This window comes from Bradyrhizobium sp. USDA 223 (assembly GCF_044909005.1).
GTDB lineage: Bacteria > Pseudomonadota > Alphaproteobacteria > Rhizobiales > Xanthobacteraceae > Bradyrhizobium > Bradyrhizobium yuanmingense.
The window spans coordinates 4,365,597-4,474,689 of sequence record NZ_JBIYDR010000001.1; the positions used below are offsets into that span (position 1 = coordinate 4,365,597).

Genomic DNA, 109,093 nt, shown 5'->3' on the forward strand with positions numbered 1-109,093 from the left:
CGGCAATCACGAATTCGACGAGGGCAACACCGAGCTTCTGCGCATGCAGAACGGCGGCTGTCATCCCGTCGACGGCTGCCAGGGGCCGCATCCCTTCAAGGGCGCCAAATTCCGTTATCTCGCGGCCTCCACCGTCGAGACCGCGACCGGCAAGAGCGTGCTGCCGCCCTACGAGATCAGGGACTTCGACGGCATCCCCGTCGGCTTCATCGGCCTGACCTTGAAGGAGACCGCCGGCATCGTCTCGCCAGCGGGCATCGCCGGGCTCGAATTCCGCGACGAGGCCGAGACGGTGAACGCGCTGGTGCCGCAGCTGAAGGCGCGCGGCGTCGAAGCGATCGTGGTGCTGATCCACCAGGGCGGCGAGCCCGCCGGCGACTACAATGAATGCCCTGCCATCACGGGACCGATCGTCGACATCGTCAGGAAGTTCGATCCTGCCGTCGACGTCGTCGTCAGCGGCCACACCCACCGCGCCTACATCTGCGATATCGACGGGCGGCTCGTCACCAGCGGCGACAAATACGGCACGCTGGTCACCGCGATCGACCTCAAGCTCGATCCCGCAACGCGCGACATCGTCGCCGCAAAAGCCGAGAACGTGATCGTCGCAAATGCTTCGCTGGCCAGGGATCCCGAGCAGACCGCTTTGATCGACGCCTACGACAAGCTCTCCGCGCCGATCGCCAACCGGCCCGCCGGCTCGGTGACGCAGACATTGTCGCGCGTGCCGAACGAGGCCGGCGAAAGCGCGCTCGGCGATATCATCGCCGACGCGCAATTGCTCGCAACGCGCGATGCGAAGGATGGCAGCGCCGTCATCGCGCTCACCAATCCCGGCGGCATCCGCACCGACATCGTTCCGAAGGAGAATGGCGCGATCACGTTCGGCGACGTCTTCGCCAGCCAGCCGTTCCGCAACCGCCTCGTCACCATGACGCTGACGGGCAGCCAGCTCAAGGACTTGCTCGAGCAGCAATGGCTGGACCCGAAGCGGCCGCGGATTCTCCAGGTGTCGAACGGCTTCAGCTATACTTGGGATGCTTCAAAGCCGTTCGGCGAGCGCGTCAGCCTCGAGCGGATGACACTCAACGGCAGGCCGATCGAGCCGGGAAGCGGCTACCGCGTCACGCTCAACGATTACCTCGCCGTCGGCGGAGACGGGTTTACCGTCGCCAAACAGGGCACCGCGCCACAATACGGCGGTTACGATGCGGACGCGCTGTTCGCGTTCTTCCGGGCGCACGGGCCGGTCGGTCCGCTCCCGCCCAAGCGCATCCTGCGCGTGAATTGATCCGGATCAAGCGGGCAGCCCTTTGCCATTCCCGGCCAAGCGCCTAGATTGGGTTTTGCATTGCGTTTTGGCGCCGAATGGGCCAACGACGCCAAAAGCCCGTTTTCCGTGAGGCCGACCTGATGAGCACGCTTCTCCTTTCCCACAAGGCCTGCCTCGACCATGTCACGCCGCCGGGACACCCTGAAAGGCCGGATCGCCTGCGCGCGGTGGAAGAAGCCTTGTCGCATGAGCGCTTCCAGTTCCTGGCGCGCGAGGAAGCGCCGGAGGGCGATCTCGATCTCGTCACGCTCTGCCACAACGAGCATTACGTCACCGAGCTGCGCCACATCGCGCCGACCAGCGGTCAGGTCTATATCGACGGCGACACCTCGATGTCCCCGGGCACGTGGGAGGCGGTGATGCGCGGCGTCGGCGGCGCGGTCGCGGCGACCGAAGCGGTGATGGCCGGCGAGCATCGCAACGCCTTCGTCGCGGTCCGCCCGCCCGGACATCACGCCGAGATCGGCAAGCCGATGGGCTTCTGCTTCTTCGACAACGTCGCGATCGCCGCGCGCCACGCGCAGCGCAAATACGGCATCAAGCGGGCGGCCATCGTCGACTTCGACGTGCATCACGGCAACGGCACGCAGGACATCTTCTGGTCAGACCCGACCGTGATGTACTGCTCGACGCACCAGATGCCGCTGTTTCCGGGCACCGGCGCTAAAAGCGAGCGCGGCGATCACGACACCATCGTCAATGCGCCGCTCGCCTCCGAGGACGGCGGCCCGGAATTCCGCGTCGCGTTCGAGAATCTGATCCTGCCGCAGCTCGAGAAATTCAGCCCCGAGCTCTTGATCATCTCGGCCGGCTTCGATGCGCATTATCGCGATCCCCTGGCTTCGCTCAACCTGCGCGCGGAGGACTATGCCTGGGTGACGCGCAAGCTGATGGATCTCGCCGACAAGACCGCTGGCGGCCGCGTTGTTTCGGTGCTCGAGGGCGGCTATGACCTGCAGGGACTGAAAGAATCTGTTACGGCGCATGTCGGCGCCCTGATGGGCGCTTGACCCACCCGCCACATTACGCCCGCAAAACTCTGCTTTCTCCAAGGTGAAGCGAATCGGGCAATCGGAAACGGATATGGCCGAAAATACTCAAGTCGACGTCTCCAGGCTCACCTTCGAGCGCGCGATCGAGGAACTCGAAACGATCGTGAAGCGGCTCGAGGATGGCAAGGTGCCGCTCGAGGAATCCGTGACGATCTACGAGCGCGGCGAGGCCCTGAAGCGGCGTTGCGAGGAATTGCTGCGCCAAGCCGAGGCGCGCGTCGACAAGATCACCACCGATGCCAGCGGCCAGGCCACCGGCACGGCGCCGCTCGACGTCCAGTAAAAAGAGTGCTCTCCCGCTCAGCCTTCTGACTCCCCAGGGCCGTGCAAGAGCGCGACGCAGGTCCGCATAGAATGTCTTCGCGGTGAGCGTGGCCGCTGCGTCCTTATCGCAGTGCGCAGTTCCCGACCGGCATGCGGTTCCCTGGCGGTGGATCGATACGTCCCCATCGAATCGGGTCGTTGAGAGCGAGAAAAGCCCATACTCGGGCCAAAAAGCGGCCAAGAACCGAGCAAGGCCGGAACCCCTTACCCCGCACCGAGGTTAACCACTTCTGGTCCGCGAGTTGCACCTGCATACCCCTAATCGGCCCAGCGGGTTGGCTTTGGCCCAAGCTTTGGTGTAAAGCTGCGCGGAGTGTGGCTTTTTGTAAGCCTTGCGTGGGCACCGATTACCGACGACAAGCGCTTCAAACTGCTAATGAAATTGGCTTGGGACGGACGAAGCCGATCTAAGTGACAGGGATCACAGAGACTGAACCGGAGCACACTTAAGCTTACCTAAGCTTGAAGGCGGGGCCTTGCCCCGTGCAGGTGGCTCCGACGGTTATAGGACTCGCGCTGCGCCGATATTGTGCAAACCCATCGCGCACCGGAATGACCTTCCGGTGCTGACAAATTGGAAATCGCCGTGAACGCATACAGTAAGACGCCGCTTCTCGACACCATCCGGACGCCGGAAGATCTGCGCAAGCTCAAGGTCGAGCAGATTCGCCAGGTTGCCGACGAGCTGCGGCAGGAGACCATCGATGCCGTCTCGGTGACCGGCGGTCACTTCGGCGCGGGCCTCGGCGTGGTCGAGCTCACCACCGCGATCCATTACGTCTTCGATACGCCGCGCGACCGGCTGATCTGGGACGTCGGCCACCAGGCCTATCCGCACAAGATCCTCACCGGCCGGCGCGACCGCATCCGCACGCTGCGCACCGGCGGCGGCCTGTCCGGCTTCACCAAGCGCAGCGAGAGCGACTACGATCCGTTCGGCGCGGCGCATTCCTCGACCTCGATCTCCGCCGGCCTCGGCATGGCCGTGGCGCGCGACCTCTCCGGCGGCAAGAACAACGTTATCGCCGTGATCGGTGACGGCGCGATGTCGGCCGGCATGGCCTATGAAGCCATGAACAATGCCGGTGCGATGAATTCGCGCCTGATCGTCATTCTCAACGACAACGACATGTCGATCGCGCCGCCGGTCGGCGCCATGAGCGCCTATCTGTCGCGCCTCTACTCCGGCAAGACCTACCGCACGCTGCGCGATGCGGCCAAGCAGATCAACAAGCGCCTGCCCAAGATCCTCGCCAACCGCGCCAATCGCGTCGAGGAATATTCCCGCGGCTTCATGATGGACGGCGGCACGCTGTTCGAGGAGCTCGGCTTCTACTATGTCGGCCCGATCGACGGCCACAACCTCGACCATCTGCTGCCCGTGCTGAAGAACGTCCGCGACATGGAGACCGGCCCGATCCTGGTCCACGTCGTGACGCAGAAGGGCAAGGGCTACGGCCCCGCGGAAGCCTCCGCCGACAAGTACCACGCCGTCGTCAAGTTCGACGTCGCGACCGGCACGCAAGCCAAGGCCAAGCCGAACGCGCCGGCCTATCAGAACGTGTTCGGCCAGAGCCTCGTCAAGGAAGCGCAGAAGGACGACAAGATCGTCGCCATCACCGCGGCGATGCCCTCGGGCACCGGCGTCGACATCTTCAACAAGGCCTTCCCCGACCGCACCTTCGACGTCGGCATCGCCGAGCAGCACGCGGTGACCTTTGCCGCGGGCCTTGCGACCGAAGGCTACAAGCCGTTCTGCGCGATCTACTCGACTTTCCTGCAGCGCGGCTACGACCAGATCGTCCACGACGTCGCGATCCAGAGCCTGCCCGTCCGCTTCGCCATCGATCGCGCCGGCCTCGTCGGCGCCGACGGTGCGACCCATGCCGGCTCGTTCGACAACGCCTATCTCGGCTGCCTGCCCAACATGGTGATCATGGCGGCGGCGGACGAAGCCGAGCTGGTGCACATGGTGGCGACCCAGGTCGCGATCGATGACCGTCCGAGCTCGCTACGCTATCCGCGCGGCGAAGGCCGCGGTATCGAGATGCCCGAGGTCGGCATTCCGCTCGAGATCGGCAAGGGCCGCATGATCCGCCAGGGCAGCAAGATCGCCCTGCTCTCCTTCGGCACGCGCCTCGCCGAATGCGAGAAGGCCGCCGACGAGCTCGCCGCCCACGGCCTGTCGACCACGATCGCCGATGCGCGCTTCATGAAGCCTCTGGATACCGAGCTGGTGCTCAAGCTCGCGCGCGACCACGAGATCCTGATCACGATCGAGGAAGGCTCGATCGGCGGCTTCGGCTCGCATGTCGCGCAGTACCTGACCGACCAGGGCGTGCTCGACAGCGGCATGGTCAAGTTCCGCTCGATGGTGCTGCCCGACGTGTTCCAGGACCACGACACCCCGGCCGCGATGTACGCCCGCGCCGGCCTCGACGCCAAGGGCATCGTCGCCAAGGTGTTCGAGGCGCTCGGCAAGGACGTGAAAACCGAGACGGTCAAGCTGGCTTGATTGTCGCGGCAGACGCTGAACCCCACCTCTCCCGTAGGGAGAGGTCGGATTGCTCCTGGCGATGCGAAGCGTCGTCCAGTGCAATCCGGCTGAGGGGCTCAGGTCCCACGTGAGAGCGTAACCCCTCACCTGCGCCTTCGGCGCGACCTCTCCCCTTGGAGAGGTTTTGCACCGCCGACGTCGCGGCAACTCCGATGCCTTCTCAATCGGTCGCGCGATGAAAATCTATCTGGCAGGCCCCGACGTGTTCCTGCCGGATGCGGTCGAGATCGGCCGGCGCAAGGTCGAAATCTGCGCCGCGCACGGACTTACCGGCCTTTATCCCCTCGACAATGCGATCGACCTCACCGCGCGTGACGCCTCGCGGCAAATCTTTTGCGGCAACGAGGCGATGATGGACGATGCCGACGCGATCATCGCCAACCTCACCCCGTTCCGGGGCGCCGGCGCCGATCCCGGCACCGTCTACGAGCTCGGCTACATGGCCGGCCGCCGCAAATTCTGCCTGGCTTATTCCAACGACGGCGCCGTCTATGCCGACCGCCTCAGTCGCTTCATGGACGTCGTGTCCGAGGATGGTCGGCTGGTCGATGCACAGGGGCTGGCGGTCGAAGATTTCGGCCTCGTTGACAACCTCATGATGATCCATGCGCTGGAGCTGCACGGCTGCCCGCTGGTGACGCCGGCCACTATGCCGACCGACGTCTGGCACGATCTCACCGCGTTCGAGACTTGCGTCTGGATGGCGGCCGCGCGATTGATCGCTACATAAGCTTTTTAGTCGTCCGTCGGAGATCCGATGCCCCCTGCCCGCAAGCGCGCGGATGTATTGCTGGTCGAGCGCGGCCTGTTCGAGAGCCGGGCGCGAGCTCGCGCGGCCATCGAAGCCGGCCTCGTCACGGCCGACGACAAGCAGGTCGCAAAGCCGTCGGAGACGATCGCCGAGGATGCGGTGATCCAGGCCGAGCCGGCGCACCCTTACGTCTCCCGCGGCGGCGTCAAGCTCGCCGGGGCGCTGGAGCGGTACCCGATCGAGATCGAGGACCATGTCTGCCTTGACGTCGGCGCCTCCACCGGCGGCTTCACCGAGGTGCTGCTGGCGAACGGCGCGAGCCTGGTGTTCGCCATCGATGTTGGCACAAGCCAGCTGCATCCCTCGCTGCGCGATCATCCGAAGATCGTATCGATGGAGGAGACCGACATCCGCAGCTATGAGGGCAAGCGCCTGCCGGCGCGCCCCGATGTCGTCGTCATCGACGTCAGCTTCATCTCGCTGAAATCAGTGCTGCCGGTGGCGCTGTCGCTGGCGGCCGCGCCGATGAGCCTGCTGGCGCTGATCAAGCCGCAATTCGAGGCTGACAAGAAGCACAACAAGAAGGGCATCATCCGCGATGCCGCCATACACCGGGAGATCTGCGACGACATCGCGGCCTTTGCGGCGTCGCTCGGCTGCACCGAGATCGACATATTCCCCTCGCCGATCACCGGCGGCGACGGCAACATCGAATTCTTTCTGGGCGCGCGCCGTGGTTGAGCGCATCAAGATCGATCATGTCGGCCATCGCGGCGACGGCGTCTGCCTCGACGCCGGCGAAGCAATCTATGTGCCCTATACGCTCGGCGGCGAGACCGTCGAGGTCGATCACGTCGCAGGCCATCATCCCGACCGGCGCAAGCTGCTGGCGGTGGAGGTCGCAAGCCCGGAACGCGTCGAACCATTCTGCCCGCATTTCGGCGTGTGTGGCGGCTGCGCCATCCAGCATTGGGCGACCGAGCCGTATCGAGCCTGGAAGCGCAATATCGTGATCGAAACGCTGGCGCAGGCCGGCATCGATTGCGAGGTGGCGCCGCTGGTCGACGCCCACGGCGCCGGGCGCCGACGCATCACGCTGCACGGCCGGTTCGGCACACACGATATCCTCAAGGTCGGCTTCTCGGCTGCGAGCTCTCACGACGTCATCCCGATCCATCGTTGTCCGATCCTCGATCCCGCGCTCGAGGGCGCACTCGATGCCGCCTGGGCGCTCGCCGAGCCGCTGACGTCCAAGATGCCGATGACCAAGCCATTGGATATCCAGGTCACCGCGACCGCCAATGGCCTCGATGTCGACGTGCGCGGCTCCGGCCCGCTGCCGACGCCGCTGGTCACCGCGCTGTCGCGCGTCGCCGAGCAGCACCGCCTGGCGCGGCTGACCCGGCATGGCGAGCTGGTGCTGCAACGCCTGCCGCCGACGGTGAGGATGGGCCGCGCCGAGGTGACGCTGCCGCCGGGCTCGTTCCTGCAGGCGACGGTGGCAGGCGAGGAGACGCTCGCGGCACTCGTCACGGACCGCATCGGCAAGGCCAAGGAGGTGCTCGACCTCTTCTGCGGCGTCGGTCCGTTTGCGCTCAGGCTCGCGGAGAAGGCGCGCGTCACCGCCTATGACAGTGACGCCGGCGCCATCGCGGCGCTGGCCAAAGCTGCGCGCACACCTAGCCTGAAGCCGATCAAGTGCGAACCGCGCGACCTGTTCCGCCGCCCGCTGGTGCCGCAGGAGCTGCGGGACTTCGACGCCGTGGTGTTCGACCCGCCGCGCCAGGGCGCGCAGGCGCAGGCGCTGAAGCTTGCGGCGAGCAAGGTGCCGGTCGTCATCGCGGTGTCCTGCAACGCCGCGACCTTTGCCCGCGACGCACGGCTCTTGATCGACGGCGGCTATCGGCTGAAGTCCGTGGTGCCGGTCGACCAGTTCCGCCACACGCCGCATGTCGAGCTGGTGGCGGAGTTTAGACGCTAGCGCCGCAGGCCGCTCAGCGCCGGCGATTCGCCGGGCAGCATGTTCGATCTGATATCGCTGTCCATGCGGCCCGAATCCTGCTGGGTGTAGCCGACGCCGAACGACAGGCTGAGATTTGAGGTCGGCTTGAATTCGACACCCGCAAACCCGCCATAGCCGGGCCCGGCGCCGGAGGTGAGCGGCGCCAATGAGCTGCCGATGCCGTTGCCGTATTTCAGCGTGTCGAAGCCGGCAAAGAAGGTGACGGGCATACCGCCGCCGGTCTTCATCTGATAGCCGAATTGCGTGCTGTCATAAGAGAGCGCGCTGAAATTGCCGAGCGAGCCCGCCTGGTTGAAGCCGCTCAATCCGAGATTGCCGCGTTCGCGACCGATGAAGAACCCGTTTGCAGAGCTCGTGCGCCAATCGGCCCTCTCCGGCGTTGAAGCCCGCAAAGTTGCCATAGGTGTCGGAGCTCAGGCCGGCAGCGCCCCCAAGGCCGAAAGGCCCACCGGGAATCCAATATCGCAGCGGCGCGACTTGCGCATGAACCGACGCCACGCCGAGGCAGAGCACGGCGAGACCCGCAAGAGCGCATGAGCGTGCAATGTCGAACATCCTGGCTACCGTCTAGAACCCTGCAAAACTATACTCCTCGACCATCATCAATGCCAGCGGAGTGACCGCGTCGTCCTCGCGCCCGCAGGACTTTTGGGGAACCTCACCAGATGCCGCACGATCCGTTACTCGCCCGCCTCACACCGGTTCTTGCCGCGGTACCTGGCGTCCAGGCCGTGGTGCTCGGGGGCTCACGCGCGCGCGGCACTGCCCATTCCTCCTCCGACTATGACATCGGACTGTACCGCTCCAACGCCGCTCCGCTCGACACGGATCGACTGCTGACGGTGGTGAAGAGTATCGCCGACGATCCAGGCGCCACGACCGTGACAACATATAACGAATGGGGATCGTGGATCGTCGGAGGAGCCTGGCTGTCGGTCGAGGGGCGGAAGGTCGATCTGCTGTACCGTTGCCTCGATGATGTCGAACGCGTCATGTCGGCCTGCCGGTACGGTAAGGTGCTCATGGCCTACCAACCCGGCCATCCGCATGGTTTCTGCTCGACCATCTGGATGGGCGAGATCGCATATTGTCAGCCGCTGCACGATCCGAGCGGCGTGATCGCCCGGCTCAAATCGATCGCACTTCCCTATCCGGAGGATCTGCGCAGCGCCCTGATCCGGCGCTTCCAATGGGAGGTCCTGTTCAGCATCGAGAATGCCGAGCTCGCGGCGGCACGCAACGAGCGGACCCATGTCGCGGGATGCCTCTACAGGTCGCTCGCCTGCATTGCGCAGGTGCTGTTCGCAGTGAACGAGCGCTATCTGATCAACGAGAAGGGGGCGCTACAGGAGGCAGCCGGCCTGCCGCTGACGATTCCGCACCTGGTGGAGCAGGCCGACGAAATCTGGCGACTCGTCGCTGATGGCGGTTTCGCGCAGGCCTGCGCAATGCTGCGGCAGGTCGACCGAGAATTGAAGGCGCTGGCTCACCCCGGCGGAACAGCGCCGTAAAGTGTTATGCCGTCCTATCGACCGACGACGACGAATCCGCCGGCGGATATTTCGTCACCGGCACCATGAAGGATTTGGTGCCCACCTGGTAGATGATCTTGCCGTTCTGCCCGTCGTCGCTTGCGATCTGCGTCTGTCCGAACATGATGACGTTCTTGTAGACGAAGCCGGTGCCCTTGCGGGTGACGCCGTCGGTGGTGACGCTGACCTCGGCCTCCTTGCCATTGACCGACAGCACCTTGAAGCTCGCGCTCTTGCCGTTCTCGCTGGAATAGCCGCCCCAGCTTCCCATCAGGCGGTTGTCGGACGCGGGCGGGTCCTGCTTTTGCAGATTGGCGGTCTGCTTGCCAACGCCCCCGAACGAGAACAGCATCACCATGTTCTTGCCGTCCTTGGTGCCGACCGTGACGCCGCCGAAGGTGATGAGCGTGCCCTTAACCTCGGCAAACCCGCGCTCGGTGCGCCCGTTGTTGGTGTACTCGACCTGCGCCCGGGCCCCGCGGATGTTGACGACCTTGAAGCCGACGGGCTGGTTGTTGCCCACCCAATTGCCCTTCCAGTCACCGAGCAGAGCGCTCTGGCGATACAGCCGCTCGTTGGCGGGCGAAATCTGGCTGGTGCTCGATGTGACGATGGCCATTGGATTGCTCGGACGGGCCTGACAAACCCGCTTTCGCTGGTTTGGGCAGGTCAGGATGCCGGCGGGAACGAACAGTAACGATGCGATTAGGGCCACGCAGCCGTTAACGAGCCGTTAAGCGCGCGCATGGTTCGGGCGGGCAAAAGGTCTCAGCCGGAACTGGCGGGCGTGATGCCGCCGGAAAAAACCGCCCCCTCACCGTCCCCAGCGGTCGGACCAGATCTTCTCGCCGATGAGGCAATTGACGCGCGGCTCCTTGTCGGCAACGCGCATCACCGGGCGCTCCGGCGTGCGGCCGGCGATTTCCATCAGCAGCTTGGTGCGGATCGCTTCCTTGAACTTGTCGCGCTCCTTGATCGTGATGACGAAGGACCCCGGCCCTCCGATGACGCAGTCCTCGTAATAAAGATCGAGATTGTCGATATCCATGGTCGAATAGGACGGCTCCTTGACCATGATCGGCAGGCCGTTGATGACGATGCCTTTCTCCAGCGCAGCGTCACGCGCCATCGTGACCGGGCCACCATTGTTGTTCGGACCGTCGCCGGAAATGTCGATGACACGGCGCAGGCCGCGATAGGGATCCTCGTCGAACAGCGGCATCGCGAAGTTGATCGCGCCTGATATCGAGGTGCGCGAAGCGCGCCGGATCGGCGTCTTCATGATCTCGGCGGCAACCGCGTCCGCCGTCTCCGGACCATCGATCAGCCGCCAGGGAATGATGATCTTCTGGTCGCTGGAGGCGGCCCACTCGAAATAGGTCACTGCGATGCGGCCGTTCGGGCCGAGCTTCAGCGCCTGCAGGAACTCCTTCGACTGGATCGCCTGCGCATAGCCCTCGCGCTGGATCGCGAGCTCGTCCATGTCCATCGAGTAGGACACGTCGACCGCGAGGATCAGCTCGACATCGACGCTCTGCGCGTCCTTGTCGGCCGCAAGCCGCTGCGGTTGAGTTCTGGGTGATTCGAATTTGGGTCCTGGTGCCGCGATGCCCGCGACGTCCCCTCCGGCGAACATGCCGGCCACCAGCACAGCCCCGATCGAGAACAGCAAACGCATCGCAGTCTCCCGTCGTATGACGCGATGGTGACATGCAATCGGCTTGCCGCAAAGGCCGAAGATCGCTTGTGCTTCACATTCGAGTTAGGAATTCACACGTTACGCAAGTCTGCCGCCATGTTGCCGCGCTTGCGTCGGGAACAGGGGCGATCTCAAGAGCCGTCGTTCCGGGACTCGCGTAGCGAGGGCCGGGAATCCAGCTGCCGGCGGAGGCACGCGACCCCGCCCACTTGTCCGGCACGATTTCCATGCTAGGTTGGTCGCACCGATGGGGATGGAGTCCCCCGACAACCGCCCGGCGGTCGATGACCTCATGGGCTGATGACTCCTGCTCGAGGAGAGGCAATCTTGGGCCTCTGCCTTTGGCGGGAGCATGGATGTACCCGCCGATGGCGGGTTTTTTGTTGCCTGCTGGCGGCCGGCAGGCGAATGCGAGGGGACGACGAAGACGTGACGACACCGAATGCCGTACGTACCACGCTGCCCAGAGGGATCTGGGTGCTCGGCTTTGTCTCGATGTTCATGGACATCTCCTCCGAGATGATCCACGCGCTGCTGCCGGTCTATCTCGTCACCGTGCTCGGCGCCTCCACCCTCACCGTCGGCTTCATCGAGGGCGTTGCCGAGGCGACCGCCTCGATCACCAAGATCTTCTCCGGTGCGCTGTCGGACTGGCTCGGCCGCCGCAAGCTGCTCGCCGCGCTCGGCTATGGGCTGGCCGCCTTCACCAAGCCGCTGTTCCCGCTCGCGCCCAGCGTCGGATGGCTGGTGGCAGCGCGCTTCATCGATCGCGTCGGCAAGGGCATTCGCGGCGCGCCGCGCGATGCGCTGATCGCCGATATCGCCCCCGTCGGCCTGCGCGGCGCGAGTTTTGGCCTGCGGCAATCGCTCGACACGATCGGCGCCTTCGTCGGGCCGCTCGTGGCAATCGGCCTGATGTGGTGGACGGCAGACAATTTTGCCCTCGTGTTCTGGGTGGCGGTGCTGCCGGCCTTCCTGTCCTTCGGGCTGATCGCGTTCGCGGTGAAGGAGCCGGATCCCGATCCGAGCCGGAAACGTGCCGAAAATCCGCTCAATCTCGCCGCAATGCGCCAGCTCGGAGCGGTCTATTGGCGCGTCGTCGCCGTGGGCGTCGTGTTCACGCTCGCGCGCTTCAGCGAGGCTTTCCTAATCTTGCGCGCACAGAACATCGGGCTCGAGGTGATGTGGGTGCCGGCTGTACTGGTGCTGATGAACGTCGCCTATGCACTGTCGGCCTATCCGGCCGGCGTGCTGTCGGACCGGATCAACCGGACCGGCCTGCTCGCGCTCGGCCTGGTCTTCCTCGCCGCGGCCGACCTCGCGCTGGCGCTGCTCCCGAGCCTTGCGGGCCTCGCACTCGGAGTCGTGCTGTGGGGACTCCATATGGGACTGACGCAGGGCCTGCTCTCGGCCATGGTCGCCGATGCCGCCCCGCCAAGCCTGCGCGGCACCGCCTTCGGCTATTTCAACCTGTTCACCGGGCTTGCCCTGCTGGCTGCGAGCGTGATCGCGGGTGCGCTGTGGGACGCCTATGGACCGGCGGGAACGTTTCTTGCCGGACTTGGATTCGCGCTGATTTCGCTGGTGGGGCTGCTCGCCGTCGGCAAGGGTCTGGCCACGGAGGGCAAGTGAAGCAAATGGCGAAGTGGGGACCGAGACATTGAACATTCAATACATTCTCGCCGTCGCCGGCGGCGGAGCGCTCGGCGCGGTCATACGCTATCTCGTTGCGATCGGGTCGGGCCGCGCGTTCGGTACGGATTTTCCCTGGGGCACGCTGATCGTCAACGTCACCGGATCGTTCCTGATCGGGATTTTCACCGCGCTGTTCGCGACCAAATGGAACCTGCCGCAGGCGGCGCGGATCTTTCTGACGGTCGGAGTTTGTGGCGGGTACACCACGTTCTCGACGTTCTCGCTGGATGCCTGGTTTCTGATCGAGCGCGGCCAGACATGGGCATCCGCCGCCTACATGATTGCGTCGGTCGTGCTGTCGGTGGGCGCTCTGATCGCCGCATTGCAGCTCGTTCGCGCGCTTCCGTAACTCGAGCAGGCGCAAGTCGTGCATTCCTGCCCAGCCGCGACGGCATAGTGGCGAGCGGCCGCGTATCTTGGAGCGCTGCCCGCTCCTGCGGTATGATGCGTTGGCTGGTGGCTCATCCGAGCCAGAGCGTTTCGGGACACGATGAACGATACCGTCACCAAACCGAAAACCAGGACCAGGACCAAGGTCGAGCGGCCGAAGCTCCACAAGGTCATCCTGATCAACGACGACTACACGCCGCGTGAATTCGTCACCATGGTGCTGAAAGCCGAATTCCGCATGACCGAGGATCAGGCCTATAAGGTGATGATCACCGCGCACAAGCTGGGCGCCTGCGTGGTGGCCGTATTCACCAAGGACGTCGCCGAAACCAAGGCAACGCGCGCCACCGACGCCGGCCGTGCCAAGGGCTATCCGCTGCTGTTCACGACAGAGCCGGAGGAGTGAGGCATACAGCCTAGAAGTGCGGTCAAGGCGCGCCAAGATGATCTGGCCGCGTGCTACTTCAATTTGGCAAAGACCTTGCTGAACTCCGGAAGCTGCAGCCTTCGCTTCTCCTCCTGCCATTCAGCTTCATTGAAAGGGCCACTCACGGATACCTGCACCAAAACGTCCCGCTCATTCGCCTCTCGTGCGATATAGTAGAACTCCGTGACCGAACGGTTCGGTTGCTCTCCCCGCTTGCGCGGGTGGCGAGCGAACACGATGTACCGGGCATTCGCGCCGGCCTGAAACACCGTAGGCCCCGGCAGACCATCGCCTACACAATCTGCATCGGTGCCGATGGATCGGCAAAGCATCATATCTTCATCGACGTCGAGGGCGACGAGACGATAAGGCCCATCAACCGCTTCGTCTTGAACGAACCCGCAGCCAGTCAGGCACAGGGAGAGCGCCAAGGATGCCCATGGTCTCACATGCGAGAGCACGGATCGACTTTCACGCCATCACCACCGACGTCTCCTCCGCCAGCCCGTACACACGCTGCGCCTTGGAGAATCCCGCGATCGGAAACTCGCCGAGCTGGTGCCAATCATGGCGGCAGACATTGGCAAAACCTTCCGAGGCGACGACGGTCCGCCCCAGGCGCCCCGTGATCTTCTCCAGCCTTGCGGCGAGATTGACCGCCGGGCCGATGCAGGTGAAGTCGAGGCGGTTGCCGCCGCCGATATTGCCGTAAAGGATGTTGCCGACATGCAGCGCGACGCCAAAGCGGAAGCGCTCGACGACGTCGCCGACCGGAAAGGCGAGCGCCTCGACGCTGGCGCGGGATTCGCGCGCCGCCTCCAGCACGTGCGCGCAGACATGGGCGGCATCGCCGACATATTCGTCGATCGGGAACACGGCGAGCAGGCCGTCGCCCATGAACTTCAGCACCTCGCCGCCATGGTTTCGGATCGCCGTGACCTGGCAGTCGAAATAATGATTGAGGATCTGGACAACCGTCTCGGGCGGCAGCCGGTCCGACAGCGCGGTGAAGCCGCGCAGGTCCGACAACCAGATCGCGGCCTGCATGGTGTCGTGGTGGCCGCGGCGGATCTGGCCGCCGAGAACGCGCGCGCCGGCGCGGTTGCCGACATAGGTGTCGAGCAGCATCTCGGCGGTGCGCCGCTGGCTGATGATCTCGCTGATGCGCGCGAGCGGCGTCACGAGGGAGCGAATCGTCGCGATGTCGTCGTCGCTGAAGCCGCCGGACTGCTTCGTAATCCAGCTCGTCGCGTGAATGGAGCCGTCGAGAAAAGGCACCGGCACCGCGACATAGTCGGTCGCGCCTTCGGCGCGCATGTCCTCAAGGAACGGAAATCGCTTGCTGTCGGGATCGCTTGCGCGGCCCCTGACCTCGATCCCCTGCTCGAACACGACGCGCAGCGGGCTGCGGGCGAATTCGGGCGTGTCCAGGATCTCGAAATCGACGCTGCCGACTTCGACTCCCTGGCCCTGCTGCCAGATGAAGTTGCGGCCGAAAACTTCGGGATGCAGCGTACGGATGAAGATGCCGAACCGCCACAGCGGCAGGCCGGCCGCGACCAGACGTTCGCAGAAATCGGCAATCCCTACGGCCGGCTCCTGAGCCGCCCAAGTGCCGTCAATCAGCCAGTTGGAGATGCGCTGAAGCTCGGAGCTGTTCATGGCCGCATTTGCGGACGAAGTTGTGGAGCCGTCAAGCTGCGCGGTGGACTAGTACCGCAAGTTCAGCGTCCCACCTGCCCGCGATCGCGCAGGAAGTGATCGGCCAGCACGCAGGCCATCATGGCCTCGCCGACGGGGACGGCGCGGATGCCGACGCAGGGGTCGTGGCGGCCCTTGGTGAATATCTCGGTCTCGGTACCTTGCCGATCGACGGTGAGACGCGGCTGCAGGATCGACGAGGTCGGCTTCACCGCGAAACGCACCACCACGGGCTGTCCGGTGGAGATGCCGCCCAGCACGCCGCCGGCGTGGTTGGAGAGGAAGCGCGTGCCGTCATTGCCGGAACGCATCTCGTCGGCGTTCTCCTCACCAGTCAGTTCTGCCGCACCAAAACCGGCGCCGATCTCGACGCCCTTCACGGCGTTGATGGTCATCATCGCGCCCGCCAGATCGGAATCGAGCTTGGCGTAGATCGGCGCACCAAGACCTGCCGGCACGCCTTCGGCGACGACCTCGATCACGGCACCGATCGAGGAGCCGCTCTTGCGGATGCCGTCGAGATAGGTCTCGAAGAACGCGGCCTTGTCCTTGTCCGGGCAGAAGAACGGATTGTTGGCGACCTCGTCCCAGTCCCACTTGTCGCGGTCGATCTTGTGCGGGCCGATCTGCACCAGGGCGCCCCGCACCTTGACGTCGGGCAGCACTTTCCGGGCGATGGCGCCGGCCGCAACGCGCATCGCGGTCTCGCGCGCCGAGGAGCGCCCGCCGCCGCGATAGTCGCGCAGGCCGTATTTCGCCTCATAGGTGAAGTCGGCGTGACCGGGACGAAACTTGTCCTTGATCTCGGAATAGTCCTTCGAGCGCTGGTCGGTGTTCTCGATCAGAAGGCCGATCGGCGTGCCCGTCGTCACCTGAACGCCAGTCTCGGGATGGGCCATCACGCCAGACAGGATCTTCACCTGGTCCGGCTCCTGGCGCTGGGTGGTGAAGCGCGACTGGCCGGGACGGCGGCGGTCGAGATCCCGCTGGATGTCGGCCTCGGTGAGCGGGATCATCGGCGGGCAGCCGTCGACCACGCAGCCGATCGCCACCCCATGGCTCTCGCCGAAGGTGGTGACGCGGAACATGTGGCCGAAGGTATTGAAGGACATCCCGAACTGCCGCGTAACGTTGACTTGCAACGTTTATGATGAATGTCACCGTGACCTAACGCGATCTGAAGGGGCGGTCAAATGCCTGCCACAGCGTCATGGCCGGGCTTGTCCCGGCCATCCACGTTCTTGCGCACACCAAAACCGAAAAAGTCCGTGGATGCCCGGGACAAGCCCGGGCATGACGGTAGGGATGGGGCGGCCCCTAACTACACTTCTCCAACCGCCCGTCGCGGAACACGTAGACGGCGCCCTGCTCGATATAGAGATCGGCGGCGCTTGCCGGTGTCTCCAGCCCCAGGGACACCATCAGGGCCCGGCAGGTCCCGCCATGGGCCACCGCGACGGTGTCGGTCAGGAGTTGGTCGTACCAGGCGCGCACGCGGACCTGCACGTCGGCGTAGGTCTCCCCACCCGCAGGCCCGACGGTCCATTTGTCGGCGAGACGCCTGGCATAGATGTCCGGATCCCTCGCCTCGCTCTCGGCTAGCGTCAGCCCCTCCCAGGTGCCGTAGCCGATCTCGCGCAGACGATCATCGAGCGCGTAATCGGCAGGCGGCAATTCGAGCTTGCCGCGCGCGAGCTCCATGGTCTGGCGCGCACGGCCGAGCGGGCTCGACACGTAAGCCAGCGCGGCCTTGTCGTGCCCGTCGCGCTTGAACAGGTCGGCGAGAATGCCGCCAGCCTGCACGGCCTGGCTGAGGCCGCGCGCGTTCAGCGGAATGTCCCTGGTGCCCTGAAGCCTGCCGAGCGCATTCCACTCGGTCTCGCCGTGGCGAAGATAGTAGATCGTAGGCTTGGGCATTTCAGTTAGAGGCTAGTCCTTCCCGCCAAGCGAGATATCAGGCGCATCCGGCCGCTTCATGCCGAGCACGTGATAGCCGGAATCGACGTGGTGCACCTCGCCGGTGACGCCGCGCGAGAGGTCGGAGAGGAAATACAGCGCGCTGCCGCCGACGTCTTCGGTGGAGACGTTGCGCCGCATCGGCGCGTTGGTCTCGTTCCACTTCAGGATATAGCGGAAGTCGCCGATGCCGGACGCCGCCAGCGTCTTGATGGGACCTGCCGAGATCGCGTTGACGCGAATGTTCTTCTCGCCGAGATCGGCAGCGAGATAGCGCACGCTGGCTTCCAGCGCCGCCTTGGCCACGCCCATGACGTTGTAGTGCGGCATCCACTTCTCGGCGCCGTAATAGGAGAGCGTGATCAGCGAGCCGCCATCCGTCATCAGCTTCTCGGCGCGCTGCGCCACCGCCGTGAACGAATAGCAGGAGATCAGCATCGACTTCGAAAAATTCTCCTGCGTGGTGTCGACGTAGCGGCCGTCGAGCTGCTCGCCATAGGCGATCGCATGCACCAGGAAGTCGATCTTGCCCCATTTCTCCTTCAGCACAGCGAAGACGGCATCGATGGTCGCGGCATCGGTGACGTCGCAATGGCCGAGCACGAGGCCGCCGATCTCGGCGGCGAGCGGCTCGACGCGCTTCTTCAGCGCATCGCCCTGATAGGTGAAGGCGAGCTCGGCGCCCGCGGCGTGGCATGCCTTGGCGATGCCCCAGGCGATCGAGCGGTTGTTGGCGACGCCGAGGATGACCCCGCGCTTTCCTTGCATCAGACCCGAATTCTGCGCCATTTTTTGCACGTCCCGTCGAACTCTCGTTGAGGTCTGGAGGTACACCAGCCCTCCCCCGCGGTACAGCCCTAATCCGCATTAACGCTGTTTCGAGTGCCGGAATAGCCGTTCCGCTTGGGTGTTATGATCGCTATAGGCGCGCGCCTAACGCCAGGGATGTCAGGACCGCAATGAGTGCGTTTCGCCAGAGTGTGGAAGCCATGATCCCGGCGTTGCGCCGCTACGCCCGCGCGCTCACACGCGATGCCGATGCGGCCGACGATCTGGTCCAGGATACGTTGGTACGCGCGCTGCGTTCGGAGCGGCTGTTTCTCGGAGGCGACGTCAGGAGCTGGCTCTATACGATCCTGACCAACCTCAACAAAAACCGACGGCGCTCGCTGGCAAGGCGGCCGCAATTCATGCCGCTGACGGATAACAACCCCGATGCAAGCGGGACCGAGGCCGAAGGACGCGACATCGAGAAGGCGCTGACCACCCTCGTCGAGGAGCAACGTTCGGTGCTGCTGCTGGTGATGCTGGAAGGCATGAGCTACCGCGAGGTTGCCGACATCCAGGGCGTGCCGATCGGCACCGTGATGTCGCGCCTGGCGCGCGCAAGAGCCCACGTCAAAGCCTCGCTGGAGGGCGAGCGTACGGCGCTCAGGCGGGTGAAATGATGGCCGGGTCGATGCATCGAACGATCTCCGCCCGCAGCCGGATAGTGAGCTGCGCGAAGCTAACTCGCAGAAGACATTTTGGGCCGCAGAGCCAGAGACGACCGATATGAACGACCGCAACATCCCAGTGACCGAGGACGAACTGCACGCCTATGTCGACGGCGAGCTGCCGGCCGAGCGACGCGCCGACGTCGAGGCCTTTCTTGCCGCCCACCCCGAGGACGCCGAGCGGGTGCAGTCCTGGCGGACCATGGCCGAGATGCTGCACGCGCGTTACGATTCGATTGCCCATGAACGGGTGCCCGCACGGCTCGAGCTCGAGAGGCTGGAGCGCCGCCCGCGGCAATGGTTTTATGGCGCCGCCGCGGCCGTGCTGGTCGCCTTCGTCGCCGGCGGCACCGCCGGCTGGGTGGCGCATGGCGCCGCCAACGCACCCTCGACCTTCCGGAGCTTTACGGCGGACGCACTCGATGCCCACCGCCTCTATGTCGTCGAGGTCCGCCACCCCGTTGAGGTCGGCGGCAACGAGCGCGATCACTTGCAGGCCTGGCTGACCCGGCGCTGCGGCTGGACCGTGTTCGCGCCGAACCTGGAGGCGAGCGGGCTGAAGCTGGTCGGCGGCCGGCTTCTGCCGGGACCGAACGGCCCGGCGTCGTTCCTGATGTACGAGGGCGCTTCGGGCGAGCGGTACACGATCTACAGCGCCAAGACCGAGAATGGTGCGACGCAAATGCGCTACGCCAAGACGGACAAGGACGGCGCGTTGTTCTGGTCCGAGCGCGGCGTCGGCTACGTCGTCAGCGGCAGCAGCGATCGCGAGCGGCTGACCAAGGTGGCGCAGGCCGTCTACGACCAAGCAGAGAAAAATGGCACCTAGACAACCGCACAAGCGCTGTGCCTAGATTCCGTCATCGAAAATTTGGAATCAGGACATCGACGCGTCTCATTATCGCACCGGGTGTTCACGCGATTATGAGTGGCGTTCGATCCGCCGATCGACGCGGGCGGCCTCGATTGGGGTTTTTGGTACCGCGCTGGTCCCCCTCTCGAGGCCGCACCTTTTTATCGGCTGCCCCGCCGGACAGCCGACACGTCGAAACCATGAAGCGCTACCACGCCTCAGGCGTATGATGGGCATCATCTCCAGGACGATGCCGTGGTCCTTTAGGAGAACCCCTTCAGTTCGCTCTCGCCCTAACCGACACCGCTACGTGGATTGTAGGGGTGTTGGTCCCGCCACTTCTCCATCAATGCTTCAAGCTCGGCGTCGTTCCCGTCCGGTAGCATAATCCTGATGATGACGAAGAGATCCCCGATTCCGCCGGCTTTCGGAAGGCCCTTGCCCTTGAGGCGGAAGGTCCGACCGCTGGAGGTGTTCTTGGGGACCGAGAGCTCCACGGCATTGCCGAGGGTCGGCACGCGGACCTTGCCGCCGAGCACCGCCTCGTAGAGCGTGACCGGCAGGTCGATCCTGAGGTCTGCGCCTTCGACCTTGAAGAACGGGTGCGGTGCAATGTTGATGGTGATCAGGAGATCGCCGGGCGGATGGCCCTGCGCACTTTCTCCCTGCCCCCGCAGCCTGATCTGCTGGCCCTCGGTGACCCCGGCCGGAATCTTGACGTTGAGCTCCTTGCCCGTCGGCAGCCGGACACGCTTCTCGCCGCCCTTGACCGCCTCTTCCAGCGAGACGCTCATGGCGACGTTGACGTCGAGATCGAGCCCGATGCCGCCAGTGTCGAACTCGAACTGGGCGCCGGCTCCGGGCCGCGCGCCGCGCATCCCGCCGCCGAACATGCTGTTGAGGATGTCCTCGAACGCGCCGCCGCCCGGGCCGCCCGCACCGCCGCTTCGGAACGTATAGCTTTCGAATCCGCCAGGGCCCGCGCGGCCGCGAGGACCGCCGCCGCCCGGAAAACCCTGGAAGCGCGGCTTGCCCTCGGCGTCGATCTCGCCGCGGTCAAACTGCTTGCGCTTGTCCTCGTCGCCGAGGATCTCGTTGGCCGAGTTGATCTCGGCGAAGCGTTCGGCAGCCTTCGGATCACCCTTGTTGCTGTCAGGATGGTGCTTCTTGGCCAGCTTGCGATAGGCGCTCTTGATCGCGGCAGCGCTGGCGCTCCGCGGCACCCCCAAGACCTCATAGGGGTCGCGCATTCGTCACGTCTCCTTCAAGAAATCGAATTGTTCAAAGGGCTCCCCGCCCCACCTGCGGGTGATGTGGGAAGAGAGTGGCATTTTTGCAACTAGGAACGCGAGCTGAAGCTCTATCTTTGGAGCATGGTCTGATCGGAAAACCGGTTCCCACGTTTCCGGATCATGCTCAGCTCCGCCACGGCTTTAGCGTATGAATCTCCCAACGGCCACGGCCGCTTTGGCAGCCGGCGCCCTGGAGCCAGCTTTCGGTATTGCCGTTGACGTAGCTCGCCAGGAAGTCGCGGCATTTGCGCCCGTCCTCGGCGGCGTAGGACTGGGCGATGGGCGTCACCGAGCCGCGCGCCCCGGTCTCCGGATTCTCCCAATGCTGGCTGGAATCCTTGTCGCCCTTGCTGAGGACGTCGGAGGCGGCATTGCGGGTGAAGGCGAGATCGGTCTCGGTCGGGGGAGCGTCCTTCGCCGGCCGCGCGATCGAGCCGGTGAGGTCGCTGTCCTCGGCCTTGGCATAGGCGCTGCCGTCGTTGCGGGAAAAGCTGCAGCCGCCGGCACCAAGCCCGATCAGAATCATCGTCATGACGAAGCCGGACGGCCGGATCGCCGATAGGCCAACGCGTCCCCATGCCCTATATAGGGCGGTAGCGGACAACAACGCGTTTTGGGCCGCGGGACGCAACTCGGACTCCGGACATGACCGACACGACCTCGATGAAACACCAGACACCCTTAACATCCGGTGATTTCACCGCCGCCGACGAGCCATTTGCGTTGTTCGAGGCCTGGCTGAACGAAGCGGTCAAGAGCGAGCCGAACGATCCGAACGCCATGGCGCTCGCAACGGTCGATCCCGACGGGCTGCCTGATGTGCGCATGGTGCTGATGAAGGGCTTCGATACCGAGGGTTTCGTCTTCTACAGCCATATCGCCAGCCAGAAGGGCCGCGAACTCGCCGCAAATCCTAAGGCAGCGTTACTTTTTCACTGGAAGTCGCTGCGCCGTCAGGTCCGCATCCGCGGCAACGTGACGCCGGTGACCGACGCCGAGGCCGACGCTTATTTCGCGACCCGACCGAAGCAGGCCCAGATCGGCGCCTGGGCGAGCAAGCAATCGCAAGAGCTGGAGAGCCGCTTCGCGTTCGAGCAGGCCATCGCCAAGGTCGCGGCCAAATACGTCATCGGCGAAGTGCCGCGGCCGCCGGGCTGGAGTGGCTGGCGCATCACGCCGTTGCGGATCGAGTTCTGGCACGACCGCCCGTTCCGCCTGCACGACCGCATCGAATTTCGCCGTGACGCCGCGGGCCAACCGTGGTCCAAGACGCGAATGTATCCGTAAGCTTTGGGCCGACCTGAAAGATGTCCATGCCGCATTCGTCCAATGCGCCGCGCCGTACGCTGCTCCTGACCGGAGCCAGCCGCGGCATCGGCCACGCCACCGTGATCCGTTTCTCCTCGGCCGGCTGGCGCGTCATCACCTGCTCGCGGCACCCTTTCCCCGAGGACTGCCCCTGGGACGCCGGGCCGGAGGACCACATCCAGGTCGACCTCGGCGATCCCCAGGACACCGCGCGCGCGATCTCGGAGATCCGCAACCGGCTCGAGGGCGGCATGCTGCATGCCCTGGTCAACAACGCCGCGATCTCGCCAAAGGGCCCGGGCGGCTCCCGGCTCGGCTCGGTCGACACCGACCTCGAGACCTGGACGCACGTCTTCCACGTCAACTTCTTCGCGCCGATCATGATGGCGCGCGGGCTGATCGAGGAATTGAAGGCGGCAAAGGGCTCGGTGGTGAACGTCACCTCGATCGCGGGCTCGCGCGTGCACCCCTTCGCCGGCGCCGCCTATGCCACCTCGAAGGCCGCATTGGCTTCGCTGACACGCGAAATGGCCTCGGACTTCGGCCGCGTCGGCGTGCGCGTCAACGCGATCGCGCCGGGCGAGATCGACACCTCGATCCTGTCGCCGGGCACCGACAAAATCGTGGAGCAGCAGATCCCGATGCACCGCCTCGGCACGCCCGACGAAGTGGCAAAGATCATCTACGTGCTGTGCACGGACACCAGCTCCTACGTCAACGGCGCCGAGATCCACATCAACGGCGGCCAGCACGTGTAGACGGGCACTGTCATTGCGAGCGAAAGCGAAGCAATCCAGACTGCCTCCGCAGAGACAGTCCGGATTGCTTCGTCGCTTCGCTCCTCGCAATGACGGAAGTGGAAATGGCCGCTCAGGGAAGCAAGGCGATCCAGACAACGCCGCCGCAAGGCCTGGATCGCCCTTACCTTCCGTTCCTCAATCGAGTCGAATCCGACGTGACCGCTTGCGCGGCCGCGGAGCGGCCGTGCTGAATGCAGTCGAGCAGTCGTCGTCGTTCTCACCATCGAGCAGCGGAGCACCACAGTGCCGGCACATGCGTGCCGACATCGACGGCGCCTTGCCGCTCGTCATCGCCTGACGGTAGTTCGCCAGATCGATGACGTTGCGGGGCGACGTTATGTGTTTCTCAACCATGGCTGTTCCTCGCGGCTACGCCCTGCTTATCGCAGACAAGTTTCGCGCAAACGTTCAGCCCACCGCTCAAATTTTACCGGAGGAATTGCGGCATGACACACGCGTCACCGCGTCGCCGCAATCCCGATCGATTCTGCGACACGATTCATCGTGTCTATGCGAGCGGCGTAAGGTCTCGGTAGGTATCTTTGCTCGCGCACGATCCTACAGCCACTTCTTCCACTTGAAGATCCAGTACGGGACGATGGCGGCGATCAGCATCATCACCAGCGCCATCGGATAGCCGTGCACCCATTCGAGTTCCGGCATCACCTTGAAGTTCATGCCGTAGATCGAGGCGATCAGAGTCGGCGGCATCAGGACAACGGCCATGACCGAAAACAGCTTGATGATGTTGTTCTGCTCGAGATTGACGACGCCGAGCATGGCGTCGAGCACGAAGGTGATCTTGCTGGAGAGATAGGAGGCGTGATCGGTCAGCGAGGCGACGTCGCGCTGCATGGTCTTGAGCTGCTCGCGCATGTCCTTCGACCACTTCACGCCCTCGACCACGGCGGACAGGAACGTCACGACGCGGCCGATCGACACCAGGCTCTCGCGAACCTTCGAGGTCAAATCGCCCTTGCGGCCGATCGAGATCAGGATCTGGGAATATCGCTTGGCGTGGCCGTGGCGCTCGCTCTCCGGCTCGAAGATCTCGTGGGAGACCTGGTCGATCTCGGCGCCGCAGCGCTCCAGAATGTCGGCGCAGCGGTCGATCACGGCGTCCAGGAGCTCCATCAGCACCATCTCGCCGGTGATCGAGGGCGTGCAGGAGCGGGCGAGCTTGGCCTCGACCAGCGCAAAGGGCTTGGGCAGGTCGTAGCGGACCGTCACCAGGCGGTGGTCGCCGAGGATGAAGGTCACCGCCGTGGTCCGGGGCATGTCGGTATCGGAGTGGCACATCAGCGTCGCGGTCATGTAGCGCGCGCCGTTCTCCATATAGAGGCGACTGGAGATCTCGATCTCCTGCATGTCTTCCCGGGTCGGGATGGCGATGCCCGCCAGCCGCTCGACCGCCTTGTCCTCGGCAGCCGAGGGGTTGACGAGGTCGATCCAGACTGCGTTCTCCGGCAGCGCTGTGAGATCCTCGACAACCGCCTTCTTGAGGGAGGTCTCGGAGGGAACGAACACCGAAAACATCAAAAGCTCCAGAGATCCTGCGACAGAACGACAGCCCTTAGCGCGATTCTGACAGGTTCACGATGACAAGAACATTAACGGAGCGTTTAGATCCGCGGCGGCCCCAAGGCTTAACTGTGGCGCCGGAGGAACAGTCTGGCGCGTCTTACCAAAAAAACCCGCACGACATCCCCAAATTTGCGGCAGAAAAGCCACAGCTGCGGTCTTACAGCCCTGGAAAACGGCTTCAGCGCTGGAATTGTGGCAGATTTCAACCATAATGGGCTTAACGGAGTCGAGGAACTTGAGCGCTACGCTCAGGTCCCTTCCGCACGGTATTGTTTTGATTGGAACCAAACCATGTCGTCGCTGAGAATTATTTTTGGGATTTTGGCCGCTGGCCTGCTGCTGTCGGGCTGCATGCAGGCCACCACGCGCTACGAGGCGACGGACACCAAGGCGTTCAAGCCTAAGGATAAAGAGCTCCTTGCCAAGGTGAAATACGAGAATACCGCGGTCGCAGAACCGTTCCGCCGCGCCATTGTCGAATTCCACCGCAAGGAAGCGCCGGGCTCGATCGTGGTCGATTCCGACAACCATTACCTCTATTACGTGCTGGAGGGCGGCAAAGCGATCCGCTACGGCATCACCGTCGGCGAAGAAGCTATGGCCTGGTCGGGCATCGCCAAGGTGGCCAGCAAGACCGAGTGGCCGGCCTGGCACCCCACCCCCGGCGAAATCTCGCGCTTGGGCGTGCCGACCTATGTCGCACCCGGACCGGACAATCCGATGGGCTCCCGCGCCCTGTACCTTCATTCTGGGGGCAAGGACACGCTGTTCCGCATCCACGGCACCAACCAGCCGGAATATATCGGCGCCTCGATCTCGTCAGGCTGCATCCGCCTGACCAACGAGGACGCGATCGATCTCTATGATCGCGTCAAGCTCGGCACCCTCGTCGTGGTGCTCGAGCCCAAGCACGGCGATTCGCCCTACAAGCCGCGCCTCGCGCTCCAGGGCGGTTCCAGCTCACCCTACTAAGCAGGCCATGCCCGAGGCTTTTCAAAGGCGCCGGTTTCACCGGCGCTTTTTTGTTGCCGGCTGGTGTGATCTGGCTTTGTTGCCATCCGCCGCCGGCTTGTTGGCAGGCGCAGGAGGCGTCTCCGCCCCACCGTCGTCGGCGCCCTCCTTTGCCTCGGGCTTGGCCGCGACCTCGCGCGGCGGTGCCTCCTCGGGACGTTCCGCCGGCAGCAGCGGTGCGACCTGAGGCAGCGGATCCCAGACGTTCCACTGGCAAATCCGGTAATCGTTGCGCCGTTGCACGAGATCGAGATGGATGTGGTCCTCGTGGTACCAGTCCGAACCCGGGCCGAGCACGGTGGAAAAGCGAGTGCAGACCGAGTGCAGCACGCGCTCGCGCACCTCGCGCGAGGTGGTGCGGTCGGTCAGGCCGATCGACTGCCCATTGGCAAGCTTGACGGCGCGGATGTCGATGGCATTGGCCTTGCCGTGCTCGGACAGCATCGCGCCGGCCACGCGGTTGCGGCCGCGGCACTCGAAGCTGTCGAAATTGTCGAGCTCGCTGACGGCGGAGCCGAGGCTGGTCGCCAGCGGCGCCATGTCCTTGCGCACCCAATCGGCGAGCGCGGACGCCATGGTGCAGCGGAGGATGGCCGCCGGCTTGACCGTCACCTTGCGCTTGTCCGGCAGCACGATGGCCTCCAGCCGCACCAGATCCTCGCCGCCGCAGGCACCCGGACCGCGGATATCCGGAATGGACGGCGCGATCGCGATCTCCTCGGTCAGCGCCAGCCGGCAGGCCGAGGCCTGCTTCTCGGGCGGCGGCGCGGCCTCGGCGGGCTTGTCCGCGCTTGGCTTGTCGGGAGACGGCTTGTCGGGGGACGGCTTGCCGTCTGCCTGCGCCGCCCCCTCATCCGACGCTTTGGGGGCCTCCTCGGGACGCGGCTTCGGCAGCGGAATCCTGGCGGCGCGAACGGTTGCGCGGGGCTTCGGTGCTCCAAGGTTGAAGATATCGAGCGGCGCAGGATATTTCCGCGCCTCTGCCCTTTCGGCGAGCAGCAACAGCCCCGCCGCAGCGGTAACCATTGCCGCCCCGGCGGACATATAGCCGCGACAAGACCATTTGCGACGAAAGTCCGGCAGGCTAAAACTCATGGCAATTCTTTGGCCCAACGCTGAGAGCGATAACGCGCCCAGCGACTTCTCGGAGGAACGTCGGAATGCTTGGTTTGATGCAAGATTGGCCCCTGCTCTGCCACCGGATCATCGAACACGCCGCCAGGATTCATGGCAAGCAGGAGGTGGTCACACGCTCGGTCGAGGGACCGATCCATCGCACCAACTACGCCGAGATCCACAAGCGCGCGCTCAAGGTCTCGCAGATGCTGGAGCGCGACGGCATCAAGCTCGGCGATCGTGTCGCAACGATCGCCTGGAACACCTGGCGCCATCTGGAGGTCTGGTACGGCATCATGGGGATCGGCGCCATCTGCCATACCGTCAATCCGCGCCTTTTCCCCGAACAGATCGCCTGGATCATCAATCATGCGCAGGATCGCGTCGTAATGACCGATCTCACCTTCATTCCGATCCTGGAGAAGATCGCGGACAAGCTGCCCAGCGTGGAGCGCTACATCGTGCTCACCGACAAGGCTCACATGCCGGAGACCACGCTGAAGAACGCGGTCGCCTACGAGGACTGGATTGCGCAGGCCGACGGCAAATTCAAATGGAAGGACTTTGACGAGAACACGGCGGCGGCGATGTGCTACACCTCCGGCACGACCGGCGATCCCAAGGGTGTGCTGTATTCGCATCGCTCCAACGTGCTGCACGCGCTGATGGCCAACAACGTCGACGCGCTCGGCACCAGTGCGTCCGAGACAATGCTGCCGGTCGTTCCGCTGTTCCATGCCAACAGCTGGGGCATCGCCTTCTCCGCGCCCTCGCAGGGCACCAAGCTGGTGATGCCGGGCGCCAAGCTCGACGGCGCCTCGGTCTACGAACTGCTCTCGACCGAGAAGGTGACGCACACCGCCGGCGTGCCGACGGTGTGGCTGATGCTGCTCCAGCACATGACCGCCAACAATCTCAAACTGCCGGATCTGAAGATGGTGATCTGCGGCGGCTCGGCAATGCCGCGCTCGATGATCAAGGCCTTCCTCGACATGGGCTCGAACGTCCGCCATGCCTGGGGCATGACCGAGATGAGCCCGATCGGCACCGTCGCGGCGCTGAAGCCGCCGTTCCAGAATGCGACCGGCGATGCCAGGCTCGACGTGCTGCAGATGCAGGGTTATGCGCCGTTCGCCGTGCAGATGAAGATCACCGACGATGCCGGCAAGGAACTGCCCTGGGACGGCAAGACCTTCGGCCGCCTCAAGGTCTCCGGTCCCGCCGTCGCCAAGGCCTATTACCGCGTCGACAGCAACATCCTCGACGAGGACGGCTTCTTCGACACCGGCGACGTCTCGACCATCGACGAGGACGGCTATATGCGGATCACCGACCGCTCCAAGGACGTGATCAAGTCCGGCGGCGAGTGGATCTCCTCGATCGACCTCGAAAACCTCGCGGTCGGCCACCCCGCCGTGGCGGAAGCCGCCGTGATCGGCGTTTTCCACCCGAAATGGGACGAGCGGCCGCTGCTGATCGTGCAGCTCAAGCAGGGCCAGCAGGCCACGCGCGAGGACATCCTGAAGTTCATGGAGGGCAAGATCGCCAAATGGTGGATGCCCGACGACGTCGCTTTCGTCGACGGCATTCCGCACACCGCCACCGGCAAGATCCTGAAGACGGCGCTGCGCGACCAGTTTAGGGATTACCGGTTCCCGAACGCGGCGGCGTAGGCAGTGGTGCTCACCCTCCCCTGGAGGGGTCCTGGAGGGGGAGGGTCGATCGCGCGCAGCGCGAGCGGGGTGGGGTGATCTCTCCGCTCGGGCAGTGTCGGATGTGGAGAGACCGTCACCCCACCCCGTCTCACACTTCGCTGCGCTCCATGTGAGCCGACCCTCCCCCTCCAGCGCAGGGTAAGAGGGTGATCGACCCTTGAATTTGCCCCTCGGCCGTGGTCTCAACGGCGCATTGTCGCGCCAGATCGGCCGGCATCGCCAACCCCGGCAGAGCTCACCCGATGGCCCGCAGGTTTTCCGCTCCCTACCAGTCGGAGCCCGTGTCCAGCCTCGCGAGCTGGGCGCGCAATCTGGCCGTATTCGCGGTTCTGGCGGTGGTGGTGTCGATCATCGTCGTCCGTTTCGATTTCCTGGAGCCCAAGCCGGCGCTGGCGACGTTCATCGGCGGGCTCGCGATCGCCGGCCTCTCGATCCTGTTCGGGCTCGCCGGCTTTGCCGCAATCTGGCAGAACGGCTCGCGCGGCATGGCGCGCATCCTGCTCGCCTTCCTGATCGACGGGGCGATCCTCGCCTATCCCGCCTATCTGGCCTTTCAATATCGCAAGCTGCCGTCGATCTACGACATCACCACCGACCCGATCGATCCGCCGCGCTTCGATGCGCTGGCGCGCCTGCGCACCGGCGAGGGCACCAACACCGCGGTCTATGCCGGCCTCTATTCGGCGGAGCAGCAGCGCCATTTCTATCCCGAGATCGAGCCCGTCGAGCTCGAGATCTCGGCCGACCGCGCCTATGCGATCGCGCTTCAGCTCGTCCACAAGCGCAAATGGATCGTGATCGACGAGCGCGCACCGCAGCCGCCGCGCCGCATCGGTCGCATCGAGGCGGTGGCGCGCACGCCGATCATGGGTTTCCGCGAGGACGTTTCGATCAGGGTCGTGCCGGATGGCGATGATTCCCGCGTCGATATCCGCTCTGCGTCGCGAAATTTCGACAGCGACCTCGGCAGCAACGCCGCACGCGTCAAGACATTCATCGACGACCTCAACACCGCCGCCGACGCCGATGCACTCAAGCCGGTGAAGAAGACGCCGGTGACGCCGCCCAAGGCGCCGGCGAAGACGGTGAAGAAGTGACTTGGCGAATGGGGAGTAGCGAATAGCGAATGGAGCCGCCCATTCGCTATTCCCCATTCGCTATTCGCCCCTAGGCCATCCGATAGGTGCCGCCGATCACGGGATCGCCATCCGTCGCCACCACGCCGCGGGCGACCAGATCTTCCAAATGCGCCAGCACGGAATAGCCGGCAGCTGTCGTCAGGCGCGGATCGATACCGATATAGATCGCGCGGACCATGGTCGGGATGTCGGTCTCGCCCTTGGCGAGGCGGTGCAGGATCGAGGCCTCGCGTGCCTTGCGGTGGCGGATCAGGAAGCGCACGAAGCGCTGGCCCTCGGGAATCTCGGGGCCATGGCCAGAGAAATAGAGATCCTCCTCGCGGGCGGCGAGCCGGTCAAGCGAGTCCATGTAGTCGATCATCGAGCCGTCGGGCGGCGCCACGATCGAGGTCGACCAGCCCATCACGTGATCGCCGACGAAGTTGAACTTCCGCTCCGGCCAGGCGAATGCCAGATGGTTGGCCGTGTGGCCGGGCGTCGCGACGGTCTCGAGCCGCCAGCCGTTGCCTTCCACGACGTCGCCGTGCGCCAGCTTGACGTCGGGCGCAAAATCGCGGTCGGCGCCGGATTCCGGATTGTGCTTCTCGCTCTCGAATCGCGGCCGCGAGGCGCGATGCGGGCCTTCGGCATAGACCGGCGCAGCCGTCGCCTGCTTGATCCGCGCGGTGTTCGGCGAATGGTCGCGATGGGTGTGGGTGACGAAGATGTGCGTCACGGTCTCGCCGCGCACGGCATCGAGCAGCGCCGCCGCATGCGCCGCATCGTCTGGACCGGGATCGATGATCGCGACATTGCCCTTGCCGACGATGTAGCTGACCGTGCCCGTGAAGGTGAACGGGCTCGGATTGTTGCAGAGCACGCGCCGCACGCCGGGGCGGACCTCCTCGACGATGCCGGGCTTCAGCGGAAAGTTGCGGTTGAACGGGACGTCGTCGTTGTCGGACATGGGACTTCCTGTGCCACACTCTTCGCCGTCATACCCCGCGAAGGCGGGGTATCCAGTACGCCGCAGCGCCAGTGACAAAAGCGAAGTCTCTGGGATACTGGATCGCCCGCCTGCGCGGGCGATGACAGTTGAGCAAGCTAGCCGCGGCGGAAAAACACAGTGACTAGAAGAACGCCTGAATGCCCGTGATCGCGCGGCCCAGGATCAGGGCGTGGACGTCGTGGGTGCCCTCGTAGGTGTTGACCGTCTCGAGATTATGGACGTGGCGCATCACGTGATACTCGATCGAGATGCCGTTGCCGCCGTGCATGTCGCGGGCGGTGCGGGCGATGTCGAGGGCCTTACCGCAATTGTTGCGCTTCATGATCGAAATCATCTCGGGCGCGAACTTGCCCTCGTCCATCAGGCGGCCGACGCGAAGCGAGCCCTGCAGGCCGAGGGCGATCTCGGTCTCCATGTCGGCGAGCTTCTTCTGCACCAGCTGGGTCGCGGCGAGCGGCTTGCCGAACTGCTTGCGATCGAGCGTGTATTGACGGGCGCGGTGCATGCAGTCCTCGGCGGCGCCAAGCGCACCCCAGGAGATGCCGTAGCGGGCGCGGTTGAGGCAGCCGAACGGGCCCTTGAGGCCGGAGACGTTGGGCAGCAGGGCGTCCTCCGGGACCACGACGCCGTCCATCACGACCTCACCGGTGATGGAGGCGCGAAGCGAGAGCTTGCCGCCGATCTTCGGCGCGGACAGGCCCTTCATGCCCTTCTCCAGCACGAAGCCGCGGATCTGGTTGTCGTGCGCGGCCGACTTGGCCCAGACCACGAAGACATCGGCGATCGGCGCGTTCGAGATCCACATCTTGCTGCCGGTGAGGCGATAGCCGTCCGACACCTTCTCGGCACGGGTCTTCATGCCGGCCGGATCGGAGCCGGCGTCGGGCTCGGTCAGGCCGAAGCAGCCGACCCACTCGCCGCTGGCGAGCTTGGGCAGGTACTTCTTGCGCTGGTTCTCGTCGCCATAGGCGTAGATCGGGTACATCACCAGCGAGGACTGCACCGAGTTCATCGAGCGATAGCCGGAATCGACCCGCTCGATCTCGCGCGCGACGAGGCCATAGGCGACGTAGCTCGCATTGGCGCAGCCATATTCTTCCGGCAGCGTGATGCCGATCAGGCCGAGCTCGCCCATCTCGTTGAAGATCTCGCGATCGGTCTTCTCCTCGAGATAGGCCTTGGAGACGCGCGGCAGCAGCTTGTCCTGCGCATAGGCGCGGGCGGTGTCGCGCACCATGCGCTCGTCTTCGGTGAGCTGCTCGTCGAGCAGGAACGGATCGTCCCACTGGAAAGAAGCCGCAGCCGGCTTGTCCTTGGCCTGAGGGCGCACGCTCATGAAACGTCCTTTCGCGTCTGGTTCCGTCGATAATTGCCCGACAAAGTAAAGCGCCGCGGCAACAAGTTCAATTGCATCCTGGCTTCGGTCGCTCCGGGGTGGCGCTTTCAGCGCGACCGGGAAAGACAATGCGTGTCAGCTTTCGAGCTGCTCGTTGGCGACGATCTCGATGCCGAAGCCCGATAGGCCCTTGTAGTCGTGCACCGACGAGGTGAGATGCCGGATCGAAGTCACGCCGAGGTCGCGCAGGATCTGCGCGCCGACGCCGACCTCGCGCCACTGGCGGTTGCGGTCGGCCTCCGTCGACGTCTCGTCCGGCAGCGGCGAAACGGGCACGCCGGCCGCGCCGTCGCGCAGGTAGACCAGCACGCCGCGGCCGGTCTTCTTGAAATGCTCGAGCACGGCGGCCATGCGCTTGTGGCCGGTGAAAGTGTCCTTGACGATGTTCGGCTTGTGGAAGCGCGTCAGCACGTTCTTGCCGTCGCCGACCCCGTTGTAGACGAAGGCGACGTGAGCGATGGAATCGAACGGTGAACGGTAGGCATAGCCCTGCAAGGGACCGATCGGGCTGTCGGTGACGAAGGTCGAGACCCGCTCGATCAGCTTCTCGCGCGCCTGGCGGTAGGCGATCATGTCCGCGATGGTGACGTGCTTGAGCTTGTGCCTGACCGCGAACTGCGCGACCTGCTCGCCCTTCATCACGCTGCCGTCGTCGTTCATGAGCTCGCTGATGACGCCGACCGGCGGCAGGCCGGACAGCTTGCAGAGGTCGACGGCGGCCTCGGTGTGGCCGGAGCGCAGCAGCACGCCGCCGTCCTTGGCGATCAGCGGAAAGATGTGGCCGGGCCGGGCGAAGTCGTTGGCGCCGACATTGGGATTGGCGAGCGCACGGCAGCACGAGGCGCGCTCCTCGGCGGAGATGCCGGTGCCGCCGTCGGGCTTGTAGTCGATCGAGACCGTGAACGCGGTGGTGTGCGCGGAATCGTTGTGGGCGACCATCGGATCGAGCCGCAGCCGGCGCGCGTCCTCGGTCGTCACGGGCGCGCAGACGATGCCGGAGGTATGGCGGATGATGAAGGCCATCTTCTCGGCGGTGCAGAGCGAGGCGGCGACGATCAGATCGCCCTCGCCCTCGCGGTCCTCGTCGTCGGTGACGACCACGAGCTCACCCCGGGCAAAGGCCTGCAAGACTTCCTGAACGCTATCGGGCATTTCCCAATCTCTATCGGTTATGGCCGGGAGGCTTAGCCGGACTTGGGTCGGGGCGCTAGTCTCCCCAGCGCAACCACATATGCCCGAGGGCGGGCCTGCCGATGGGTTTCAGGCTTGCACCGGGCATACCAGCGATATAGGCGCAGATTGCCCGCAAGGAAGGCGGCCCTACGCCGTCAGGGCAGCACCTCGCGGCGCTCGCCGAGGCGCTGATCGAGCTCGGCGCGCTTGTCCGCGAGCAGGCCGGCCTGGGCGGCTTCGATCACGGTAAACAGCTCATGTGCATCGCTGAGTCGGGTCACGGTGACGTAGCTGGCGCCGGCCTCGTAGAGCGCGCCGACGTCGGCCAACAGGTCGGCCGTGGCGACGATCAGGGCGGTCGGATTGAGCGCGCGGACGTGACGGACCAGCTTCTCGTTGGTGGCGCCCTTCAGCAGCGAATCCGGCACGCTGAGGATGATCATCTCGGACTTGCCGACGCCGGCATGGAGCAGCGTGTCGGCGCTGCTGATGTCGCCATAGATCACGTGCAGACCACGTGAAAGCAGGGTCTGGTACACATTGGGGTTGAAATCGACCACGGTGATCTGCTCGAGCAGCACCGGTGCCTGCCGTTCGATCTCGGCCAGCAGCGCGCTCGCCGCACGGAAAAAGCCGAGGATGACGATGCGGCGGGCCTCGCCATGGCCGCCCTCGTGGCCCTCCTCGGCATGGCCGTTGCCATGGTCGAGATCGCGCAGGCCGATCCGCTTCAAGGGGCCGATCGCCCAACGGGTGATCTCGTCGCTGCGGGTCATCACGAAGGTCGAGAGCACCGCCAGCACCACGAAGGCGAACGAAGCCGCATTCGCCGTCTCGGCAGCGATGTGGCGGTCCGCGACGCCGGTCTGGATCACCACCAGCGAGAATTCGGAGATTTGCGCGAGGTTGAGCGCCGGCAACAGGCTGGCGCGCAGGCCCTGCTTCATCAGGTAGAGCGGGATGAAGGTAGTGACGAGGCGGCTCACCACCGTGAACGCCGCGATCATCAAGGCGAGGCTGATCACCGAGAGGCCGGGCACGGGAATGGTCATGCCGAGCGCGACGAAGAACAGCGTGATGAAGAAGTCGCGCAGCGTGGTGACCTTGGCGGTGACATCGAGCGCATAGGGGAAGGTCGAGAGCGAGACGCCGGCGATCAGCGCACCCATCTCGCGCGACAGCGACAGTTGATACGCGGTCTCGGCGACGAGAAAGCACCAGGCGAGCGCGCCGAGCAGGATCAGCTCGGGCCGCCGGGCGATCTGGTGGAACAGGCGGGGCAGCACGTAGCGGCTGACCAGCAGCGCGGCCGTGACCAGCACCGCGACGCGGCCGATCGAGAGCAGGATGACGCTGACCTGCAGATTGGCCAGACTCGGCTGCACCGCCAGGAACAGGATGGCGAAGATGTCTTGGAGCACGAGGATGCCGAGGGTGATGCGGCCCGGCAGCGTATCGAGCTCGCGCTTCTCGTAGAGCACCTTGACGATGATGACCGTGCTCGACAGCGCGCAGGCGACGCAGAGATAGACCGCATCGAAATGCCCACCGCCGAGCGACAGGCCGATGCCGACAAAGAACAGAAGCCCGAGCAGACAGCCGCCCAGCAGCTGGCTGCCCCCCGCGAACAGGATCACCCGCCCGGCCCGAACGATCTTCTTCAGGTCGATCTCGAGCCCGATCATGAACAGCATGAAGATCAGGCCGAGCTCGGAGATGACGCTGATCGATTCCTGCGAATGGACCCAGCCGGCACCGAATGGACCTATGCAGAAGCCGGCGATAAGGTAGGCCAGGATCAGCGGTTGCCGGGAGAAATGGGCGAGAAGCCCCAGCATCCAGGCGAACAGAATAGAGAGTGTGATATCGCGAATGAGCTCATGCATGCCAAATTGGTCCGTTTTGCCGCACCCTAGTGGCGGGTTGCGGTGCGGCAAGCGAGCAATTCGTCACATGCGGAATGGGCTCTTCGCAGCCATGCTGCTCGCTCCCTTCGCCTTTGCCGTGCCCGCCGCCGCGCAATCCAAGATCAGTATCGAACAAAACTTTGCCGATTCGCTCACCACGCCGCCGAAGGAGGACCTCGCCGTCTCCGGCGGTTTCTACGTGCCCGCCTATTCCAGCGTCGCGATGAGCCAAGGCAAGCTGCGTGTCGACTTCTCGGTGACGCTGAGCGTACACAACGCCTCCGAGACCCAGCCGCTGGTCATCAAACGCATCGCCTATTTCGACACCGCAGGCAAGCAGGTCGAGAGCTTTCTGAAGACGCCGGTGGCGTTGAGGCCGCTCGCCACCGTCTCGATCTTCATTCCGACCGACGACGTGCGCGGCGGGACCGGCGCCAATTTTCTGGTCGACTGGGCCGCCACGGGCGAGATCGCAGAATCCGTGGTCGAAGCCTTAATGGTTGGCGGCGTCGCCAACGCGCATTACGCTTTCATCAGTCAGGGCCGTCCGACCAGGACGGCCGGCAAGAAGTAAGGCGGCCGGTGCAAAGCCGACGCTCAACAAGAACAAAACGAGGAACGCTCCCATGACGTCCAGCTTCGATTTCGCGCCCCTGTTTCCAGCAGGGCTGCCGGCCCCGTCTGCGCGCTGGACGGGCCTTGCCAAATACAGCTTCGTCGGCGGCAACAACGATTCCGAACAGGTGCCGCTCGACGAGCTGATCGAAGCGGCCGACACGGTGCTGCGGCGCGAGGGCCGCTCGCTCGCCACCTACGGTCTGGCGCATGGTCCGCAGGGCTACCTGCCGTTGCGCGAATTCCTGGTGACGAAACTCAAGCGCGACGCCGGCATCAGCTGCACGGTCGACGACCTCCTGATCGTCTCCGGCTCGCTCCAGGCGCTCGACCTCGTCAACGCCACCCTGCTGTCGCGCGGCGACACCGTGATTTTCGAGCAGGAGAGCTATCAGGGCTCCCTGACACGCCTGGCGCGGCTCGGCGTCAACGTCGTCGGCATTCCGCTCGACCAGGACGGCATGCGCATGGACCTGCTGGCCTCCACGCTGGCCGACCTGAAGCGCCGCGGCATCCGGCCGAAATACATCTACACCATTCCGACGGTGCAGAACCCGACCGGCAGCATCATGCCCGAGAGCCGCCGCACCGAGCTGGTGCGGCTCGCGACCGAATATGGCGTGCCGATTTTCGAGGACGATTGCTATGCCGACCTCATCTGGTCGGGGCAGCGGCCGCCCGCGATCTACGCGATGAGCGAGAGCGGCGGCGTGATTCATATCGGCTCGTTTTCCAAGTCGATCGCGCCGGCGCTGCGCGTCGGCTTCGTCGTGGCGCCCTGGGAGGTGATGTCACGGATGCTCGCGCTGAAGACGGATGCGGGCTCCGGTGCGCTGGAGCAGATGGTGCTCGCCACTTACTGCAAGCCGCACTTTTCAACCCACGTGCCGACCCTGACCAAGGCGCTGCGCAGCAAGCTCGACACGCTGATGGAAGCCCTCAACGAGCAGTTCGGGACCGCCGCTGAGTTCGAGGAGCCCAAGGGCGGCATCTTCCTCTGGGTCAAGCTGCCCGACCAGGTCGATACGCTGAAGCTGTATCAGGCCGCGCTCGCCGTCGGCGTCTCGATCAATCCGGGGCCGGAATGGTCGACCAGCAAGGGCCATTCCGCCTCGCGGCTGCGGCTGTGCTTTGCCAGCCCCACGCATCAGCAGATCCGCGATGGCGTCGCCGTGCTAGCTGAGGTCTGCCGCAAGGAGTTCGGCGTGCCCGCCCGCAGCGCCAATGTGGAGAAGCGAGCCTGAGGCCCGGTCCGGACGTCTCCTCACGCCGCCTGTGGCTTACTGCCGTGAATCGCGGAAGCCAGCCGCAGCAACAGGACGATGGAGACGTTGCCTTTGCCGGCCTCGATCTGGGCGATGTAGCGCTCGGAAATCCCCGAGCGGCGGGCGAGCTCCCGGCGCGACAGATCGCAGCGCATGCGGGAGCACCGCAGGCGATCGCCCAACTCGCTCAGAAATGCGGCCTCGGAATAAGGCGGTACGGCACAGCTCCCGGGCAGCACTTCGCCCGCAAAATCCATGACTTGATTCAGCATTGCTCTATCCACGTTCGCCTTCGGGAAATGCCATCTTACCTTCCAAACGCCCTGCCTCATTGACGCGGATCAAATTCGCGGGCGATCGGCGGCTTCCGTGGCGGGGTCGCGCGCGGGATGCTAGACTTTGGAATTGTTCGAGGCGGGGTTTTTCAGGACATGATGCGTTGTTCGAGCCGCTGGATCGCGGCTGCGGTGCTGTGGGTCGCGTTCACTTCCACGGCCGGTGCCGAGACGCTGGCCACGACCGTTGAGCAATGGGGTCTGCTCGGCTCGTGGGCGGTCGATTGCTCGGGTAGGCCCGACCGCGACCAGGGCGCGCGCTTGACTTACGACATCCGGAAAGACGGCCGGGTGATGTACCGGCGCAATTTCGGCGAGGCCAGGGACGAGAACGAGGTGGTGTCCGCCACGGTCAATGCCGAGGGCCTGCTCAATGTCATGGTGTACTTCCCCTCGTTGCATCAGGCCCGCGAGTTCGGGTTGCTGTTGCAGAAGGACGGCATCCTGCGCGCGATCTACAATCGCAGCGAGCGCGGCGAGTACACGATCAGGAACGGCAAATACGTCGCCAGCGGTGCGCCGACGCCCGCGCAGCAGCGCTGCGATTAGCACGCCTTCGTCTGAACATCCGTTCAGAATTCTCTTCCCGCTCCTCCGGAACGTTCGCGCAAATCTGCGGTTTAGATGTGCATTCGTTTGGAGGAGGACATCATGAAAAAGCTTGGTTATGTGGTTGCGGCTCTCGGTGCGCTCGTGATCGCGGCGCCGACACTCGCAAGTGCGGAGACGGTGGTGATCAAGCGCAGCGGCGGCTATCATCATCATCACCACGGCCCGTACGGCGCCCGCGCCGAATTCCGCGGACATCGCCATGGCTGGCATCGCCACCATCGCGGCGACAAGGTTGTCGTCATCAAGCGCAGCCATCGCCATCACCACCACTGGGACTAATGCGCAACGCAACATGGAAATGGCCCCTCACGGGGCCATTTCTATTGCTTGTCATTGCAGCTAATCCCATGCCGGTGCGAAGCCGGGATTGACGCAACGTCTGTCCTTCGCCAGCGCGGCGATTTTTATGCGGTCGGCATCGTCGAGCGTGATCTTCAGCGCGTCGAGATTGGCCTGCTGGCTCTCGCGACGCGAGGCCTTCGGGATCGCGGCGACGCCGTCCTGGTCGAGCAGCCATTTCAACGCGACCTGCGCAGCGGTGGCATTGTGCCGGGCGCCGATGTCGGCCAGCACCGGATCGCTCGCGAAACGCCCTTGCGCCAGCGGACAATAGGCAACCAGCGGAATCGACCTCGCTTGGAGATAGGCCAGCACCTTCGATTGATCGAGCATGGCGTGATATTCGACCTGGTTGCAGGCGATCGGCGCCTTGATCTCCTCGACCGCGACCTTGAGCAGCGCGGTGGTGAAATTGGCAACGCCGACCGCGCGCGTGCGCCCCTCCGCCTTGAGCGTCATCAGCGTCTCGAACACCGCGCCCCAGTTCGCGGCCTTCGACGGCCAATGCACGAGATAGAGGTCGACATGGTCGAGCCGGAGCTTCCTAAGGCTGGCGTCGAAAGCGCGGCGGATCGCATCGCGGCTGAGGTTCTCGTGCCAGACTTTCGTGGTGACGTGCAGCTCGCCGCGCGGCACGCCGGAGGCGGCGATGGCCGCACCGATCGCCTCCTCATTGGCGTACATCTCGGCCGTGTCGATGTGGCGATAGCCGATGGAAAGCGCGCTCTCGACCGCGGCACGGCAGGCATCGCCCTGCATGCGGAAGGTGCCGAGGCCGAGCTTGGGCATGCTGATGCCCTGTGTTTTCAGATGATCCATGCAACAGGCTCCTGAGCAATTCAGCCCACCGGATGCGCGCGGCGATGTCGCGTGAGCAGACTTTTCGAGTGATGGAGAAGAAGTGGCGGGACCCCCCACCCTAGCGCGGGAGGAGCACGGCGGCCAATCAAGATCGGGTTAGCAATGCCTCTCCATCGTCATGGCCGGGCTTGTCCCGGCCCTCCACGCATTGCCACGCGGCACGAAGAACGTGGATGCCCGGGACAAGCCCGGGCATGACGACTGGCGCGCCGCAACCTCACCAATGCTGCGCCACCAGCGAAGGATGCACCTGCGGCTGCGGTACGATGTCGACCGACCAGAGGTCGCGATTGTCGACGTCCTTCAGGGTCACGGTCATCACGCCGGTCCGGCCATCGATATCGACCTTGCCGAAGAATTGCAGGCCGAAGCAGGGCGCGAGATTCTCGCCTTGCGCAGCGCTGCAGCCATGCTGGTACATCGCGACCGGGCCGAAGGTGTCGTCGAGCTCGCCCGGTCCCCAGCTGCCGGCATGCAGCGGGCCGGAGACGAACTCCCAGAACGGCTCGAAATCCCTAAATTGCGCCTTGCTCGGATCGTAATAATGCGCGGCGGTGTAGTGCATGTCGGCGGTGAGCCAGACGATGTTGCGGATGCCGGCGCGCTTGATCGAGGCGAGCAGATCCGCGATCTCGTGCTCGCGCCGGTCGGGCGGCCCATCGCCGAGCGCAACGGCATCCAGGCTTATCAGGCCGATCGGCAAATCGGCCGCGATCACCTTCCAGGTCGCGCGCGAAGCGGCGAGCTCGCGCTTGAGCCAGGCGAGCTGCTCGGCGCCCAGGATCCAGCCGCGGTGATCATCGCCCTTGTTCCAGCTCTCGTCGCGGTAGCTGCGCATGTCGATCATGAAGACGTCGAGCAGCGGGCCGTAGGCGATCTTGCGATAGACGCGGCCGTGCCGCGCGCCGATGTCGCGGATCGGCATGAAATCGAAGAAGGCTCGGCGGGCGCGCGCGACCAGGCGCGGGGTGCCGTCGTCCTCGTGTCCGGACTCGTCATAGGTCCCGATCGGCGACCAGTCGTTGGTCACCTCGTGATCGTCCCACTGCGCGAACATCGGCACCTGCGCATGGAAGGCGCGGAAGTGCTCGTCGAGATGGTTGTATTTGTAGTTGCCGCGGAACTGCGCCAGGGTGTGCGCCACCTCCGATTTCTCTTCGGTGACGATGTTGCGCCAGGTGTCGCCGTTCGGCAGCTTCTGCTCGGAAGGGATCGTGCAGTCCGCGTAGATGTGATCGCCACAGTGAATGAAGAAATCCGGATTGTTGTCGAGCATGGTGCGATAGCTGCGATAGCCGCCGCGGGAGACGTCGATGCCCCAGCCCTGCCCGGCGGTGTCGCCGGACCACAGAAACGAGATCGACTGACGCGCTGCCGGCGCGGTGCGGAAATGGCCGATGCGGCTTTCACCGAGGAGACCGGTGGCGATGTCGTCGAAGCGGACGCGGTAGAAGATGTCCTGCCCGGGCGGCAGATCCGCCAGCAGGAGTTTTGCAGTGAGATCGGCGGCGGGCAGCGCATCGCCGGAGGCCGAGGCGATGATGGTCTTGAAGCTCTCGACCGTAGAGCATTCCACCTGCATCCGCGCGGGCCGATCGGCGCGCGCCCAGATCACCGCGGAGCCGCCGGAGACATCGCCGGACTGGATGCCGCCTGCGATCTGCGGCCGATCGGCCGCGCGGCTCAAATGAGGCTTCGCGAGCGCGGCGATGGCGAGACTGGAAGCGGAGCGGACCAGAAACTGCCGCCGGGTCCATGCGCGCGAGGCGCGGAGCGTTGCCATTCAGGAGACCTTCGTCGAATCTCGACGGAAGGTGCCTGCGCTCCTTGACTCCCGGCTTACGGATTCTTGACTCCGCGCCTACGGTTTTGCGACGCGGGGATGACGCCTGTGATCACCGCTTCCAGTTGCAGATGCCGCCGGAGCGGCATGGCCAGGTCTGGATGCGGGTGTCCAGTGCCTGCGCATCGAGCGGGTTGCCGCGGCGGTGCGCGAGCTTGGCGCGGGCCGCGCCCCGCGGCTGGCTGCTCGCCGCATGCGTGCCCTTAGGCTCGGCCACACGAACGCGTTCGGCGGCAACCTTCTTCGGCACGTCGACGGGCTCAGCGCGTGCCTGTGCCTCGTTCCCACCGCGCGCTTCGAGCGCGACCGGCGCGAAGTGCGTCTCCGGCCCGAGACGTTTCGGCGACAGCACCGCCTTGGATAGATCGAGGCCGAGATATTCGCCCGGCTTGTAGTCGTCGGCGCGCGCAACACCGGCCCCTGCGACCACGAGGGCAAAGGCAATTGCGAAGGGAACGCTTTTCAGGACCACGGACGCCTCCTGAAATCGATTTATGAAAGGGGCAATTTACCCCTATCTAGGAGGCGCCGCGCGTAATTCCAGCGGTCAGATGCCGCCGTGGTTAAGAAGTTTGGCGGTGTCAGGCGACCTTTCGCGCAGCGTCCGTCCCGTCCAGGAACCCCATCAGGCGGCTGCGGATGATGGTTTCAGCCTCGGCCATGATGCGATCGATCAGCTCCTTGCAGGACGGGATGTCGTGGATCAGGCCCGCGACCATGCCGCAGCTCCAGGCGCCGGCATCCATCTGGCCGTCCAGCATGATCCTGGGATAGACGCCCGCGACCTGGTCGTGGATGTCGTCGATCGTGAGCTTGGCGCCCTTTTCGCGCTCGATCTCGAGCAGGCGGTCGACATTGGCGTTCTTCAGGACGCGCTCGGTATTGCGCAACGCCCGCATGATCAGGCGGGTGTCGAGCTCGGTGGCCGCGACCAGCGCGTCCTTCACGTTCTGGTGCACCGGCGCTTCCTTGGTGGCGATGAAGCGCGTGCCCATGTTCATGCCCGCCGCGCCCAGCGAGAGCGCCGCGACCAGGCTGCGACCATCGGCCATGCCGCCGGAGGCGACGAATGGGATTTTCAACTCCTCCGCCGCACGCGGCAGCAGGATCATGTTGGGAATGTCGTCCTCGCCGGGATGGCCGCCGCACTCGAAGCCGTCGACGCTGACGGCGTCGCAGCCGATGCGCTCGGCCTTCAGCGAGTGGCGCACCGATGTGCATTTGTGGATGACCTTGATGCCGGCGGCCTTCAGCGCCGGCATGTAGGCTTCCGGGCTGCGGCCCGCGGTCTCCACGGCCCTGATGCCGCCCTCGACGATGGCCGCGATGTATTCCGGATAAGGCGGCGCCGAGAAGGCCGGCAGGAAGGTGAGGTTGACGCCGAACGGCTTGTCCGTCATGTCGCGGCAGCGCGCGATCTCCTTGGCGAGCAGCTCGGGCGTCTTCTGCGTGAGACCGGTGATGATGCCGAGCCCGCCGGCATTGGAGACGGCAGCGGCCAGCTCGGCGAAGCCGACGAAATGCATGCCGCCCTGGATGATCGGGTGCTCGATGCCGAACAGTTCGGTGATCGCGGTCTTCACTGAAAATCCTCCCGGAATTTGCTTGATGTTGAGCTCAGTCTAGCCGGACTTTCTCGCCGCGGTCACCATTTCTCTCCGAAGGGGCGGATCTCCATCTCGAAAGTCCAGGCGCTCTTCGGCTGCTGGTAAAGCTGCCAATAGGCGTTCGCGACCGAGGACGGCGGCATCAGGAGGTCGGGATTATCGAGCGCATTCGGCCCGAGCGCCTCGAGCCGGCGCTGGCGCACCCATTCGGTGTCGACGCCGGAATCGATGATGAGATGGGCGACGTGGATGTTCTTCGGCCCGAGCTCGCGCGCCATCGCCTGCGCGACCGCGCGCAGACCGAACTTGGCGCTGGCGAAGGCGGCATAGCCGCTGCCACCGCGCAAGCTCGCGGTCGCACCCGTGAAGAAGATGTTGCCGCCGCCGCGCGGCAGCATCAGCCGCGCGGCCTCGCGCCCGGCGAGGAAGCCGGAATAGCAGGCCATCTCCCACACTTTCCGAAACACGCGCTCGGTGGTGTCGAGGATCGGGAAATTGACGTTGGCGCCGACGTTGAAGATGCAGACTTCGAGCGGTGCATGCTTGTCGGCGTCATTGAGGAAGGCGATGACCTCATCCTCCTTCCGCGCGTCGAGCGAGCGGGCGTGGATGTCACCACCGGCGGCTTCGATCTCTTGCACCAGCGGCGCGAGCTTATCGCCATTGCGGCGGCCGGCGAAAATCGAGAACCCTTCGGCGGCAAACTTCTTGGCGATCTCGGCGCCGATAAAATCGCCGGCCCCGATGACGGCCGCAGTCGCGTTTCGCTTGGACAAGACCGCCTCCTCCCATGGGCCGCGCTGCGAGCGCGCGGCGTTTGTGTGCCGGAGGCTATAGTTCAATAATAGAACTGTCAAACTGAGCAGCTGAATGTTAGTTTCTAGTGAAAATCTCTCTGATCGATCAACTTAGTTCCTTTTTCAGACTGACGACTTGAGGAACCGCATCATGAAATGGGACACGCTGGAGGAAGAGCCCTGCTCGCTTGCGCGCACCGTCGCCGCGATTGGCGACCGCTGGACGCTGCTGATCCTGCGCGAGTGCTTCTTGCGGGTCAGGCGGTTCGAGGCGTTTCAGTCCTCGCTCCAGATCACACGCCATCTGCTCTCGGAGCGGCTGAAGAAGCTGGTCCGCTTCGGCATCCTGCGCCGCGTCCCCTATTCCGAGGCGCCGAAGCGCTACGAATACATCCTCACCCAGAAGGGGCTCGACCTCTACCCGATCATCATGGCGATGGTGCATTGGGGTGACACCCATATGGGCGACGAGCGCGGCCGCCCGCTGCTGCACGAGCACAAGAGCTGCGGCAAGCTGTTCGATCCCGTAATGGTGTGCTCGGAATGCGGCGAGGTGCTGCATGCCAAGCAGGTGCATGTGCATGCGGGCCCGGGGCGGAGAGAAGCGGCGGGGTGAGCGAGGCGCCGCGCCTCTCAAAGCTCAAGCGAAGGGAACACCGTAATAGGAGTTGATGCCGCGCACGGCGGCGTCGTCACTCCAGTTCCAGTCGGTCTTCTCACCGTATTTCGGCGCGCCTTCCAGATCCTTGGCGGTGATCGCAGTCACGTAACCGCCGAGCTCGGTGTCGTACTTCAGCGACTGCCAGGGCAACGGATAGTGATCATTGCCGAGGCCGAGAAAGCCGCCGAAACCAAGCACCGCATATGAGACCTTGCCGCTGATCTTGTCGATCATGACCCGTTCGATTGAACCGATCTTGTTGCGATCGGCACCGTAGACCGCGGTTCCCTCGACCTTGTCGCTTCCGATCAGCCGGCCCATCTCGTTACGGTCCAGTTCGCCCTGATTCAGCATCGTCATTCTCCACTCAGCCATTTATCAATCAACCGGAAGGGGTGAGTGATCGTTCCGGCGGGTATTCCGCAAAAGCTTTGGGAACATCACCACCAAGAGCCGGTTCTCTGAGGCTACCGAGGCCGCAACAGAGAGAGCCGCCCGCGATGTCCCAGACCGTCTCCGACTTCATCATTGGGCGCCTGTACCAATGGGGCGTGCGCCACATCTTTGGCTATCCCGGCGACGGCATCAACGGCGTGTTCGGTGCGATGAACCGGGCGGGCGGCAAGATCGGCTTCGTGCAGGCGCGGCACGAGGAAATGGCGGCCTTCATGGCAACCGCTTACGCAAAATTCTCAGGTCAGCTCGGCGTTTGCATTGCGACCTCCGGTCCCGGCGCATCGCATCTCGTCACCGGGCTGTACGACGCGCTACTCGATCACCAGCCGGTGCTGGCGATTGTCGGCCAGCAGTCGCGCAACGCCCTCGGCGGCCAATATCAGCAGGAACTCGACCTCCTCTCCATGTTCAAGGACGTCGCGGGCGCCTACGTCATGCAGGCCTCCTCGCCCGCGCAGGTGCGACACCTGATTGATCGGTCGGTGCGGATCGCACTGGCGCGGCGGACTCCTACCGTCATCATCTTGCCCAACGACCTGCAGGAGGAGGCTTACGAGGACCCGCCCCGCGCGCACGGCACGCTGCACTCGGGCGTCGGATACAGCGCCCCTAGAATCATCCCACACGACGTCGATCTCGACCGCGCCGCTGATATCCTCAATGCCGGCAAGAAGGTCGCAATGCTCGTCGGCGCCGGCGCGCTTCACGCCACCGACGAGATCATCGCGGTCGCCGACCGCCTGTCGGCCGGCTGCGCCAAGGCGCTGCTCGGCAAGGCCGCGCTGCCCGACGACCTGCCATGGGTCACCGGCTCGATCGGCCTGCTCGGCACCGAGCCCAGCTACAACATGATGATGGAATGCGACACGCTGCTGATGGTGGGCTCGACCTTTCCTTACGCAGAATTCCTGCCGAAGGAAGGCAGCGCGCGCGGCGTGCAGATCGACATCGACGCCAGCATGATGTCGATCCGCTTTCCCATGGAAGTCGGCCTCGTCGGAGATGCGGCCGAGACGCTGCGGGCATTGTTGCCGCGGCTGAAACCCAAGAGCGACGGGGCCTGGCGCCAGGGCATCCAGGACGACGTTGCGACGTGGTGGAAGACATTGGATGGCCGCGCGCATCAGCCCGCCGCGCCCGTCAATCCGCAGCTCGTCGCCTGGGAATTGTCACCGCGCCTGCCGGACCGCGCCATCATCACCAGCGATTCCGGCTCATGCGCCAACTGGTTCGCCCGCGACCTGAAGATGCGGCGCGGCATGACGGCCTCGCTCTCCGGCGGGCTCGCCTCGATGGGCGCTGCGGTGCCTTACGCGCTCGCGGCCAAATACGCCCATCCGGACAGCCCCGTGATTGCACTCGTCGGCGATGGCGCCATGCAGATGAACAACATGGCCGAGCTGATCACCGCGGCGAAGTATTGGCGCGACTGGAAGGACCCGCGGTTCATCGTCTGCGTCTTCAACAACGAGGACCTCAATCAGGTGACCTGGGAGCAACGCATCATCAACGGTGATCCCAAGTTCGAGGCGTCACAGCGCATTCCCGACGTCTCCTATTCGCGCTTCGCCGAACTGATCGGCCTGCGCGGCATCTTCGTCGACAGCCCACAGCTGCTCGGCTCGGCCTGGGAGCAGGCGCTAACAAGCGAGATGCCCGTCGTGCTGGAAGTGAAAACCGATCCCGAGGTGCCGCCGCTGCCGCCACACATCACCTTGCAGCAGGCGAAGAACTTCTCGCTCGCCCTGATGAAGGGCGACCCGAACGAGAGCGGGATGATCAAGGGAGCAGCGCGGCAGGTGCTGGAATCGATCCTGCCAGGAAAGCAATGAGGCGAGCCATGAGTGATTTCCGCGACATCAGGCACGGCGTCAACGATCCGGTCGACGGTCTCGATGTCAAGCGCCGGATCAATGACAACCGCACCTCCCACGAGCAGGCGCAGCACCACGCGGATGTACGGGCCGACGCGACCGCCACGGCGGCCGAACCGTTCCTGCCCGAACGGCTTCGACGCAAGCCGACAGATCCCATCAATCCGCGCACCGGACGGAATCGCGCGGATTAGCCGTTAGGAACCTCGGGCCCCCGCGGCGTGTTGGTCGCCGCACGTCGCCGGCAAGCGGCCACGCGACCTTTTCGGAAGGATTTGACCATGAAACGCACAATCATCGCTCTTGCCTGCATGGTTCTCGCAGGCCCCGCCCTCGCCCAGTCGCTCGGCGAAAAGACCGGCGTGAATTCGGCGCTCGGCGTTGCGCCTGCGACCGCGGACTTCGTGACGCAGGTCGCGATCAGCGACATGTTCGAGATCGAATCGAGCAAGCTCGCCCAGCAGAAGGGCAACGCGGAAGAGAAAGCCTTCGCGCAGCAGATGATCACCGATCACACCAAGACGAGCAACGAGCTCAAGGGACTGGTCGGCAATGGCAAGGTGCAGGCCAAGCTGCCGACGGCGCTCGACAGCTCGCATCAGAGCAAGATCGACAAACTCAAGAATGCAAGCGGCAAGGATTTCAGCTCGGACTACAATTCCTATCAGGTCAGCGCGCATGAAGATGCCGTGTCGCTGTTCGAGCGCTACGCCAAGGGCGGCGACAATGCCGAGCTCAAGGATTGGGCCGGCAAAACGCTCCCGGCGTTGAAGCACCACCTCGACATGGCCAAGAACCTCGGCAGGGCGCCGAGCGTCGGCCAATCCAGCAAGTAACGCATTGCTGAAAGGACGCCGGCCCTCCGGCGTCCTTTCCTGGCGCGCGATGAGAACGTCATCGCGCTGCCGCTGTGCGGTGCCTGCCGGTTGAGCCAGGAACCTTCTTTGTTCCAGGGCTTTACAAAACTGTCATGGAGGAACAGTCGCCGACGGACCGATGGCCCTTGTAACAGTCAAACCCACCCGGATCGATACGGCGATCGCCAACGAGATCGCGCACAATACCAACTCGGGGCTCGAGCATGCCGCCCAGGCCATGACCTGGGGCGCCGACGAGCATGTCCTGGTTGCGCTCGCGGCAGTGGGATGGCTCTACACCCGCCTTCGGCATCCGCAGCAGCGTCCCGTTGCCGATCACGTCCTGATCGTGTCGCTGGTGACGGCCGTGTTGCCACATGTCTTGAAATCCGTGTTCGATCAGACGAGGCCGGACCGGCTGACGGTGAGCGGCCATAGGCGCGGCGTTCCCTTTTCGGGGCGAGCGCGCGATGCATTTCCCTCAGGTCACGCCGTGCATATGGGCGCCCTTGCCTCGGCCGCAGGCCTGTTGCCGCCGGCCCCGCGCAGCCTGGCGCGCTCCTTTGCGGTAGCGCTGTCCCTGACGCGCGTCGCGCTGCTCGCGCACTGGGCCAGCGACGTCGTGGCAGGTTTCACGCTCGGCATCATCATTGAGCGCCTGTTCCGGCCGTTCACGATGGCGAAGTCACGGCAGCGGCAGCGCAAGGGCTCGGGGGGACAGCCATGACTGAATATCTCGTGCGCTTCGTCGCCGGCGGCCTGATCGTATCCGTCTTCACGATCGTCGGTGACATGCTGCGGCCGAAGAGCTTTGCCGGGCTGCTCGGCGCCGCACCGTCGGTGGCGCTGGCCACCCTCGGCATCGCAGTGGTCCAGCACGGCCCGCAATATGCTGCGGCCCAGAGCTGGACGATGATCTATGGCGCCATCGCGCTCGCCTGCTACAGCGTCGTCGTCTGCCACCTCCTGATGAGGTTCCGTTTCGGCGCGCTTCCAGCCACGATCCTCGCCTTTGCCGCATGGCTCGTTGTCGCCTTCGGCCTGCTCGCCGGCCTGGGAGGTGCCGCCTGATGCTGGTGAAGCTATCGACATCGGCGCTGAAACAGACGCGGTGGTACGAGTACGCCATTCGCTTCGTGCTCGGCGGCGGTGCGACGGTGCTCGCGGGCGTTATCGGTTCGAAGTTCGGCCTGTCCGTCGGCGGGCTCTTTCTTGCTCTTCCGGCCATCTTCTGCGCCAGCGCGACGCTGATCGAAAGTCACGAGCGTCACGCCAAGGAGAAGGCCGGCCTGAGCGGGCGGCGTCGCGGACAGAAGGCCGCGGCCCTCGATGCTGTCGGCGCCGCGCTCGGCAGCATCGGCCTCGCCGCGTTCGCCGCTATCTTCCATTTAATTGTCGGGGCAAGCGTCGCGCTCGCTTTTTTAGCCGCGCTGACGGTCTGGGCCATCGTGTCCGTGTCGGCCTGGTGGCTCAGACGCAAGCTTCGCAGTGTCTCCCACAAATCGCGTCGATCAGGCCATTCGCCGTCGGCAACGGGCTCTCGCTTCGCAAAGCCTTAAAGTGCGATGAGATTTGGATGAATCGTCATCGCGCTTTAGATTGTTGTTTACGCATGATCTTTGCGGAAAACCGCTTCGCACTTTTCCGGATCATGCCCTAGCTCGCTTTCGCTCCCGTCGAAGGCCGCGATTGCGGCGGCTGGAGGCCCGGGCTGTTGGCCCAGCGCTCGACCTCATCGATGATCTTCTGCTGGCTTGGCCGCACCGGCTCGGGCGCTGCGGGTTCTTCGGAAAGCTTGCGAGGTAACCTGACTTCGTCCGTCATGGTTTCTCCTCCCTTCCGGGAACAATGCCCTACGGCGGCATGCGTTACAATAAATTATTGATTTCATTTGATTTCCTACTCACTTGCGGACTTCGTCGGCTTTCGCGGAACTCTCATCAAGCTGGTTCGTTGAGTAAGCTACTCATCCTACTCAATTTGCGTGATCGCCATGAACGACCTTCGCGCCGAGCGCCTCCAGGTCATGCTCTCGCCGGAAGAGTTGGCCGCCATTGACGATTTCCGGTTCAAGCACCGCATGCCGACGCGGGCGGCAGCAGTCCGCGAACTCCTGAAGTTCGGACTGGCCGCTGTGGGCGTCGATGCCGCTGCCGGCGTGAAGTCAAGCAGCTTCGGCGTATTCGGCCGCGGGCCTGAAGGACATACTCAGGGGGATCCGGAGAGCGGCGGCGGATGACGCACGGAAAGCCCCCCTCAAAAGCAAACGACCCCGGCACGGTGGGTGCCAGGGCCGTCCTTGGAGATTGCTTCCGGCGCACCGGGGGCATGACTACCGGAAGCAACCCGGCGACTCTTCCTGCGCGAATTCGTTCCTGGTGAGCGCTTAGCCCGTGGCGTCGCTCGAGCCGTCCGGCATGGCGCCGGAACCCGGCGTCTTGATGTTGTCGTTCAGCTTGGGATCGCGCGTCGCTTCACGCGACGGCGAGCCTTTCGGATCCGCCTTGTGCACGGATTGCGCACGTTCCTTGTCGCGGGGCTGCTCCTCCCCACGCTTGTCCTTGACGATGCCTTGGTCGGAATGGGCCATGATGCGCTCTCGCTTCTGCTGATGTGTCGGAGCGCTTACGCATTGCGGCGTCGAATGTTCCGCTGCCGCAATCAGCTGCGCACGGCATGGACGGCAGATGCGCTCTCGAGATGCACCTGTCGCACCGTCGTCACCGTCGCGAACGCGACGGAGACGCCAAAGGCGAGAATGAGGGAGAGAAGAGCCAGACGTGGAGCCATCGTCAAACCTCCTTCTGCAATTGGAAACCTCCGCGATCGACCTTCCCGGATGATCCCAAATCAGTTGTGCGCCTTCCGTGAGCGGTCTCACATGCAGATTTTTAAAGACGAGCTCACCCGTTCCGCTTTGGAGCTGCATGGACGGGAACGGGCGAAATTTCGCCGTCGAGCCAATCCTGCTCGTTGGCGAGTGCCGTCCAGGCGTCGGCCATGCGCGAATAGCGCTTATGGGCGGGCTGTCCGTCAGCGCGCTCGGCAAGCTGAAGACAATTGTCGGCGTTGTCTCTGAAGACGTCAGACTGTTTCATATAAAGGACGTGGGGACGGAACTCTTGCGCCGCAACCCGCTTACCGGATCGTAATGGTAGGGGAACTTTCGCACGCGGTTCGTCATTGAAGATCAATGCGAGTTGTCGCCGCAATCATTCTGGCATTGATCAGCACCTCGGCGCTTGCCGACAGCCTTGGCGAACGAAAGCCCGGCGCACGGGCGCCCTCCGCGATCGAGGTGATCAGCGGTGCCTACAATTTCAGCCGGTTTCAACAGGGGCTGCTCGAGAACACCGACCTCAAGGGCAACGCCGAGGTCAAGAACCTCGCCGCCCTGCGCGCCGAGGAAGCGGCTAAGCGCGACAAGCGACTAAAAGAGGTCCAGGAGGCCATCGGCGCGGAACTGCATGTCGGCAGGGCAACATCCTTGAGCGCGAGCCTCGTCGAGCCCGAAATGTCGGATGGTCCGGCCTACGTCAGAAGTTTCTATGCCGCACAAATTCCCGAGTATGAATCGATCATCGGCCTGCTCGAGCGCTATCTGACGGCGCCCGACAATGCGGCGCTCGCAGCGTTCGCGCGCGAACAGCTTCCGCTGCTTCGCGCGCAGGTCAGGGACGCCGAGCGCACCATGGCGGACAAATAACTCTACTTGTCGTTCCGGTGTTGCTGGCTCTGCGGCCGCACGGTGCGGTCGCTCTCCGGCATCTTATCGCGACCCGCATCGCCGTTGTCGTCCTTGCCGCCGGACGAGGACGTGCCGCTTCCGCTTGGATTCGAGCGGGTGGCCGCTCCGGTGGTCGGCGTGTCCGCCTGCGGGTTGGCGGAGCTTGCGGCGGGGTCGCCCGTCACGGAGCCGCGCCCGCTTGGCGCACCGCCCTGCGCCAGAGCCGACCCCGCGGCAAGCGCCGTGATGGCGATGGCGACAATTGCTGCCTTCATGTCCGTTCTCCCTGTCTGCCCCGGCTAACCGTCAGGCTCGGCGCTCCGTTCCGAAGCAGGGCTGCGGACGACGGACGCGTTGACGACCCGCCCCTGCGGCCTTTTTCCTTTCGAGGAGGTGTGGAACAAACCGGCCGGTCCGTCGTTAACTCGGTTGGGCTGAGCAAAGCGGGTTCCATTTCCTTGCGCCGTACGTTGGCGCTTGATTTCGAATTTGGCTGACGCTCTTATTTCGTCGAACGCGTCTTGCCTCAGATTCGGCCGACGCCTGCGGGGGAAACAGTATGAGCGACCTCGATTCCGGAACTGCATCACGCTCCGGTCGTCGCGTCCCAAAGCCAAAAATCAACGGTACGTCCGAGTCAGATTCCCGAGCGGAACTGCTGCTCGCCCTCCAGGCGATGCGCAGCGGTGACTTTTCGGTGCGCATGAGCGGCGACTATCTCGGTATCGACGGCAAGATCGCCGACACTTTTAACGAAATTATCGCCGCCAACCAGCGCATGGCACAGCAGCTCGAGCTGGTGGGCCAGGTGGTGGGACGCGAAGGCAAGACCCGCCAGCGTGTGAAATTCGGCCTCGCCTCCGGCTCCTGGGCCGACATGGAAGGCTCCGTCAACACGCTGATCGACGACCTGTTGTGGCCAACCCGCGAGGTGACACGCGCGGTTGCCGCTGTCGCCCAAGGCGACCTGCTGCAGACCGTCAAGCTCGACGTCGACGGCCGTCCGCTCCGCGGCGAGTTCTTGCAGTCGGCGACGATCGTCAACACCATGATCAAGCAGCTCGGCGTGTTCACCTCGGAGGTGACGCGCGTGGCGCGCGAGGTCGGCACCGAAGGCAAGCTCGGCGGCCAGGCCCAGGTGCCGGAGGTGACCGGCGTCTGGAAGGACCTCACCGAGAGCGTCAACTCGATGGCGAACAACCTGACCAACCAGGTTCGCAACATCGCCGAGGTGACGATCGCGGTCGCCAACGGCGACCTCTCCAAGAAGATCACGGTCGACGTCCGCGGCGAGATCCTCCAGCTCAAGGAAGCCATCAATACGATGGTGGACCAGCTGCGCTCCTTCGCCTCCGAAGTGACTCGCGTGGCGCGCGAGGTCGGCACCGACGGCAAGCTGGGCGGCCAGGCCATCGTGCCCGGCGTCGCCGGCACCTGGAAGGACCTGACCGACTCCGTCAACGCGATGTGCGGCAACCTGACCGCACAGGTCCGCAACATCGCCAACGTCACCACTGCCGTGGCGCGCGGCGACCTCTCGCGCAAGATCACGGTGGACGTGCGCGGCGAGATCCTGGAGCTGAAGGACACCATCAACACCATGGTGGACCAGCTCAACTCGTTCGCCTCGGAAGTCACGCGCGTGGCGCGCGAGGTCGGCACCGAGGGCAAGCTCGGCGGCCAGGCCCAGGTGCCCGGCGTCGCCGGCACCTGGAAGGACCTCACCGACAACGTCAACTTCATGGCCTCCAACCTGACCGCGCAGGTCCGCAACATCGCCGACGTCGCGACCGCCATCGCGAGCGGCGACTTGTCGAAGAAGATCACGGTGAACGTCTCGGGCGAGATCCTTCAGCTGAAGGAGACGCTCAACACCATGGTCGACCAGCTCAACGCCTTCGCCGGCGAAGTCACGCGCGTCGCCCGCGAGGTCGGCACCGAGGGCCGGCTCGGCGGCCAGGCCAACGTGCTCGGCGTCGCCGGCACCTGGAAGGACCTCACCGAGAGCGTCAACTCGATGGCCTCGAACCTGACCGCGCAGGTCCGCAACATCGCCGAGGTGACCACCGCAGTCGCCGGCGGCGACCTCTCGAAGAAGATCACCGTGGACGTGCGCGGCGAGATCCTCGAGTTGAAGGACACCATCAACACGATGGTGGACCAGCTCAACGCCTTCGCCGGCGAAGTCACGCGCGTGGCGCGCGAGGTCGGCACCGAAGGCAAGCTTGGCGGTCAGGCGGTGGTGCGCGGCGTCGGCGGCACGTGGAAGGACCTCACCGACAGCGTCAACTCGATGGCCTCGAACCTCACCGGCCAGGTCCGCAACATCGCCGAGGTCGCAACCGCGGTGGCGAAGGGCGACTTGTCCAAGAAGATCACGGTGAACGTCTCGGGCGAGATCCTTCAGCTGAAGGAAACGCTCAACACCATGGTCGACCAGCTCAACGCCTTCGCCGGCGAAGTCACGCGCGTGGCGCGCGAGGTCGGCACCGACGGCAAGCTCGGCGGCCAGGCCGACGTGCCCGGCGTCGCCGGCACCTGGAAGGACCTGACCGACTCCGTGAACTCGATGGCGGGCAACCTCACCGCCCAGGTCCGCAACATCGCGGAAGTTGCCACCGCCATCGCCGGCGGCGACCTGTCGCGCAAGATCACCGTGGACGTGCGCGGCGAGATCCTTCAGCTCAAGGACACGCTGAACACGATGGTCGACCAGCTCAACCGCTTCGCGGGCGAGGTGACGCGCGTGGCGCGCGAGGTCGGCACCGAAGGCCGCCTCGGCGGTCAGGCCAACGTGCCCGGCGTCGCCGGCACCTGGAAGGACTTGACGGACTCCGTCAACTCGATGGCGGGTAACCTCACCGCCCAGGTCCGCAACATCGCCGAGGTGACGACCGCGGTGGCGCGCGGCGACCTCTCGCGCAAGATCACCGTCGACGTGAAGGGCGAAATCCTCGAGCTGAAGAACACCATCAACACCATGGTGGACCAGCTCAACGGCTTTGCCGGCGAAGTCACGCGCGTGGCGCGCGAGGTCGGCACCGAAGGCAAGCTCGGCGGCCAGGCCGAGGTGCCCGGCGTCGCCGGCACCTGGAAGGACCTCACCGACAACGTCAACTTCATGGCCTCCAACCTGACAGCGCAGGTCCGCAACATCGCCGAGGTCGCAACCGCCATCGCCGGCGGCGACCTGTCGAAGAAGATCACGGTGGACGTACGCGGCGAGATCCTTCTCCTGAAGGACACGCTGAACACCATGGTCGAGCAGCTCCGCTCCTTCGCCGCCGAAGTCACGCGCGTGGCGCGCGAGGTCGGCACCGAGGGACGGCTCGGCGGTCAGGCCGTGGTGCCCGGCGTCGGCGGCACCTGGAAGGATCTCACGGACAACGTCAACCTCTTGGCTGCGAACCTCACCACCCAGGTCCGCAACATCGCCGAAGTCACCACGGCGGTCGCGCGCGGCGACCTCTCGCGCAAGATCACTGTGGATGTGAAGGGCGAAATCCTGGAGCTGAAGAACACCATCAACACCATGGTGGACCAGCTCAACGCATTCGCCGGCGAAGTGACGCGCGTCGCACGCGAGGTGGGCACGGAAGGAAAGCTGGGCGGCCAGGCCCAAGTGCCCGGCGTCGCCGGCACGTGGAAGGACCTCACCGACACCGTCAACTTCATGGCGGCGAACCTGACCGAGCAGGTGCGCGGCATCGTCAAGGTGGTGACCGCGGTCGCCAACGGCGATCTGAAGCAGAACCTCACGGTGAAATCGAAGGGCGAAGTCGCGGCGCTCGCCGACACCATCAACAACATGACCGAGACGCTCGCGACCTTCGCCGACCAGGTGACCTCGGTGGCGCGCGAGGTCGGCGTCGAAGGCCGGCTCGGCGGTCAGGCCAACGTGCCCGGCGCTGCCGGCACCTGGAAGGATCTCACCGGCAACGTCAACCTGCTCGCGGCCAACCTGACCTCGCAGGTGCGCGCGATCGCGGAAGTCGCAACTGCGGTGACCAAGGGCGACCTGACGCGGTCGATCCAGGTCGACGCCCGCGGCGAAGTGGCGGAGCTGAAGGACAACATCAACACGATGATCACCAACCTCCGTCTCACGACGGAGCTGAACACCGAGCAGGACTGGCTGAAGACCAACCTCGCCAAGTTCACCAACATGCTCCAGGGCCAGCGCGACCTCACCACCGTCGGCCGCCTGCTGCTCACCGAATTGTCGCCGCTGGTGAACGCCCATACCGGCGTGATCTACCAGGTCGAAAACGAGAACGATCCGCAGCTCCTGCTGCTCGCCTCCTACGCCAGCGACGGCGTCTACCCCTATCAGCCGGTGCTGCAGTTCGGCGAAGGCCTGATCGGCCAATGCGCCTTCGACAAGCGGCCGCGCGTCGTCTCCGACATTCCGTCGGACGTGGTGCCGATCAACTCGGCGCTGTTCCGCGTCGCGCCGAAAAACCTCGTCGTGCTGCCGGTGCTGTTCGAGGGCCAAGTCAAGGCCGTGATCGAGCTCGCCTCGCTCATCTCCTTCACGACGTCGCAGATGACGTTCCTGGAGCAGCTCACCGACTCCATCGGCATCGTGCTCAATTCGATCGAGGCCACGATGCAGACCGAAGGCCTGCTCAAGCAGTCGCAGCAGCTCGCCGGCGAGCTGCAGACCCAGCAACGCGAATTGCAGCAGACCAATGACCAGCTCGAGCAGAAGGCGCAGCAGCTCGCCGAACGCAACGTCGAGGTCGAGCGCAAGAACCAGGAGATCGAGCAGGCCCGCCGCGCGCTCGAGGAGAAGGCGACCGAGCTCGCGCTGACGTCGAAGTACAAGTCCGAGTTCCTCGCCAATATGAGCCACGAGCTGCGTACGCCGCTGAACTCGATCCTGATCCTCGGACAGCAGCTCAGCGACAACCCCGATGGCAACCTCTCGGCCAAGCAGGTCGAGTTCGCCCGCACCATCCATGGTGCCGGCACCGACCTGCTCAACCTCATCAGCGACATTCTCGATCTCTCCAAGATCGAGTCCGGCACCGTGACGGTCGACGCCGAGGAAATCCTGACCGCGAACCTGCTCGAGACCGTCGGCCGGCCGTTCCGGCACGAGGCGGACAACCGCAACCTGTCGTTCAAGATCGACGTCGATCCGAACCTGCCGCGCAGCATCGTGACCGACTCCAAGCGGCTGCAACAGGTTCTGAAGAATCTGCTCTCCAACGCCTTCAAGTTCACCGCCGACGGCGAAGTGCGCCTGAAGGTCGCCGGCGCAATCGGCGGCTGGGGGACGGATCATCCGGTGCTGAACTCGGCGCCGGCCGTGATCGCCTTCGAAGTGTCCGACACCGGCATCGGCATTCCCCTGGAGAAGCAGAAGCTGATCTTCGAGGCGTTCCAGCAGGCCGATGCCGGCACCAGCCGCAAATATGGCGGCACCGGCCTCGGCCTTGCGATCAGCCGCGAGCTTGCCAGCCTGCTCGGCGGCGAGATCCACCTGCGCAGCGCGCCGGGCAAGGGCTCGACCTTCACGCTCTATCTGCCCTTGAAATATTCCGGCCCGACCCTCGCGCCGCGGGCGCCGGCGTCACAGCAATACGGCCAGCCGCCGGCGCTGCAGCCTGCTGCGCCCGACCAGCAGCGCGTTATCGAGCAGCTGCCCGACGACCGCCTCAACCTCGAGCCCGGCGACACCATTCTCCTGATCGTCGAGGACGACCCGCATTATGCCCGCGTGCTGGTCGATCTGGCCCGCGACAAGGGCTTCAAGGTCCTGGTCGCCGCGCGCGGCGCCGAGGCCCTCGAGCTCGCCAAGCAATACCAGCCGACGGCCGTCTCCCTCGACGTGTTCCTGCCCGACATGCTGGGCTGGACCGTGTTGAGCCAGCTCAAGCACAATCCGCTCACCCGCCACATCCCGGTCCAGATCATCACGCTCGACGAGGACCGCCAGCATGCGCTGGCGCGCGGCGCCTTCTCCTTCGTCAACAAGCCGACGACGACCGAGGGCGTCTCGGCCGCGCTGACGCAAATCAAGGAATATGCGCGGCCGCGGCGCAAGCGGCTCTTGATCGTCGAGGACAACGAGGCCGAGCGGCTCTCGATCCGCGAGCTGCTGCACCACGACGACATCGAGATCCTGGCCACGGATACCGGGGCCGGCGCGCTCACGACGTTGCGCGAGCAACCCTGCGATTGCGTGGTGCTCGACCTTAGGCTGCCCGACATGAGCGGCTTCGAGGTGCTCGATCAGATCCGCAACGACGAGGCGCTGTCGAACATCCCCGTCGTGGTGTTCACCGGCCGCGAGCTTTCCGCCGAGGAGGATGCCGAGCTTCACACCATGGCACGCAGCATCGTGGTCAAGGGCGTGGAATCGCCCGAGCGCCTGCTCGACGAGACCGCGTTGTTCCTGCACCGCGTGATCACGGAGCTGCCGATCGAGAAGCAGCGCATGCTGGAGAAGCTGAACAGTTCCGACGAGGACCTGATCGGCAAGACCGCCCTGCTCGTCGACGACGATGCCCGCAATATCTTCGCGCTCTCAAGCGTGCTGGAACGACGCGGCATGAAGGTGCTGACGGCCACGACCGGCAGTGAGGCGGTGACGCTGGTCGAATCCAATCCGGAGATCGCGATCGTGCTGATGGACATCATGATGCCGCAGATGGATGGCTATCAGACCATCGGCGTGATCCGCGAGAACCCGGCCTTCGCCCGTCTGCCGATCATCGCGTTGACCGCCAAGGCGATGAAGGGCGACCGCGAGAAGTGCCTCGAAGCCGGCGCGTCTGACTACCTCGCCAAGCCGGTCAACACCGACCAATTGCTGCTTGCGATCCGCATGTGGCTGCATCGCTGAGTTGGACCCGCGCATGGACCAGGAAAAGGTCAACATCCTGCTCGTCGACGATCAGCCGGCCAAGCTGCTCGCCTATGAGGTGATCCTGAAGGATCTCGGCGAGAACCTCGTGATCGCCTCCTCGGGCCGCGAGGCGCTGGAGGTGCTGCTCAAGACCGAGATCGCGGTGATCCTGGTCGACGTCTGCATGCCCGAGCTCGACGGCTTCGAGCTCGCCGCGATGATCCGCGAGCATCCGCGCTTTCAGAAGACCGCCATGATCTTCATTTCGGCCATCCAGGTCAGCGACATCGACCGGCTGCGCGGCTACGAGATGGGCGCGGTCGATTACGTGCCAGTGCCGGTCGTGCCGGAGGTGCTTCGCGCCAAGATCAAGGTGTTTGCCGAGCTCTACCGCAAGACGCGCGAGCTCGAACGGCTGAACCACGAGCTCGAGGATCGCGTCCGCGCCCGCACCGCGGAACTGGAGGCGTCCACGGCGAAGCTGCGCGAGAGCGAGCAGCGGCGCAGCATGGCGATCGCGGCCGGCAAGATGGGGTCATGGGACTGGGACTGGATCAGCGGCGATTGGATGTGGGACGAGGGGCAATACCGCATCTTCGGCGTCAGCCCCGAGGATTTCGAGGTCACTCCGGCCAGCGTTCAGGGCCTGCTGCATCCCGATGACGTCGATCAGTTGCGCAAGGCGATCGCCGAGTTCAACAAGGGTACGCGCGCGTACGAGACGGAGTTCCGCATCCTGCGGCCCGACGGCGAGGTGCGCTGGTGCGTCGGCACGGCGGCCGCAACCACGGACGAGAGCGGGCGCGTGGTGCGCGTCAGCGGCGTGACCGTCGACATCACCGAGCGCAAGCGCGCCGAGGAGCGGCAGAACCTGCTGGCGCGGGAAGTCGATCATCGCGCGAAGAACGCGCTGGCGCTGGCGCAATCGATCGTGCGCCTCACCCGGGCCGACGAGGTCAAGGCCTATGTCAACGCCGTCGAGGGGCGCATCAATGCGCTGGCGCGCGTGCACACCATCCTGTCGCTGTCGAGCTGGCAGGGCGCCGAGCTCTCCAGGCTGATCGACGAGGAGCTTGCGCCCTATTCGCTGGGTGACCAGATCAAATTGGCAGGGCCCGAAGTTCAGTTGCTGCCGGCGACGGCCCAGACGCTCGCGCTCGCGCTGCACGAGCTCTTCACCAACTCGGCCAAGTACGGCGCGCTATCCACCCGATCGGGGCGGCTCGCGATCGATTGGCAGGTCGACGAGGAGCTGCTCACGCTGAGCTGGGAGGAATCTGGCGGTCCCCTGGTCAAGACCCCGAAATCGCGCGGCTTCGGCACGCGAAGCCTGCTTGCGAGCATCGAGTCCCAGCTTGGCGGACAGGCGCAGTTCGATTGGCGCGCCGAGGGCCTGCTGTGCCGTCTTGAGGTGCCGTTGACACGCAAGACCGCGGCGGCTGCACCAAGCAAGTTCGACACCGCCGGCGCCGCCGAATTGCAACGCGCATCCGGTTAACCTGACGCTGCGCTGCTCATGCGCTCCGCCGTGCGCGGTTCGCGCGCGACGCGCCCTTCGAGCCAGGCTTCCGTTCGGGCGAGATCGCGCAGCGCCCTCGCGTAGCGGCGAGCTGCGCTCCGCTCCGCGCCAATCGGGAGCTTGCGCGCCTTGCGCAGGATGTCCGCGGCTGCGTTGCGATAGGCTAGCGAGCGGTAAAGAAAGACCACCTTACCCATATCGATGTTCCCGTTTTGCTGGCGCCCATCTTGGCAAGCCCGGCATGAACGCCGGATGAAACGGGCGGTAACAATTCCTTCAGCGGAGCGGAACCCGGCGATCACATGCGCGTTGGCGTGGCAGTTCGGGATGCCGTCCCTTGCGCACCAAAAAGTCGTCTGAGCTGATCTCTGCCAGCGGCCTTATCAAGCTGATGACACATGCAATGATGGGCGCAGCGCTTGGCCTCATTTTCAGCCTCACGCTCGTCCTGTCCAATCCAGCCGTCGCCAACCTGCTGAACAATGGCGGAAGCCAGGCCGCGATGGTCTTCGCCCTCACCTTGGTGACGACCTTCGCGATCGGCGCGACGCTCACCGGCACCGTGTTCATCCTGGTCGAGGACAAGCAAACTTGAAGCGTGCGTGACGCACGGAAGATACTTCGCCGGGACTCCTGCCGCGACGCGCGGTTTGCTGCCTGCGTCAATTTAACTCAGGGAGTTCCCCCGCATGAAGACGACCAAGCTCGCTCTCGCCGCAATATTGGCAACGGGCCTTGCCGCCGCGCCGTTTGCCGCCCAGGCCAAATCGCATAAGGCCAAGCATGAATCGTCGGCACAGACCACCGGCGCCAACACCAAGTCCTCCAAGGGCGCTGATCCATCCGGCCAAGGCGGCGCCGGTCCCGGCTCCGATCAGGGCGGCACCATGACCAACAAGGGCGGCATGACCACCACCAAATAGGCGCGCCCTGGAATCATGAAGGGCTCCGCATTGCGGAGCCCTTTGTCTTCTATCTTTGGGCTCGGCACTCGGCCTTCAGTATCCGGCGCCAAGGATCTCAGCGGCGCTCGACTGCGCGCGCGGAATTGCCGCCTGTCTTCACGGCACGAAGTCGCACTCGGTCGCGGACGTTCGGCAGTACGTCGCTGCCGCCGGCCGCCTTCCATTCGGCGATCAAGAGATTGATCTTCCGGCGCAGGTCCATCTGCGCCAGGGCCTTTTCCGTGCAGTCGTGATCGCGCTCGACGAGGTCGCGCACCGACGCCTCGACGTCGGCCATCTCAAACCTCAAGGCTCTGATTTTACGTCGAATTTCATTAATTCTGTTGTCCATGCCTTGTTAGAACAAAATAAGAACATATAGTCAAGTCACGATTTCAGGACGGAGACGCCAGATGCAGGTTCAAGGTAAATACGACGCCAGATTTTTCCTGGGCGAGCAGATGACGCGGGCGCAGGGCCTCAAGCTGAAGCGGCTCAGCGAAGAGGCCTACCAGCCCGGCCAATATGCGCGGGATCTGTCCTTCAGCGAGGCCGCCCGGCGCATCCAGGTGCTGGAAGCGGAGATCGAGCTGGCAAACTCCTTCTAGAGCATCGCATCGCGCTTTAGGCCTGCGCCGTTCCACGCTCCCGGAACCATGGCTGTGCAGAATGGTTCTCCCCGCCGAGGGAGAATATGCATGGCACGCAAGGCAAAAAAGCGCCGCTACTCACGCAGCTCGGGCAGCGATGTCGCCACCGAGATGCGGCGTTACAAGAAGGGCACCGCGAAGAGCGGCCGTGGCGGGCGCGGCGGCCGCGTCAAGAACCGCAAGCAGGCCATCGCGATCGGACTGTCGAAGGCACGCAAGAAGGGCAAGAAGGTCCCGAAGAAGGCTTCAAAGCGCAAGAGCGCCAAGACGACGTCCAAGAAATCGTCGAGGACGTCGTCCAAGAAATCATCCAACAAGAAATCATCGAAGCGCAAATCATCCAAGCGGTCGCGCTGACCGGTCTCAGATCATGCTCCCCGGCATAAAGCAGCGGATCGAAATCCCGAACGCAGTCTTGACCGGCCACACCATGGTGCGGCCGGCGCGGTTCGGCTCGGTGATGACGGCCTCGTCCGGCACGTCGATCCACTGCCCGTCGATGCGGACACGGTAGCGCCCGTTGTGCGACTCCCAGTCGAGATCGGCGAGGGCGAAACCGTCGGCATCCGAGCAGCACGGACCGAGATGGCTGCGCAAACTGTCGAACCATGGCTTCAGAGGAGAATTCGCGTAGCGGCCGTCGTCGCGCCCGAGCGCGTTTTCACCCGAGAGCACCAATGGCACCACGAGCAGCGCACTCCTGAGCGAGAGCTTCAGTCGATCCATGATGGCACCGATCACTTGTGAACCACCGGCGAGTTCCACAAAGCGCCGGGAGGCTCGAAGTTCCACGCTTGCAACCCGGTCGGCGGCGGCGTTGCCGCAGAGCACTGAGGCGTCTTGCGAGTGTGATCAGCGAACACGGCTTTTTCGGACGCACCAGGTCATCATCCCTGCCGTTAACGAGAATGTGACCGGCCTGGTGCGGACGTGACGTGTGTGCAAAAGGCGGCCCGAAGGCCGCCTTCCTGGATTTGTGAGGGTCGAGTTCGCGCAATGCGAGTGGCACCGCAACGAAGCGGGTGGCCTCCGCGCTTCTGACCTGAAGCAGCACGCTGCGCTTGCCCGACGATTTGGCCTGCGCCAGCTCGGAGCGGACCTCGCCGACATTGCTGACAGCCTTGCCGCCGACATTGAGGATGACGTCGCCGGTCCGGATGCCCCGTTGCGCGGCCGGGCCTTGCGGATCAACCTCGGTGACGACGACGCCGTTCTGGCCTGCGCCCTGGACGTCACCTGCGGGCGCCAGGCTGAGGCCGAGGCGCGGCGTGCCGGCACCCGACTGTCCCCTGCCCTCGTCGGCATTGCCATTGCCTTTAGCCTGGCGCTCATTCGGCAGTTCGCCGAGCACCAGGGTCATCGTCTTGCTGTCGCCCTTGCGGAAGACATCGAGCTTCACGGACGTGCCCGGCGCCAAGCCGGCGATGGTGCGGGCGAGGTCGCGGGAGTCCTTGATCGTGGTGCCGTTGACGGCGGTGATGACATCGCCCGCCTGGATGCCGGCCTTCGCCGCCGGGCTGCCATCCTGCGGATTGTCGACGATCGCGCCGCGCGCCTCCTTGAGCCCGAGGCTGTCGGCAATATCCGACGTCACCGGCTGCACCTGCACGCCGAGCCAGCCCCGGGTGACCGCGCCCTTGTCCTTCAATTGCGCGACGACGAGCTTGGCGGTCGAAGCCGGGATATCGAAGCCGATGCCGACCGAGCCGCCCGAGGGCGAGAAGATCGCAGTGTTCACGCCGATCACGTTGCCGTTCATGTCGAAGGCCGGGCCGCCGGAATTACCCTTGTTGATCGGCGCGTCGATCTGGATGAAGTCGTCATAGGGACCGTTGCCGATGTCGCGGCCGCTGGCCGAGACGATGCCGGCGGTCACGGTGCCGCCAAGACCGAAGGGATTGCCGACCGCGACCACCCAGTCGCCGATGCGCGGCTTCTGGTCGGAGAACTTGACGAACGGAAAGTCCTTCTTGCCGTCGACCTTGATCAGCGCGAGATCGGTCTTCGGATCGGTGCCGACCACTTTCGCGGTGTAGGTCGTGCCGTCGTCCATCGTCACCTGCACGGACTCGGCGCGATCGACGACGTGATTGTTGGTCACGGCATAGCCGTCGGCGGAGATGAAAAAGCCGGAGCCTTCGCCCGTGATCATCTGGTGGCGCTGGCGTGGCATGCCGTTCGCGCCGCCCGGAAAGCGGAAACCGAACTGTCGCGAGAACTGGTCGAACGGCGTGTCCTCGTCCGAATCCATCCGGTTCTGCTGCAGCATCGCGCTCTTGTCGTTGTCCTGATCGATTTTGACCCGCACCGAGATCACAGCGGGTTTGACCCTGCTGACGAGATCGCCGAAGCCGGGCGGCGTCGCGGCAGCTTCGGCCGCCTGAGCCGGCGCAATCAAGGAGTTGATGCCGTACGGCGTGGCGCCTGGCGCAACGGCCAGGGCGGCCACGCCCAGCGCGGCCACGGTGCCGAGCAGCGCGAGCCGCCGCGGCCGCAAGATCTTGCGAGAAGTGTTGATGTCGGAATTGACGCGATCGTTCATGTCGAAATGTCCATGTTGAGCAGGTGTCGCCTTGCCCTCAACATGGTCGCTGCCACCTTACGACGTCCCGTCCGTCCGATTAAATCTCGGCAAAGAATGGATGAGCGGGCGCAGCAGGCAATCCGGACGTTTGATACAGCTCAACGCGTCGCCTTCGCGCAGGGAGAAACTGCGACCATCGGATGATGCTCAGCGGAGGCGCGCCATGTACAAAGACATTCTCGTCCACATTCCCACCGAACGTCCCATGCGTCCCGCGATCGAGGGCTCGGTCTCGCTCGCGGCGAAGCTCAACGCGCATCTCGACGCGGTCGCGGTCGGCTATGTCGCCACCAGTACAGCTTACGTCATGGAAGGCGGCGCGGCGGTGGCGGCCGTGTTCGAGCTGGAGCGCGAGCGCGCCGTGGAGCGGGCCGAGGCGGCGCTCGCGGTATTCAAGAGCGAGGCGGCGAACGCCGGCATCTCCTATACCTGCCACGCACTCGGCGCGATCCCCGCGGATGCCGCCGGCTCGCTCGGCGAGATGGCACGGCTGCACGATCTCAACGTGGTGCTCCAGCCCGATCCGGCGCAGGGCTCGTTCGACAACGACGTGCCGAGCGAGATCCTGTTCCGGGCGGGCGGCCCGGTGCTGTTCCTGCCCTACACCTTCCGGGGAGCCTTCAAGGCGAAGCGGATCGGCATCTGCTGGGACGGCAGTCGCGTTGCCGCCCGCGCCATGCGCGACGCAGCTCCGTTCCTGGCGCGCGCCGAAGAGATCGTGATCATCACCGTCAACGAGACCGACGACGTCTCCGGCGAAGCTTCAGCGAGCGGCTTGGCCAGACATCTCGGCCGGCGCGGATTGTCCACCCGCACGGTCAGCCTGACCGCCACGCGCGCCGACATTCAGCCGATCATTCTGTCGCTGGCGGCCGACGAGAGTCTCGATCTCCTGGTGATGGGCGGCTACGGCCATTCGCGGTTGCAGGAACGCGTTCTCGGGGGTGTCACCCGCGCCATGCTGGAAGCCATGACGGTCTCGACGCTGATGTCGCATTGATGAGCCGCCTTGGCGCCGTCACGCCGCGACGGGAGCCTCCCACGGCGCCGACGCGGCGGCGTCCTTCTCGCGATGCACATTGCACGCGTCGAAATGCGCCTTGAGCTCGATTTCGGCGAGATGTTCGAAATGTTCGGCCTGGCCGAGGAGTTCCCAGTTCTGGAGCGGCCGGTAGGCCGCCTGCTGACGGCAGAGGGACGCCAGCGCCCGGTAGCGACGTACGTTCTCCATGAGACCCTCCCTCGCGTTCACGGGCTTATTGCCCTGATTTGCGTCAGGCCGATGGCGTTTATGCAAAACATTTGCTGCGCACACAACGCGCCTGAACCAAGTTGATTTCGAGAAGTGCCGGTAAGGATTTTAGTTCCAAACGTCCGTTTGGAACTGTGTGCCCAACGCTAGGCGGAGAGGCGGCGCTCCACGGCGACGCCGACCAAGTCGAGATAGCGTTCGATCAGATCAGGCCGGCCGACGAGATAGCCTTGCATCTCCTCGCAGGCCTCGCGCGCCAGGAAAGCACGCTGGGCTTCCGTCTCCACTCCCTCGGCAATGACCGGGATCTTCAGCGCGTGCGCCAGGCTCAGGACGGCGCGGACAATCTCGGCCGATTTCGGCGTCGCCTCCAGGTTGGAGATGAAACTGCGGTCGATCTTGATCTTGTCGAACGGGAACGACTGCAGATAGGACAGCGAGGAATAGCCGGTGCCGAAATCGTCCATGGCGATGCGGCTGCCGAGCGCCTTCAGCCGCCGCAGCAGGTTGAGCGCGCGGGTGAAATCGCCGATCAGCACGCCCTCCGTGATCTCGACCTCGAGCCGCGTCGGCGTCAGCCCCGTCTCCAACAGAATCTGGTGGATCGAGCGCTCGAGATCGCCCACCTGGAACTGGACCGGCGACAGATTGACCGCGACCTGCAACGGCCGCGGCCAGGATGCCGCCTCGCGGCACGCCTCGCGGCGTGCAGGCTTCATGCCCACAATTACCGTCGTTCTGCATCCGCGCTCTCATAGCGTTCCCAAACCGCAAATTGAGAGGCTTAGCATTGCGCGGTCGTTCATCGATTCTTCTCTTGGCGCACTGGGACCCCAGCAGCGGTCCGCAACTGATCCGTAATCTACCGGATGAGCGCACTTTCTTCTGCCCGCTTCGTGGGCGAGGAACTATCTTGCAGCCTCGGAGCCCGGCCGATCTCCGCGGCGATTCGAATAGCCGCGATATTAGCGGCATATTCGCCAGCGCCCTTGCCGCGAAACACGGCGGAGCCGGCGACCAGCGTGTCGGCGCCCGCTGCAGCCACGGCCGCGGCATTATCGCGCGTGATACCGCCGTCGACCTCCAGCCGGATCGGCCGCTCGCCGATCATGGTCCTGATCCGCCTGATCTTGTCGATCTGCGATGTGATGAAGGATTGGCCGCCAAAACCCGGATTGACCGTCATCACCAGCACGAGATCGATACGATCGAGCAAATACTCGATCACCGCTTCCGGCGTCGACGGACAAAGGCTGACGCCAGCCTTGCGGCCGAGCGCTCGGATCGCCTGGAGCGAGCGGTCGAGATGCGGGCCGGCTTCCGCATGCACCGTGATCACATCAGCCCCGGCCTTGGCAAAGGTCTCGAGGTAGGAATCGGCCGGCGCAATCATCAGATGCACATCGAAGACTTTCCTCGTCATCGGCCGTATCGCCTTGATGACGTCGGCACCGAAGCTGATGTTCGGCACGAAATGTCCGTCCATGACGTCGCAATGGATCCAGTCGGCCCCAGCGGCGTCGATCGCGGCGACCTCTTCGCCGAGGCGCGCGAAATCCGCGGCGAGGATCGAGGGAGCGATCATGATCTCCTTCGTCATGGCACTGCACTCCGCGCATCCGCACCGCCGCTGAACACCCGGCTCGCGAGCACGTCCATGGCATCGATGGTTTCGAGGTCGGCGACATCGAGCATGCGATTGAGATCGGACACCAGCCGATCGGCCTGCCGCAGGCGGACGCGGTCGACGGCGTTGCGGATCGAGCGCGCGTTGGAGAAGAACGGCTGGGTCCGACGCAGCGCGATGTACTTCTCGAACGCCTCTCGCGCCGCAGCCGAGAAGCGATAGCCACGCTCCTTCAGCATCAGCTCGGCGATGACGAGCAGCTCGGCCTCCGCGTAGTCAGGGAATTCGATGTGGTGGGCGATGCGCGAGCGGAAGCCGGGGTTTGAGCCAAAGAAACTCGTCATCCGCTCGCCGTAGCCGGCGAGGATCACGACGAGGTCCTCGCGCTGGTTCTCCATCACCTGGAGCAGGATCTCGATCGATTCCTGACCATAGTCGCGTTCGTTGTCGGGACGATGCAGGTAATAGGCCTCGTCGATGAACAGCACGCCGCCCATTGCCTTCTTCAGGATCTCCTTGGTCTTCGGCGCGGTGTGGCCGATGTACTGGCCGACCAGATCGTCGCGCGTCACCGAGATCACCTGCCCGCGACGCACGAAGCCGAGGCCGTGCAGGATCCTGGCCATGCGCAGAGCGACGGTGGTCTTGCCTGTTCCAGGATTGCCGGTGAACGACATGTGCAGCGTCGGCGGCGCGGAAGCCAGGCCCGCACGCTGCCGGATGCGCTCGATCAGCAACAGCGAGGCGATCTGGCGCACGCGGTTCTTGACCGGCTTGAGCCCGATCAGCTCCCGATCGAGCTGTTGCAGCGTCTCGGTGATCCCGGCCGCTTCAGCCTCTTTGCGGAGATCGAAATGGGTCTCGCTGTGTTCGGTCGTGGTTGCGTGGGGGACATCAAGCATGACTACCCTCGAAGAAAAGAGCTTCGCCGCGAGCAAGGCGGCGAAGCAGTTGTCCGCCAAGGATGCGAAGCAGGGAGAGCTCCGCGCGGAAGCGGATGACTCAAGCTGGCGCGTGCGCCGCCGGCTTTCGAACCGTGGTGTAGCGGACCGCACGGCCGCCGAACTCCTGCCGCACCAGCTCGAACTCCGTCTCTTGCTTCGGCCGGTTGACGAGGAAGGAGATCCGCACCGATTCCCAGCCGTGGCTGGCATCGAAGCCGCTGATGCGGATGTAGCTGTTACCATAGACCCTGCGGCACTCGGCGAGCTCCATCATTACGCCGGCGGCGTCCTGGAGATCGAACATCGGCAGGCCCCACATCTCCCAATAAGTGTTGCGGGGATGCGGATCGTCGGTGAACTCGATGTTCACCGCCCAGCCATTGGCGAGGCAATACTGCACCTGGCTGGTGATCTGCTCGTTGGTCAGATCCGGCAGGTACGAGAAGCAGCCCTGGGTGATCTTCATCTCAAATCTCCTCAGACGGTTTCCAGCGCGGTCGGCACGAAGTCCGGCGTGTCGGTGGATTGATAGTTGAAGGTGACGTCCTTCCAGACCTCGAGCGCAGCCTTCAGCGGCGTGCAGGTCTGGGCCGCCTTGTCCAGGATCTCCGGGCCCTCGTGGACATAGTCGCGGCCCTCGTTGCGGGCGAGGATCATCGCTTCCAGCGCCACGCGGTTGGCGGTCGCGCCGGCCGCAATGCCCATGGGATGGCCGATGGTGCCACCGCCGAACTGCAGCACGACGTCCTCGCCTAACAGGTCGAGCAGCTGGTGCATCTGCCCGGCATGGATGCCGCCGGAGGCTACCGGCATCATCTTGTTGAGGCTCGCCCAGGACTGGTCGAAGAACAGGCCATGCTCGAGCTTGGTCGGATTGAAGTCCTCGCGGCAGACGTCGTAATAGCCGCGCGTGGTGTTGGGATCGCCTTCGAGCTTGCCCACCACCGTGCCGGCGTGGATGTGGTCGACACCGGCAAGCCGCATCCATTTCGCGATGACGCGGAACGACACGCCATGGCTCTTCTGCCGCGTATAGGTGGAGTGGCCGGCGCGATGCAGATGCAGGATCATGTCGTTGCGCCGCGCCCACTTGGCCATCGACTGGATCGCAGTGTAGCCGATCACGAGGTCGATCATCACGATCACCGAGCCAAGCTCCTTGGCGAACTCCGCACGCTCGTACATGTCCTCCATGGTGGCCGCGGTGACGTTGAGGTAGGTCCCTTTCACCTCGCCGGAAGCGGCCTGCGCGCGGTTCACCGCCTCCATGCAATAGAGGAAGCGATCGCGCCAATGCATGAAGGGCTGCGAGTTGATGTTCTCGTCGTCCTTGGTGAAATCGAGCCCGCCCTTCAGCGCCTCATAGACCACGCGGCCGTAATTGCGGCCGGACAGACCGAGCTTCGGCTTCACGGTCGCGCCGAGCAGCGGCCGGCCGAACTTATCGAGCCGCTCGCGCTCCACCACGATGCCGGTCGCCGGTCCCTGGAAGGTCTTCACATAGGCGACGGGAAAGCGCATGTCCTCGAGCCGCAGCGCCTTCAGCGGCTTGAAGCCGAACACGTTGCCGATGATCGAGGCCGAGAGGTTGGCGATCGAGCCCGGCTCGAACAGGTCGAGATCATAGGCGATGTAGGCGAAATACGAGCCCGGCGAGCCCGGAACGGGATCGACGCGATAACACTTGGCGCGATACTTCTCGGCCGCGGTCAGGCGATCGGTCCACACCACCGTCCAGGTCGCGGTCGAGGATTCGCCTGCCACAGCGGCTGAGGCCTCGATCGGGTCGACGCCGTCTTGCGGCGTGACGCGGAACAGCGCGATGACGTCGGTGTCCTTTGGCGTGTAGTCGGGCTCCCAATAGCCCATGCGCTTGTATTCCATCACGCCGGAGCGATAGCGCTCCTTGCCGCGGACCGTGCCTGCATGTGCGTTCATGTCTCTCTCCTGCTCTTTTCTCTGCTCTTTCTGATTGGTTAGGCGGCAACCGGCTCGCGGGCATCGATGCGCGGGTCGAGCTCGCCGGCGCGATAGCGCCGCGCCATCTCGCTCATCGGAATGACCTTGATCTTGCTGGCGTGGCCTGCGGTACCGAACTGCTCGAACCGCTCGCGGCACAATTCGCGCATTGCGTCCATCGCCGGCTTGAGAAACTTGCGCGGATCGAATTCGGAGCGCGTTTCCGCCGCCACCTTGCGGAACACCGCGGTCATCGCCAGCCGGCAATCGGTGTCGATATTGACCTTGCGCACGCCGCTGCGGATGCCGCGAACGATCTCCTCGACCGGCACGCCCCAGGTCTGCGGCATCTCGCCACCGAACTGGTTGAACATGTCCTGCAGCGGCTGCGGCACCGAGGAGGAGCCATGCATGACCAGATGCGTGTTCGGCAGCCGGCCGTGGATCTCCTCGACCACCCGCATCGCCAGGATATCGCCATCCGGCTTGCGGCTGAACTTGTAGGCACCGTGCGAGGTGCCCATCGCGATCGCGAGCGCATCGACCTTGGTCGCGCGAACGAAGTCGACGGCCTGATCCGGATCGGTCAAGAGCTGGTCGTGGCCGACCTTGCCCTCGACGCCGTGGCCATCCTCCTGTTCGCCGCCGCCGTGCTCGAGCGAGCCGAGCACGCCGAGCTCGCCTTCGACGGAAGCGCCGACCCAATGGGCGAGATCGACGACGCGGCGCGTGATCGCGACGTTGTAATCATAGTCGGCCGCCGTCTTGGCATCGGCCTTGAGCGAGCCGTCCATCATGACCGAGGTAAACCCGTGGGCGATGGCGGACGCGCAGGTCGCCTCGTCATTGCCGTGGTCCTGGTGCATGCAGAGCGGAATGTCCGGATAAGTCCGCTCCAGCGCGTCGATCATGTGCGAAAGCATGAGATCGCCGGCATAGCTGCGCGCGCCGCGCGAGGCCTGGATGATGACCGGCGCATCGACCGCAGCCGCCGCCTGCATGATGGCGATGCCCTGCTCCATGTTGTTGATGTTGAACGCCGGCACGGCGTAGCCGTGGCTGGCAGCGTGATCGAGCAATTGGCGGAGAGTAATACGGGCCAAGGGGCGTCCTCCTTATTGGCTCTTGCGGGCGATCGCCCGGCGGGCCGCTTCCGCAATGCTTTGCGGCGTGATGCCGAATTCGCGGTACAGCACCGACGCCGGGGCCGAGGCGCCGAAGCCGCGCATGCCGACGAACTCACCGTCGGTGCCGATCCAGCGATGCCAGTCGCCGGCGACAGCGGCCTCGACACCGACACGCGGCGCGGTGCCGAGCACCGAGGCGCGGTAATCCTCCGGCTGCTCCTCGAACAGTGCGAAACACGGCGCCGAGACCACTGCGGCGCGAACGTGTTCGGTCGCGAGCAAGCGTGCGGCTTCCAGCGCCATCGAGACTTCCGAGCCGGTTGCGATGAGCGTCACGTCGCGGCCACCATCCGGCGAGATGACGAGATAGGCTCCGTTCGCTACGTGGTTTCTGCCGCGCGCATCGCTGCGGAAGGTCGGCAGGGCCTGCCGCGACAGGCATAGCACTGAGGGGCGATGCTCCGCCGCGAGCGCGCAATCCCAGGCTTCCAGCGTCTCCACCGCATCGGCGGGGCGGAACACGAGCAGGTTGGGAAGGACGCGCAACGCCGCGAGATGCTCGACCGGCTGATGCGTCGGGCCGTCCTCGCCGAGCCCGATGGAGTCGTGGGTCATGACATGGATGACGCGCAGCCGCATCAAGGCCGCCAGGCGGATCGCCGGCCGGCTGTAATCGGAGAACGCCAAGAACGTGCCGCCATAGGGGATGAAGCCGCCATGCAACGCGAGGCCGTTCATCGCCGCGGCCATACCGTGCTCGCGAATGCCATAATGGATGTAGTCGCCGGCGAACGCACCGCTCTTGACCGGCGCCTGCGCCTTGGCATGCGTCAGGTTCGAATGGGTGAGGTCCGCGGAGCCGCCGACCAGGCCGGGAATTGTTCCCGCGATTCCCTCGAGCACCTGTTGCGAGGCCTGCCGCGTCGCCAGCTTCGGCCGCTCGGATGCAAAGTGCTCACGCAATTTCGCCGCGGCCAGCGCATAGGCGGCGGGCAGAGTCACGGCTTTGCCCTCGACGAACAGGTCGCGCTGCTCCGGCGTCGCTCCTTCGTAGCGATCGAGCCAGGCGAGGCGGTCGACCTGCCCGCGCTGCCCGATCATCCGCCACGCCTTGAGCACCGGGATCGGCACCACGAAAGGCTGATAGTCCCAACCCAGCGTCCGCCGCGCCGCTGCCGTCTGCTCGGTGCCGAGCGGCGCGCCATGCACTTTCTCGGTGCCCTGTCTATCAGGCGCGCCATAGCCGATGATTGTGCGACAGGCGATCAGCGACGGCTTTGCGGTCTCCCGCTCCTCCGCTATCGCCTGCGCCACCGCTGCGGGATCATGCCCGTCGACGCGGCGCACCGACCAACCGGAGGCGGCGAAGCGCGCGAGCTGGTCGTCCGATGTCGCCAGCGAGGTCGGACCGTCGATGGAGATGCCGTTGTCGTCGAACAGCACGATCAGCCGGCCGAGCCCGAGATGACCGGCCAGCGAGATCGCCTCCTGGCTGAGGCCTTCCATCAGGCAGCCATCGCCCGCGATGACATAGGTGAAGTGATCGACGAGCCCATCGCCATGCCGCGCATTCGCCATCCGCTCGGCGAGCGCCATGCCGACCGCGGTCGCAATGCCCTGGCCCAGCGGTCCCGTCGTGGTCTCGACACCAGCCGTGTGGCCATATTCAGGATGACCCGGCGTCTTCGAGCCCCACTGGCGAAAGGCCTTGATGTCGTCGAGGCTGATATCGCCGCCGGTGAGATGCAACAGCGCATAGAGCAGCATCGAGCCATGCCCCGCCGACAGCACGAAGCGGTCGCGGTCAGGCCAATTGGGGTGCGCGGAGTCGAATTTCAGGAAACGCGAGAACAGCACAGTCGCGACATCAGCCATGCCCATGGGCAGCCCGGGATGGCCTGACTGCGCTGCCTCGATGGCATCGACCGCGAGGAAGCGGACGGCATTGGCGAGATCGTTGTGCGTGACCGCATTGAGGTCGGCTTCGGCATGGACGGAGATGTTCATCGGAGTCTCTCCCTGTTCACTTCAGGCTGCGCTTGCGCTCGATCAGCTGCATGATCAGCGGCGTCAGGATCAGCTGCATGGCCAGGTCCAGCTTCGCGCCCGGGCACACGATCGAATTGGCGCGCGACATCCAGCTCTGCGGCAGCATCGAGAGCAGATAGGGGAAGTCGATACCGCGCGGATTCTTGAAGCGGATCACCACCATCGATTCGTCCGGCGTCGGGATCCATCGCGCGATGAATGGATTGGAGGTGTCCACGGTCGGGACGCGCTGGAAGTTGATGTCGGTCTCGGTGAATTGCGGACAGATGTAGTGGATGTAGTCGGGCATCCGCCGCAGGATGGTGTCGGTGACGGCCTCGGTCGAATAGCCGCGCGTGCGCTGCGGTCGCGGTGCAGCTTCTGGATCCATTCGAGATTGATGACGGGCACGACGCCGATCTTGAGGTCGGCATAGCGCGCGACGTTCACCTTATCGGTGACCACGGCGCCGTGCAGGCCCTCGTAGAACAGCAGGTCCGAATCCTCCGGCAGCTGCTTCCAGTCGGTGAAGGTGCCTGGTGCCGCGCCATGCAGCGCCGATTCCTCGGCGTCGTGGACGTAGTGCCGCGTCACCGCGGTGCCGGTCTCGCCGTAGTCGCGGAAGGCGCGCTCCAGCTCCTCGAACAAATTGGTCTCGGGGCTGAAATGGCTGAAATGCTTGTTGCCGCGCTCGGCCTCCTTCGCCATCTGCGCACGCATCTCGGCACGGTCGTAGCGGTGGAAGGCGTCGCCCTCGATGTAGACGGCGTTGACCTTCTCGCGGAAAAAGATCTGCTCGAAGGTCTTCTTGACGGAGGTGGTGCCGGCGCCGGAGGAACCGGTGATGGAAATGATCGGATGCTTTCTGGACATCGGCGCCTCGCTCAGAGCCGGAAGAATCCGCGCCGCGCGAACAGCGGCGCCGAGACGCTGGCGACCAGCAGCGGGTCGCAGTGCAGCTCCTCGGCGCGCCGCACCTCGTTGCTCGAGCCCATGATCAGCGGCACGCGCTGGTGCAGGTTTTGCGCCGACAGATCGAGGATGCGCTCGCGCCCGGTCGAGGCCGAGCCGCCGGCCTGCTCGATGATCATCGCCATCGGGTGCGCCTCGTAGGTCAGGCGCAGACGGCCGTCGCCGTAGCCGGGCCGCGCATCGGAAGGGTAGAGAAACACGCCGCCACGGGTGAGGATGCGATAAGCCTCCGCGACCAGCGACCCGATCCAGCGCATGTTGAAATCGTGGTTGGCGGGCCCGTCGACGCCGGCGAGGCATTCGTCGATGAAGGCGCGCACCGGCGGATCCCAATGCCGGCGGTTCGAGGCGTTGATCGCGAACTCCTCGCAGGCTTCGGCGATCTGCACGCCGCTGCGCGCGAAGCGGAAGCAGCCCGCCTTGCGATCGAGCGTGAAGATGTCGACGCCGTCGCCGAGCGTCAGCACCAGCGAGGTCTGCGGACCGTAGGTGACGAAGCCCGCCGCGAGCTGCGCCGAGCCGCGCTGCTGAAAGGCGAGTGAGAGATCATCGGGGGCCGGCAAGATCGAGAAGATCGTGCCGACGGTCATGTTGATGTCGATGTTGGAGGAGCCATCGAGCGGATCGATCGCGATGCAGATTCGCCCCTGACGATCGACGATCTGGGCCTCGCGCATCTCTTCCGACGCCAGCGCCGCGATCGGCAGCCGGCCGAGGCAGCGGCGCAGGATCGCGTCCGCCTGGACGTCGAGGTCGCGTTGGAGATCGCCGTCGCTGTTGCGCCCGGTGGTCAGGCCCGAGGCGTCGGCGAGATCGCCGCTGGCGATGAGATCGGCAATCTCGATCGCCCCGGCCGCGATAGCATCGACCGCGGCTGCCACGGCCAGCGCATACGGCGCGGTCTCGGAATACCGTTGAAGGTGGTCGTCCAGCCTGAGTTGCCCGGTCATCTGCGTCCATCCCTTTGCCGGTGCCGCATCCATTCCCTCCCGGTGGAGGCAGGTCGCAGTCAGTGCCGGCATCAGGAGATTGACAGGGGCCGCTTAATAAGGAAAATTTCTAATCATAATGAGCCTCAAAGAATTTTCTTATAATGGCGCCGGCCATGCAGCGGCCCAGCTCCGGCATCTGACGATCCGGCAACTGCGCTCGCTCGCGGCGCTCTCGGCCAAAGGCAGCGTGACGGCGGCGTCGAGCCATCTCGGGCTGACCCAGCCGGCCGTGACCCAGCAGCTGCGGCAGCTGCAGGACCTGGCCGGCCTGCCCCTGGTGCAGCGAACCGGCGACGGCATGCTCCTGACGGAAGCCGGCAGGGAGGTGCTGGCGCTGGCCGAACGGGTCGAAGCCGCGATCACCGATTGCCAGGGCGCGCTCGACCTGCTCGCGGGGCGGACCGGGGGCACCGTGCATCTGGGCGCGGTCTCGACCGCGAAATATTTCGTGCCGCATGCGATCGCGGCGTTTTCCAAGCGCTACCCCAAGATCGAGATCAAGCTCACCATCGGCAATCGCGAGGAGATCCGCGAGGCCATGCACGGCTACGACCTCGACTTCGCGGTAATGGGTCGGCCACCGGCCGACGTCACCGTCGACGTCCGCCAGCTCGGGCGCAACCCGCACATCATCGTCGCGCGCAAGGGCCATTGGCTGGAGAAGGATTCCGGCCTCAGCCTGACCGATCTCGTGCACGAGACCTTCCTCACCCGCGAGCCCGGCTCGGGCACGCGGACGCTGATGGAGGGCATGTTCCAGAAATCGGATCTCGAGCCGATCATCGGCATGGAGATGAGCAGCAACGAGACCATCAAGCAGGCGGTCATCGCCGGGCTCGGCATCGCCTTCATCTCGGCTCACACCGTGGCGCATGAGCTCGCCGAGGGCCGGCTCGTCGTGCTCGACGTCGCGGGCCTGCCGATCGTGCGGCAATGGTACGTGATCCGCCGCAGCGACAAGGTGCTGTTGCCGCCCGCGCAGGCGATGTTCGATTTTCTCGGCTCGGAAGGCTCGAACTATCTGCCTGATTTGCCCGAGCTAGGCGGACGATAGCCGGGCTTCGCTCAGCTCATCAGCTTCATGGCGAGCGTCGCCGCCAGCACCACGATGATCTGGAGCAGGCGCTCCGTCGTGAAGATGCGGTTGAAGGTGGTCATCGCGTGCCCCGGCCGACGTGAAGAATGTCTCGGCCGTTGCTAGCACAGAAGGATGCGGAGACAACTCCGTAGTTGCCCGTGGCGGTCGCGCCTTCGGCGAGCCGGTTCAGGGGCGCGCCGATGGCCGGCGATCAGGCCGCGAGCGGGGCGGCGTGGTCCGTGCGCGAGGCGAAATAGGCTTCCAGCTCCGACAGCGCCCGCGCCTCCCACTCGCTCGCCTGCTCCAGCAGCGACCAGCTCTGGCCCGGGCGGAACGCTGCGGTCTGGCGATAGAGCGATGCGATGCCGCGGTAGCGGCGCACGTTCTCCAGGATGGCGTGACCGTTCATGTCCGAAAACTCCCTCGTCATTCCCGCGGGAGAAACTGCGGCCAAATCTTTTTCGAAAAGTTAGCGGCGCGCGGCAAGTTCGCGGATGGTTGCCGGACTGTTGCTCGGGCGCAACGCGCGCGGCTCGATTTATTGCGGATTCGTTGCCGCGCTCTCGCCCGAAGGCTTCAGCCCGCCGCTTCTGACGATCGTCATCGTCGCGCGGCAGAGATCGGCAAGGCCGATCAGGAGGACGGCAAGAAGACAGAACAGGTTGATGGAATCGGCATGCGCGCTGGTCAGCGCATTGAGCTCGAAGAAGGGCGGGATGAACGCCCACCACACCAGCGGCACGGTGAGCAGCGCGGCGAATGCCGCCGCCGGTGCACCCGCCATCAGCGCAAGCACAAACAGGCCGGGCAGGAACGCTGCGAAATAGAACTTTGCGCCGAGCAGGACGCAGATGCCCTGAACCACGGCCGACACCGCGACGACGGCTAGTCCGAGCAGAAACGCCCGCCACGACCATGGCCGTACCCGCCGTGCGCCAAACAGCCCCGCACGTTTCATCAGCATCCCCCCTGCCGCCCGTTAACCAGGTGCGTTGCGACGAAAGTACTACAACCGCAACCAGTCCGCGAGATGGAAATTGCGTCATCGCGAGGTCGGCCGCACCGTTCCGGCGGCGGCCGCTACTCGGTCAGCGCGTAGAGCAACCCCGCGACAGGCAAAGCAAGGCCAATGGCCGATGCGAGCGTCCAGCCGCCCTGTGCGAACGCCCAGGCTCCGACCGCCGAGCCGACCGCGCCGGCGGCGAAGAACGTCGCCATGTAGAGACCATTGAGGCGACTGCGGTGCTCGTGCCCGAGCGCGAAGATGGCACGGAAGCCCAGCACCACATTGCCCTGGACGCCGACATCGATTGCAATCGCGGCCACCACCAGACAGGCGAGGTTCAGCATCGAGCCGGGAGCGCCGATGGAGGTCACGAGGAAGCCGACGGCCGTGAGCAGCATCGCGACCAGCGTCGCGATCCGGCTATGGCCGCGGTCCGCGAGGCGCCCGGCGATCGGTGCTGCGAACACGCCGGCGACGCCGGCCAGCGCGAACAGCGCGATGCCGCGCTGGGAGAAGCCGAACTCGCCGGCGAGCTGGAGCGGCGCCACCGTCCAGAACAGGGTGAAGGCGCCGAACAGGCTCGCCTGGTAGAGCGCGCGGCGCCGCAGCAGCGGCGTGGCCCGCACCAGATCCGGCATCGACAGCAGCAATTGGCCGTAATGCATCCGCGTGACCGGCTTGCGCTTCGGCAGCGTCATCCGGAGCACGGCTGCGAGCACGATCATCAGCGCAGCGGAGGCGAAGAACACTGCGTGCCACGACAGCAAGGCGGTGACGAAGCTCGACACCGGACGCGCCAGCATGATGCCGAGCATCAGGCCGGTCGAGACGTTGCCGACGACGCGGCCGCGGATGGCTTCAGGCGCCAGATGCGCCGCATAGGGGATGATGATCTGCACCGCGACCGAGCCGAGGCCGATGAACAGTGCGGCGAGCAGGAACGGCAGCGCATGGGTTGCGAACGCCGCGGCGAGCAGCGCCGCGGCGCCGAGCATGATCACCGAGCAGATCAGCGCGCGGTTCTCGACGAGATCGCCGAGCGGCACGATCAGCAGCAGCCCGGTGCCGTAGCCGATCTGCGTCATCGTCACGATCAGCCCGCTAGCTGCATGCGACAGGCCGAGCGCGGCGCTGATCGGGGCGATCAGCGGCTGCGCATAATAGATGTTGGCGGCGACCATGCCGCAGGCCGCGGCAAGCACGAAGGTAAGACGCTGCGATACCGCATCCGGCCCGGGTGCGGTCTCGATCGTGGCATTCATCGTCATTCGCATGGACTCCAGGTAAGGCGCAGGGAATGGCCATTAGGTAGGGTATAGGGAATGGTCATTCCCTATTCTGACAAAAAATTCAGGCGAGCAGCTTCATTGCGGCGCCGACGAGACGCCCTGCGTCGAGCGGCAGACGCGCCTTGCCGACGACGCGCATTCCCTGCGTGATGCAGAGCATCAGCCGCGCGGTGTCGTCGGCTAGGACATGGCGGGGGATCGAGCCATCGGCCTGTCCGGCGCGGATGAGGCCGGCGATGAAGCTCTCGTTGCTCGCGAGCTGTGTGCTGACGCGGGCACCCACGACCGGATCGAGCGCGGACAGTTCGACCGCGCTGCCGACCACGAGGCAGCCGCGCCGCCCCTCGATTCCCCGGGAGTGCTCGACATAGGACAGCAGCACGTTGCGGATTTGCTCGCGACCGTTTGCACCACGCGCCGCCGCGCTGCGGGTCTGCTGTTGGCGCAGGGCCGTGTAGCGCTCGAAGGCGGCGAGAAACACCGCATGCTTGTCGCGAAACGCCTTGTAGATGCTTCCCGTCGCGAGCCGCATCGCCGCAGTGAGGTCCCCGATCGAGGTGGCATGATAGCCGCGCTCGCGAAACACACGCACGGCGCGGTCGAGCGCGGTGTCCATGTCGAATTCCCGGGGACGGCCGGGCAGACGGGCGGCAGGCCGGGAGCGGCGGGCGGTCTTTTGCATTGCGGGATAATAGGGAATGAACGTTTCCAAATAAACACACGTGGTCGTGAAGGGAATCAATGACGAAGGAGAGAGCGTCACCCCCTGCGCGGCACCGGCGTCCCATCCGCCATGATCGTCACGCCCTTCCGCTCGACGATCACGCCGTAGGCGCGCGGCTGGCGGTGCACGTCGAAATTGAAGGTGGTGCGCTTGTAGGAACTGCAGAGATCGAGATCGCAGCGCGCCAGCGCGATCTCGTCGCCCTTTGTCGTGCAGGCCGCAATGATCTCGCCCGAGGGCGCGATGATGCAGCTGCCGCCGATGTGGTCGACGCCCTCCTCCACACCGGCCTTGGCGACCCCGACCACGAATGTGCCATTCTGATAGGCGCCGGCCTGCATCACCAGATGATTGTGGAACAGCGAGAGATCGTCATGCTCCGGCGCGGGCGGATTGTGCACGGGCGTGTTGTAGCCGATCAGCACCATCTCGACGCCCTGCAGGCCCATCACGCGATAGGTCTCGCTCCAGCGGCGGTCGTTGCAGATCGCCATGCCCATCAACCCGCCGAAGGCATCGACCACGCCGAAGCCGCTGCCGGGCTCGAAATAGCGCTTCTCCAGATGCTGGAATTCGCGCCACGGTTCGTGCTCGGCATGGCCGGGCAGATGCACCTTGCGATATTTCAGGACGATCGCGCCACTCTTGTCGACGAGGATGGACGTGTTGTAGCGCCTGACAATCCCGGCCTCGAGCGTCAGCTCGGCATAGCCGAGGCAGAAGCCGATGCCGAGCTCGCGGGCGAGATCGAACAGCGCCTGCGTCTCGGGACCCGGCATCTCGCGCTCGAAGAAGCTGTCGATCTCGGCCTGATCCTCGAAGTACCAGCGCGGAAAGAACGTGGTCAGGGCCAGCTCGGGATAGACGATCAGGTCGCAGCCGCAGGCCCGCGCCTCGCGCATCAACGCCATCAGCCGCGCCACCACCGCGGTCCTGGTCTCGCTCCTCGCGATCGGTCCGAGCTGGCCGGCTGCAATGGTCACAATTCTCGTCACGCGTCATTCCTCATCTTTTTCAAGTGCGCCCGGCCCGAGCCTATCATCGCGCGCACAGGCTTCCTCGGCGCCCCCTACTGAGGGCACAATCAAATTCTGTCCCTGCGGGTACCATCGTGCGGCGCTGGGTGAGCACCAAACAAGAACTTCGTTGCCGATCTGCAACGGTTCCCCACCGTCTGAAGCCGGACAAAACAAACTCCCATTCCGGCCATGAACCGCTCTCACAAGGCCGTGAGACTATCAGGGGAACGACGATGCGTGCACAACGCGTTTGGAAAGTGAATGGGGCCGCCAGCATCGGGCAGCTTCAATCGAGACTGGACGATCTGAACAAGCGTCTCGGTCAGCTCGAAAACCAGCATCCGGACAGCTGGAAGCTCGAGGAGCTGAGATCGAGCGCGCTCAGCCTGTCGCGGGAGATCGACGACATCCGCTGCGCCGAAGCGACGGCGGCCTTGAGCGAGCTGCTGCGGAAATAGTCGGCCCGCCGATTCGCGCCGCGCAGGGAACCAAGCTCGGCGGCGGCCATTTCCATGCAAAGCACTTCGCGTCATGAAGAATTGGCGCTGCGAGGGATTTCGCATGACGTCCGACCCCGAGGAGCAGGTAAGGCTGCAAGGCTACGGCGAGATGACGCTGCGCACCGCCGTCGAAACCTTGATGCTGCTCGCGCCGCGCGAGCGGTCCGATGCGGCGATCTTTCGCGTCCGCGACGGCGTGCGCCTCGCGCAAAGCGAGATCGCCGAACTCGCATCACAATGGAGCATCGATCCCGCGCCTAGGGTGCGATCGCCGAAACTGGTCCCGGAGCAGCACTGGTGGTGCGCGACGCCCCGCTGCCGTCGCTGCTGGTGGCCTTCCTCGTTGGTGTGCTGGTGGCTCGCAGATGATGATGCGCCCGTGACGGCGCGCTACGTGAATGGATTCACCGCGTTCCGTGAAACCAGAGGAAACCTTTTTTGCTCGCGAAATCGCGACCGTTCCGCGCGGAACGTCTCGAAGCAGGAGGGATTGGTCTCCCGTTGAACCCGAACATGGAGACAACCATGACACGTACGAAACTCGTGAGCGTCGCCGCAACTCTGGCCGCGACTTTGCCGCTCGCAACTGCAAGCCCCAGCCTCGCTGCGGGACGCGGTCCCGGCCCGTGCACCCCACCAGCTGGAGAAGCAGTCGGCGCCGCTGGGCCCGCCATGAGCGGCGGCCAGTTGATGGCCGGCGTCGGCCAATGCCAGCGCATCGGCAGCAGTTGGCACCCCACCAACACCTACGGATATTGGGGTCCTGGTTACGGCTATGAAGGGCCTCGCTGGGGCACGTCAGCCTACGCGCCTTACGAGGACTAGGGCCTCCACATAACAGCGTCACAGCGGCGCGGTCGCACGGCCGCGCCGCTGTCCTGCCCGGTTCGGCTCTGGGCCATGACCCCGCCCTGCCGCGCCCATAGCGGACATTGCCGGTTGTCCCGCTGCCGAGTGGCATGCACGTCAAATACTTCGCCAAGGCGGCCTCGGTTGAAAGCGGGCTTTGAGGCTTTCAACAAAATGCGAAACACGAGCTGAGACCCCGCGACGCGTTGGCACCAAAGCCAGAATATCGGCGCCTTCGAATTCATATTCACGAAACAGCCGACGCAGCTCGCCCCTCTTAACGGATGGCGCCACGTCCCATTCGGACCTGAGTGCGATGCCCAACCCTGCAATAGCCCACTCGCGAACGACCTCACCATTGTTGCTCGTGAGTGCCGGAGTTATTCGAAGCGCTTCTGATCGCCTGGATGACGCGTGGCTGCTCTTGTAGCGCCACAGCGTCACGTCCTCTTCGTTTTCGCGAACGGAGAGACATGCATGCTGCGCCAGGTCGCGAGGATGTGACGGCGTTCCGCGTCGTCGAAGATAGTCGGGACTGGCGCACACCCAGCGCGCGTTGCGGGCAAGAAGATGAGCGATCCACGAGGAATCCCGGACTGTCCCAATATAGATGACGACGTCAGCTTCGACATTGCTGTTCCACGGCGTTTCGGAAAGATCCAGCGTTGCACGCACCTGTGGGTAGTCGCGAATGAATGCCGCCATGACGGGCGCGACATGGATCCTGCCAAAGCCGAACGGCGCGACAACCCTTAGGGGGCCGGCAAATACGCCGCCGCTGAGACTGTTCCCGAGATCATCGATGCGCGCCAACAGAGACTGGGCTTCATGAACGAGTTGTTCGCCTTCCGGCGTGAAGCGCAGCCCTCGGGAGTTGCGGACGACAAGATTGATCCCGAGAACGGCCTCCAGTTTTTTCAATCGCATGGAAAGCGCCGGCGGCGTGACATCGAGCGCCCTCGCTGCCCCGCTTAGCGAGCCGGTTCGGCTCAGGGCGACCACGAACCGAAAATCCTCAAGCGCAATCATTCAATTTTCCTGAAGGGAAGAGACAATCATACTTAATCACAACTGATCACGAAAGTGATAGAAGTTTGACAATGACCATGCCCCGCGCCGTTCTTTTCGATCTTCTCACGGCGCTCCTCGATTCTTGGAGCGTCTGGAATGCCGCCGCCGGATCCGAAGCATCGGGCCGAGCCTGGAGGGCCGAGTATCTCCGCCTGACGTATGGTTGCGGGAGGTATGTTCCGTATGACAGTCTGGTCCGCCAGGCTGCGCGCGCAACCGGTCTCGCGCCGTCGACGGCAGACGCCCTCGAAGCAAATTGGATGTCCCTCCCGGTCTGGAGCGGGGCGCAGGCTGCGCTAGACCAGTTGGCAGGACGCGCGCGCCTGGCAGTCGTGACCAATTGCTCGACGCGCCTTGGACGAATGGCCGCCGCCCGCCTCCGCACACAATGGGACGTCGTGATCACCGCGGAAGAGGCCGGCTTCTATAAGCCCGACACCCGCCCCTATCGTCTTGCGTTGGACATGCTGGGCGTGTCGGCCGCGGACGCAGCGTTTGTCGCAGGCTCCGGCTACGACCTCATCGGCACCTCAGCCGTCGGGCTGCGCACCTACTGGCACAATCGCGTGGGCTTGGCTCGTCCGGAGGGCGCGCCGGCAGCCGAGAAAGAATCTCCGAACCTCGACGACCTCGTTCCGTGGCTGGAGGACTTTTCATGATATCTCGCACGTTGGCCGCCATCTTCGCAGTCGGATTGAACATCTCTGCGGCAACGGCTCAGGAGTTTCCCGAGAGGCAATTGACGCTGATCGTTCCGTTTCCCGCCGGTGGCCCGAGCGATGCACTTGGCCGGGCGGTGGCTCAAGCCATGGCCGCCCACTTGAAGCAATCGATCATCGTGGAAAATGTTGGCGGCGCCAGCGGCACCATCGGCCTAACCAAATTGCTAAAGGCGCCTGCGGATGGATATTCGCTCGGGTTTGGCACCATCGGCACACATGTCGCCAATGTCGCGTTCTACAAGCGCCTTCCTTACGACCCAACCGCCGACTTCGAGCCTGTGGGGCTCGCAGGGATGGCTTCCACACTTCTTGTCGCGAAGTCGGACCTGCCGGCATCCAATCTACATGAGTTCGTCACCTATGCCCGTGCCAACCGCGATAAACTCACCTATGGCAGCGCTGGCGTCGGATCGATTTCGCACTATGCCTGCGTTCTGCTGCTGTCAAACCTGAAACTGAACATCACCCATGTTCCCTATCGCGGCGTTGCCCCAGCGATGAACGACCTCATGGGTGGTCACGTCGACTTCATGTGTGACCAGACCACCACGGCGCTACCTCAAGTGCTCGGCGGAACGATCAAGGCAATCGCGGCGCTGAGTGATCAACCCCTGCCGCAGGCGCCTCAAATATCCACTGCGGCAGCGGCCGGCTTTCCGGGCGTGAAACTCCGCTCCTGGAACGCGATCTTCGTGCGGAGGGGAACGCCCGTTCCGGTGCGTCAGAAACTAAACGACGCCTTGCGCGCAGCACTCGCCGACCCGGATCTCGTGCGGCAAATGACGGCGGTTGGTGTCGAACTGCCACGGGGAGCGGATCTCGAGCCCGGCGCCGTCAGCGCGCTGATCGCCGAAGGGCTGGAGCACGACGTGCCAGTGCTGCGCGTCAAGGGCGAATATCTGGACTAAGCATGACATCTTTCTCCGACATCGAAACGCCCGCTGCCATCGTCGACGTCGTGCGCATGCAGCGTAATATCGCCCGCATGCAGGACCGGATGAGCGCCTTGGGCGTCAGTTTCCGTCCCCACGTCAAGACGACCAAATGCTTCGCTGTTGCGGACAGGCAGCGCGCCGCGGGCTCGAACGGCATCACCGTCTCGACCCTGCGCGAAGCCGAGGAGTTTTTTGCTGCGGGCTACGACGACATCCTCTACGCCGTCTGCATCGCGCCGCACCGGCTCGGCCGGGCTCAGCGACTGCGTGATCGGGGCTGCCGCCTCAAGATTCTGGTCGACTCGGTCGAGGCTGCGCAGGCCGTCGTCGAGGCGCAGTCCCATCGCGATCCTTTCCACGTCCTGCTCGAGGTCGACACTGACGGGCACCGATCGGGTGTAGGCCCCGAGGATGCGCGTCTCATCGAGATCGGTCGCATTCTTCACACCGGCGGCGCCACACTTCGCGGCGTGCTGACTCATGCCGGAAACTCCTATGAGCTCGACGAGCCCGGGGCCCTGGAGCGCTTGGCGGAGCAGGAGCGTGCCTTGAGCGTTCGCGCGGCCGAACGGCTTCGCGCTGCCGGCCTTCCGTGCCCGGTCGTGAGCGTCGGATCGACCCCGACAGCGCTGTCCGCCCGCGCCTTGGACGGCGTTACGGAAGTGCGCTGCGGCGTGTACGTGTTCTTCGATCTATTCATGACGAATGTCGGCGTCTGCGCGTTCGACGATATTGCCCTTTCCGTGCTGACGACCGTGGTCGGCCATCAGTCGGAGAAAGGCTGGATTATCGTCGATGCCGGATGGATGGCGATGAGCCGAGACCGCGGCACTGCTCGTCAGCGCCATGATTACGGATACGGGATCGCATGCGATTTAGGGGGGCGCCCCCTCAAGGAAGACTTGGTGATGATCGCAGCAAATCAGGAACACGGAATCCTTGCCGTAAGAGACGGTTCTGTCATCTCTCTTGAAAATTGCTTTCCGATTGGCACACGACTTCGAATACTCCCGAATCACGCCTGTGCGACCGGAGCTCAATTCTCCGAATATTATGCCGCCACGGACAACGGCATTGAAAGATGGCAGAGGTTTAATGGCTGGTGACATTGCCTGCCTAGAATCCTCACGCAGTGGCACACCTGGCCCCAAGCGGGTGTCGATAGGGAGGCCGCGCGCAGGCTTGGAATGAGCGTAGAGAAGTTGGAAGCCAACGACGGCCTTCACCATCCGGATGAAGAGGCGGCAGGCGTTCGCCTTATCTGCTCCTCGACGCCCTTGGCATAAGCCTTGGGAGCGACAGGCATGGCTGCCGTGCCTGAAATCATTGCGCATTTCATTGCGCAGGAAAAACATAGAAACTATAAGTACTTGGAAGAATGGTCGGAGTGGCAGGATTCGAACCTGCGACCCCTGCGTCCCGAACGCAGTGCTCTACCGGGCTGAGCCACACTCCGACAAGAAGGCGGCTTATAGCGTCGGGCTTGACGCACTGCAAGCGGCCGAGATGAGGAATTTTATCCCTGTGAAAACGGGTGTCGAAACGCTGATATTGCCGGCCGGCGAGGCCGGCGCGGAAGCCGCCGCCCGGCGACTTGCGGCCGGCGGGCTGGTCGCATTCCCGACCGAGACGGTTTATGGGCTCGGGGCGGATGCTGCCAATGCGGTCGCGATCGCCCATCTCTACGCCGCCAAGGGCCGGCCGGCGTTCAATCCGCTGATCGCGCATGTCGCGGACCTCAAAGCCGCGCGGCGGATCGGGCGGTTCGATGCGCGCGCGCTGGCGCTCGCGGAGGCGTTCTGGCCGGGGCCGCTGACGCTGGTGGTGCCCAAGACCGAGGACTGCCCGGTGGCGGATCTCGCCACGGCCGGCCTCGACACGGTGGCGATCCGCATCCCCGCCCATCCCGTCGCGCAGGCGATCCTGCGCGCCTTCGGCGGCGCCGTGGTGGCGCCCTCGGCCAACATCTCCGGCCACGTCTCGCCGACGCTGGCCGCCCATGTCGAGAGCGACCTTGCCGGGCGGATCGACCTGATCATCGACGCCGGACCTGTTATGGTCGGCGTGGAATCGACGATCATCGGCTGCTTCGACGCGCCGATGCTGCTTCGTCCCGGCGGGCTATCGCGCGAGCGGATCGAGGCTGTGCTGGGCGCGAAGCTGGCGCGGCCGCCGGTGGAGGCTGACAGCGACGACAGCCAGCCGCTGGCCCCGGGCATGCTGGCCTCGCATTACGCGCCGCGCGCCCTTGTGCGGCTCAACGCACGCGAGGTCGCGCCGGGCGATGCGCTGCTGGCGTTCGGCCCGGAACGCCTGCCCGGGCTTGACGCCGCCTCGGCCGTCATGAATTTGTCGCCCACCGCCGATCTCGATGAAGCCGCCGCCAATCTGTTCGGCTATCTTCGCAGCCTCGACGCGAAAGCGCCGCGGGCGATTGCGGTGATGCCGATTCCCGAAGATGGTCTGGGCGAGGCGATCAACGACCGGCTGCGCCGCGCCGCGGTGGCGCGTTGAAGCAAGAGACGAGGACATGAACATCAACAAGCCTGCCACCCCGCCGCTTGCGCCCGAATTGATCGAGCAATTCCGCAAGATCGTCGGCGACCGCCACGCCATCACCGACCCGACTGATATCGAGCCTTACGTCACCGAGGAGCGCAATCTGTTCCACGGCCGCTCACCGCTGGTGCTGCGCCCGGGCTCGACGGCGGAGGTTTCCGCGATCTGCAAGCTCGCCTCCGCGCACAACATCGCGCTGGTGCCGCAGGGCGGCAACACCGGGCTCGTCGGCGGCCAGACGCCGCACAATGGCGAGGTGGTGGTGTCGCTGCGCCGGCTCGACAAGATCCGCGAAGTTGATACCGCCTCCAACACCATGACGTGTGAGGCCGGCGTGGTGCTGCAGATCGCGCAAGCCAAGGCCTCCGAGGTCGACCGGCTGTTTCCGCTGTCGTTAGGGGCCGAAGGCAGTTGCACCATCGGCGGCAATCTCTCGACCAATGCCGGCGGCACCGCGGCGCTCGCCTATGGCGTCGCGCGCGAGATGGCGCTGGGCCTGGAAGTGGTGCTCGCCGACGGGCGCGTGCTCAATTCGCTGTCGAAGCTGAAGAAGGACAACACCGGTTACAATCTGCACAACCTCTTCATCGGCGCCGAAGGCACGCTCGGCATCATCACCGCGGCGACGCTGAAACTGTTTCCGAAGCCACGGGCGATCGAAACCGCCTTCGTCGGGCTGAAATCGCCGGCGGCGGCGCTGAAGCTGCTCACCATCGCGCAAGGCGAAGCCGCCAACGCGCTGACGAGCTTCGAGCTGCTGTCGGAGCTGGCGGTGGATTTCTCGGTCCGCCACGGCATCGACGTGCGCGATCCGCTCGCAGAGAAGCATCCCTGGTACGTGCTGATGGAATTGTCATCGCCGAGCGAGGATGCCCGCACGCCGCTGGAGATGATCCTCGGCCGTGCCATGGAGGAGGAGATCGTCGACGACGCCGTGATCGCGGCGAGCCTCGCCCAGCGCGGCGCGTTCTGGAAGCTGCGCGACGAGATGTCGGCGGCGCAGAAGCCGGAAGGCGGCTCGATCAAGCACGACATCTCCGTCCCGGTTGCGGCCGTGCCCGAATTCATCGCGGAAGCCGATGCGGCCGTGGTGAACCTGATCCCCGGCGCGCGGCCGGTGCCGTTCGGCCATCTCGGCGACGGCAATCTGCACTACAACGTCAGCCAGCCAATCGGCGCCGACACCGCCGACTTTCTGGCGCGCTGGCATGATGTGAACGCGGTGGTTTTCGAGATCGTGCTGCGCATGAGCGGCTCGATCTCCGCCGAGCACGGCATCGGCGTGCTCAAGCGCGACGAGCTTCCGCAAGTGAAGGACAAGACCGCGATCGAGCTGATGCGTTCCATCAAGGCCATGCTCGATCCGCTCGGCATCATGAATCCGGGGAAGGTGCTGTGAGCTCTTCCCTTGCGATCGATGCGATCACCGACCCCGATGTCGAGGCCGTGGTCGCGCTGTGGCAGCGCTGCGGCCTGACGCGGCCCTGGAACGATCCGCATGCCGACATCGCACTGGCGCGGCGGCGCGACAATTCCACCGTGCTGCTCGGCCGCGACAATGGCGCGATCGTCGCCACCGTGATGGTCGGCCATGACGGCCATCGCGGCTGGGTCTATTACGTCGCCGTCGATCCCAGCTGTCAGAAGCGTGGCCATGGCCGCATTATCATGGCGGCGGCCGAGGACTGGCTGCGAAGCGCCGGGATTTCGAAGCTGCAGCTTCTGGTCCGGCGCGAGAACGCGCAGGCCAACGCGTTCTATGGCTCGCTGGGTTTCGAACTGTCGACATCCGTGATGTTCCAGAAGTGGCTCGACGGCCGCGCGACAACGCCAAGCAATTGAGTTCGGGATGCGGCCGCGAACGCAACTGCGCCCCCTCGCCCCGTTCTTACGGGGAGAGGGTTGGGGTGAGGGGCCTCTCTCCGCACGTGGGACCGTCGACGGATCTGTACCCCCTCACCCGGATCGCAAGGGCGATCCGACCTCTCCCCGCAAGCGGGGAGAGGTGAAGAAGAGAGAGACCTCATGACCATTTCCGACCGCGTCCGCATCAAGGACGTCCACGTGCTCTCGGACGGCTGGACCACGCTGAAGACCACAACGTTCGAGTACCGGCGCGCCAACGGCGAGTGGCAGACCCAGCACCGCGAGACCTATGAGCGCGACAATGCCGCCGCCGTGCTGCCGTATAATCTTGCGCGACGGACCGTGATCCTGGTGCGCCAGTTCCGCCTGCCGGCCTTCATCCGCGGTTACGACGACCTCTTGATCGAGGCGGCCGCCGGTGTGCTCGACAACGCCGAGCCCGAGGAGCGCATCCGGGCCGAGGCAGAGGAAGAGACCGGCTATCGCCTGCACCACGTCCACAAGGTGTTCGAGGCCTTCATGAGCCCCGGCGCCATCACCGAGAAGCTGCATTTCTTCGTCGCCGAATACGAGCCCGAGATGCGGGTGAGCGATGGGGGCGGCCTCGAACACGAGGGCGAGGACATCGAGGTGCTGGAGTTGTCCATCGACGAGGCCCTCGCGATGATCGCCGACGGCCGCATCATCGACGCCAAGGCGATCATGCTGCTGCAGTATGTGGCGCTGCATGTGTTCAGGTAGGTGTGCTTACCCTCCCCTGGAGGGGGAAGGTCGGCTCACATTGAGCGCAGCGAAATGTGAGCCGGGGTGGGGTGACGGTCTCTCCACCTCCAACAGTGCCCGAGTGGAGAGATCTCCCCACCCCGCTCGCGCTACGCGCGATCGACCCTCCCCCTCCAGGGGAGGGTAAGAGGCACCGTCCGCGCCGCGCTATCCTCAACTGCAATTCTGTCCTGCATTCTCCCTCCCCCGTTGAGCAACCCCGCAACTATCTCTAGTCTGGCCCCAACCAAGAACCAGGAGACGCGCCATGTCTGCTCCGCGCGACGACGAATTCGGCTTTGCGCCCGACTACGATTCCCCCGTCCCCTATATGCAGCGCACCCGCGATTATTACGCGGCGATCGGCTACACCACGCCGTACCGCTGGGCGCATTACACCGAGGCGCCGTTCCAGCCGCTGAAGAAACCGCTGGCTCAGTCGCGCGTTACCATCATCACCACCGCGGCGCCCTACGATCCGGCCAAGGGCGACCAGGGGCCGGGCGCGGCGTATAATGGCAGCGCGAAGTTTTATCAGGTCTATGACGGCGACACGTCGAAAGAGCACGATCTGCGCATCTCGCACATCGGCTATGACCGCAAGCACACGTCGGCCACCGACAGCGGCACCTGGTTTCCGCTACCGCAGCTGTTGAAGGCATCCGCCGCCGGCCGCATCGGCGAAGTCGCGCCGCGCTTCTTCGGCGCGCCGACCAACCGCAGCCATCGCGTCACGCTCGACACCGACGCGCCGGAGATCCTGGCGCGCTGCCTCGCGGACAAGGTGGACGTCGCGGTGCTGGTGCCGAACTGCCCGGTCTGCCACCAGACCACGGCGCTGGTGGCGCGGCACCTGGAGCGCAATGGCATCCCGACCGTGATCATGGGCTGCGCCAAGGACATCGTCGAGCACGCGGCCGTGCCGCGCTTCCTGTTCTCCGACTTCCCGCTCGGCAATTCCGCCGGCAAGCCGCACGACATCGCCTCGCAGGCGCAGACGCTCGAGCTGGCGCTCCGACTGCTGGAGAGCGCGAGCGGTCCGCAGACCACGATGCAATCGCCGCTGCGCTGGAGCGAGGACGCCTCCTGGAAGCTCGACTACAACAATGTCGCGCAGCTCTCGCCCGAAGAGCTGGCGCGGCGCCGCGCCGATTTCGACAAGCAGAAGGAGATTGCGCGCGGCAACCGCGCCGCCTGACGTCCTCCAACAACAATAAGCCGAGGGAGAGCGACGTGACGCGACCGTTCGAGGGCGTGAAGATCCTGGATTTCACGCAAGTGCTGGCCGGCCCCTATGCGAGCTATCAGCTCGCACTGCTGGGCGCGGACGTCATCAAGGTCGAGCGGCGCGAGGGCGAGGACATGCGCCGCACGCCGCTCAGCCGCGAATGGGCCGAGCGCGGTCTGGCGCCGGCATTCCAGGCGGTCAACGGCAACAAGCGCAGCCTGACGCTCGATCTGCAGAAGCCGGAGGCGATCGCGATCGTGAAGAAGCTCGCAGGCCGCGTCGACGTGGTCATGGAGAATTTCCGCCCCGGCGTGATGGACAAGCTCGGCATCGGCTACGAGGCGCTGTCGGCCGTCAACCCGAAGCTGATCTATTGCGCGGTGTCGGGCTTCGGCCAGACGGGCCCGGACCGCCTGCGGCCCGGCTATGACGGCAAGATGCAGGCGCTATCGGGCATCATGGCGATCACCGGCCACCCCGAGACGGGGCCGACGCGCGCGGGCTTTGCCGTGTGCGACGTGCTCTCGGGCGCCACCGCTGCTTTTGGTGTCTCGAGCGCGCTGTATCAGCGCGACCGCACCGGCAAGGGGCAGCTGATCGACGTCTCCATGCTGGAGGCGACGCTGGCGTTTCTTTCCGGCCAGATTGCGGACTGGTCTGTCGCCGGCCATCGGCAGCAGCTGTCGGGCAACCAGGCAGTGAGCCGCCGGACCACGGCAAATTTGTTCAAGTGCGGCGACGGCCATATCCTGCTCGCCGTCAACAACGAGAAGCAGTACCGCGCATTGATGGCTGCGCTCGGCCGCGAGGACACGCTGTCAGATCCGCGCTTTGCGGACTGGTTCGCCCGCAACGAGAACGAGGGCGCGCTGCGCGCCATCATCGAGCAAGCGCTGGCAAAACGGCCGGCACGCGAATGGGAGACAATTCTGGAGGACGCCGGCGCGCCCTGCGCCAGCATCTGGAAGGTCGAAGAGGTCATTGACCATCCGCAAATCAAGGCGCGCGGCGCGATCCAGGAGCTGGACACGGAATACGGCCGCCTGCGCTTTGCCGGCAGCGGCTTCAAGCTCGCCCATGGCGGCGGCAGGCTGGATCGCATGGCGCCGGAGCTGGGCGCGGATACGGATGCGGTGCTGGGCGAGTTGGGGTTCGATGCGGCAGAGATCGCGGGGCTGCGGGCGCGGGAGATTGTTTAGAACACCGCTGCTGTAGGGTGGGCAAAGCGAAGCGTGCCCACCATCGCGCAGCGGACGACCAGAGAGATGGTGGGCACGGCGCGTTGCGCCTTTTCCCCACCCTACGGCACCGCACCTAGAACAACGACCCCTGCCCGTCATCTGATGACGCTGCCGCAACCTTCCGCGTCGGCTTCTTCGGCTTCGCCGCCTCGGCCTCCGCCTCGATCTCCTCCGCGCTGATCGGCAGCACGAGCTGCTCGTCGTCATTGGCGACGCGGTTGACGCGGGTGGAGACTGGGTGCCAGGCGAATTCGCCGGCGCGCGGAGGCTTCATCAAGGGCAGGATCGCGTCGATCTCGTCGCCCTTGCTGTCGAGCCAGCGCTCGAAGTCGCGCGGGCTGATGGTGACGGGCACGCGGTCATGCAGCGCGGCGAGATCCTCGCCCGCCGCGGCGGTGACGATCGCGACCGTGTCGAGTTCCTCGCCGTTCGGACCGACCCAGGTCTCGAACACAGCGGCAAAGCCGAGCGGCTCGCCGTCGGCACGGTGGATGAAGAACGGCTGCTTGCGGCCGCCTTCCGTCTTCCATTCGTAATAGCCGTCGGCCGGGATCAGGCCGCGCCGGCGGCGAATCGCATTCTTGAACGCAGGCTTGTCCAGCACCGTCTCGGAGCGGGCGTTGATCAGGAGCGTGAACCCACGGGAATCCTTGACCCAGCCGGGCAACAAGCCCCAACGCATCAGGCGGAAATGGCGGGCGCCGTTCTCGAGCAGCACCACCGGAATCGGTTGCGTCGGGGCGACATTGTACCGGGGCGGGAAATTCGGCTGCTCGACATAGCCGAACAGTTGCCGCAAAGCCGCGGGGGCCGAAGTTATGACGAAGCGTCCACACATCCTTGGAGGCCTATATAGGGTCCGTTCAGGTCCTTTTAACCCCGAACGTTAACACTGCGGCAGATGAGCTCAACGGCCTCCCAACCCGCGCGGACGCATGTACAGACGGGCCCTGAGGCGACCGCCTGGGCCGAGCGGCTGCGCGTGGCCAACATCAATCCGCGGACCGGGCTTGCCACCGACTATCTCAACCATTTCAATGAAGCCGTGATGCTGCTCGAAATGGTGCCGGATATGCCGGAATGCGCCGAAGACTTCCTGACCTGGACGCCGCTGTCTTATGCCGAGCATTTCACGGCGTCGAATTTCAAGGCGCGGGATTTGGCGATCGAAGCCTATGAGAAAGCCGATCCCAACGTGCGTGCCCAGTTCGACCACTTGACGGATACCATGACCTCGATCCTGACCGCGGTCGGCTCGGCCATGCGCGAGGTCGAGAAGGACACGACGCGCGTCCGCCTCGCCGAGCAGGCCACGCTTTGGGTCAAGCCGCTGATCGCAGCCTGCGGCGGCATCATCAATGGTGGCGCGGAGGCCGACGTCGACACCATCATGGCGAATTCATCCGGATAGGTGACGCGATTGGCCGCAATCGTCCATCCTGCCCATCCCCAGCTTGCGGTCAGCGCGGCGATCTTCCGCGACGGCAAGGTGCTGCTGGTCCGCCGCGCCCGCTCGCCGGCCAAGGGCTTCTATTCGCTGCCGGGTGGCCGGGTCGAGTTCGGCGAATCGCTGCATCAGGCCCTGAGCCGCGAGGTCGACGAGGAAACCGGCCTTCGCATCGAGATCATTGGCCTCGCCGGCTGGCGCGAGGTGCTGCCGGCCGCGACCGGCGCCGGCCATTACCTGATCATGTCCTTTGCCGCGCGCTGGACGGCCCGGGAGCCGGCGCTGAACGACGAACTCGACGATTACCGCTGGATCGCCCCTGGCGCCCTGGCAAGCCTCGGCGACCTCAAGCTGACCGGGGGGCTGGAGGAGGTCATCCAGTCCGCTCACCGGCTGCTTGGGGCCTGACGGCCCGCCTTGCGCCAGCCGTCCCGAGGGGGCATACAGCCGCCGATGTCGTCGCGATTTCTGGCCATTTTTGTCCTGATTCTCGCCTGCGCCTCCGTGCCTGCGAGGGCCCAGGACGTGGCGGCGCCGTTTGACGGCGAACTGCAGCGGCTGGCCGAGATCCTCGGCGGCCTGCACTATCTCCGCGGCATCTGCGGGGCCAATGAGGGTAACAAATGGCGCAACGAGATGCAGGCGCTGATCGATGCCGAGACCCCCTCCGGCGAGCGCCGCACCCGCATGATCGCCGGCTTCAATCGCGGCTATAACGGTTTTCAGCAGACCTATCGCAGCTGCACGCCGGCCGCGATGGTGGCGATCCGCCGCTACATCGAGGAAGGCTCGAAGATCTCGCGCGATCTCACGGCGCGCTACGCGAACTAGCTACCCCGTCATTCCGGGGCTCGCGAAGCGAGAGCCCGGAATCCATTCATCCACCGTCTCTGATGCCCGATGGATTCCGGGCTTGCGCGAGGCGCGCCCCGGAACGACGGCGCGGTCGACGCATGTGCGTGACTGGAACCCTGTCATCGACTTTGTTCACAGCCGTTAACCGTTCTTAAAGATGTGGCCTAGCGGTCGTTAACGCCCGTGCTACACCTCTCGCACAGCGCATCGCCGTGGATCGCGCCCCAGCCTGACCGAGTTTCATGAGCCAGCCGATTTCCTACGCCCCCGCCCGCGCGCCGCTGCCCGATCACGAGCAGAAACAGGCCGCACTGAGCTATCTCAACGAGGCCTGGGCCGAGGCGCGTCATGACGGCGTCGACGGCGACTGCCTGGCGCAGGCGAGCCTGTTCGCGGCCCTCGCCGAGCTCGTCGGCACTTATGGCGAGGACGCGGTTGCGAAGTTCGTCGAGGGCTTTCCCGGCCGCATCCGCAACGGCGAATTCTCGGTCGGCATCTGCAGGCAGTAAGCCGTCCTGAAGCAGTAAGCCGCCTGAAAATGACCCCGCCACGCGGGCGGGGCCAGTTGACGGATGAATGACTCTGCGAAAGTCGTCGCGAAGTCTGCCGCTCTTATCGCACGGAAGCCGTTGCCGGCAGACAAGCATTAGTCTCGCGATGACCGGGACATGTTCCCGACAGAGTCGGGAACGCGCTCTCTCCCTCGGTCACGGCTCGATCTTGAGAGTCGCTTTCATGTTTGGGATGATAGCGGCAGTAATACTCGACCATTCCAGCCTTCTTCAGAACTGACGTCGCCGATTGCATCGGCGGCAGCATCACGTCGAAATCGCCGTTCCTGGCGGTGGCGGTGTGGGCGAAGACGTCCTTGTTGACCCAGGTGATGGTATCGCCGATCTTCGCCGATACTTCAGCCGGAGCAATCACGAGATTGTCCATCGTAATCTCGATCGTCGCGGCGCGTGCCGGGACGATCGTCGACAGGAGGACGAGCGCAAGCGCGATCGAAGCGAGACGTCCCGGCATCATGCGAGGCTCCTATTTCAGCTCGGCCGCAACATGCTCGGCGTGCTGCTGATGACCTTGGAAGATCTTCAGCCCGGTCTGCAGCAGGCTCCTCAGCTCGGCATTGCTCGCAGACGGAATGAGTTGCGTCTCCAAGGCGCCGTTGACTGCCTTGTGGTAGGCGACCTCGTTGGCGACGTAGGCCTTGTCGAACGCCACGCCATCGAGCTTCTCGAGCTCGGCCAGCTTGTCTGCCGCCTGCTTCGAGAGCGCCTTGCTGGTGTCGTTGTCCTCCGGCGTGACGTTCAGTTTCTTGACGAGCGCGAGGGCCTGCTTGTTGACTGCTTCGTGGTCGCGCAGCATGTCTTCGGCGAACGCCTTGACGTTCTTGTTCTTGGCCTTCTTCTGCGCCTGCTTGGCGGCGTTGATGTCGATCACGCCCGCGATGTAGGCAATATGCGCGATCTGGGGATCGGTGGGCTTGTCGGCTGCGCTGGCGCCTTGCAGCAATACGGGACACGACAAGATCATCGCCGCGACGGCCGCCGCGCTCCATCGGATCAACATGACTTGACACTCCTGTGGGCCGGAAACGTTCCGGACTGTTGCTTGCACAGGTTGGATGCCAATTTCGAGCGAACGTTCCCGAGAAATTTACGCCCCGATGCCAAGGCGCCTGAGCACGGCCTCCGTCAGGCGCTCGCAACGCTCACCAGCGAACGGAAACGCATCCATCACGACCGGACCGATCTTCTTCTCGACGTTCTCGCGCAGCATCGTACGCGCACGGTGCAACCGCGTCTTCACGGTCTCGGGCTTGATGCCGAGCAGCTCGGCGGTCTCCTCCACGCTCATCCCTTCCATCACCCGCGCAATGAAGACCATGCGGAAGGTCTCGGGCAGTTCATCGACCGCGCGTTCGACGACACGCTGGATCTCGCGTTGGGCCATGGACTTTTCCGGATCAGTCGCGGCGGACGAAAGCGGAAACTGGATGATTTGCGCTTCGAGCGTTGCCTCCGGCACCGATCCCAGCTCGACCTGCGGCTTGCGACCGCGTGTGCGTCCGAGCGCTTCGTTGATGGCAATGCGCGATAGCCACGTCGACAGCGCCGACTCGCCAAGAAATCCATCGAGGTGCGTGAAGGCGCGGACATAGGTCTCCTGCACCACGTCCTCCGCGTCGCTGTCGCTGCGCAGGATGCCGCGGGCGAGCCTGAAGAGCCGGCGGTTATTGGCCTGCATGATCTCGCGCAAAGCGGCCTCGTCGCGGCGCCGCGCGCGGTCCACCAGCGCGGCTTCCGACGTCCTGGCGCCGGCGGTCAGGCCGGCTGCGGTCCCTGGCATGGCGGTTAGCTCCCTTGGCTTCGGACATTGGATGCAGGCCCAGGGCAAAGGTTCCGAGATTTCTTGCCCCGATCTTACCCTCTCCTGGAGGAAGGGCTATCGCATATGAGCAGTGCGCGTTGGCCACACTAGTCTCCACATCGTCATGGCCGGGCTTGTCCCGGCCATCCACGTCTTGCCGCCAGCATGAAAGAACGTGGATGCCCGGGACAAGCCCGGGCATGACGACCTCTTGTGCAGGACAAATGGGATCTTTCACTGAGGGAAGGGTCAGCAAACCTAATCCGTCTCGATCGGCAGCGCCGGATTCCTCGCCCATTCGCCCATCGAAGCGTCGTAGAGCGTCAGCTTGTCGTAGCCGAGCTGCGTCAGCAGCAGGAGGTCGATCGTCGCCGAGATGCCGCCGCCGCAATAAAGAATCACGTTCTTTTCGCGCGTGACGCCCTGGGCGGCGAACTTCGCTTGCGCATCCGCAAGATTCGTCACCGTCTTGTCGGCATTCACGAGTGTGGCTGCGGGAACGTTGACGCTGCCGGGAACGCGGCCCGGACGGCCATAGCGGCTCGGCTCGAGGCCGCGGTGAAACTGCGGCCCGAGCGCGTTGACGATGACGGTTGCGGGATCGCCGATCTTCGCCAGCACGGCTTCCTTGTCGACGAAGCAGCCTGCGCGCGGTGCCCCCTTGAAGGTCGTCGCTGGATAGCCCTTCGGCGCGCCCGTCTCGACCGGCCGCCCCTCCTGCTGCCATTTGTCGAAGCCGCCGTCGAGCACGTGGGCATCGATGCCGAGGGCGCGCAGCATCCACCAGAACCGTGTCGCCCACATCATCGTCCCGATGCTGTAGAGCACGATTGTTTTGCCCGCATCGAGGCCGTGGCGGCCGAAGGCGGCCTCCAGCTGGGAGACATCGGGCATCATGAAGAAGTGTTGCGACGAGGTGTCCGAGAACTCACCTTGCAGGTCGAGGAAATCGGCGCCCGGGATGTGGCCGGCGGCGAACGTCTTGTCACCGGGAACTGCGCGATAAGGCACGACGCCGCCTTCCGGCGCGGGCTCAAGATAGGTCGTGCAGTCGTAGAGGCGCAGGTCGGGATCGCCGAGGCGAGCGGCAAGCTGTTCGGTGGTGATGAGAGATGATGGCTGGGACATCGGACTACACTCCCGTTCGAAATGAAATGTAGACCTTTCCTCTCGTCATTGCGAGCGAAGCGAAGCAATCCAGGCTGCCACCAAGGAACGATTCTGGATTGCTTCGTAGCTTCGCTCCTCGCAATGACGAGCTTGCCGCCCCTACGCCTTCAGCGTCTCCAGAAACCGCACCGGCTCGCCCTGCGCGGCCGTCACCAGCTCGCCCTGCCACATCACGCGGCGGCCGCGAATGAAGGTGCCGACCGGCCAGCCGGTGACGCGAACGCCATCATACGGCGTCCAGCCGGCCTTGGACGCCACCCATTTGTTGGTAATGGTCTCGCTGCGCTTGAGATCGACGATGGTGAAGTCGGCGTCGTAGCCGGCGGCGATGCGGCCCTTGCAGGCCATGTTGTAGAGGCGCGCAGGGCCGGCGCTGGTGAGGTCGACGAAGCGCGCCAGCGAGAGCCGACCCGCATTAACGTGATCGAGCATAACAGGCACCAGCGTCTGCACGCCGGTCATGCCTGAGGGCGAAGCCGGGTATATCTTCTGCTTCTCCTCCAGCGTATGCGGAGCGTGATCGGAGCCGAGCACGTCGATGATGCCCTGCTCGATGCCGCGCCAGATGCCGGCACGATGATCGGCGCCGCGCACCGGCGGGTTCATCTGCGCCAGCGTGCCGAGCCGCTCGTAGCATTCCGGCGCGACCAGCGTCAGATGGTGCGGCGTCGCCTCGCAGGAGGCGACGCCCTTATGGTCGCGCAGGAACTCGATCTCCTCCTTGGTCGAGATGTGCAGCACGTGGATGCGCTTGCCGGTCTCGTGTGCAAGCTTGACCAGGCGCTGCGTCGCCAACAGCGCCGCGGTCTCGTCGCGCCAGACCGGATGCGAGCGCGCATCGCCCTCGATGCGCAGCGATTTGCGCTCGTTGAGGCGGTATTCGTCCTCGGCGTGGAAGGCGGCGCGGCGGCGGATCACCTGGAAGATGCGGCGCAGGCTCTCGTCGTCCTCGACCAGCAGCGCACCGGTGGACGAGCCGATGAACACCTTGACGCCAGCGCAGCCGGGTGCGCGCTCCAGCACCGGCAGGACCTGGACGTTCTCGCGGGTGCCGCCGATGAAGAAGGCGAAATCGCAATGCATGCGGTGATGGGCGCGCTTCACCTTGTCGGTGAATTCGGCCTCCGTCACGGTCAGCGGCGAGGTGTTGGGCATCTCGAACACGGCGGTGACGCCGCCCATCACGGCGCTGCGCGAGCCGGTCTCGAGGTCTTCCTTGTGCGTCAGCCCGGGCTCGCGGAAATGCACCTGCGTGTCCATCACGCCGGGCAGGACGTGCAGGCCCTTGCAGTCGATCACCTCGGCGGCTGAGTCTTGCGATAGCGGACCGAGCTCGGCGATGCGACCGCCCGTGATGCCGATATCGCGGACGCCCTCGCCGTCCTGGTTGACTACGGTGCCGCCCTTGAGGATCACATCGAAATGCTGGGTCATTGGGCCTCTCTCATCCCCAAGCGCAGGGCTCGAGGTCTTGTCGTTTATGCGTTGCGGGCTTACGTTCCGGAGCAACATGTCGCAAGAGATTTTCGCATGAAATCGGCGTTTCTTCCCGACCGGGGCGTGATCAAAGTCGCGGGTGAGGATGCACGCAGCTTCCTCAATGGCCTCGTCACCACCGACCTGGACAGGCTGAAGCCTGGTCTGGGGCGATTCGGCGCATTGCTGACGCCGCAGGGCAAGATCATCGTGGATTTCCTGATCACGGAAGCGCCCGCGGGCCACGGCGGCGGGTTCCTGATCGACTGCCCGAAAGCGCTGGCGGACACCCTCGCCACCAAGCTGAAATTCTACAAGCTGCGCGCCAAGGTCACCGTGGACAAGCTCGACCTCGGCGTGCTCGCGGCGTGGGACGGCGAGCCGGCGGCGCAGCCTGACCTTGCCTTTGCCGATCCGCGGGCTGAGGGGCTCGGCTACCGCATCCTGGTCCCGGAAGATCTCAAGCAGAAACTGTCCGATCTCATTGGCGCCGAGCTGGTCGATGCAGCCGAGTACGAGGCGCACCGCATTGCGCTCGGCGTGCCGCGCGGCGGGCTCGATTTCATGTACAGCGATGCGTTCCCGCATGAGACCAACATGGATCGCCTCGCCGGCGTCGATTTCGACAAGGGCTGCTATGTCGGCCAGGAGGTCGTCTCGCGCATGCAGCATCGCGGCACCGCGCGCACGCGCAGCGTGAAGGTGCTGCTCGAAGACGCCTCGCCCGAGCCTGGCACAACCATTCTCGCCGGCGACAAGCCGGTCGGCACCATCGGCTCGACGGCCGGCGGCAAGGGCATCGCGCTGGTGCGCATCGATCGTGTCGCCGATGCACTCGATGCAGGCCAGCCGCTCACCGCTGGGGGGCTGGCTTTGACGCTGGCTGAACCAGACGTCGTTCGCATTCCAGCCAAGCAGCCCATCGCATGAGCCGCGCGGCCCGCCTGCATCCCGATGGCCTGACCCGCTGCCCCTGGCCGGGCGAAGATCCGCTTTATGTCGCCTATCACGACACCGAATGGGGCGTGCCGGAATACGACGACCGCGCGCTATACGAGAAGCTGATGCTGGACGGTTTCCAGGCCGGCCTGTCCTGGATCACGATCCTGCGCAAGCGCGACAATTTCCGCAAAGCCTTCGACGATTTCCAGCCGGAGAAGATCGCGCGCTACACGCCCAAGAAGGTTCACGCGCTGATGAACGATGCCGGCATCGTGCGCAACAAGGCCAAGATCGAAGGCGCGATCCTAAGCGCAAAGTCCTATCTCGACATCATGGAGAAGGGCCCGGGCTTCTCGAAGCTGCTGTGGGACTTCATGGACGGACGGCCGAAGGTCAACCAGTTCAAGACCACGGCAAGCGTGCCGGCCTCGACGCCGCTGTCGGTGCAGATCTCCAAGGAGCTGTCCTCGCGCGGCTTCAAATTCGTCGGCCCGACCATCGTCTACGCCTTCATGCAGGCGACCGGCATGGTCAACGACCACCTGGTCGACTGCCACTGTCATGCGACCTGCAGCAAGACCCAGCGCAAGCTGCGCCTCAAGGCCAAATGACGGCGAAGAAGGCAGCGCGCAACGAAGAGGTCCGCGCCTGGCAGCGCATGCTGTCGGGCCGGCGGCTCGATCTGCTCGATCCTTCCCCGCTCGACATCGAGATCGGCGACATCGCGCACGGCCTGGCGCGGGTGGCGCGCTGGAACGGACAGACCCTCGGAGCGCACATTTTTTCGGTCGCACAGCATACGCTGCTGGTAGAGACCGTGCTGCGCCATGAGATACCCCGCGTCGACCAGCGCGTCCGGCTCGCGGCCCTGCTGCATGATGCGCCGGAATATGTGATCGGCGACATGATCTCGCCGTTCAAGGCCGTGCTCGACGGTCATTACAAGGTCGTCGAGAAGCGGCTGCTCGGCGCCATCCATATCCGCTTCGGTTTGCCGCCGGTCTTGCCTGATGACATCACGCAGGCCATCAAGGCCGCCGATCGCGGCGCGGCCTATCTCGAGGCAACCGAGCTCGCCGGCTTCAGCGCGAGCGAAGCGCGGCGCCTGTTCGGCAAGGATCCGGGTCTCTCCGACAGCGTCCGACGCGACTATCTGACGCCCTGGACCGCGGCGCGGGCCGAGAAGCAGTTTCTGGAGCGGTTTGGCGCCGTGTTTGCGTGAGTCTTGTAAGGTGGGCAAAGGCGCTCTTGCGCCGTGCCCACCATCACTTCGCGTTTGCGACAAAAGTGGTGGGCACGCCTCGCTTTGCCCACCCAACGGCCGCGGCTATAATCAAGAAAAAGGTTCGCCATGATCCACGTCTGTTCCCTCGCCGCGCTTCCCGAAACCGTCCGCCTCACCAAGGCCAGCCACGTGCTGACCGTGATGGCCAATGTCGAGCAGGTGGCGCGTCCCGTGTCGGTGCTCCCGGCCAACCATCTCAAGGTGTCGATGGACGACATCACCGAGGAGATGGACGGCTTCGTCGCGCCGTCGGAGACGCATATCGAGCAGGTGCTCAACTTCGTGCGCGGCTGGGACCGCAGCGCCCCGCTGGTGGTGCATTGCTATGCCGGGATCAGCCGCTCCACTGCCAGTGCGTTCGCGGCCGTTTGCGCGCTTAATCCGAATCGCGACGAGATCGAGATCGCCAGGAAGATTCGCGCGGCCTCGCCGATCGCCTCGCCGAACCGGCGCATCGTCAGCCTCGCCGATCATGCGCTCGGACGTAACGGCCGCATGCTGCGCGCGCTCGACGAGATGGGCCCCGGCGCGATGATGGTGGAAGGCCGCCCCTTCGCGATCGAGCTCGAATGAGGCGCGAGTCGAATAGCAGCCGCGACGGGACTGCGCTCCCTCTCCCGCCTGCGGGAGAGGGTTGGGGAGAGGGTGTCTCCGCATTGGGACAACCCCCTAGAGGAGAAAGCCCTCAGCCGGCGCTACGCGCCGACCTCTCCCGCAAGCGGGAGAGGTTACAGCGAGCCCGCGGCGAGATCTGTTCCGCAACACCTGCGATCGTCACCGCATGAGCGACACGCTGCTGACGCCAATCGAAATCGGCCTCACCGCCGCTATCGTCGCGATCGAGAACCACGAGCCGCTGATCCTGACCGCACACGGTGCCGACGGGCTTGCCGGCCTGCCGTTCGGTCCGTTCGACGCGGTGAGCCATCGCACGTTCGAGATCGGCCTGCGCGCCTGGGTCGAGCAACAGGCGGGGCTGCGGCTCGGCTATGTCGAGCAGCTCTACACGTTCGGCGACCGCGGCCGTCATGCCGAGGCCGGCGACACCGGCGCCCATATCGTTTCGATCGGCTATCTCGCGCTGACGCGCCCTGCGGGCGGCGAGCTCGCGACCAACACGGCGAGCTTCGCGCCCTGGTATCGCTTCTTCCCCTGGGAAGACTGGCGCGACCAGCCGCCGGCGATGATCGCCCGCGACATCATCCCTGCGCTGAGCGAATGGGCCGAGGCGGAGACGCCGGAGACTGTTCGCGCGCTGCCGCGGAAGGATCGCGTGCGGTTCTATTTCGGTCTCGACGGCGCGCCCTGGGACGAGGAGCGCGTGCTCGACCGCTACGAGCTGCTCTACGAGGCCGGGCTGATCGAGGAGGCCCGCCGCGACGGACGTCCTGCGGCACTGGCGCGCAAGACGCTTCCCCCGCTCGGGACCTCGATGCGGTTCGACCACCGCCGGATTCTCGCCACGGCAATCGCGCGGCTGCGCGCAAAGTTGAAGTATCGTCCTGTCGTCTTTGAACTTTTGCCGGCTGAATTCACACTCACTGAACTGCAGCATACGGTGGAGGCGATCTCCGGCCGGCACCTGCACAAGCAGAACTTCCGCCGCCTGGTCGAAATGGAGGCCCTGGTCGAACCGACCGGGGTGATGTCGACACAGACGGGCGGACGGCCGGCAGCGCTCTACCGCTTCCGCCGCGAGGTGCTCCAGGAGCGGCCCGCGCCGGGCTTGCGCGTACGCTCCCGGCGCTAGAGCATGAACCGGACCCGAACGGCCGCGTTAGCGCAAAGTGCGTAGCGGTTTTCCGGTAAGATCATGCTCAAGAAATTAAGATCCTGATATGCGCGACCGGCCCCTGCCCCGCCGGTTGCCTGGAGGCTTCATGTTCGACGGCCCGTTTGACGTCTTCGCGCTGATCATTGCGATCATCGCCTTCCTGATCGCGATCAAGTCCTCCAACCAGGCGACCGAGCTGCGCCGGCGGCTGAACTCGCTTGAAGAGATGTTTTCCGCGCAACGTCCGGTCCAGCCGCCGCCGTTGATGCCTGTTTGGGAGCAGGCGCCCGCAGCCGCCACCACAACGGCCGCCCCAGAGCCGCCGCCGCTTGCGCCCGAACCCGAGACGCCGCCTCCGCCCCTAACCGAGGATGCTTCCTCTCCCCCGCTCGAGGACGACACGGAGCCCGGCGCACCGCCGCCGCTGCCGGCGCCCGCACCCGGCTTGGAGGAGCGGCTCGGCACGCGCTGGGTGGTGTGGATCGGCGGGCTTGCGCTCGCACTCGGCGGTTTCTTCATGGTGCGCTATTCGATCGAGGCCGGTCTGCTCGGCCCCGGCGTGCGCGTGTTCCTCGGCGGCCTGTTCGCAGCCGCGCTGCTCGGCGCCGGCGAATGGACGCGGCGCAAGGAGAGCATCTCGAGCATCGCGGCGCTGCCGATCGCCAACATCCCCGCGATCCTCACCGCGGCCGGAACGGCGGTGGCGTTCGCGACCATCTATGCGGCGTATGCGCTGTACGGCTTCCTCGTGCCTGCGACGGCCTTCGTCCTGCTCGGCATCGTCGCGATGGGCACGTTGGCCGCAGCGCTGTTGCATGGCCCCGCTCTCGCCGGGCTCGGCGTGGTCGGCGCCTTCGTGACGCCGATCCTCGTCTCCTCGGGCAAGCCGGATTATTGGGCGCTCTACATCTATCTTGCGGTCGTGACGGCCGCGAGTTTCGGGCTCGCCCGCATCAGGCTATGGCGCTGGCTTGCGGTCACGACCATTGCCTTCGCGGTGCTCTGGATCTTCCCGGGTCTCGATACCGAACAGGTGCAGGTCGCGCCGCACGCCTTCCATGCCATCGCCGGCTTCGTGCTCGCCGCACTGCTCGTCGTCTGCGGCTTCATGTTCGGGCCCAGCATGGAGGACGGCGAAATCGAGCCGGTCTCATCGGGCGCGCTCGGCGCCTATTTGTTCGGCGCGATGCTGGTCGTGCTGTCGAGCGCGCATGCGGATCTCGCGCTGATCGCGTTCACGCTCCTCGTCGGCGGCACGCTGTTCGTCGCCTGGCGCGCACCGGCGGCGACCGGCGCGCTGGGCGCGGCCGCGGCGACCGTTTTCATCGTGTTTGCCGAATGGGCGGTGCGCGCTAACCCCGACATGCTGGTGCTGCCGGGCGGCCCGATGCCGGGCGTCGGCCCGGTCGCGACCGACAGCGCGGTGACGCTGCATCTGGTGACGGCCGCGATCTTCGCCGCCGGCTTCGGCGTCACGGGCTTTTTCGCGCAAGGCCGCTCGAACTCGGCGATCATTCCCGTGGTGTGGTCGGCGGCGGGCGTCGCAACGCCCATCGCCATCCTGGTTGCGCTCTATGCGCGCATTGCCCATCTCGACCGCTCGATCCCGTTTGCGATCCTTGCCGTGCTGCTCGCTGCGGCCTTTGGCGCTGCGACCGAAGCGCTGATGCGCCGCGAAGAGCGCCCCGGCGTTGCAACCTCGATCGCGCTGTTCGCGACCGGTACACTCGGCGCGCTGGCGCTGGCGCTGACCTTCGCCCTGGAGAAGGGCTGGCTCACCATCGCGCTCGCGCTGATGTCGCTCGGCACCGCCTGGATCTCGTTGCAGCGGCCGATTCCGGTGCTGCGGCGGTTGGCTGCCATCTTCGCTGCGATCGTCACCGCGCGCATCGTCTATGATCCGCGCATCGTCGGCGATGCCGTCGGCACCACGCCGATCTTCAACTGGCTGTTGTGGGGCTATGGCCTGCCGGCCGCCTCGTTCTGGGGCGCGAGCATCTTCCTGCGCCGCCGCGCCGACGATGCGCCGCTGCGCGTGGTCGAGACCGCCGCCATCCTGTTCACGGCCCTGCTCGCTTTCATGGAGATCCGGCACTTCGCGACTGGCGGTCGCATGACCGCGGCCCCCTCACTGCTCGAGTTCGCGCTGCAAGTCTGTGTCACGCTCGCCATGGCAATCGGCCTGGAGCGCCTGCGGCTGCGCAGCCACAGCATCGTGCACAATGTCGGCGCGGTCGTGCTGACGGCGATCGCCGGCCTCATCAGCGTGTTCGGTCTCCTGATCCTGGAGAACCCGCTGCTGCTCTCCAGCGTCAATGTCGGCGGCCTCGTGTTCAATCTGCTGCTGCTTGGCTATGCGTTGCCGGCCGTGCTGATGCTGCTGCTCTCCTACGCGGTCGCAGGACACCGCAGTGTCGCATATGCAAACACGATTGCGGGTGGTGCCCTGGTGTTCGCGCTCACCTATGTGACGCTGGAGATCCGCCGTTTCTATCACGGCCCGGTCCTGCTCTACGGCGGCACCACGAGTGCCGAGCAATACACCTATTCGATCGGCTGGCTCGCCTTCGGCGTGGCGCTGCTCGGCGTCGGTATCCTGGTCAATTCGGAGCGTGCGCGGCTGGCTTCTGCCGCCGTCATCGCGCTGACGATCTTCAAGGCGTTCGCCGTCGACGTGTGGACGCTGACGGGCGTCTATCGGGCGCTCTCGTTCATGTGCCTCGGCGTCGTGCTGGTCGCGATCGGCTGGCTCTACCAGCGTATCCTGTTCCGGCGGCAGATCGCACCGCCGCCGGCCGCGCCGCAGACGGGCAGCTAGACTGGATCGTCGGGCGGGCACTCCACCTCTCCCCAGCGGGGAGAGGTCAACAACGATCGAGCGGGTGCCTCTACGCCGCGCGGACCGATTCCAGGAACTGCGCGACCTCGACCTTCAGGCGGGTGCTGTCGGTCGCCAGCGACTTCGCCGCCGACAGCACTTCACTCGAGGCCGAGCCGGTCTCGATCGCACCGCGCTGCACGTTGGTGATGTTGGACGACACTTCCTGCGTGCCGAGCGAGGCCTGCTGAACGTTGCGCGAGATCTCCTGCGTGGCCGCGCCCTGCTCCTCGACGGCGGCGGCGATCGCCGCGGACACCTCCGACAGCCGCTCGATGGTGCCGCCGATCTCCTGGATGGCGTTGACGGATTCTTGCGTCGCCGCCTGGATGCCCGAGACCTGCGCCCCGATTTCGCCGGTCGCTTTCGCGGTCTGCTCGGCCAGTGCCTTGACTTCGGAGGCGACGACGGCAAAGCCGCGGCCGGCTTCGCCTGCGCGCGCCGCCTCGATGGTCGCGTTCAGCGCGAGCAGGTTGGTTTGGCCCGCGATGGTGTTGATGAGCTCGACGACGTCGCCGATGCGGGCGGCCGCCTGAGACAGCGCGTTGACGCGCTCGTTGGTCCGCGCCGCCTGCTCGACCGCTTCCGCCGCCATCCGCGCCGAATCCTGCACGCGGCGGCTGATTTCGGTGATGGAGGACGACAGCTCCTCGGAAGCAGAGGCCACCGCCTGGACGTTGGTGGAAGCTTCCTCCGATGCAGCCGCAACGACGGTTGCGAGCTCCTGGCCGCGCTGCGCTGTGCCGCTCAGCGTTGCCGCAGACGCCTCGAGCTCGGTCGAAGCCGACGATACGGTCTCGACGACCTCGCCGATCATGACCTCGAAATTGCGGGTGATGGCATCGACGCGGCGGCCGCGTTCGATCTTGGCCTCGGCTTCGCGCGCCGCCGCTTCGTCGGCGGCCTTCTTGGCGATCAGCGCCTCCTTGAAAATCTGGAGTGCATCCGCCATCGAGCCGATCTCGGTCTTCTCGCCGCGATGCGGCACCTCGGCCGAGAGGTCGCCTTCGCCGAGCGACTGCATCGGACGGATGATCGAGGCAATGCCGCGAGAAACGTCGCGCACGAGGTAATAGGCGGCGGCGATCGCGATCACGACAGCCGCGACGATGACGCCGACCAGCACGCGGAAGACCGCCGCGTAGCTCTCCGCCGCCTGCTTCGTCTCCAGCTCGGCACCGCTGTTGTTGAGTTCGATGCCCTTCTGAAGCAGCGGATCGGCCGCCTGGGCCATCTTTGCCACCTTGGTCTGCAACATCTCGTTGGCGTCAGTCGGGAAGCGCCCAACGCTCTTGCGGGACAGCGCCATGACGTCCTGCACACCATTCAGGTATTCGGCCCACGCCTTGGACCATTGCTGGTAGAGCGCGCGCTCCTCGGCCGCATTGATCAGCGGTTCGTAGACCTTGCGGGTCTTCTCGATGCGCTCGCGCAAATTGGCGAGGCGCTTTTCGGCGGCCTCCTTGCCTTCGGCGGTGTCCTGCATCAGGTGCAGGCGCAGCGCGACGCGGAGCTCGTTGATGTCGGCGCGCATCGAGCCGAGGGCTCGCACGCTCGGCAACCAGCTCTCCGCGATCTCGACGGTGTGGGCGTTGATGTTCTGCATCGTGCCGATCGCCATCACGCCGACACCGGCGAGCGAGAGCACGAGAACCGACAGCACAGTCAGCAGCTTGAAGACGATCGACAACTTCGACATCACGACAATCCCGATGATTACCCGGCAACGCGCACATCACCTGCGCCGCAGACGTCACAACGGACGACCCGGGCGAAGGTCAGTTCAACAATGCTGGCTGGTTCTTTTCCCGAAGGATTGCGCGCATAATCGCAAACAGGCGTTAACAGGAGGCTACGTAAAAATACGGCTCGTGCGCAGCGATCGTGGTTTCGCTGCAACTCTTTGTTGCAGCCGCACCGGCATCTCCCGTTACGATGCGGACGCTCGCGAAAAGGCACGTGTCAGGCCGCGCGCACGGTATCGAGGAACTTTCCGACTTCGAGCTTCAGCCGGTTGCTGTCGCCGGACAGCGATTGCGCGGCCCCCAACACCTGCGAGGATGCCGAACCGGTCTCGCTCGCGCCGCGCTGCACGTCGGTGATGTTGGACGACACCTGATGGGTGCCCGTCGCCGCCTGCTGCACGTTGCGGGAGATCTCCTGCGTTGCGGCGCCCTGCTCTTCCACCGCGGCTGCGATGGTCGAGGAGATCTCCGACAGCTTCTCGATGGTGTGGCTGATGTCCTTGATCGCGCCGACCGAATGCTCGGTGGCGGTCTGGATGCTGGCGATCTGCTGGCCGATCTCGCCGGTCGCCTTCGCCGTCTGCTCGGCAAGCGCCTTGACCTCCGAAGCGACGACGGCAAAGCCGCGGCCTGCCTCGCCGGCGCGCGCGGCCTCGATGGTTGCATTGAGCGCCAGGAGGTTGGTCTGGCCGGCGATGGTGTTGATCAGCTCGACCACGTCGCCGATCCGCGCCGCAGCAGCGGAGAGCTCCCCGACGCGATCGGTCGTGGTGCGAGCCTGGTTCACCGCATCGCCGGCGACGCGGGCGGATTCCTGCACCTGCCGGCTGATCTCGGTGATCGACGACGACAGCTCTTCGGTCGCCGACGCGACCGACTGCACGTTGGTGGACGCTTCCTCGGAAGCGGCAGCAACCATGGTCGTGAGCTCCTGGCCGCGCGCCGCGGTCGCGGTCAGCGTCGAGGCGGAAGCTTCCAGCTCGGTCGCGGCCGAGGACACGGTATCGACGATCTCACCGATCGCGGCTTCGAAGCTGTCAGCCAGCTTGTGCATCTCGGCCTTGCGCTGCGCGGCCGCAATCTGGTCCTGCCTGATCTTGGCTTCGGCGTCCTCGCGCGCCTTCTGCTCCGACACGACCTTGAACTTTTCAACGGCCGCCGCGACGCCGCCGACCTCGTCCTTGCGGCCGAGACCGGGCAGAACCACGGAGAAATCGCCGCCGGCGAGCTTGTCCATGGCGACCGTGAGTGCACGGATCGGCCGCCCGATGGTCAGGAACGACATCAGCCAGGAGCCGACGAGGACGAGCATGGCGAGTGCGCCGACCAGGATCGCAAGCTGCTCGCTCGATCTCATTTGTGCCGCGGCCGCGGCATTCTTTTCCTCGGATTTGTGCCTTGCGTAGTCGGCGATCTGGCCGATCAGCACGTCGAGCTCGCCGGCAATCGGCAGGGTCACCTCGCGCGCGATGCGAACGACGTCTTCATTGAGCTTCGCAGCGCGGGCCGCTCCGTCTGCACCGCTGGCGGCCAGGGCTTCGCCGCGCACGCCGGCGATCTGCTGCGCGGCCTTTTCGTAATTCGCAGCCAGCGATCTCAGTTTCTCCATCCGAGCGCGGTTCTCCACCTCGTGAGAAAGCTTCAGCATTCCATCGACCAGCGCATTCGTCGATTTTTGCTGGTCGCCCAGGTTCTGGACGGCCTTCTGAATGTCAGCCTGGCTATTGGCAAGGCGAAGGTCTCGTACCGCGAGCTGCATGCCGCGAACCGCAGCC

At 64.9% G+C, this 109,093-nt stretch carries 113 protein-coding genes, 1 tRNA gene, 5 pseudogenes and 1 riboswitch (2 of these 120 only partly in view); of the genes and pseudogenes, 61 read left to right on the plus strand and 58 right to left on the minus strand.

Translation table 11 applies throughout. The features are described 5' to 3' along the window. The 7 genes from ABIA40_RS20230 to ABIA40_RS20260 all read left to right on the plus strand — a co-directional run. A protein-coding gene (locus ABIA40_RS20230) for a bifunctional metallophosphatase/5'-nucleotidase (protein ID WP_404543024.1) crosses the window boundary here: on the plus strand, window positions 1–1,294 show its 3' portion. Its footprint begins 368 nt before the window's first position; the window shows 1,294 of its 1,662 coding nt (coding positions 369–1,662); its start codon lies beyond the left edge, outside the window; its stop codon occupies window positions 1,292–1,294. Window positions 1,295–1,416: 122 nt separating this feature from the next. Beyond that, entirely contained in the window at window positions 1,417–2,346 is a 930-nt protein-coding gene (locus ABIA40_RS20235) for a histone deacetylase family protein (RefSeq protein WP_036004131.1), read from the plus strand. 73 nt (window positions 2,347–2,419) lie between these two features. Then, the gene (locus tag ABIA40_RS20240) at window positions 2,420–2,671 is read left to right on the plus strand and encodes an exodeoxyribonuclease VII small subunit (protein WP_008132970.1); all 252 of its coding nucleotides are present in this window, start codon (window positions 2,420–2,422) and stop codon (window positions 2,669–2,671) included. A gap of 627 nt (window positions 2,672–3,298) precedes the next feature. Continuing rightward, complete coding sequence (gene dxs, locus ABIA40_RS20245; protein ID WP_271542469.1) at window positions 3,299–5,227, plus strand: 1-deoxy-D-xylulose-5-phosphate synthase; 1,929 nt, start codon at window positions 3,299–3,301, stop codon at window positions 5,225–5,227. 217 nt (window positions 5,228–5,444) lie between these two features. Then, window positions 5,445–5,999, plus strand: a complete 555-nt coding sequence (locus ABIA40_RS20250) for a nucleoside 2-deoxyribosyltransferase (protein ID WP_404543025.1) — start codon at window positions 5,445–5,447, stop codon at window positions 5,997–5,999. A 27-nt stretch (window positions 6,000–6,026) separates the two neighbouring features. Continuing rightward, window positions 6,027–6,761 carry a TlyA family RNA methyltransferase gene (locus ABIA40_RS20255; RefSeq protein WP_404543027.1) on the plus strand — a complete coding sequence of 245 codons (735 nt, stop codon included), beginning with the start codon at window positions 6,027–6,029 and terminating at the stop codon, window positions 6,759–6,761. Further along, window positions 6,754–8,001: a class I SAM-dependent RNA methyltransferase gene (locus ABIA40_RS20260; RefSeq protein ID WP_404543028.1), complete on the plus strand. Its 1,248-nt coding sequence runs from the start codon at window positions 6,754–6,756 to the stop codon at window positions 7,999–8,001. The genes ABIA40_RS20255 and ABIA40_RS20260 overlap by 8 nt, the downstream gene beginning before the upstream one ends. Here the strand turns inward: ABIA40_RS20260 and ABIA40_RS20265 are convergent. Further along, window positions 7,998–8,598: pseudogene (locus ABIA40_RS20265) on the minus strand (hypothetical protein). The gene ABIA40_RS20260 and the pseudogene ABIA40_RS20265 sit on opposite strands and share 4 nt — an antisense overlap. A 110-nt stretch (window positions 8,599–8,708) precedes the next feature. On the opposite strand from ABIA40_RS20265, the gene ABIA40_RS20270 reads away from it, so the two are divergent. After that, a complete protein-coding gene (locus tag ABIA40_RS20270; protein ID WP_271542479.1) occupies window positions 8,709–9,554 on the plus strand; it encodes a nucleotidyltransferase domain-containing protein in 846 nt (281 codons plus the stop codon). 4 nt (window positions 9,555–9,558) lie between these two features. Here the strand turns inward: ABIA40_RS20270 and ABIA40_RS20275 are convergent, their stop codons facing one another. Continuing rightward, window positions 9,559–10,194 carry a hypothetical protein gene (locus tag ABIA40_RS20275; RefSeq protein WP_193760406.1) on the minus strand — a complete coding sequence of 212 codons (636 nt, stop codon included), beginning with the start codon at window positions 10,192–10,194 and terminating at the stop codon, window positions 9,559–9,561. Between the two features lie 195 nt (window positions 10,195–10,389). After that, window positions 10,390–11,253: a DUF1194 domain-containing protein gene (locus tag ABIA40_RS20280; protein WP_404543029.1), complete on the minus strand. Its 864-nt coding sequence runs from the start codon at window positions 11,251–11,253 to the stop codon at window positions 10,390–10,392. A 261-nt stretch (window positions 11,254–11,514) separates the two neighbouring features. Further along, window positions 11,515–11,591, plus strand: a riboswitch (Fluoride riboswitch). 91 nt (window positions 11,592–11,682) lie between these two features. Between ABIA40_RS20280 and ABIA40_RS20285 the strand changes: the two genes are divergently transcribed. The 3 genes from ABIA40_RS20285 to clpS all read left to right on the plus strand — a co-directional run bounded on the left by ABIA40_RS20285 (window position 11,683) and on the right by clpS (window position 13,765). Beyond that, window positions 11,683–12,906: an MFS transporter gene (locus tag ABIA40_RS20285; RefSeq protein ID WP_404543030.1), complete on the plus strand. Its 1,224-nt coding sequence runs from the start codon at window positions 11,683–11,685 to the stop codon at window positions 12,904–12,906. Window positions 12,907–12,934: 28 nt separating this feature from the next. Beyond that, the gene (gene crcB, locus ABIA40_RS20290) at window positions 12,935–13,318 is read left to right on the plus strand and encodes a fluoride efflux transporter CrcB (RefSeq protein WP_404543031.1); all 384 of its coding nucleotides are present in this window, start codon (window positions 12,935–12,937) and stop codon (window positions 13,316–13,318) included. 141 nt (window positions 13,319–13,459) lie between these two features. Then, window positions 13,460–13,765 carry an ATP-dependent Clp protease adapter ClpS gene (clpS, locus tag ABIA40_RS20295; RefSeq protein WP_036004073.1) on the plus strand — a complete coding sequence of 102 codons (306 nt, stop codon included), beginning with the start codon at window positions 13,460–13,462 and terminating at the stop codon, window positions 13,763–13,765. Window positions 13,766–13,818: 53 nt separating this feature from the next. Here the strand turns inward: clpS and ABIA40_RS20300 are convergent, their stop codons facing one another. From ABIA40_RS20300 to fabI, 5 genes are all read right to left on the minus strand, one after another. Beyond that, entirely contained in the window at window positions 13,819–14,217 is a 399-nt protein-coding gene (locus tag ABIA40_RS20300; protein WP_271542488.1) for a hypothetical protein, read from the minus strand. 40 nt (window positions 14,218–14,257) lie between these two features. Beyond that, complete coding sequence (locus ABIA40_RS20305) at window positions 14,258–15,448, minus strand: adenylate/guanylate cyclase domain-containing protein (protein WP_404543032.1); 1,191 nt, start codon at window positions 15,446–15,448, stop codon at window positions 14,258–14,260. A gap of 62 nt (window positions 15,449–15,510) precedes the next feature. Further along, on the minus strand, window positions 15,511–16,599 hold the full coding sequence (gene aroC, locus ABIA40_RS20310; RefSeq protein WP_271542492.1) for a chorismate synthase: 1,089 nt from the start codon (window positions 16,597–16,599) through the stop codon (window positions 15,511–15,513). A gap of 205 nt (window positions 16,600–16,804) precedes the next feature. Continuing rightward, window positions 16,805–17,404, minus strand: a complete 600-nt coding sequence (locus tag ABIA40_RS20315; protein WP_271542494.1) for a histidine phosphatase family protein — start codon at window positions 17,402–17,404, stop codon at window positions 16,805–16,807. A gap of 12 nt (window positions 17,405–17,416) precedes the next feature. Continuing rightward, window positions 17,417–18,232, minus strand: a complete 816-nt coding sequence (gene fabI, locus ABIA40_RS20320; protein WP_018648668.1) for an enoyl-ACP reductase FabI — start codon at window positions 18,230–18,232, stop codon at window positions 17,417–17,419. Between the two features lie 170 nt (window positions 18,233–18,402). Between fabI and ABIA40_RS20325 the strand changes: the two genes are divergently transcribed. After that, a complete protein-coding gene (locus ABIA40_RS20325) occupies window positions 18,403–18,891 on the plus strand; it encodes an RNA polymerase sigma factor (RefSeq protein ID WP_157284797.1) in 489 nt (162 codons plus the stop codon). Window positions 18,892–18,997: 106 nt separating this feature from the next. After that, a complete protein-coding gene (locus ABIA40_RS20330; protein ID WP_157284796.1) occupies window positions 18,998–19,768 on the plus strand; it encodes an anti-sigma factor in 771 nt (256 codons plus the stop codon). A gap of 317 nt (window positions 19,769–20,085) precedes the next feature. Here the strand turns inward: ABIA40_RS20330 and ABIA40_RS20335 are convergent, their stop codons facing one another. Both ABIA40_RS20335 and ABIA40_RS20340 read right to left on the minus strand, forming a co-directional pair. Then, on the minus strand, window positions 20,086–21,042 hold the full coding sequence (locus tag ABIA40_RS20335; protein WP_271542501.1) for a J domain-containing protein: 957 nt from the start codon (window positions 21,040–21,042) through the stop codon (window positions 20,086–20,088). 166 nt (window positions 21,043–21,208) lie between these two features. Continuing rightward, window positions 21,209–21,616 carry an RT0821/Lpp0805 family surface protein gene (locus ABIA40_RS20340; RefSeq protein WP_036004044.1) on the minus strand — a complete coding sequence of 136 codons (408 nt, stop codon included), beginning with the start codon at window positions 21,614–21,616 and terminating at the stop codon, window positions 21,209–21,211. Between the two features lie 113 nt (window positions 21,617–21,729). Here ABIA40_RS20340 and pdxH point away from each other — a divergent pair, with 113 nt between their 5' ends. Both pdxH and ABIA40_RS20350 read left to right on the plus strand, forming a co-directional pair. Continuing rightward, window positions 21,730–22,371 (plus strand): pyridoxamine 5'-phosphate oxidase, encoded by a 642-nt coding sequence (gene pdxH, locus ABIA40_RS20345; RefSeq protein WP_271542503.1) that lies wholly within the window; start codon window positions 21,730–21,732, stop codon window positions 22,369–22,371. Window positions 22,372–22,397: 26 nt separating this feature from the next. Beyond that, window positions 22,398–23,150 (plus strand): SDR family NAD(P)-dependent oxidoreductase, encoded by a 753-nt coding sequence (locus ABIA40_RS20350; RefSeq protein WP_271542505.1) that lies wholly within the window; start codon window positions 22,398–22,400, stop codon window positions 23,148–23,150. 177 nt (window positions 23,151–23,327) lie between these two features. On the opposite strand, the gene ABIA40_RS20355 is transcribed toward ABIA40_RS20350, so the two are convergent. Then, on the minus strand, window positions 23,328–23,546 hold the full coding sequence (locus tag ABIA40_RS20355) for a hypothetical protein (RefSeq protein ID WP_271542507.1): 219 nt from the start codon (window positions 23,544–23,546) through the stop codon (window positions 23,328–23,330). A gap of 204 nt (window positions 23,547–23,750) precedes the next feature. Further along, the gene (locus ABIA40_RS20360; protein WP_109144626.1) at window positions 23,751–24,728 is read right to left on the minus strand and encodes a magnesium transporter CorA family protein; all 978 of its coding nucleotides are present in this window, start codon (window positions 24,726–24,728) and stop codon (window positions 23,751–23,753) included. A 339-nt stretch (window positions 24,729–25,067) separates the two neighbouring features. Between ABIA40_RS20360 and ABIA40_RS20365 the strand changes: the two genes are divergently transcribed. Beyond that, window positions 25,068–25,748 carry a L,D-transpeptidase gene (locus ABIA40_RS20365; protein WP_157284789.1) on the plus strand — a complete coding sequence of 227 codons (681 nt, stop codon included), beginning with the start codon at window positions 25,068–25,070 and terminating at the stop codon, window positions 25,746–25,748. Window positions 25,749–25,784: 36 nt separating this feature from the next. On the opposite strand, the gene ABIA40_RS20370 is transcribed toward ABIA40_RS20365, so the two are convergent. Continuing rightward, window positions 25,785–26,882, minus strand: coding sequence for an extensin family protein (locus tag ABIA40_RS20370; protein WP_271542510.1), 1,098 nt, complete (start codon window positions 26,880–26,882; stop codon window positions 25,785–25,787). A gap of 65 nt (window positions 26,883–26,947) precedes the next feature. Between ABIA40_RS20370 and ABIA40_RS20375 the strand changes: the two genes are divergently transcribed. Both ABIA40_RS20375 and ABIA40_RS20380 read left to right on the plus strand, forming a co-directional pair. Continuing rightward, window positions 26,948–28,576 (plus strand): fatty-acid--CoA ligase, encoded by a 1,629-nt coding sequence (locus ABIA40_RS20375; protein ID WP_271542512.1) that lies wholly within the window; start codon window positions 26,948–26,950, stop codon window positions 28,574–28,576. Between the two features lie 284 nt (window positions 28,577–28,860). Continuing rightward, window positions 28,861–29,715 (plus strand): DUF1499 domain-containing protein, encoded by an 855-nt coding sequence (locus ABIA40_RS20380; RefSeq protein WP_404543036.1) that lies wholly within the window; start codon window positions 28,861–28,863, stop codon window positions 29,713–29,715. Window positions 29,716–29,785: 70 nt separating this feature from the next. On the opposite strand, the gene ABIA40_RS20385 is transcribed toward ABIA40_RS20380, so the two are convergent. The 4 genes from ABIA40_RS20385 to ABIA40_RS20400 form a co-directional block, all read right to left on the minus strand. Next, a complete protein-coding gene (locus ABIA40_RS20385) occupies window positions 29,786–30,703 on the minus strand; it encodes an MBL fold metallo-hydrolase (protein WP_404543037.1) in 918 nt (305 codons plus the stop codon). A 163-nt stretch (window positions 30,704–30,866) separates the two neighbouring features. After that, entirely contained in the window at window positions 30,867–32,081 is a 1,215-nt protein-coding gene (locus ABIA40_RS20390; RefSeq protein WP_036004014.1) for an acyl-CoA dehydrogenase, read from the minus strand. 135 nt (window positions 32,082–32,216) lie between these two features. Further along, the gene (ribB, locus tag ABIA40_RS20395; protein ID WP_036004011.1) at window positions 32,217–33,293 is read right to left on the minus strand and encodes a 3,4-dihydroxy-2-butanone-4-phosphate synthase; all 1,077 of its coding nucleotides are present in this window, start codon (window positions 33,291–33,293) and stop codon (window positions 32,217–32,219) included. A gap of 176 nt (window positions 33,294–33,469) precedes the next feature. Then, window positions 33,470–35,200, minus strand: coding sequence for a cation:proton antiporter (locus ABIA40_RS20400; protein WP_404543038.1), 1,731 nt, complete (start codon window positions 35,198–35,200; stop codon window positions 33,470–33,472). Between the two features lie 67 nt (window positions 35,201–35,267). On the opposite strand from ABIA40_RS20400, the gene ABIA40_RS20405 reads away from it, so the two are divergent. Beyond that, a complete protein-coding gene (locus ABIA40_RS20405) occupies window positions 35,268–35,795 on the plus strand; it encodes a DUF3124 domain-containing protein (RefSeq protein ID WP_198399975.1) in 528 nt (175 codons plus the stop codon). Window positions 35,796–35,847: 52 nt separating this feature from the next. Continuing rightward, the gene (locus ABIA40_RS20410) at window positions 35,848–37,080 is read left to right on the plus strand and encodes a PLP-dependent aminotransferase family protein (protein WP_404543040.1); all 1,233 of its coding nucleotides are present in this window, start codon (window positions 35,848–35,850) and stop codon (window positions 37,078–37,080) included. Between the two features lie 20 nt (window positions 37,081–37,100). On the opposite strand, the gene ABIA40_RS20415 is transcribed toward ABIA40_RS20410, so the two are convergent. Then, on the minus strand, window positions 37,101–37,373 hold the full coding sequence (locus tag ABIA40_RS20415; RefSeq protein ID WP_404543041.1) for a helix-turn-helix domain-containing protein: 273 nt from the start codon (window positions 37,371–37,373) through the stop codon (window positions 37,101–37,103). Window positions 37,374–37,532: 159 nt separating this feature from the next. Here ABIA40_RS20415 and ABIA40_RS20420 point away from each other — a divergent pair, with 159 nt between their 5' ends. Further along, window positions 37,533–37,985, plus strand: coding sequence for a hypothetical protein (locus tag ABIA40_RS20420; protein WP_404543042.1), 453 nt, complete (start codon window positions 37,533–37,535; stop codon window positions 37,983–37,985). Between the two features lie 102 nt (window positions 37,986–38,087). Beyond that, window positions 38,088–38,327, plus strand: coding sequence for a hypothetical protein (locus ABIA40_RS20425; RefSeq protein WP_157286955.1), 240 nt, complete (start codon window positions 38,088–38,090; stop codon window positions 38,325–38,327). A gap of 60 nt (window positions 38,328–38,387) precedes the next feature. Here the strand turns inward: ABIA40_RS20425 and ABIA40_RS20430 are convergent, their stop codons facing one another. The 5 genes from ABIA40_RS20430 to ABIA40_RS20450 form a co-directional block, all read right to left on the minus strand. After that, a complete protein-coding gene (locus ABIA40_RS20430) occupies window positions 38,388–39,206 on the minus strand; it encodes an aldo/keto reductase (RefSeq protein WP_404543043.1) in 819 nt (272 codons plus the stop codon). A gap of 259 nt (window positions 39,207–39,465) precedes the next feature. Then, a complete protein-coding gene (locus ABIA40_RS20435; protein ID WP_404543045.1) occupies window positions 39,466–41,031 on the minus strand; it encodes an alkaline phosphatase D family protein in 1,566 nt (521 codons plus the stop codon). Between the two features lie 112 nt (window positions 41,032–41,143). Further along, on the minus strand, window positions 41,144–41,563 hold the full coding sequence (locus ABIA40_RS20440; RefSeq protein ID WP_271542532.1) for a hypothetical protein: 420 nt from the start codon (window positions 41,561–41,563) through the stop codon (window positions 41,144–41,146). 109 nt (window positions 41,564–41,672) lie between these two features. Then, the gene (locus ABIA40_RS20445) at window positions 41,673–42,674 is read right to left on the minus strand and encodes an NAD(P)H-dependent flavin oxidoreductase (RefSeq protein ID WP_404543046.1); all 1,002 of its coding nucleotides are present in this window, start codon (window positions 42,672–42,674) and stop codon (window positions 41,673–41,675) included. A gap of 62 nt (window positions 42,675–42,736) precedes the next feature. Then, the gene (locus ABIA40_RS20450; protein WP_275496905.1) at window positions 42,737–43,474 is read right to left on the minus strand and encodes an SDR family oxidoreductase; all 738 of its coding nucleotides are present in this window, start codon (window positions 43,472–43,474) and stop codon (window positions 42,737–42,739) included. Between the two features lie 172 nt (window positions 43,475–43,646). Between ABIA40_RS20450 and ABIA40_RS20455 the strand changes: the two genes are divergently transcribed. After that, window positions 43,647–44,111: a helix-turn-helix domain-containing protein gene (locus tag ABIA40_RS20455; protein WP_271542538.1), complete on the plus strand. Its 465-nt coding sequence runs from the start codon at window positions 43,647–43,649 to the stop codon at window positions 44,109–44,111. Between the two features lie 24 nt (window positions 44,112–44,135). Here the strand turns inward: ABIA40_RS20455 and ABIA40_RS20460 are convergent, their stop codons facing one another. Further along, on the minus strand, window positions 44,136–44,510 hold the full coding sequence (locus tag ABIA40_RS20460) for a PRC-barrel domain-containing protein (protein WP_157287000.1): 375 nt from the start codon (window positions 44,508–44,510) through the stop codon (window positions 44,136–44,138). 146 nt (window positions 44,511–44,656) lie between these two features. Between ABIA40_RS20460 and ABIA40_RS20465 the strand changes: the two genes are divergently transcribed. The 6 genes from ABIA40_RS20465 (at window position 44,657) to ABIA40_RS20490 (ending at window position 48,902) form a co-directional block, all read left to right on the plus strand. After that, entirely contained in the window at window positions 44,657–46,444 is a 1,788-nt protein-coding gene (locus ABIA40_RS20465; protein WP_404543047.1) for a thiamine pyrophosphate-requiring protein, read from the plus strand. 8 nt (window positions 46,445–46,452) lie between these two features. Next, window positions 46,453–46,680 (plus strand): hypothetical protein, encoded by a 228-nt coding sequence (locus ABIA40_RS20470; protein WP_157286961.1) that lies wholly within the window; start codon window positions 46,453–46,455, stop codon window positions 46,678–46,680. 87 nt (window positions 46,681–46,767) lie between these two features. Continuing rightward, entirely contained in the window at window positions 46,768–47,322 is a 555-nt protein-coding gene (locus ABIA40_RS20475) for a DUF4142 domain-containing protein (protein WP_271542542.1), read from the plus strand. 160 nt (window positions 47,323–47,482) lie between these two features. Then, complete coding sequence (locus tag ABIA40_RS20480; protein WP_271542544.1) at window positions 47,483–48,070, plus strand: phosphatase PAP2 family protein; 588 nt, start codon at window positions 47,483–47,485, stop codon at window positions 48,068–48,070. Then, a complete protein-coding gene (locus ABIA40_RS20485) occupies window positions 48,067–48,414 on the plus strand; it encodes a DUF3147 family protein (RefSeq protein WP_271542545.1) in 348 nt (115 codons plus the stop codon). Before ABIA40_RS20480 ends, ABIA40_RS20485 begins: the two co-directional genes overlap by 4 nt. Beyond that, on the plus strand, window positions 48,414–48,902 hold the full coding sequence (locus tag ABIA40_RS20490) for a DUF3147 family protein (RefSeq protein ID WP_157286965.1): 489 nt from the start codon (window positions 48,414–48,416) through the stop codon (window positions 48,900–48,902). Before ABIA40_RS20485 ends, ABIA40_RS20490 begins: the two co-directional genes overlap by 1 nt. Window positions 48,903–48,999: 97 nt before the next feature. Here the strand turns inward: ABIA40_RS20490 and ABIA40_RS20495 are convergent, their stop codons facing one another. Beyond that, entirely contained in the window at window positions 49,000–49,167 is a 168-nt protein-coding gene (locus ABIA40_RS20495; protein ID WP_271542546.1) for a hypothetical protein, read from the minus strand. 169 nt (window positions 49,168–49,336) lie between these two features. On the opposite strand from ABIA40_RS20495, the gene ABIA40_RS20500 reads away from it, so the two are divergent. Then, window positions 49,337–49,582, plus strand: a complete 246-nt coding sequence (locus ABIA40_RS20500; RefSeq protein WP_271542552.1) for a hypothetical protein — start codon at window positions 49,337–49,339, stop codon at window positions 49,580–49,582. Window positions 49,583–49,729: 147 nt separating this feature from the next. Here ABIA40_RS20500 and ABIA40_RS20505 read toward each other — a convergent pair whose 3' ends face one another. The 3 genes from ABIA40_RS20505 to ABIA40_RS20515 form a co-directional block, all read right to left on the minus strand. After that, window positions 49,730–49,933 carry a hypothetical protein gene (locus tag ABIA40_RS20505; RefSeq protein ID WP_036038118.1) on the minus strand — a complete coding sequence of 68 codons (204 nt, stop codon included), beginning with the start codon at window positions 49,931–49,933 and terminating at the stop codon, window positions 49,730–49,732. Window positions 49,934–50,004: 71 nt separating this feature from the next. After that, the gene (locus tag ABIA40_RS20510) at window positions 50,005–50,133 is read right to left on the minus strand and encodes a hypothetical protein (protein WP_271542554.1); all 129 of its coding nucleotides are present in this window, start codon (window positions 50,131–50,133) and stop codon (window positions 50,005–50,007) included. Window positions 50,134–50,246: 113 nt separating this feature from the next. Beyond that, window positions 50,247–50,441, minus strand: a complete 195-nt coding sequence (locus tag ABIA40_RS20515; protein WP_074447527.1) for a hypothetical protein — start codon at window positions 50,439–50,441, stop codon at window positions 50,247–50,249. 95 nt (window positions 50,442–50,536) lie between these two features. Between ABIA40_RS20515 and ABIA40_RS20520 the strand changes: the two genes are divergently transcribed. After that, window positions 50,537–51,049, plus strand: coding sequence for a DUF4142 domain-containing protein (locus ABIA40_RS20520; RefSeq protein ID WP_404543049.1), 513 nt, complete (start codon window positions 50,537–50,539; stop codon window positions 51,047–51,049). Window positions 51,050–51,051: 2 nt separating this feature from the next. Here ABIA40_RS20520 and ABIA40_RS20525 read toward each other — a convergent pair whose 3' ends face one another. Then, a complete protein-coding gene (locus ABIA40_RS20525) occupies window positions 51,052–51,345 on the minus strand; it encodes a hypothetical protein (RefSeq protein WP_271542558.1) in 294 nt (97 codons plus the stop codon). 284 nt (window positions 51,346–51,629) lie between these two features. Here ABIA40_RS20525 and ABIA40_RS20530 point away from each other — a divergent pair, with 284 nt between their 5' ends. Then, a complete protein-coding gene (locus tag ABIA40_RS20530) occupies window positions 51,630–57,923 on the plus strand; it encodes a HAMP domain-containing protein (RefSeq protein ID WP_271542560.1) in 6,294 nt (2,097 codons plus the stop codon). 13 nt (window positions 57,924–57,936) lie between these two features. Next, window positions 57,937–59,424: an HWE histidine kinase domain-containing protein gene (locus ABIA40_RS20535; RefSeq protein WP_404543050.1), complete on the plus strand. Its 1,488-nt coding sequence runs from the start codon at window positions 57,937–57,939 to the stop codon at window positions 59,422–59,424. Here ABIA40_RS20535 and ABIA40_RS20540 read toward each other — a convergent pair. Continuing rightward, window positions 59,421–59,642: a hypothetical protein gene (locus ABIA40_RS20540; RefSeq protein ID WP_404543052.1), complete on the minus strand. Its 222-nt coding sequence runs from the start codon at window positions 59,640–59,642 to the stop codon at window positions 59,421–59,423. The two genes, ABIA40_RS20535 and ABIA40_RS20540, sit on opposite strands and share 4 nt — an antisense overlap. Before the next feature lie 140 nt (window positions 59,643–59,782). Here ABIA40_RS20540 and ABIA40_RS20545 point away from each other — a divergent pair, with 140 nt between their 5' ends. Beyond that, window positions 59,783–60,040, plus strand: coding sequence for a hypothetical protein (locus tag ABIA40_RS20545; RefSeq protein ID WP_404543053.1), 258 nt, complete (start codon window positions 59,783–59,785; stop codon window positions 60,038–60,040). 94 nt (window positions 60,041–60,134) lie between these two features. Beyond that, window positions 60,135–60,368: a hypothetical protein gene (locus ABIA40_RS20550; protein WP_275508731.1), complete on the plus strand. Its 234-nt coding sequence runs from the start codon at window positions 60,135–60,137 to the stop codon at window positions 60,366–60,368. A 97-nt stretch (window positions 60,369–60,465) separates the two neighbouring features. Here ABIA40_RS20550 and ABIA40_RS20555 read toward each other — a convergent pair whose 3' ends face one another. Continuing rightward, window positions 60,466–60,687, minus strand: a complete 222-nt coding sequence (locus ABIA40_RS20555) for a hypothetical protein (protein ID WP_404543054.1) — start codon at window positions 60,685–60,687, stop codon at window positions 60,466–60,468. Window positions 60,688–60,802: 115 nt separating this feature from the next. On the opposite strand from ABIA40_RS20555, the gene ABIA40_RS20560 reads away from it, so the two are divergent. Together ABIA40_RS20560 and ABIA40_RS20565 are read left to right on the plus strand one after the other, a co-directional pair. After that, on the plus strand, window positions 60,803–60,997 hold the full coding sequence (locus tag ABIA40_RS20560) for a DUF3072 domain-containing protein (protein ID WP_057026883.1): 195 nt from the start codon (window positions 60,803–60,805) through the stop codon (window positions 60,995–60,997). Window positions 60,998–61,087: 90 nt separating this feature from the next. Continuing rightward, complete coding sequence (locus ABIA40_RS20565) at window positions 61,088–61,396, plus strand: DUF6496 domain-containing protein (RefSeq protein ID WP_271542570.1); 309 nt, start codon at window positions 61,088–61,090, stop codon at window positions 61,394–61,396. Window positions 61,397–61,402: 6 nt separating this feature from the next. Here the strand turns inward: ABIA40_RS20565 and ABIA40_RS20570 are convergent, their stop codons facing one another. Together ABIA40_RS20570 and ABIA40_RS20575 are read right to left on the minus strand one after the other, a co-directional pair. Continuing rightward, complete coding sequence (locus ABIA40_RS20570; protein WP_404543056.1) at window positions 61,403–61,765, minus strand: hypothetical protein; 363 nt, start codon at window positions 61,763–61,765, stop codon at window positions 61,403–61,405. A gap of 271 nt (window positions 61,766–62,036) precedes the next feature. Beyond that, a pseudogene (locus ABIA40_RS20575) lies at window positions 62,037–63,625 on the minus strand (Do family serine endopeptidase); the annotation flags it as partial. 161 nt (window positions 63,626–63,786) lie between these two features. On the opposite strand from ABIA40_RS20575, the gene ABIA40_RS20580 reads away from it, so the two are divergent. Further along, window positions 63,787–64,623 carry a universal stress protein gene (locus ABIA40_RS20580; RefSeq protein WP_271542575.1) on the plus strand — a complete coding sequence of 279 codons (837 nt, stop codon included), beginning with the start codon at window positions 63,787–63,789 and terminating at the stop codon, window positions 64,621–64,623. A gap of 18 nt (window positions 64,624–64,641) precedes the next feature. Here ABIA40_RS20580 and ABIA40_RS20585 read toward each other — a convergent pair whose 3' ends face one another. The 10 genes and pseudogenes from ABIA40_RS20585 to ABIA40_RS20630 all read right to left on the minus strand — a co-directional run bounded on the left by ABIA40_RS20585 (window position 64,642) and on the right by ABIA40_RS20630 (window position 74,482). Further along, on the minus strand, window positions 64,642–64,854 hold the full coding sequence (locus ABIA40_RS20585) for a hypothetical protein (protein WP_271542576.1): 213 nt from the start codon (window positions 64,852–64,854) through the stop codon (window positions 64,642–64,644). Window positions 64,855–65,021: 167 nt separating this feature from the next. Next, a pseudogene (locus ABIA40_RS20590) lies at window positions 65,022–65,579 on the minus strand (EAL domain-containing protein); the annotation flags it as partial. A gap of 158 nt (window positions 65,580–65,737) precedes the next feature. Continuing rightward, window positions 65,738–66,475 (minus strand): ribulose-phosphate 3-epimerase, encoded by a 738-nt coding sequence (gene rpe, locus ABIA40_RS20595; protein ID WP_271542578.1) that lies wholly within the window; start codon window positions 66,473–66,475, stop codon window positions 65,738–65,740. Then, window positions 66,472–67,404 (minus strand): CbbX protein, encoded by a 933-nt coding sequence (gene cbbX, locus ABIA40_RS20600; RefSeq protein ID WP_404543058.1) that lies wholly within the window; start codon window positions 67,402–67,404, stop codon window positions 66,472–66,474. The genes rpe and cbbX overlap by 4 nt, the downstream gene beginning before the upstream one ends. A 100-nt stretch (window positions 67,405–67,504) precedes the next feature. After that, window positions 67,505–67,912: a ribulose bisphosphate carboxylase small subunit gene (locus tag ABIA40_RS20605; protein WP_271542582.1), complete on the minus strand. Its 408-nt coding sequence runs from the start codon at window positions 67,910–67,912 to the stop codon at window positions 67,505–67,507. Window positions 67,913–67,923: 11 nt separating this feature from the next. Beyond that, complete coding sequence (locus ABIA40_RS20610; protein ID WP_271542584.1) at window positions 67,924–69,384, minus strand: form I ribulose bisphosphate carboxylase large subunit; 1,461 nt, start codon at window positions 69,382–69,384, stop codon at window positions 67,924–67,926. 38 nt (window positions 69,385–69,422) lie between these two features. Then, window positions 69,423–70,508: a class II fructose-bisphosphate aldolase gene (gene fba / locus ABIA40_RS20615; RefSeq protein ID WP_271542586.1), complete on the minus strand. Its 1,086-nt coding sequence runs from the start codon at window positions 70,506–70,508 to the stop codon at window positions 69,423–69,425. A 12-nt stretch (window positions 70,509–70,520) separates the two neighbouring features. Next, window positions 70,521–72,539 carry a transketolase gene (gene tkt, locus ABIA40_RS20620; RefSeq protein WP_271542588.1) on the minus strand — a complete coding sequence of 673 codons (2,019 nt, stop codon included), beginning with the start codon at window positions 72,537–72,539 and terminating at the stop codon, window positions 70,521–70,523. Between the two features lie 16 nt (window positions 72,540–72,555). Beyond that, window positions 72,556–73,433 (minus strand): annotated as a pseudogene (locus ABIA40_RS20625) (phosphoribulokinase). Between the two features lie 11 nt (window positions 73,434–73,444). Further along, a complete protein-coding gene (locus ABIA40_RS20630; protein ID WP_271542590.1) occupies window positions 73,445–74,482 on the minus strand; it encodes a class 1 fructose-bisphosphatase in 1,038 nt (345 codons plus the stop codon). A 118-nt stretch (window positions 74,483–74,600) separates the two neighbouring features. Between ABIA40_RS20630 and ABIA40_RS20635 the strand changes: the two genes are divergently transcribed. After that, window positions 74,601–75,578, plus strand: a complete 978-nt coding sequence (locus ABIA40_RS20635; RefSeq protein WP_036038207.1) for a LysR family transcriptional regulator — start codon at window positions 74,601–74,603, stop codon at window positions 75,576–75,578. A gap of 235 nt (window positions 75,579–75,813) precedes the next feature. On the opposite strand, the gene ABIA40_RS20640 is transcribed toward ABIA40_RS20635, so the two are convergent. The 5 genes from ABIA40_RS20640 to ABIA40_RS20660 form a co-directional block, all read right to left on the minus strand. Next, the gene (locus ABIA40_RS20640) at window positions 75,814–76,011 is read right to left on the minus strand and encodes a hypothetical protein (protein ID WP_157286986.1); all 198 of its coding nucleotides are present in this window, start codon (window positions 76,009–76,011) and stop codon (window positions 75,814–75,816) included. A 129-nt stretch (window positions 76,012–76,140) separates the two neighbouring features. Further along, a complete protein-coding gene (locus ABIA40_RS20645) occupies window positions 76,141–76,560 on the minus strand; it encodes a DUF4118 domain-containing protein (RefSeq protein ID WP_157286987.1) in 420 nt (139 codons plus the stop codon). A 122-nt stretch (window positions 76,561–76,682) separates the two neighbouring features. After that, a complete protein-coding gene (locus tag ABIA40_RS20650; protein WP_271542594.1) occupies window positions 76,683–77,876 on the minus strand; it encodes an MFS transporter in 1,194 nt (397 codons plus the stop codon). A gap of 82 nt (window positions 77,877–77,958) precedes the next feature. Further along, window positions 77,959–78,579, minus strand: coding sequence for a TetR/AcrR family transcriptional regulator (locus ABIA40_RS20655; protein WP_404546287.1), 621 nt, complete (start codon window positions 78,577–78,579; stop codon window positions 77,959–77,961). A 77-nt stretch (window positions 78,580–78,656) separates the two neighbouring features. Beyond that, entirely contained in the window at window positions 78,657–79,616 is a 960-nt protein-coding gene (locus ABIA40_RS20660; RefSeq protein ID WP_404543061.1) for an N-carbamoyl-D-amino-acid hydrolase, read from the minus strand. 128 nt (window positions 79,617–79,744) lie between these two features. Here ABIA40_RS20660 and ABIA40_RS20665 point away from each other — a divergent pair, with 128 nt between their 5' ends. From ABIA40_RS20665 to ABIA40_RS20675, 3 genes are all read left to right on the plus strand, one after another. Further along, the gene (locus ABIA40_RS20665) at window positions 79,745–80,098 is read left to right on the plus strand and encodes a hypothetical protein (protein WP_271542600.1); all 354 of its coding nucleotides are present in this window, start codon (window positions 79,745–79,747) and stop codon (window positions 80,096–80,098) included. Window positions 80,099–80,201: 103 nt separating this feature from the next. After that, on the plus strand, window positions 80,202–80,645 hold the full coding sequence (locus tag ABIA40_RS20670; protein ID WP_404543062.1) for a hypothetical protein: 444 nt from the start codon (window positions 80,202–80,204) through the stop codon (window positions 80,643–80,645). Between the two features lie 20 nt (window positions 80,646–80,665). Further along, window positions 80,666–80,965 carry a hypothetical protein gene (locus ABIA40_RS20675; protein ID WP_404543064.1) on the plus strand — a complete coding sequence of 100 codons (300 nt, stop codon included), beginning with the start codon at window positions 80,666–80,668 and terminating at the stop codon, window positions 80,963–80,965. A gap of 141 nt (window positions 80,966–81,106) precedes the next feature. Here the strand turns inward: ABIA40_RS20675 and ABIA40_RS20680 are convergent, their stop codons facing one another. Beyond that, entirely contained in the window at window positions 81,107–82,018 is a 912-nt protein-coding gene (locus ABIA40_RS20680) for a LysR family transcriptional regulator (RefSeq protein WP_404543066.1), read from the minus strand. A 71-nt stretch (window positions 82,019–82,089) separates the two neighbouring features. On the opposite strand from ABIA40_RS20680, the gene ABIA40_RS20685 reads away from it, so the two are divergent. Genes ABIA40_RS20685 through ABIA40_RS20695 form a run of 3 tightly spaced genes read left to right on the plus strand, consistent with a single transcriptional unit; the run spans window position 82,090 to window position 84,823 of the window. Next, on the plus strand, window positions 82,090–82,719 hold the full coding sequence (locus tag ABIA40_RS20685) for an HAD-IA family hydrolase (RefSeq protein ID WP_275496926.1): 630 nt from the start codon (window positions 82,090–82,092) through the stop codon (window positions 82,717–82,719). Next, entirely contained in the window at window positions 82,716–83,690 is a 975-nt protein-coding gene (locus ABIA40_RS20690; RefSeq protein WP_404543068.1) for a tripartite tricarboxylate transporter substrate-binding protein, read from the plus strand. The genes ABIA40_RS20685 and ABIA40_RS20690 overlap by 4 nt, the downstream gene beginning before the upstream one ends. A 2-nt stretch (window positions 83,691–83,692) precedes the next feature. Further along, window positions 83,693–84,823: a DSD1 family PLP-dependent enzyme gene (locus ABIA40_RS20695; protein WP_275508714.1), complete on the plus strand. Its 1,131-nt coding sequence runs from the start codon at window positions 83,693–83,695 to the stop codon at window positions 84,821–84,823. Between the two features lie 273 nt (window positions 84,824–85,096). Here the strand turns inward: ABIA40_RS20695 and ABIA40_RS20700 are convergent. Next, window positions 85,097–85,173: transfer RNA gene (locus ABIA40_RS20700), tRNA-Pro, on the minus strand. Window positions 85,174–85,241: 68 nt separating this feature from the next. On the opposite strand from ABIA40_RS20700, the gene ABIA40_RS20705 reads away from it, so the two are divergent. The 6 genes from ABIA40_RS20705 to ABIA40_RS20730 all read left to right on the plus strand — a co-directional run bounded on the left by ABIA40_RS20705 (window position 85,242) and on the right by ABIA40_RS20730 (window position 91,331). After that, window positions 85,242–86,231: an L-threonylcarbamoyladenylate synthase gene (locus tag ABIA40_RS20705; protein ID WP_404543069.1), complete on the plus strand. Its 990-nt coding sequence runs from the start codon at window positions 85,242–85,244 to the stop codon at window positions 86,229–86,231. Window positions 86,232–86,247: 16 nt separating this feature from the next. After that, complete coding sequence (locus ABIA40_RS20710; RefSeq protein WP_404543070.1) at window positions 86,248–87,675, plus strand: FAD-binding oxidoreductase; 1,428 nt, start codon at window positions 86,248–86,250, stop codon at window positions 87,673–87,675. Beyond that, window positions 87,672–88,118, plus strand: coding sequence for a GNAT family acetyltransferase (locus tag ABIA40_RS20715; protein WP_271542614.1), 447 nt, complete (start codon window positions 87,672–87,674; stop codon window positions 88,116–88,118). Before ABIA40_RS20710 ends, ABIA40_RS20715 begins: the two co-directional genes overlap by 4 nt. A 183-nt stretch (window positions 88,119–88,301) precedes the next feature. Beyond that, a complete protein-coding gene (locus tag ABIA40_RS20720; protein ID WP_271542616.1) occupies window positions 88,302–88,883 on the plus strand; it encodes an NUDIX domain-containing protein in 582 nt (193 codons plus the stop codon). A 289-nt stretch (window positions 88,884–89,172) separates the two neighbouring features. Beyond that, window positions 89,173–90,102: a glycine reductase gene (locus ABIA40_RS20725; RefSeq protein WP_271542618.1), complete on the plus strand. Its 930-nt coding sequence runs from the start codon at window positions 89,173–89,175 to the stop codon at window positions 90,100–90,102. A 35-nt stretch (window positions 90,103–90,137) separates the two neighbouring features. After that, entirely contained in the window at window positions 90,138–91,331 is a 1,194-nt protein-coding gene (locus tag ABIA40_RS20730) for a CaiB/BaiF CoA-transferase family protein (RefSeq protein WP_271542620.1), read from the plus strand. Window positions 91,332–91,446: 115 nt separating this feature from the next. Here the strand turns inward: ABIA40_RS20730 and ABIA40_RS20735 are convergent, their stop codons facing one another. Next, window positions 91,447–92,211 (minus strand): SOS response-associated peptidase, encoded by a 765-nt coding sequence (locus ABIA40_RS20735; RefSeq protein ID WP_271542622.1) that lies wholly within the window; start codon window positions 92,209–92,211, stop codon window positions 91,447–91,449. A gap of 63 nt (window positions 92,212–92,274) precedes the next feature. Here ABIA40_RS20735 and ABIA40_RS20740 point away from each other — a divergent pair, with 63 nt between their 5' ends. The 4 genes from ABIA40_RS20740 to ABIA40_RS20755 all read left to right on the plus strand — a co-directional run bounded on the left by ABIA40_RS20740 (window position 92,275) and on the right by ABIA40_RS20755 (window position 94,184). Continuing rightward, window positions 92,275–92,784 (plus strand): hypothetical protein, encoded by a 510-nt coding sequence (locus tag ABIA40_RS20740; RefSeq protein WP_036003651.1) that lies wholly within the window; start codon window positions 92,275–92,277, stop codon window positions 92,782–92,784. 9 nt (window positions 92,785–92,793) lie between these two features. Next, window positions 92,794–93,228 (plus strand): NUDIX hydrolase, encoded by a 435-nt coding sequence (locus ABIA40_RS20745; protein ID WP_271542626.1) that lies wholly within the window; start codon window positions 92,794–92,796, stop codon window positions 93,226–93,228. Window positions 93,229–93,273: 45 nt separating this feature from the next. Then, window positions 93,274–93,651, plus strand: a complete 378-nt coding sequence (locus tag ABIA40_RS20750; RefSeq protein ID WP_036003646.1) for a TIGR02301 family protein — start codon at window positions 93,274–93,276, stop codon at window positions 93,649–93,651. Window positions 93,652–93,917: 266 nt separating this feature from the next. After that, window positions 93,918–94,184 (plus strand): hypothetical protein, encoded by a 267-nt coding sequence (locus ABIA40_RS20755; protein WP_036003643.1) that lies wholly within the window; start codon window positions 93,918–93,920, stop codon window positions 94,182–94,184. 198 nt (window positions 94,185–94,382) lie between these two features. On the opposite strand, the pseudogene ABIA40_RS20760 reads toward ABIA40_RS20755, so the two are convergent. The 5 genes and pseudogenes from ABIA40_RS20760 to ABIA40_RS20780 all read right to left on the minus strand — a co-directional run bounded on the left by ABIA40_RS20760 (window position 94,383) and on the right by ABIA40_RS20780 (window position 98,652). After that, window positions 94,383–94,704, minus strand: a pseudogene (locus ABIA40_RS20760) (cupredoxin family copper-binding protein). Between the two features lie 9 nt (window positions 94,705–94,713). Then, entirely contained in the window at window positions 94,714–95,247 is a 534-nt protein-coding gene (locus ABIA40_RS20765) for a DUF4142 domain-containing protein (RefSeq protein ID WP_404543072.1), read from the minus strand. Window positions 95,248–95,334: 87 nt separating this feature from the next. Next, window positions 95,335–96,027 carry an RNA polymerase sigma factor gene (locus ABIA40_RS20770; RefSeq protein ID WP_198399970.1) on the minus strand — a complete coding sequence of 231 codons (693 nt, stop codon included), beginning with the start codon at window positions 96,025–96,027 and terminating at the stop codon, window positions 95,335–95,337. A 279-nt stretch (window positions 96,028–96,306) separates the two neighbouring features. Further along, the gene (locus ABIA40_RS20775; RefSeq protein WP_271542633.1) at window positions 96,307–97,176 is read right to left on the minus strand and encodes a sulfurtransferase; all 870 of its coding nucleotides are present in this window, start codon (window positions 97,174–97,176) and stop codon (window positions 96,307–96,309) included. 141 nt (window positions 97,177–97,317) lie between these two features. Further along, on the minus strand, window positions 97,318–98,652 hold the full coding sequence (locus ABIA40_RS20780; RefSeq protein ID WP_271542635.1) for a dihydroorotase: 1,335 nt from the start codon (window positions 98,650–98,652) through the stop codon (window positions 97,318–97,320). A gap of 96 nt (window positions 98,653–98,748) precedes the next feature. Between ABIA40_RS20780 and ABIA40_RS20785 the strand changes: the two genes are divergently transcribed. From ABIA40_RS20785 to ABIA40_RS20810, 6 genes are all read left to right on the plus strand, one after another. Continuing rightward, entirely contained in the window at window positions 98,749–99,624 is an 876-nt protein-coding gene (locus ABIA40_RS20785; protein WP_271542637.1) for a folate-binding protein YgfZ, read from the plus strand. After that, a complete protein-coding gene (locus ABIA40_RS20790) occupies window positions 99,621–100,247 on the plus strand; it encodes a DNA-3-methyladenine glycosylase I (RefSeq protein ID WP_036003631.1) in 627 nt (208 codons plus the stop codon). Before ABIA40_RS20785 ends, ABIA40_RS20790 begins: the two co-directional genes overlap by 4 nt. Further along, window positions 100,244–100,858, plus strand: a complete 615-nt coding sequence (locus tag ABIA40_RS20795) for an HD family hydrolase (RefSeq protein ID WP_271542640.1) — start codon at window positions 100,244–100,246, stop codon at window positions 100,856–100,858. The genes ABIA40_RS20790 and ABIA40_RS20795 overlap by 4 nt, the downstream gene beginning before the upstream one ends. 129 nt (window positions 100,859–100,987) lie before the next feature. After that, complete coding sequence (locus tag ABIA40_RS20800; protein WP_036038271.1) at window positions 100,988–101,494, plus strand: tyrosine phosphatase family protein; 507 nt, start codon at window positions 100,988–100,990, stop codon at window positions 101,492–101,494. 208 nt (window positions 101,495–101,702) lie between these two features. Next, window positions 101,703–102,671: an NrtR DNA-binding winged helix domain-containing protein gene (locus ABIA40_RS20805; RefSeq protein ID WP_404543073.1), complete on the plus strand. Its 969-nt coding sequence runs from the start codon at window positions 101,703–101,705 to the stop codon at window positions 102,669–102,671. A gap of 130 nt (window positions 102,672–102,801) precedes the next feature. Beyond that, window positions 102,802–105,513: a DUF2339 domain-containing protein gene (locus ABIA40_RS20810; protein ID WP_404543074.1), complete on the plus strand. Its 2,712-nt coding sequence runs from the start codon at window positions 102,802–102,804 to the stop codon at window positions 105,511–105,513. 70 nt (window positions 105,514–105,583) lie between these two features. On the opposite strand, the gene ABIA40_RS20815 is transcribed toward ABIA40_RS20810, so the two are convergent. Beyond that, a complete protein-coding gene (locus tag ABIA40_RS20815) occupies window positions 105,584–107,272 on the minus strand; it encodes a methyl-accepting chemotaxis protein (RefSeq protein WP_271542646.1) in 1,689 nt (562 codons plus the stop codon). Between the two features lie 263 nt (window positions 107,273–107,535). Next, window positions 107,536–109,093, minus strand: the 3' portion of a protein-coding gene (locus ABIA40_RS20820; RefSeq protein ID WP_271542648.1) for a methyl-accepting chemotaxis protein. It continues 179 nt past the right edge of the window; only the last 1,558 of its 1,737 coding nucleotides appear in the window; the start codon falls outside the window, past its right edge — the gene reads right to left on this strand; it ends in the stop codon at window positions 107,536–107,538.

What these genes read in the sequence shown, in the direction of transcription:
- ABIA40_RS20710 (WP_404543070.1), top strand. Translation starts at nt 86,248, where the DNA reads ATGAACATCAACAAGCCTGCCACCCCGCCGCTTGCGCCCGAATTGATC.
- ABIA40_RS20375 (WP_271542512.1), top strand. Translation starts at nt 26,948, where the DNA reads ATGCTTGGTTTGATGCAAGATTGGCCCCTGCTCTGCCACCGGATCATC.
- rpe (WP_271542578.1), bottom strand. Translation starts at nt 66,475, where the DNA reads ATGACGAAGGAGATCATGATCGCTCCCTCGATCCTCGCCGCGGATTTC.
- ABIA40_RS20810 (WP_404543074.1), top strand. Translation starts at nt 102,802, where the DNA reads ATGTTCGACGGCCCGTTTGACGTCTTCGCGCTGATCATTGCGATCATC.
- ABIA40_RS20535 (WP_404543050.1), top strand. Translation starts at nt 57,937, where the DNA reads ATGGACCAGGAAAAGGTCAACATCCTGCTCGTCGACGATCAGCCGGCC.
- ABIA40_RS20330 (WP_157284796.1), top strand. Translation starts at nt 18,998, where the DNA reads ATGAACGACCGCAACATCCCAGTGACCGAGGACGAACTGCACGCCTAT.
- ribB (WP_036004011.1), bottom strand. Translation starts at nt 33,293, where the DNA reads ATGCCCGATAGCGTTCAGGAAGTCTTGCAGGCCTTTGCCCGGGGTGAG.
- ABIA40_RS20755 (WP_036003643.1), top strand. Translation starts at nt 93,918, where the DNA reads ATGAGCCAGCCGATTTCCTACGCCCCCGCCCGCGCGCCGCTGCCCGAT.
- ABIA40_RS20775 (WP_271542633.1), bottom strand. Translation starts at nt 97,176, where the DNA reads ATGTCCCAGCCATCATCTCTCATCACCACCGAACAGCTTGCCGCTCGC.
- ABIA40_RS20635 (WP_036038207.1), top strand. Translation starts at nt 74,601, where the DNA reads ATGAGCCTCAAAGAATTTTCTTATAATGGCGCCGGCCATGCAGCGGCC.
- ABIA40_RS20335 (WP_271542501.1), bottom strand. Translation starts at nt 21,042, where the DNA reads ATGCGCGACCCCTATGAGGTCTTGGGGGTGCCGCGGAGCGCCAGCGCT.
- ABIA40_RS20640 (WP_157286986.1), bottom strand. Translation starts at nt 76,011, where the DNA reads ATGAACGGTCACGCCATCCTGGAGAACGTGCGCCGCTACCGCGGCATC.
- ABIA40_RS20655 (WP_404546287.1), bottom strand. Translation starts at nt 78,579, where the DNA reads ATGCAAAAGACCGCCCGCCGCTCCCGGCCTGCCGCCCGTCTGCCCGGC.
- ABIA40_RS20520 (WP_404543049.1), top strand. Translation starts at nt 50,537, where the DNA reads ATGCGAGTTGTCGCCGCAATCATTCTGGCATTGATCAGCACCTCGGCG.
- ABIA40_RS20420 (WP_404543042.1), top strand. Translation starts at nt 37,533, where the DNA reads ATGATGCGTTGTTCGAGCCGCTGGATCGCGGCTGCGGTGCTGTGGGTC.
- ABIA40_RS20405 (WP_198399975.1), top strand. Translation starts at nt 35,268, where the DNA reads ATGCGGAATGGGCTCTTCGCAGCCATGCTGCTCGCTCCCTTCGCCTTT.
- ABIA40_RS20785 (WP_271542637.1), top strand. Translation starts at nt 98,749, where the DNA reads ATGAAATCGGCGTTTCTTCCCGACCGGGGCGTGATCAAAGTCGCGGGT.
- ABIA40_RS20480 (WP_271542544.1), top strand. Translation starts at nt 47,483, where the DNA reads ATGGCCCTTGTAACAGTCAAACCCACCCGGATCGATACGGCGATCGCC.
- ABIA40_RS20495 (WP_271542546.1), bottom strand. Translation starts at nt 49,167, where the DNA reads ATGACGGACGAAGTCAGGTTACCTCGCAAGCTTTCCGAAGAACCCGCA.
- ABIA40_RS20695 (WP_275508714.1), top strand. Translation starts at nt 83,693, where the DNA reads ATGACATCTTTCTCCGACATCGAAACGCCCGCTGCCATCGTCGACGTC.
- tkt (WP_271542588.1), bottom strand. Translation starts at nt 72,539, where the DNA reads ATGAACATCTCCGTCCATGCCGAAGCCGACCTCAATGCGGTCACGCAC.
- ABIA40_RS20815 (WP_271542646.1), bottom strand. Translation starts at nt 107,272, where the DNA reads ATGTCGAAGTTGTCGATCGTCTTCAAGCTGCTGACTGTGCTGTCGGTT.
- ABIA40_RS20685 (WP_275496926.1), top strand. Translation starts at nt 82,090, where the DNA reads ATGACCATGCCCCGCGCCGTTCTTTTCGATCTTCTCACGGCGCTCCTC.
- ABIA40_RS20650 (WP_271542594.1), bottom strand. Translation starts at nt 77,876, where the DNA reads ATGACGATGAATGCCACGATCGAGACCGCACCCGGGCCGGATGCGGTA.
- ABIA40_RS20540 (WP_404543052.1), bottom strand. Translation starts at nt 59,642, where the DNA reads ATGGGTAAGGTGGTCTTTCTTTACCGCTCGCTAGCCTATCGCAACGCA.
- ABIA40_RS20435 (WP_404543045.1), bottom strand. Translation starts at nt 41,031, where the DNA reads ATGGCAACGCTCCGCGCCTCGCGCGCATGGACCCGGCGGCAGTTTCTG.
- ABIA40_RS20485 (WP_271542545.1), top strand. Translation starts at nt 48,067, where the DNA reads ATGACTGAATATCTCGTGCGCTTCGTCGCCGGCGGCCTGATCGTATCC.
- ABIA40_RS20385 (WP_404543037.1), bottom strand. Translation starts at nt 30,703, where the DNA reads ATGTCCGACAACGACGACGTCCCGTTCAACCGCAACTTTCCGCTGAAG.
- ABIA40_RS20255 (WP_404543027.1), top strand. Translation starts at nt 6,027, where the DNA reads ATGCCCCCTGCCCGCAAGCGCGCGGATGTATTGCTGGTCGAGCGCGGC.
- ABIA40_RS20680 (WP_404543066.1), bottom strand. Translation starts at nt 82,018, where the DNA reads ATGATTGCGCTTGAGGATTTTCGGTTCGTGGTCGCCCTGAGCCGAACC.
- ABIA40_RS20425 (WP_157286955.1), top strand. Translation starts at nt 38,088, where the DNA reads ATGAAAAAGCTTGGTTATGTGGTTGCGGCTCTCGGTGCGCTCGTGATC.
- ABIA40_RS20630 (WP_271542590.1), bottom strand. Translation starts at nt 74,482, where the DNA reads ATGACCGGGCAACTCAGGCTGGACGACCACCTTCAACGGTATTCCGAG.
- ABIA40_RS20610 (WP_271542584.1), bottom strand. Translation starts at nt 69,384, where the DNA reads ATGAACGCACATGCAGGCACGGTCCGCGGCAAGGAGCGCTATCGCTCC.
- ABIA40_RS20800 (WP_036038271.1), top strand. Translation starts at nt 100,988, where the DNA reads ATGATCCACGTCTGTTCCCTCGCCGCGCTTCCCGAAACCGTCCGCCTC.
- ABIA40_RS20315 (WP_271542494.1), bottom strand. Translation starts at nt 17,404, where the DNA reads ATGCCCAAGCCTACGATCTACTATCTTCGCCACGGCGAGACCGAGTGG.
- ABIA40_RS20555 (WP_404543054.1), bottom strand. Translation starts at nt 60,687, where the DNA reads ATGGCCGACGTCGAGGCGTCGGTGCGCGACCTCGTCGAGCGCGATCAC.
- ABIA40_RS20805 (WP_404543073.1), top strand. Translation starts at nt 101,703, where the DNA reads ATGAGCGACACGCTGCTGACGCCAATCGAAATCGGCCTCACCGCCGCT.
- ABIA40_RS20525 (WP_271542558.1), bottom strand. Translation starts at nt 51,345, where the DNA reads ATGAAGGCAGCAATTGTCGCCATCGCCATCACGGCGCTTGCCGCGGGG.
- ABIA40_RS20235 (WP_036004131.1), top strand. Translation starts at nt 1,417, where the DNA reads ATGAGCACGCTTCTCCTTTCCCACAAGGCCTGCCTCGACCATGTCACG.
- ABIA40_RS20515 (WP_074447527.1), bottom strand. Translation starts at nt 50,441, where the DNA reads ATGAAACAGTCTGACGTCTTCAGAGACAACGCCGACAATTGTCTTCAG.
- fabI (WP_018648668.1), bottom strand. Translation starts at nt 18,232, where the DNA reads ATGGCGCAGAATTCGGGTCTGATGCAAGGAAAGCGCGGGGTCATCCTC.
- ABIA40_RS20505 (WP_036038118.1), bottom strand. Translation starts at nt 49,933, where the DNA reads ATGGCCCATTCCGACCAAGGCATCGTCAAGGACAAGCGTGGGGAGGAG.
- ABIA40_RS20690 (WP_404543068.1), top strand. Translation starts at nt 82,716, where the DNA reads ATGATATCTCGCACGTTGGCCGCCATCTTCGCAGTCGGATTGAACATC.
- ABIA40_RS20415 (WP_404543041.1), bottom strand. Translation starts at nt 37,373, where the DNA reads ATGCTGAATCAAGTCATGGATTTTGCGGGCGAAGTGCTGCCCGGGAGC.
- ABIA40_RS20740 (WP_036003651.1), top strand. Translation starts at nt 92,275, where the DNA reads ATGAGCTCAACGGCCTCCCAACCCGCGCGGACGCATGTACAGACGGGC.
- ABIA40_RS20365 (WP_157284789.1), top strand. Translation starts at nt 25,068, where the DNA reads ATGTCGTCGCTGAGAATTATTTTTGGGATTTTGGCCGCTGGCCTGCTG.
- ABIA40_RS20570 (WP_404543056.1), bottom strand. Translation starts at nt 61,765, where the DNA reads ATGGATCGACTGAAGCTCTCGCTCAGGAGTGCGCTGCTCGTGGTGCCA.
- ABIA40_RS20725 (WP_271542618.1), top strand. Translation starts at nt 89,173, where the DNA reads ATGTCTGCTCCGCGCGACGACGAATTCGGCTTTGCGCCCGACTACGAT.
- ABIA40_RS20550 (WP_275508731.1), top strand. Translation starts at nt 60,135, where the DNA reads ATGAAGACGACCAAGCTCGCTCTCGCCGCAATATTGGCAACGGGCCTT.
- ABIA40_RS20780 (WP_271542635.1), bottom strand. Translation starts at nt 98,652, where the DNA reads ATGACCCAGCATTTCGATGTGATCCTCAAGGGCGGCACCGTAGTCAAC.
- ABIA40_RS20765 (WP_404543072.1), bottom strand. Translation starts at nt 95,247, where the DNA reads ATGTTGATCCGATGGAGCGCGGCGGCCGTCGCGGCGATGATCTTGTCG.
- ABIA40_RS20470 (WP_157286961.1), top strand. Translation starts at nt 46,453, where the DNA reads ATGAGTGATTTCCGCGACATCAGGCACGGCGTCAACGATCCGGTCGAC.
- ABIA40_RS20400 (WP_404543038.1), bottom strand. Translation starts at nt 35,200, where the DNA reads ATGCATGAGCTCATTCGCGATATCACACTCTCTATTCTGTTCGCCTGG.
- ABIA40_RS20720 (WP_271542616.1), top strand. Translation starts at nt 88,302, where the DNA reads ATGACCATTTCCGACCGCGTCCGCATCAAGGACGTCCACGTGCTCTCG.
- ABIA40_RS20670 (WP_404543062.1), top strand. Translation starts at nt 80,202, where the DNA reads ATGACGTCCGACCCCGAGGAGCAGGTAAGGCTGCAAGGCTACGGCGAG.
- ABIA40_RS20370 (WP_271542510.1), bottom strand. Translation starts at nt 26,882, where the DNA reads ATGAGTTTTAGCCTGCCGGACTTTCGTCGCAAATGGTCTTGTCGCGGC.
- ABIA40_RS20475 (WP_271542542.1), top strand. Translation starts at nt 46,768, where the DNA reads ATGAAACGCACAATCATCGCTCTTGCCTGCATGGTTCTCGCAGGCCCC.
- ABIA40_RS20250 (WP_404543025.1), top strand. Translation starts at nt 5,445, where the DNA reads ATGAAAATCTATCTGGCAGGCCCCGACGTGTTCCTGCCGGATGCGGTC.
- ABIA40_RS20735 (WP_271542622.1), bottom strand. Translation starts at nt 92,211, where the DNA reads ATGTGTGGACGCTTCGTCATAACTTCGGCCCCCGCGGCTTTGCGGCAA.
- cbbX (WP_404543058.1), bottom strand. Translation starts at nt 67,404, where the DNA reads ATGCTTGATGTCCCCCACGCAACCACGACCGAACACAGCGAGACCCAT.
- ABIA40_RS20500 (WP_271542552.1), top strand. Translation starts at nt 49,337, where the DNA reads ATGAACGACCTTCGCGCCGAGCGCCTCCAGGTCATGCTCTCGCCGGAA.
- ABIA40_RS20355 (WP_271542507.1), bottom strand. Translation starts at nt 23,546, where the DNA reads ATGGTTGAGAAACACATAACGTCGCCCCGCAACGTCATCGATCTGGCG.
- ABIA40_RS20460 (WP_157287000.1), bottom strand. Translation starts at nt 44,510, where the DNA reads ATGCTGAATCAGGGCGAACTGGACCGTAACGAGATGGGCCGGCTGATC.
- ABIA40_RS20565 (WP_271542570.1), top strand. Translation starts at nt 61,088, where the DNA reads ATGGCACGCAAGGCAAAAAAGCGCCGCTACTCACGCAGCTCGGGCAGC.
- aroC (WP_271542492.1), bottom strand. Translation starts at nt 16,599, where the DNA reads ATGTCCTTCAATACCTTCGGCCACATGTTCCGCGTCACCACCTTCGGC.
- ABIA40_RS20430 (WP_404543043.1), bottom strand. Translation starts at nt 39,206, where the DNA reads ATGGATCATCTGAAAACACAGGGCATCAGCATGCCCAAGCTCGGCCTC.
- ABIA40_RS20585 (WP_271542576.1), bottom strand. Translation starts at nt 64,854, where the DNA reads ATGGAGAACGTACGTCGCTACCGGGCGCTGGCGTCCCTCTGCCGTCAG.
- ABIA40_RS20285 (WP_404543030.1), top strand. Translation starts at nt 11,683, where the DNA reads ATGCGAGGGGACGACGAAGACGTGACGACACCGAATGCCGTACGTACC.
- ABIA40_RS20280 (WP_404543029.1), bottom strand. Translation starts at nt 11,253, where the DNA reads ATGCGTTTGCTGTTCTCGATCGGGGCTGTGCTGGTGGCCGGCATGTTC.
- ABIA40_RS20490 (WP_157286965.1), top strand. Translation starts at nt 48,414, where the DNA reads ATGCTGGTGAAGCTATCGACATCGGCGCTGAAACAGACGCGGTGGTAC.
- clpS (WP_036004073.1), top strand. Translation starts at nt 13,460, where the DNA reads ATGAACGATACCGTCACCAAACCGAAAACCAGGACCAGGACCAAGGTC.
- ABIA40_RS20605 (WP_271542582.1), bottom strand. Translation starts at nt 67,912, where the DNA reads ATGAAGATCACCCAGGGCTGCTTCTCGTACCTGCCGGATCTGACCAAC.
- ABIA40_RS20340 (WP_036004044.1), bottom strand. Translation starts at nt 21,616, where the DNA reads ATGACGATGATTCTGATCGGGCTTGGTGCCGGCGGCTGCAGCTTTTCC.
- ABIA40_RS20770 (WP_198399970.1), bottom strand. Translation starts at nt 96,027, where the DNA reads ATGCCAGGGACCGCAGCCGGCCTGACCGCCGGCGCCAGGACGTCGGAA.
- ABIA40_RS20465 (WP_404543047.1), top strand. Translation starts at nt 44,657, where the DNA reads ATGTCCCAGACCGTCTCCGACTTCATCATTGGGCGCCTGTACCAATGG.
- ABIA40_RS20510 (WP_271542554.1), bottom strand. Translation starts at nt 50,133, where the DNA reads ATGGCTCCACGTCTGGCTCTTCTCTCCCTCATTCTCGCCTTTGGCGTC.
- ABIA40_RS20380 (WP_404543036.1), top strand. Translation starts at nt 28,861, where the DNA reads ATGGCCCGCAGGTTTTCCGCTCCCTACCAGTCGGAGCCCGTGTCCAGC.
- ABIA40_RS20790 (WP_036003631.1), top strand. Translation starts at nt 99,621, where the DNA reads ATGAGCCGCGCGGCCCGCCTGCATCCCGATGGCCTGACCCGCTGCCCC.
- ABIA40_RS20750 (WP_036003646.1), top strand. Translation starts at nt 93,274, where the DNA reads ATGTCGTCGCGATTTCTGGCCATTTTTGTCCTGATTCTCGCCTGCGCC.
- ABIA40_RS20360 (WP_109144626.1), bottom strand. Translation starts at nt 24,728, where the DNA reads ATGTTTTCGGTGTTCGTTCCCTCCGAGACCTCCCTCAAGAAGGCGGTT.
- ABIA40_RS20560 (WP_057026883.1), top strand. Translation starts at nt 60,803, where the DNA reads ATGCAGGTTCAAGGTAAATACGACGCCAGATTTTTCCTGGGCGAGCAG.
- pdxH (WP_271542503.1), top strand. Translation starts at nt 21,730, where the DNA reads ATGACCGACACGACCTCGATGAAACACCAGACACCCTTAACATCCGGT.
- ABIA40_RS20325 (WP_157284797.1), top strand. Translation starts at nt 18,403, where the DNA reads ATGAGTGCGTTTCGCCAGAGTGTGGAAGCCATGATCCCGGCGTTGCGC.
- ABIA40_RS20240 (WP_008132970.1), top strand. Translation starts at nt 2,420, where the DNA reads ATGGCCGAAAATACTCAAGTCGACGTCTCCAGGCTCACCTTCGAGCGC.
- ABIA40_RS20350 (WP_271542505.1), top strand. Translation starts at nt 22,398, where the DNA reads ATGCCGCATTCGTCCAATGCGCCGCGCCGTACGCTGCTCCTGACCGGA.
- ABIA40_RS20795 (WP_271542640.1), top strand. Translation starts at nt 100,244, where the DNA reads ATGACGGCGAAGAAGGCAGCGCGCAACGAAGAGGTCCGCGCCTGGCAG.
- ABIA40_RS20455 (WP_271542538.1), top strand. Translation starts at nt 43,647, where the DNA reads ATGAAATGGGACACGCTGGAGGAAGAGCCCTGCTCGCTTGCGCGCACC.
- ABIA40_RS20270 (WP_271542479.1), top strand. Translation starts at nt 8,709, where the DNA reads ATGCCGCACGATCCGTTACTCGCCCGCCTCACACCGGTTCTTGCCGCG.
- ABIA40_RS20580 (WP_271542575.1), top strand. Translation starts at nt 63,787, where the DNA reads ATGTACAAAGACATTCTCGTCCACATTCCCACCGAACGTCCCATGCGT.
- ABIA40_RS20390 (WP_036004014.1), bottom strand. Translation starts at nt 32,081, where the DNA reads ATGAGCGTGCGCCCTCAGGCCAAGGACAAGCCGGCTGCGGCTTCTTTC.
- ABIA40_RS20530 (WP_271542560.1), top strand. Translation starts at nt 51,630, where the DNA reads ATGAGCGACCTCGATTCCGGAACTGCATCACGCTCCGGTCGTCGCGTC.
- ABIA40_RS20410 (WP_404543040.1), top strand. Translation starts at nt 35,848, where the DNA reads ATGACGTCCAGCTTCGATTTCGCGCCCCTGTTTCCAGCAGGGCTGCCG.
- ABIA40_RS20305 (WP_404543032.1), bottom strand. Translation starts at nt 15,448, where the DNA reads ATGAACAGCTCCGAGCTTCAGCGCATCTCCAACTGGCTGATTGACGGC.
- ABIA40_RS20275 (WP_193760406.1), bottom strand. Translation starts at nt 10,194, where the DNA reads ATGGCCATCGTCACATCGAGCACCAGCCAGATTTCGCCCGCCAACGAG.
- ABIA40_RS20675 (WP_404543064.1), top strand. Translation starts at nt 80,666, where the DNA reads ATGACACGTACGAAACTCGTGAGCGTCGCCGCAACTCTGGCCGCGACT.
- ABIA40_RS20645 (WP_157286987.1), bottom strand. Translation starts at nt 76,560, where the DNA reads ATGAAACGTGCGGGGCTGTTTGGCGCACGGCGGGTACGGCCATGGTCG.